The organism is Rhizobium sp. WSM1274 (assembly GCF_025200775.1).
GTDB lineage: Bacteria > Pseudomonadota > Alphaproteobacteria > Rhizobiales > Rhizobiaceae > Rhizobium > Rhizobium leguminosarum_I.
This window is the reverse complement of sequence record NZ_CP104138.1, coordinates 1,078,618-1,190,455: the sequence shown is the minus strand read 5'-3', so window position 1 is coordinate 1,190,455 and position 111,838 is coordinate 1,078,618. Positions and strand designations below refer to the sequence as shown.

The following is a 111,838-nucleotide window of genomic DNA, read 5'->3' as shown; positions in this document are numbered from 1 at the left end:
ACCGGCGTGCCGCAGGCCATCGCCTCGATCATCACCAGCCCAAAGGGCTCCGGCCAGTCGATCGGGAACAGCAGAGCGCCCGCATTTCCGAGGAAGTCAGCTTTCTGTTGTTCATTGATCTCACCGATGAATTCAACCTGCGGGTGCCTCCTCACCATGGGCTCTATAACAGCTTCCCAATAGGCCTTGTCGGCATTATCGATCTTGGCGGCGATCTTCAGCGGCATTCCGACCTTTGCCGCGATTTGGATAGCGCGGTCGGGGCGCTTTTCCGGGGAAATACGCCCAAGGAAGGCGAGGTAATTGCCCCTAGGGTCCTCGGTGAAGGGAAGAATATCGGCCGGCAAACCGTGATAGACCGTTCCGCGCCAATCGACCGGTGGCATCGGACGCCGCTGGTCGTTGGAGATCGACACGAGCGGAATATCCGGGAACGCCGTGTAGAATGGCTTGAGATCCGGCAGGTCCAGCCGCCCGTGCAGCGTCGTGACCGTGCGATCGGCGAAATCGCGGATCAGCGGAAAATGCAGAAGATCGATGTGGAAATGTAGCACATCGAACTCATCCGCCCGCCGACGGATCTCCTCCAGCATCACGACCTGATGCGGCAGATGGTCCTTGACCGCCGGGTTGAGCCGCAGGGCGACGTCCGCACACGCCACCAGCTTCGCCTGGGTGACGGAATCGCCGCTGGCAAAGAGCGTGACGTCATGTCCCTGTGCGACGAGTTCTTCAGTAAGATAGGAAACGATCCGCTCGGTTCCCCCGTAGAGCTTCGGCGGAACGCTTTCGGCGAGCGGTGCAATCTGAGCGATCTTCATCGGCAAAACCTCCTCTGTTGAGCAAAGAGTCGTCGGCAAAAATCATGCCTGCGTCCTCAAGAGGCACGCGGCAGGTAGAGAGAGGATCAGGTTTCGAATAGCTGTCGGCGGCGTTCTCCTTTCCAGTAGCTGCACAAGCCAAGACCGGGGAGCCGGCGTGGCGGCAGCTTTCGACGGCGGATCCTGTGGGCACGCGAGGAAGCGGGCGAATCTTGGTTGCCAGATTGCTGGTCGCCCTTGTCCAACGTTTTCAGCGCTTCAACAATCTCGTCATAGGAGACGGCTGTTTCCGCACCGGGATAAAGGCGAAGGGCCGGTGCGGAATCGATCGCGAAAATATCCGATGCCCATGACGCGAGAATGGCGCGCTTCTCGTCATTGCCGATGTCGGCGGCGGTGAGCACGTCACGCGGGTGACCGAAATGTTTGGCCGGATAAAGCAGATGCGCCGCGCTGATAGCCGCCGTGGCTTCCTGCTGTATGGAATTGCTGATGCTTTCCTTTCTCATAGCTTGGCTCCACTGATGTTGACCGATGGAACTTGGTTCATTCGCTAGTGCGTGGGGAGGCCCGCCCTTAAGAGCAGGGCGGGCCGATCGCTTAGAAGTCCATGCCGGGGCCGGCGGGCATGGCCGGAGCGGCCTCCTTCTTGGGCTTCTCGGCGATCATCGCTTCCGTCGTCACCAGCAGACCGGCAACGGAGGCTGCGTCCTGAAGCGCCGCGCGCACCACTTTCGCCGGATCGATGACGCCCTGCGCATAGAGATCGCCATATTCGCCGGTCTGAGCGTTCCAGCCATAGGAGAATTCGCTCTTCTCCCGCAGCTTGCCGACCACGATCGAGCCTTCTGCACCGGCGTTTTCGGCGATCTGCCGTACCGGGGCTTCGATTGCGCGGCGCACAATCTCGATGCCGACGCGCTGGTCCTGGTTGGCCACGCTGAGATTATCGAGCGCCTTGACGGCGCGCAGAAGGGCAACGCCACCGCCGGGCAAGATGCCCTCTTCGACGGCGGCACGGGTTGCATGAAGCGCGTCGTCGACGCGATCCTTTTTCTCCTTCACCTCGACTTCGGTCGAGCCGCCGACGCGAATGACGGCAACGCCGCCGGCGAGCTTGGCAAGCCGCTCCTGCAGCTTCTCGCGATCGTAGTCGGAGGTGGTTTCCTCGATCTGGGCGCGGATCTGAGCCGTGCGACCGTCAAGCTCCGTCTTCGAGCCAGCACCGTCGATGATCGTGGTGTTTTCCTTCTCGATCGACACCTTCTTGGCACGGCCGAGCATGTCGAGCGTCACGGATTCGAGCTTGATGCCGAGATCTTCGGAGATGACGGTGCCGGCGGTCAGGATGGCGATGTCTTCGAGCATGGCCTTACGGCGGTCGCCGAAGCCAGGTGCCTTGACGGCAGCGATCTTGAGGCCGCCGCGCAGCTTATTGACGACGAGGGTAGCAAGCGCTTCGCCTTCGACGTCTTCAGCGATGATGAGGAGCGGCTTGCCGGACTGAACGACGGCTTCGAGAACCGGCAGCATCGACTGCAGGTTCGACAGCTTCTTCTCGTGGATGAGAATGTAGGGGTCCTCGAGTTCGACCCGCATCTTGTCCTGGTTAGTAACAAAATACGGGCTCAAATAGCCGCGGTCGAACTGCATGCCTTCGACGACTTCGAGTTCGGTTTCGGCGGTCTTGGCTTCCTCGACGGTGATGACACCTTCATTGCCGACCTTTTCCATCGCTTCAGCGAGGTAACGACCGATCTCGGAATCACCGTTGGCGGAGATCGTGCCGACCTGGGCAATTTCGGAATTGTTGGAGATCTTGCGGGCGTTGGTTTTCAGTTCTTTGACGACAGCGTCGACGGCCAGATCGATGCCGCGCTTCAGGTCCATCGGGTTCATGCCCGAGGCGACCGCTTTAGCGCCTTCCTTGACGATCGCCTGGGCGAGCACGGTCGCAGTCGTCGTGCCGTCGCCGGCGAGATCGTTCGTCTTGGATGCAACTTCACGCAGCATCTGAGCGCCCATGTTTTCGAACTTGTCTTCGAGTTCGATTTCCTTGGCGACCGAAACGCCGTCCTTTGTAATGCGCGGAGCGCCGAAGGACTTATCGATCACGACGTTACGGCCCTTCGGACCGAGCGTCACCTTCACGGCATTGGCCAGGATGTCGACGCCACGCAACATGCGTTCACGGGCATCGGTATGGAATTTGACTTCTTTCGCAGCCATTCTTTCACTCCTTCGATAGGCAGCTTTTCTTGACTAATGCGCTGAGAACGCCTCAGGCGGCGATCTTTTCGGCGGCCTGGGCCACGATAATGCCCATGACATCGCTTTCCTTCATGATCAGCAGATCTTCGCCATTGATCTTGATCTCGGTGCCGGACCACTTGCCGAACAGGATGCGATCGCCGACCTTGACGTCGAGCGCCTGGATCTGGCCTGCATCGTTGCGCGCGCCGGGGCCGACGGCGATAACCTCGCCTTCCTGCGGCTTTTCCTTGGCGGTATCAGGGATGATGATGCCGCCCTTGGTCTTTTCCTCGGAATCGACTCGGCGGACAAGAATGCGATCATGAAGCGGTCGGAACGACATGTTTTCCTCCAATGGACAAACAATGATGACGTTGTTCCCCTGGCCGGACCGGATGACCGGTCCGGGCGGGTGCAAACCTCTGTCGAGCGTTTTGCGCGGAATGATCTGGTTTTGCGGTTTTTCCATTTCAAGGGGCTGGCGAAAAAAAATAGCACTCGCAATGGATGGCTGCTAACACACTGAGAAGGAACAACAAACACTGTTCCTGCGTTGAGAATCAGTTGATGGACGCAAAGATTTGCGCCACCTTCTCGTTGTCGTGAAACGGAGATGAAGCATGGAATTTTCATCGGACATAGAGCGCCAGCTCAACGGTTACGGTCTTACCACTGCGCACATCCTCTACCGCATGCCGGATTTCGAGTCGGTCCTGCAGACCTATGTCTGGCAGGATTACGATCTCGCCCCGGACTTTCCGGAAATGCACAGATTCCTGGATTTCTGGCAGTCCAAGCTTGACGGGCCGCTGCATTCCGTTCGCTATAGCCACCAGCGGCTGATCGGACCGAACGAATGGCGTCGCGTCGCGGGCGAGTTCCGATTGCACTAAATCGAATCCGACAGTCCCCAGCCAGATGGTTGTGTGCCCGCCAGCCATTGTTGCCCCCTAGGGCCTTACCAGCCGGTATCGCGCGAAGCCCAATCAATCGTGATCGGCAGGGCATGGCCAGGTCGAGGGTGCCGAAAGGCCGGCCGGCAGCTTGGTCGAGGCATCGCCGCAGGCAAGGTCGATCTGCGTCTGTTCGAGCCCGGCGGCGCCCGAGAGGTCGAGGCCTTCGATGCGGGTCAGGAACATGAAGGCGCGCTCGAAGGTCGCCGGGCCTTCGAAGGTGGCCTTGGAGAGATCGGCGCGGGAGAGGTTGGCGAAAGAGAATTTCACCCCCGTCAGCACCGCCTTGTCGAAATCGGCGCGGCCGAGTTCGGCCTTTTCGAAGCTCGCGCCGGCGAGCTGGGCGCCGGCGAAATTGGCACGCTGCAGCTCGGCGCCGGCAAAGGACGCGCCCTCGGCGGCGATATTGGCGAAGCTGGAGCGATAGGCCTCGATCTTGGCGAAGTTGGCGCCTTCAGCATGTGCGCCCTCCAATGAGGCACGCACCAGCGTCGCTTTCTCCAGATTGGCGGATTTGACATTGGCGCCGGCGAGATCGGTCAGCGAAAAATCGGTGCCGACGAGATTGGCGCCCTCGAGATCACTGCCCTGCAGCATCAGGTTTTTCTTGGTGCATTCCTGCCAGTCGAGCTTCGGCTCGGCCAGACTGCTGCAATCGGCGGCCCGTGCGGCAACTGGCGGAAATGCTAGAAGGACGAGGGCAAGGAGACCGAACGACGATCTTTGCATTGCCATGAACTGTTCACCCCCATGATGCTTTCAGGCCGCCTCCGGCGAAGCAGGCCGTCCACTTTCTTACACAGCTCAGACTACAATAAAAAGATGGCACGCGCCGTTCACAATGGCTTGCTGATCAGTCCGGACGATTGCCAGGCAGGCGGATCAATCCACCTTGCCGGGCAGGCGAAGTTCCATACAGGTGAGGTCCAGCCAGCGGCCGAATTTGATGCCGACCTCGGAAAATCTGCCGGCGATACGGAAACCGAGCTTTTCGTGCAGCCTGATCGAGGCCGTGTTCTCAGCCTCGATGCCGGCGATCATCACATGGACGTTCGCGGCTGCAGCACGCGCGATCAGTTCCCGCATCAACCGCTCTCCGATGCCCGCACCGCGGCAATCCTTGTCGACATAGACGGAATGCTCGACCGTGTGGCGGTAGCCGTCGAAGGCTCGCCAATCGCCGTAAGAGGCGTAGCCTGCGACCTTGCCCGATAGTTCGGCGACGACGACGGGAAAGCCGCGCGCCTTGCGCGCCCCGAACCATTCCAGCCGATTTTCGAGATCGACCAGCGTGTCGTTCCAGATCGCCGTCGTGTGCTCGACGGCGTGATTGTAGATATCGCGAATGGCGGAAAGATCGGCTTCGGTGGCGTCGCGGAGGAAGACAGCGTCTGTCATGATGCTCCGGTTCATATTGTTTGCGAAGGCGGGCATACGCCCCGCCTGAAAAGATGTAAACGACGGATGCGAACCAGGAACGACTTCGGGCCCATCAGTCGTTCAGAGGCCTGGTGGCGACAGGCTGAAACAGGTGAAGACGGCCGAATAATGCACCGCCGCGGCGGTGACGACGAAGCCGTGCCAGATGGCGTTCTGGAACCGCAGCTTCTCCCAGACATGGAAGATGACGCCGAGCGAATAGATGACGCCGCCGATGACGATCAGCAGCATCGAGGCGGCGGGAATGCGCGAGGCGACGGGCTCGGCCACCAGTACGCCGCTCCAGCCCATAGCGAGATAAAGCAGGATGGCAAAGCGGTCGTAACGCCCGGGAAAGACGCATTTCAGGATAATGCCGATGGCGGCGAACAGCCAGATCGCGACCAGCATGAACAAGAGCAGCGGATCGTCGGCGCCGCGTTCAAGGAAGGGCGTGTAGGTGGCAGCGATCAGCAGGAAGATCGCCGAATGATCGAAGCGGCGCAGATACCATTTGGTGCGCGAGACCGGCCAGGCATTGTAGGAAAAGGAAATGGCAAGCGTCAGCACCAGCCCGACGCCATAGATCCAGGCGGCGGCGAGCGCGCCGTAGGAACTCCAGACCGTGGCGTAGAAGATCAGCACAGTGGCGCCGATCAACGCCAGCACGAGACCGACGCCATGGACGATACCGTCGGCGATCAATTCGTATCTGTCATAAGCCCAGCGAATGCCGTTGAACTCGGCCATGCACGCCAATCCGTTTCATACCCCGATTGCAATCGTCGCATCGAACCGGCAGGCGCGCAACTGCGGCAAAGCGCACGGGCGGTAAATCTTCGTGACAGGCTGCAGTTGCGCAAGATCAAACCTTCTGCCGGTCGACCAGCACCGAGCATTTGGCATGGCGCACGACCCGGTCGGCGGTGGCGCCGATGAAGTAATTGGAAAAGTCGGGAACGTGAGAGGCGACGATAATCAGGTCGGCGCCGTGGCTTTCAGCCGCCGAGATGATGGCTTTGGCGGGCGGGCCGTTGCGGATCTCGACGGTTGCCGCAACACCGGCTGCGGCGATCAGCGCTTCCAGTTGCTCGCGGCTGTCCTTCATGGCGTCCTCGACCATATTGGCCGGCAGTTCGATCGCGACATAACTCGGCACATCCTCGACGACGTTGAGTGCGATGATCTCGCCGCCTGCGTCGAGCAAAGACGCGGCCTTGCGAAGGATTTTTTCTCCCTTGTCGATGCCGCCGAGCGCGATCGCTACGATGATCTTCCGGTACATGGCTTCCCTCCACGACTGAGATGCATAAGTTTCCTCTTAAGAAGATATGGGCGCATTGATCGCGATCAAGTGGACACAAGTCATCGTCAACAGCTGCTCAACGCTTCATCCTCAAAAGCGGATCTACTGTGAACAATCGGAATGCGCCATATAGGGATCAAGTACGGCGGCCGAGGTGCGCCTTTTATCTTACAGGCCAATTCAGAGGCAGGAGAACAATCCATGACGACCGAAACTTCCTATGCGCTGACGCGGCCCGCTTATATCGACCAGTCGCATCTCGTCGTGACCGACCTCGGTCTGGTTTCCGGCTTCTATCAATCGATGCTCGGCCTGAAGGTGATCGAGAAGACGGCGAGCGGCGAAGTGCTGGGTGTCGGCGATCTCCCTTTGCTGACGCTGACCACTGCAAAGAATGCCATGATCGCGCCGCGCAATGCCGCCGGCCTTTTCCACACCGCTTTCCTGATGCCGAACCGGACGGAGCTCGCCCACTGGCTGCGCCATGCGGCGCAGAACAATGTCGTCCTCGACGGCGCTTCGGATCATCTCGTCAGCGAGGCGATCTATCTGTCCGATCCCGAAGGCAACGGCATCGAGATCTATGCCGACCGGCCGCACGAACAGTGGAAATTTCATCAGGACGGCATGATGGAGATGGCGACCCTGCGTCTCGACCTGCAGGCGCTCTATAACAGCGCGCCTGGTGAGCGCTGGGACGGCATGGCTGCGGGGACGGCGATCGGCCACTTGCATCTGCAGGTCGGGGACATCCCGCAGGCAGACGCCTTTTACCGCGACGTGCTCGGCCTCAAGCTGATGGCGCGTTATCCCGGCGCGAGCTTCTTTGCGAGCGGCGGTTACCACCACCATCTCGGCGCCAATATCTGGAACAGCCGCGGCGCCATGGCTCGCGCCGGCAACATGACCGGGCTTTCGGACTATAAGATCCGTTTCAACGACAAGGCGACGCTGGATACGGCGGTCTCCAAGCTCGACGCGCTGGAGATCAACAGCGAGAAGCGCGACGGCGGCGTCTTCTTGAAAGATCCGTGGGGCATCGGCCTAACGCTGTCGGCCTGATCCGAAGAGGCTATCGGACCTTCTCGGCACCGGATGGTGTCGTCACCTGCGTCGGTCCACCCCCGTTTCCACTCGGCGATGGTGAACGGTCCACAGCTTCCGGAGGCCTTACCGGGCCGGAGGCAGGATCGTTGTTGAAGGTGCCAGGGCCCGATGGTTGCGCATTGATCGGATCCGGCTTGGTCGAGGCTGTCGCCGTTGGATCATTATTGCTGGGGTTGGGCCAGATCGCGACACTGACGCCGGCGATGATGAGGACTGCCAAGCCGGCCGCGATGATCCCCCAGACCCACCATCGCCGCTGGTCGGAGGCGTCAAGCGTCGCCTTGTCCGCATAGGGCGGCTCGGTGCGGTAAGTCTCGGTGGCATTGATCTGATCTCGATCTGCAGTCATGGCTGTAACTCCTTCCGAGCCCGAACTCCCGTGACCGAAAACTTGTTCCGGCGCGAAAGCCTCACATTCACATGATGACCGCTCGTGCGGTCGCAGGCTCCGGGTGCGACAATTGTGCGATAGCGGACACAGCGGTTCGATTGACGGCGGAACCGGAACCGCACCGGCGCGTTTCCGTCACGAAGCAATGGGGCTTCGGGGACCTCACCGCATGGGCATCGCCAATGGCATCCGCAAACACGCAAAGAAGATCGCCATCGGCGAGCGCCATACCAGCGCCTGGGCACAGTCATTGAAGGAGGCGGCCGAGGAGCTGCCGCCGCCACCGCTGCACCGGCTGGAAAAGGACGGGCTCGATGTCAGCATGGCCTGGGCGATCATCGGTATCTTCGGCATTCTCTTCCTTGCCGCCGTCTATCTGATGTCGCTGATCCTCATTCCGATCACACTTGCCGTCGTCGTCGGCATGATCCTCGGCATGGCGGCAGAAAAGCTCAGCAGGATGGGGGTTCCGCGGCTTGCCAATGCCTTCATCCTGTCAAGCAGCGTGGCGCTGGTGATCTTCCTGCTGATCAACTCGCTCGCCGACCCACTGACGACGCTTGCCAATGAGGGCCCGGCCTTTGCCGAGCGAACCATCAACCGCGTCATGCCTTATCTGGAGCGTATCAGATGGCTGCATATCACGCCGGCGACATTCGAAAGCGGGTCGATGTCGATCGGTGCGCTGCTCGAGAACACCGGCAACGTGCTGCACGTGGTGACCACCAGCCTGACGCCGGCGCTGGTGCAGGGGATGATCTTCTTTGCGGCGCTGCTTTTCTTCCTCGCTGGTCGGGTCAACCTGCGCAAGACGATCATCATGACCTTCCGCACCCGCACGCAGCGCCTGGCGGCCATCCGTGTCATCAATGCCGTCGAGCAGGTGCTCGGCTTCTATTTCGCCACGGCCTCGCTGATCTATGTCGGGCTCGGCGTGGTCATGACTGTCATCGCCTATGCCGGCGGGCTATCGGCGCCGGTGCTCTGGGGCTTCTTTGCCTTCCTGTCGAGCTTCATCCCCTATCTTGGCATCACGCTGATGACACTTGCCGTCGCGGTCGCCGGGATCATCACCTACGATGACTTCATCATCGGCCTGATGCCGGCCGCGGCCTTCTTCACCGTCCATCTCCTCATGGAGAACCTGATCTTCCCGGCGGTGATGGGACGGCGGCTGGAAATCAATCCCTTCGTCGTTTTCCTCGCCATCCTGTTCTGGACGTGGATGTGGGGTGCCGTCGGCGCCATGCTGGCGCTGCCGCTCTCGCTGATCGTCATGACTGTTATCGAAGAATTGCTGATCGAGGAAAAGCCGCAGCCGCAGTTACCGAAGTGATCAACCGTGGAGCCGTCAGTGGCATCTGATATCGATCTTGCCGAATCCGATCACGACCAGATGGTGAGTGGCCGCTCTCTCTGGGGCAAAAGCGGCATAGGGCCGCAATGGCGGCCGATCGGTCAGAGTTTTACCACCGACATCGCCGTCATTGGCGGCGGCATCACCGGCGCATTGGTTGCCGAACATTTGACGGCGCGCGGTTTTTCCGTTGTTGTCATCGACCGGGAGGAGCCCGGTTTCAGCAGCACCGCGGCGAGCACGGCGATGCTGCAATGGGAAACCGACAGCACGCTCATCGAACTCGAGGATTATTATGGCTTCGAGCGCGCCGCCGGCATCTATCGCCGCAGCGGCGCAGCAGTCGCCGGCCTTGCCAAGCTGATCGCCGCAAACGGCATCGCCTGCGGTTTCCGGCCGCGCAACACGCTCTATCTCGCCGCCAATCGCGAAGGCGCGCGGGACCTCTTGGAGGAGCGCCAGCTCCGTCGCCGGGCGGGTCTGCCCGGCGTCTATCTCGAACATCCCGATCTCTTCACGCAGTTCGAACTCGACAGGGATGGCGCGATCTATTCGCCGGGTTCGGCGGAGGCCGATCCGCTGCTTCTGACATGGGCCTTGATCGAGATGGCGGTGCGGCGCGGCGCGCGACTGGTGAGCGCCTCCGTGACCGCGCTCAACAGCGAAGGCGATCGCGTGACGGCGGAGACGGACAGCGGTCATCTCATCGACGCGCGTCATGTCGTGCTTGCGACCGGCTATTCGTTGCCGGGTGTCGACATGCCGAAGCTGCACCGCGTCAGTTCGAGTTGGGCGCTCGCCACAGTGCCGCAGGACCCGGCAAATTTCTGGCGCGACAGGGCACTGATCTGGGAGAACAGCCACCCCTATCTCTACATGCGAACGACGGCGGACAATCGCATCGTCGCCGGCGGCGAGGACGACGAGACGAGCGATGCGGCGGCGCGCGATCGCAAGCTGCCGGCCAAGATCATCGCAATCCAGGAGAAAATGAAGCGGCTGTGGCCGAAGGCGGATACGCGCGTTGCTCATGCCTGGTGCGGAACCTTCGGCGAGACGGCCGATGGCCTGCCGCTGATCGGCCCGGTGCCGGAGATACCGCATGTGTTCGCAGCCTGTGGCTACGGCGGCAACGGCATCACCTTTTCCTACCTCGCCGCACAGATGATCGGCGCCATGCTCGCCGGCATGCATCGCGACTGGTTCGAGGATTTCGCGCTCGACAGGGATGGGCCGGGTTTAGCACGCTTTCATTCTGGAATGTATAGAAACGAGACGGAAAGCCAAAGGCGCTAAAATTTCAGTCGTCTAGCTGGCTTGCTTTCTTGCACTCATTCGCAATTCTTCAACATGTTTAGCCACTTCGCGAACGTTTGAGATGCCGATAAAGGCGAATTTTTTGACGCTATCCCCTTCTCCCTCCCGACGGAAAGTGAGGGTTCCCGAGCGGTCCCATTTTTCCCGTACCTCCACGACGTTGATGGCCGTTGGTGCTATCGTCGTCGCTTGTCGTCTGATTAGATTTCGAACGATGAGAAGCCTGCGATCGGTGGCGGCGTAAGCGGTTCGGCCCGTAGCGATCATATCGAAAACCGCGCCCGCTATGGCCGCGACACCGGCCAGTAAAAAGACTCCGGGGAATATGATGCCCATTATTCCATCCGCCTTTTCGACGACGGCAAGCGCATTGTCAGCCGGCAGAAAGCCAACGCACCCGGAGATCACACAAATGAGGCCGATAATTAATTCAGGACACTTGGAAACGAAAGTTCCCCAGGCACCTGGCTGCCCTGTCCAAACAACAATTTCGGAGGGATGAAGCTCATTTTGAATTTCGCCTTCGACATTCCAAATCGCACGAGCCATGCGCTCCCCTACGTTCCCGCAACCGAACAAACAAAAACAGCATTATTCGTTTTCCGGGGGTAAACAAGCAAGAGATTCGGACGCTCTATTCGGTCGTCTTGTCGTCACCGGTATCCTCGACATCCTCGAGGCGGACGAACTGTGTGCCCTTGGCCTTGAGATCGACCAGCGCCTTCGCCACCCCCTCGCCGGCCGCATGGGTCGGCTGGTTGATGTGGGAGATGACGACATCGCCGTCCCTGGCGGAGGCGATGCGTTTTTCGGTGATGACAGCCCCAAGCAGCGAGCCGCCGTCGCCGTTTACCGAATAACCGGCAATGCGATAGCCCATGGCGCGGATCTCGCCGATGGCGGAAAGATCGTATTTGGCGGTCGAGCCGCGGAACCAGTGCGGCGCCGGAATGCCGGCCGTGACCATGGCGGCAGCGCCGCCTTCGACTTCCTGCCGCACCGCCTGCGGCGAGCCGGCAGAGGCGATGCCATAGACCAGCGTCGGCGTGTCGACGGCCGGAACATGGTTCTGGCCGTGGTTTTCGAGTTCGAAGAGATCGGGATTTTGCAGGAACACGGCAAGTGCTGCGGGATTGCGCTTCAGCCAGCGGGCAGTGACGAAGATCGTTGCCGGGATGCGTTCACGCACCAGCGTCGAAAGGATGCGCTCGTCCGCCTGCCCCACGCAGGCATCGAAGGTCAGCGCAATGCGGGCATGGTCTGCGATGTTGGAACGGGCGATGTGCAGATGCGGCTCGACGAGCTTTGGCGCCGGCGCCTTCGGGGCCGGGCTAACCGCAGCCGGGACCAGACCAATTGCGGTCGGCACGGCTGACGGAATTCCGTCCGCGAATGCAGCGGAGATGCTGACGACAAGGAACGCCGAAGCAAGCAGGATGCGGTTCATATAATGGGTTTCTATGGTTCGAACTGCCGATTTTAGCGGTAGCTCTCTCCTGGCGCCATGCGGCCGGATGTCACCGCAGCCGCTTTGGGCGGACAGGGTCGTATCAGTCATAGAGATAATACTTGTCCCACTTCTCGCGCGGCACCTTCTCGCCGATCTCGTAATCGAGCTCGCGCACGTTGATATGCTGCGGACCGGTGATGCAATTGTAGGAGAGATGGTACCAGTCGCCCTTGCTGCGGAAGACCGCACCCGGCGCATCCAGCGAATCGTCGCCGGGGATCGGGTCCTTGAAGGTATAGGCGATCACCTTGTCGGGCTTGAAGCCGGTGCTGTCCTTGTTGATGCGGCTCATCGCCTCGGTGTCGCAGCTCTGTTCCAGGCGGGTCGAGGGATCGAGTTTTTCCAGCTGCTTCTTGATGGCGGGATCGACGGCAAAGGCGGGGGCAGCAAGGCTTGCGAGGGATACAAACAGGATCAGACGTTTCGGCATTGCGGAGAGAATCCCTTACTGTTCTGCAATTTCTACCCTACCGCCGACAGCTTGCCGGGAGCTTGGCACGTGCAAATTCACTGAGATAGCGGACTTTGTTAAATATTGTGGTGACATCAAGGCAAGGTGGGCTGGGCGTCCTCCTTGTCTGTGGAAGGTCATCCGTGTCCTTGCCGCTTGATCCGGCGGCGGCGCGCCTCTATCTCTTGCCAACCCGACATTCCCACCGGAGCCATTCCTTGTCCGTTTTCAAGAGCCTGCCGACACCGCCTGCCGCACCGAAGAAGCCCGTCTCCGATACGCGCCACGGCATCACCCGCACGGACGACTATGCCTGGCTGCGCGCCGACAACTGGCAGGCGATGTTCAAGGATCCGTCGATCCTCGACCCTGAGATCCGCCGCCATCTCGAAGCCGAAAACACCTATATGAATGCGGCGATGGAGGATACCAAGCCGCTGCAGAAGGTGCTGTTTGCCGAGATGCGCGGCCGCATCAAGGAAGACGACAGCTCGGTGCCGATGAAGGACGGCGCCTATGCCTACGGCACCTTCTATGTCACCGGCGGCGAACAGCCGCGTTATTTCCGCATCGCCCGCGACGGCAATGTCGCCGACGAAACGATCCGCACCGTGCTGCTCGACGGCGACAAGGAGGCTGCCGGTAAGGCCTATTTCCGTCTCGCCGGCCTCGACCATACCAGCGACCACAGTCGCGGCATCTGGGGTTATGACGATAAGGGCTCGGAATTCTTCACGCTGCAGGTGCGCGACCTCCAGACCGGGCAGGATCTTGCCGACCGGATCGAGAATACCGGCGGCGGCGGCGTCTGGGCGCCCGACGGCAGGAGCTTCTTCTATTCGGCGCTCGACGAGAACCACCGGCCGTCGAAGGTGTTCCACCATATTCTCGGCCAGCCCCAGTCGGAAGACCGGCTGGTCTATGAGGAAGCGGATGCCGGCTTCTTCATGGGCGTCGGCGGCTCGCTGCTCGACGATTTCATCTATATCGACATTCACGACCACGAGACCAGCGAATACCGGCTGCTATCGACCAAGAACCTGACAGCCGAGCCGAAGCTGGTGGCGGCACGCGAGGAAGGCATCGAATATTCGATGACCGAGGGTGGCGACGTCTTCTACATCCTCACCAATGACGGCGGCGCCAAGGATTTCAAGATCATGGAAGCGCCGGTCGATAATCCGGTCAAGGAAAACTGGCGCGAAGTGGTCGCTCACAAGCCCGGCACGCTTGTTATCAGCCACATGGCCTATGCCCGCCATCTTCTGTGGCTGGAGCGCAAGGATGGGCTGCCGCAGATCATGATCCGCGATCGGGCGACCGGCGAGGAGCATGCGATCGCCTTTGCCGAGGAAGCCTATTCGCTGGGACTGCAGGGTGCGGCGGAATACGACACGGATATCATCCGCTTCTCCTATTCGTCGATGACGACGCCGTCGCAGCTCTACGACTACAACATGGTGACGCGCGAGCGCACGCTGCTGAAGACGCAGGAGGTGCCGTCCGGTCACAATCCCGACGACTACGTCACCCGCCGCGTCTTTGCCCCGGCATGGGATGGCGAGAAGGTGCCGGTCACCCTGCTCTATCGCAGGGATACCCCACTCGACGGCAGCGCCCCCTGCTTGCTCTATGGCTACGGCGCCTACGGCATCACCATTCCGGCCGGCTTCAACACCAACTGCCTGTCGCTCGCCGACCGGGGCTTCGTCTATGCCATCGCCCATATCCGTGGCGGCAAGGACAAGGGATTTTCCTGGTACGAAGACGGCAAGATGGACAAGAAGACGAATACCTTCAAGGACTTCGTCGCCGCGGCCGATTATCTGAATCAACAGAAGTTCACATCTTACGCGAAGATCATCGCCGAGGGCGGATCGGCCGGCGGCATGCTGATGGGTGCGGTTGCCAACATGGCGCCGGAGAAGTTCGCCGGTCTCATCGCCGCCGTTCCTTTCGTCGACGTGCTCAACACCATGCTCGACGACACTTTGCCGCTCACCCCGCCGGAATGGCCGGAATGGGGCAACCCGATCGACAGCAGGGAAGAATACGAGCAGATCGCATCCTACTCGCCCTATGACAATGTCGGTGCAGAAGCCTATCCGCCGATCCTGGCGCTCGGCGGCCTGACGGACCCTCGCGTCACCTATTGGGAGCCGGCCAAATGGGTGGCGAAGCTGCGCGACAAGACGACGGGCGACGCGCCGATCCTGCTCAAGACCAATATGGATGCCGGCCACGGCGGCGCCTCGGGCCGCTTCCAGCGGCTGGAAGAGATCGCGTTTGAATATGCGTTTGCGATCAAGGTGGCTGGGAAGATGTGAAGGGTTGGGGCATGCCGTGTGGCACCCCCCTCTGCCCTGCCGGGCATCTCCCCCACAGGTGGGGAGATCACAAGTGGCTTGAACTTCCTGCCCATCTATTGTTTCGCAGTGCTGGATGCTGATTGTTTGGGGAAGCCGATGCGCCCAGCCAATCTCCCCACCTGTGGGGGAGATGCCCGGCAGGGCAGAGGGGGGCGGGCTCGGCACACACGCCTAGGGAGACACCGAAATGCCCGTCTATATTGCGCTCCTCCGCGCCGTAAACGTCGGCGGCACCGGCTCTTTGCCGATGGCCGAGTTGAAGGCGATCTGCGAAGGCCTGGGCTTTTCCGACGTCAAGACCTACATCCAGAGCGGCAACGTGCTTTTCCGTTCGGATGAAGCGGAAAAGACCGTGGAGGAGCGGCTCGACGAGGCGCTCGGCAGGACGATGGGCAAGCGGCCAGGCGTGATGGTGCGCACCCGCAAAGAACTCGACGGGATCGTTGCCGACGTACCCTTTCCCGATGCTAAGCCGAACTTCCTGCTCGTCTATTTCCTGCCTGAAAAGGCGCCCGGCGATGCACTGGAGACGATGGTGGCGCCCGGCGGCGAGGAGGCGAAGCTCGCCGGCCGCGAAATCTATGTGCATTATCCCAATGGTTCCGGCGGCTCGAAGCTGAAGCTGTCGGCGTTGAAGCCTGGAACGTCGCGCAACCTCAACACCGTGCGCAAGCTCGCGGACATGGCGGCGGCGATGGAAGACGGGGACTGAGGGCAAGTCGTGGGACCATGACGTCGTATAGAATTTGATTCAAGCGACGTGCTTCATCTCCTTGTTTTCATGCATATCCTCGCCGCACGACCGCTGCGCATCCGTGGTCGTATTCATCAGGTCGCCAGCATCTCTCCGGGCTGCCGGGAAAGGCGGCGTCAGCCTTTGGCGACGGCGCCTTTCGTCTGTTTGGCCTTGTAGCCGGTGATCTCCTCGCCTGCGGTCGGCGAAAAGCGCAGGTTCCAGAAGGTGGCGGTGATCGAGATGATCGTGACGACGACGAAGGCCGCCGAGAAATCGCCGAGGGCCGGCGTCTCAGTGCCTGACAGGGCCATGGAGCCGTGCAGCGCCAAGGCGCCGATGCAGATGCCGAGTGACAGCATGAGCTGCTGGAAGGTGGTGTAGAAGCTGGTGGCCGAGCTCATCCGCTCCCTGCTGATCTCGTCATAGGCAATGGTGTTATAGGCCGTGAACTGGAACGACAGGAAGAAGGCGCTGAGCACCAGGACGATAAAGACCAGCGGCATCGGCCAGTCCGGCCGGAAGGCGGCACAGAAGCCATAGCCGATCGTGCCGAGGATGCCGTTGAGGACGAGACTTCTGCGGAAGCCCAGCCGGCGAAAGACGAACTTCGCCATCGGCTTCATGGCGAGAGCGCCAAGCGCGGTCGCGATGATGATCTGGCCGGCCGCAGCGGCAGACAGGCCGAAGCCGATCTGGAAGAGCAGCGGCAGCAGGAAGGGCTGCGCGCCTTGCGTGATGCGGGTCAGCGAACCGGCGATAACAGACGTGCCGAAGCTCGGCACCTTCATCAGCGAGAAATCCATGATCGGCGACGGATGCTTGCGGGCATGTCTGAGATAGGCGATGCCGAAGAGCAGGCCGATGGCGATCAGAAAGATCGAGAACGCACCCTCGCCTTCATGGCTCGACATTTCGAAGCCGAAGAGCAGCGAACCGAGTGAGATGCCCGAGAGGACGAAGCCGATCGTATCGAACGGACCGCTTGCCTTGCCGTTTATCTCGTCGATGTAGGTCGAGACGAGAATCACGCCGATGATGCCGATCGGCACGTTGATATAAAAGATCCAGCGCCAGTCGAGATAGGTGACGATGAAGCCGCCGAGCGGCGGGCCGACGATCGGGCCGATCAGCGCCGGCACGAGCAGCCAGGACATGGCGCTGACCATATCCTTGCGGTCGACGCTGCGCATCAGCACCAGGCGCCCGACCGGCATCATCATCGCACCGCCGATGCCCTGAAGCAGCCGCGCCAGCACCAGGAAGGACAGCGTCGGCGCCAGCGCGCAGAGGATGGAGCCGACGACGAAGACCGCGATGGCCGAGCGGAAAACGGTGCGGGAGCCGAAACTGTCGGCCATCCGGCCGCTTGCGGGAATGAAGATCGCAAGGCTCAGGAGATAGGAGGTCAGGGCGATCGACATCGCCGGGGCGCCGACGCCGAAATCGTGCGCCATGGTGGGCAGCGCGGTCGCGAGCACGGTCGCATCGATGTTTTCCATCAGCATCGCACTGGCGACAATCATCGCGATCACCCGGAAATTGGGCGTGGCGCGCCGAACCATCGGCGCCTGGTAAATCTGATCCGACATCGTCCGGGATCACTCGCGGTGGCGCGGCGGAGCACACAAGGCAGCAAGGCCGCGGGGGATGACATGGCGCGAAGCCAAGGGGAGACGATTTGCTATACGCCCGCGATCATGGCGGCGCTATGTCCTTTATGGCAAAGCTGCTTTGACGAGAGGTAAAGGCAGGTCACGATTCCTTGCATCGGGCTCGACCTTCGTGAAGGTCCGGCTTGCGCCGCGGGCACCCCGGCCCTACCTATGAACCATGACCTCCGCCCTGCAGAAAAACCGGCCCGGCGCGGCCTTTCCGTTCGACAACAGCTATGTCGGCTTGCCCCAGCGCTTCTTTGCGGCGCAAGCGCCGACCGCGGTGGCGGAACCCCGGCTGATCAAGCTCAACGAGCCGCTCGCCGCCGAACTCGGGCTCGACGTCGAGGCCTTGCGCCGCGACGGCGCTGCGATCTTTTCCGGCAATCTTCTTCCCGAAGGGGCCGAACCGCTGGCGATGGCCTATGCCGGGCATCAGTTCGGCGGCTTCTCGCCGCAGCTCGGCGACGGGCGGGCGATCCTGCTCGGCGAAGTGGTCGACCGCAGCGGCAAGCGCTACGATATTCAGCTGAAGGGCGCCGGACCAACACCGTTTTCGCGCCGCGGCGACGGGCGGGCGGCAGTCGGGCCGGTCTTGCGCGAATATATCATCAGCGAGGCGATGTTTGCGCTCGGCATTCCGGCCACACGGGCGCTGGCGGCGGTGACGACAGGCGAGCCGGTCTATCGCGAAGAGGTGCTGCCTGGCGCGGTCTTCACCCGCGTCGCGGCCAGCCATATCCGCGTCGGCACCTTCCAGTACTTCGCGGCCAGGGGCGACACCGACGGCGTGCGGGCTCTGGCCGATTATGTGATCGACCGACATTATCCCGCGCTGAAAGAGGCCGAGAACCCCTATCTCGCGTTGTTCGAAGCGGTCGCAGACCGCCAGGCGGCGCTGATTGCCTGCTGGCTGCATATCGGCTTTATCCATGGCGTGATGAACACGGATAATATGACCGTCTCCGGCGAGACGATCGATTTCGGCCCCTGCGCCTTCATGGATACCTATGATCCCGCCACCGTCTTTTCGTCGATCGACCAGCATGGGCGTTACGCCTATGCCAACCAGCCCGGCATCGGCCAATGGAACCTCGCAAGGCTCGGCGAAACGCTGCTGCCGCTGATCGACGCCGAGCCCGACAGCGCGGTCGACAAGGCAAATGTCGTGATAAAGAGTTACGGTGAACGCTTCCAGGCGCATTGGCTGGCCGGCATGCGCCAAAAGATCGGACTCTCCGGCGAAGAGGACGGCGACCTCGACCTGGTGCAGGCGCTGCTGTCGCTGATGCAGGCGCAGGGTGCCGATTTCACCCTCACCTTCCGGCGGCTGTCCGATCTTGTCGGCGATGACGCCGCAGAGCCTGAATTTGCGGCGAGTTTCCGCGAGCCGGATGCCTGCGGCGCGTGGCTCACGCAGTGGCGCGAGAGACTGTCCCGCGATCCGCAGACGGCCACGGAGCGCTCGACTGCCATGCGCAGCGTCAATCCGGCCTTCATTCCGCGCAACCACCGGGTCGAACAGGCGATCAAGGCTGCCGTCGAACACGGCGATTTCTCGCTATTCGAGGCGCTGCTGACCGTGCTTTCAAAACCCTATGAGGACCAGCCAGGCTTTGCCGCCTATCGGGAACCGCCGAAGCCCGACGAACGGGTGCTTGCGACCTTCTGCGGAACCTGACGGGCGCTCTCGCCCGTTTTGTGCAGCAGTTATGCCATAGCGATCCGCTTCCATCCGGCCCGACGCCCCGTTCGGTGCATCGGCACCCTGCGGCAATTGTGGCCGTTGAAAGGCATCTCCTTCGCGCTATCTGGCTGATCGGCGGGACTTTTCCGCCGATCCTTCACCCCGGCTAACCTCAGCGGGAGACAGCCATATGGCGATCGCCATCACCTCCATCTTCTTCATCATCATCGGGCTGGCACTCGGCGGCGGCGGCCTGTGGCTCGTCACGCTCGGCGGCAGCGTCTTCTATTTGTTCGCCGGGCTGATGTTCCTAATTACCGCCGGGCTGCTGTTGATGCGCAAGGCGGTGGCGCTCTGGGTCTATGCGGTACTCGTCGTCGCAGCACTCGCCTGGGCGATCTGGGAGGTTGGCTTCGACTGGTGGCAGCTGGGTCCGCGCGGCGGCATGATCATCCTGCTCGGGCTCTGGTTGCTGACGCCATGGATCCGCCGGCCACTCGGCCTGCGCAGTCCGACGGGCATCACCTATGCCGCGAACCCCTGGCCGCTCGTCGTGCCTGTCATCCTCGCCATCCTCGTCGCCCTTTATTCGATGACGACTGACCCGCATGATCTTGCCGGCGAGCTGCCCAAGGATACGGTTGCCGCCAATCTCGCCTTCGGCGGCAGCGTGCCGGATGGCGAATGGCATCAATATGGCCGCACGGCCTTCGGCCAGCGCTACTCGCCGCTCGACCAGATCACCGCCGAGAACGTCTCCACCCTCAAGGAAGCGTGGCGATACCAGACCGGCGACGTCAAGCGGCCGGACGATGTCGGCGAGACGACCTATCAGGTGACGCCGCTCAAGGTGAAGGACACGCTCTATCTCTGCACGCCGCATAACTGGGCGATCGCGCTCGACGCCAAGACCGGCAAGGAGAAATGGAAATACGATGCCAACTCCGGCATGAATCCCGACCGGCAGCATCAGACCTGCCGCGGCGTCACCTATTATGCCGATCCAACCGTGGCGGCCGGCCAGCCCTGCGCCGAGCGCGTCTACCTGCCGACCTCCGATGCCCGGCTGATCGCGCTCGATGCGGCGAACGGGAAGGTCTGCACCAGCTTTGCCGACCAGGGCGTGCTGCATTTGGAAACCGGCATGCGCTACAACCCGGCCGGCTATTATTATTCCACCTCGCCGCCGGTCGCGGTGGCGGGCAAGATCATCGTCGGCGGGGCGGTGAACGACAATTATTCGACCGAGGAACAATCCGGCGTCATCCGCGCCTTCGACATCAACACCGGCGCGCTGGTCTGGAACTGGGATTCCGGCAATCCCGATGTGACGACGCCGATCACCGGGGACCAGACCTACACGACCAACTCGCCGAACAGCTGGTCGGTCTTCAGCGTCGACGAGGCGCTCGGCATGGTCTACATCCCGCTCGGGAACCAGGTGCCCGACCAGATCGGCATCAACCGCAGCGACAATGTCGAGAAATTCTCGTCGTCGATCGTCGCGCTCGATATCGCCACAGGCCAGCTGCGCTGGGTGCGCCAGACGGTGCATCACGATCTCTGGGACATGGACGTGCCGGCGCAGCCGGCGCTGATCGACCTGACGAAGCAGGACGGCACCGTGATTCCTGCCTTGGTCGGCCCGACGAAGCAGGGCGATATCTATGTGCTCGACCGGCGCAGCGGCGAGCCGATCATCCCAGTCAAGGAAATCCCGGCGCCTGACGGAGCAGTCTCCGGCGATCATACCTCGCCAACGCAGCCGATCTCGGACCTTACCTTCTCGCCCGAACCGCTCCAAGAAAAGGACATGTGGGGCGTGTCGCTGTTCGACCAGATGGCCTGCCGCATCGACTTCCACCGTTACAACTATGAGGGCCGCTACACGCCGCCTTCGCTTAAAGGGACGATCGTCTATCCCGGCAATTTCGGCACCTTCAACTGGGGCTCGGTGGCGGTGGACCCGGAGCGGCAGATCATGTTCGGCATGCCGACCTATCTCGCCTTCACCTCGCGACTGGTGCCGGCCGCCGATATTCCGCCGAGAGGCCAGGACGAGAAGGGCAGCGAACAGGGGCTCAACCGCAATGACGGTGCGCCCTACGGCGTCTTCATGGGTCCCTTCCTCGGACTGCTCAAGATCCCCTGCCAGGCGCCGCCATGGGGTTATGTCGCCGGCGTCGACCTGCGCACCGGTAAGATCGCCTATATGCACAAGAACGGCACCGTGCGCGACATGACGCCATTGCCCCTGCCCTTCAAGGTGGGCGTGCCTGGCATCGGCGGACCGATGCTGACCAAGGGTGGCGTCGCCTTCCTGGGGGCTGCGGTCGACAACTACCTGCGCGCCTATGACGTGACGAATGGCCGGGAGCTCTGGCAGGGACGGCTTCCCGCCGGCGGCCAGGCGACGCCGATGACCTATACCACTGATGACAACAAGCAATATGTCGTCATGGTCGCCGGCGGCCACGGCTCGGTCGGCACCAAGGCCGGCGATTATGTGATCGCCTATACGTTGCCGTGACGCGAAGCTTCTCGCAAGCTCTGCGCAGGATTGCCGCGCCATTCTCTCCCTGTTTTTCGGGGTGAGTTTTTATGGAAATTTCCAGTAATATTCGCAATTATTACGGCATCGGCAGTCTTTTCGATCGGTCGGCCAAATCCAAGAATCAGCAGACGACGGACTTCGACAGCACTGCGCCCAATACCGCGCCCGGTCTCCAGACCAGCAGCACGCCGCCGTCGATCGCCAATACCATGTGGGCTCTTCAAAGCAGCGAAGGCCCCTATATCAACCCGCCTTCCGAGGAAGAAGTGGCGGCAAGGACGGCGCATGATTCCGTGGTCGACGAATTCTCCAAATGGGGCAACATGACGCCGGCGGAATATATCCGGGCTCGCTATCTCGAGCAGCACGATCTGTCCGAAGCCGATCTGGCCGCCATGCCGGCGGACCAGCGCGCCGCGATCGAGAAGGAAATCGCTGACCAAATCAAGCGCGAGATGGCCGGCATCGAGGATGACGGCACCGATACGGCGGACGACGTTCCGGCTGCTTGAGCGGGAGCATTTCGAATTGCCCGCGTTTGAGAAAGACCCCTCCCCAACCCCTCCCCACAAGGGGGAGGGACTGCCGTGTAGCGCCCGTTGCATTTCGTTCCTGACGATGCAACGTGTGGTAGCGTATTTTGGTGGCAGGATCTCGCCTCAGGTTAGTCCCTCCCCCTTGTGGGGAGGGGTTGGGGAGGGGTTTTCCGACGCGAACCGGACAACTGTCGATCACGCCGTTCGCCATTTCCTGATTCACACCATCTCGACGATCATCCGACCGACCTCCGCAAAGAGCGGGTTGAGTTCCTTCACCGGCACAGTCGCCTCGCTGATATAGACGGCGGCGACGATCGGGCCGCGATCCGGCGGCCAGATCACCGCGATATCGCCGAGAGAGCCATTCGGTCCGGTTCCGGTCTTGTCGCCGACCTTCCAATCCGCCGGCAGGCCGGCCCTGAGTCGCTCCTTGCCTGTCGTGCTCGCTACCAGCCAAGCGATCAGCCTGTCTGAGGAGGCCTCGGTCAGGACCGAGCCGAGCGTCAGGTTGCCGAGCGTGTCGAGCATCGCATCGGGGGTCGTCGTGTCGCGCGGATCACCCTTCCTGCCCTCGTTCAACGTCGGCTCGTTGCGGTCGAGACGCGTCGTACCATCACCGATCGAGCGCAGCCAATCGGTCAGCCCCGCCGGACCGCCGAAACTTTCGAGCAGCAGATTACCGGCCGTATTGTCGCTGACGGTTACCGCCGCCTCGCAGAGTTCGGCAAGGGTCATGCCATCGGTTCCGGCGTGTTTTTCGCTGATCGGCGAATAGTCGACGAGCTTGTCCTTGCCGTAGCTCACGCGCCGGTCGAGGTTCTCCTCGCCCTTGTCAGTCCGGGCAAGCACGAAAGCGGCCGCCAGCGCCTTGAAGGTGCTGCACATCGGAAAGGCCTCGCTGCCGCGATAGCCGAAGGAGATGCTCGTCTCGGTGTCGAGCACCGAGACCCCGAGGCGACCGCCGGTGCGTTTTTCCAAAGCGGCAAGGCGATGTTCAATATTGTCTTCGCCCTCGCCCGCACTCTCTTTGGCACTCTCCTTGGGCCCCTCCTCGGCATTGGCGGGAAGCGCCAGCGCGGCCAAGCCCATTGAAGCCAGACACAATGCCGAGCCCATCAGCATGCGGCGAGTCAAACTGAGATCCATGAAATCCTCCGGCGAATCAGGAGGACAGAGCTAAGCAGCGATTGCGGCGACTTGTCGTCCGCGCGCCTCGATCATGCGGCACGCGTGACCTCGACCGTCACGTGCGACAATTCCTCCAGCGCCGAGAGCCTGCCCTTGTAGAAAGCCGGATCGCGGGGCTGCGAGGTGAGGACGGCGACGATTGCGGCATGATGGCCAGGGCCGACCTGCCAGACATGCAGATCGGTGATCCGGTCGTCCTCCGTCTCGATGGCGCCACGGATCTCGGCCGGCAGCGTCTCGCCTTCGGAAATGACATCGAGCAGGACGCCGCCGGAAGATTTCATCAGGCTCCAGGACCAATTGGCGATCACCAACCCGCCGACGAAGCCCATCAGGGGATCGAGCCAGAGCCAGCCGTAAAGACTGCCGAGCGTCAGCGCCGCGATGGCGAGCACCGAGGTCAGGGCATCGGCGATGACATGCAGATAAGCAGCGCGGATATTGTTGTCGCTGGTCTTTGCGTGGTGGCCATGTCCGTGATGCGCATGATCGCCATGCGCGACGTGGCCTTCACCGGCCAGCAGCCAGGCGCTCACCAGATTGACCGCAAGGCCGACGACCGCGACGGCGATCGCCTGGGCAAAACCGATCGGCACGGGATTGGAAAGGCGCAGCAGGCTTTCCCAGGCCATCAGCAGGGCGATCAGCGCAAGGATGATGGCGCTGGCGAAGCCGGCGAGATCGCCGAGCTTGCCTGTACCGAAGGTGAAACGCGGATTGCGCGCCTGCCGGCGGGCAAAGAGATAGGCGAGCGCTGAAATCAGCAGAGCGCTGGCATGGGTCGACATGTGCCAGCCATCGGCGACCAGCGCCATGGAGCCGTAGACGGTGCCGGCGGCGATTTCCGCCACCATCATCACCGCTGTCAGCGCGATCACCAGCCAGATGCGCCGCTCGTTGCGCCTATGATCGGCGCCGAGGAAGACATGATCATGTTCCAGGGCATCAATTCCAGCCTTCTCGATTCCGGCACTCATGACAGGCTCCTTCGCCACCGCTATAAGCTTATGTTTTTACGCAATTCTCGGCAAAATCGCTTCACACTTTTCCTGGAATTGCTCTAGCGCATATAGGTTCTCAACACTTCCGATATTTCCTCAACCGCCTCCGCCCTCGCCGCATCGTCGGCGGCATTCAGCACATGCTCACGCAGATGGTCGTCGAGAACCTCGCCGGTCAGCCCGGTCAGCGCGCCGCGGACGGAGGCGAGCAGTTGCAGGATCTCGCCGCAGGGGCGCTCGGCCTCGAGCGCGCGCTCGACCGCCTCCATCTGCCCCTTCAGGCGGCTGATGCGGGCGACGAGCTTCTTTTTCTGCAGGGTGGTGTGGGACATGATGGACCTGCATATAGCATAGGGGGGTATAGTATCAAGAGTGAAGCCCGAGCTCAACGCCTGTGATGGGCTTGAATCCGCCATTGACAAAGCCCGCGTTTCCGACGATCTATCATCCATGATCAAGAACGCGCACCAGAGCCGCTCGTATTTTTGGCTGTACCTGTAAAGGGCGGCCGGACAAGATCATATTGTCAACAAGCCGCCGTCAGGCGGCTTTGTTGTACCAGCAGCGTCCTGACGGCAGACTATCAAAGGACGCGAAGACCATGACCGAAATCGAAGACAGCGAAATTTCACTGATGCGCCCATCGGTGGTAACCATCCGCGCAGCCAAGCCGCGCGACCTGCCCGAACTCGGCGAGATGATCGCCCTGCTTGCCGCCCATCACGGCGATGCTGCTGCGACAACGGCAGAGCAGCTGGAGCGCGACCTCTTCGGGCCTTTGCCCTGGATCAATGCGCTCGTCGCCGAGACCGACGAAGGGCTGATCGGCTACGCCATTCTCGTGCCGCTCTACAGGGCGCAGGAAGGCAAGCGCGGCATGGACCTGCACCATCTCTTCGTGCGTGACGGCCATCGCGGCCACGGCACCGGCCAGCTGCTCGTCGACCGGGCGCGCGAGACCGCCCGCAATGCCGGCTGCGGCTACCTCTCCGTCAGCGCCGCGACCGGAAACCTGCTGGCGCACCGCTTCTACGAACAGCTGGATTTCACCCCGCGTCCGGTGACCGGCATGCGCTACATGCAGTCGATCGCCTAAAGCGCGCCGCGATCTTTCAGAATCGCTTGATCGGCGCTTTAAGTCTTTATTTTTGTTAGGAGCTTTCATGCCTGATTTCAAACTTCATTGCTTCGCTCTTTCCGGGAACTGTTACAAGGTCGCACTCTTCTTTGCGCTTTCCGGCATCAAGTGGGAAAGCATTTTCGTTGATTATCTGGGCGGCGAAACGCGTACTGAAGAATGGCGAAAAACCATCAACGAACAGGGCGAGGCGCCTGTGCTCGAACATGGGCAAACCAAGATCAGCCAATCGGGGATTATCCTGGACTACTTGTCAGAGGTGACAGGCCATTTCGGGGCGCAGACGGCCGAAGAACGGCGCGACGTCATGCGCTGGATCCTTTTCGACAATCACAAGTTCACGAGCTATTACGCGACGCTGCGGTTCATCTATGGCCTCCAGAAGAGCGGCGAGACGCCAGTCGTCGAGTTTTTAAGACTGAGGGCCAAAGCTGCCTATGCAATTGTTGACGAACACCTCGCCGATCGGGCCTTCATGATTGGCGACCGGGTGACGATCGCAGACCTCTCTCTGGCGGGCTACGTCTTCATGCCGGAGGAAACCGGGATCGATCACAGCGCCTTTCCGGCAATCGCAGCCTGGAAAGATCGTATCAGCAACATGCCCGGCTGGCGCCACCCCTATGACCTGATGCCGGGTCCCACCTCCCTATAAACAGGCGTGGGACCTTGCGAAGGTGCCAAGCAATCAAGTGACCGTGCAGGAACCCTCGCGCGACTGGCATCGTTACTTCCATCGCTAACGGCTGGGCACGGCCTTCAGATAGGCGGCGATCGCCTCGCGGTCGGAGGCAGGCAGGCGGGCGATGTTCCGTTGCACATCAACCATCGAGCCGCCGACGGAATCGAAATCGGGGGTGAAGCCGGTTTCGAGGTAGCTCACGATATCGGCCTCGCTCCAGGAGCCGATACTCTTGGAGGCCGGCGTGATATCGGGTATGCGGCCCTTGCCTTCCGGATTGGGCGCGCCGGCAAGCCACATATCGGCCTTGAAGCCGCCGAGCGCATCACGCGGCGTATGGCATTCGCCGCAATGACCCGGGCCTTCGACGAGATACTGCCCGCGCTTGATCTTGTCGTTGCCCTTGGCGAGAGCCACGCGCGGCTGATCGTTGAGATAGAGGAATTTCCAGCCGCCGAGCGCCAGCCGGATGTTGAAGGGGAACGGCAGCTCATGCGGTGGCGCGACGTCTGTGCTTTTCGGCAGGGTTTTCAGGAAGGCGAAGAGATCGTTGACGTCCTTGTCGCTTATGCGGGAATAAGAGCCATAGGGAAAAGATGGGTAGAGATGCTCACCACCCGGGCCGACGCCGCGTTTCATCGCGTTGCCGAACTCGGCAAGCGTCCAGCCGCCGATGCCGGCCTTTTCATCCGGTGAGATGTTCGGCACGTGGAAGGTCCCGAAGGGGCTCTTCAGCGCCAGCCCGCCTGACAGCGTCAGCTTTGCATCGCCTTCGGAACCGGGTGCCGCATGACAGCTGACGCAGCCGCCTGCCCAGAACACCATCTGGCCGTTGGCCAGGTCCGGCGCGCCGAGACCCGCCCAATGGCTCTCCGGCAGCGGGTCGGGCGCAGTGACGAGATAGAAGGCGCCGCCGCCGAGCACGGCGACGCCGATCAGACAGAGCAGTAACCGGATGAACCTGCGGACCATGCGCCGCCTCCCCTTTTGCCAATGTTGCCGCCGTCGGTCCCACATAAAGCGATCCGCGCCGGCGGCAAGCCGGGCACGGATCGTGGATCCCCAGCATTCCATTTCCCCCGCGTCACGCGGAAGCAAGCCGCGCACCTTTGCTGGAGTTGCTGTCGTTTGTTGAGCAATTCCGGGCGCAAAACCGCTGCACACTTTTGCTGGAATTGCTGTCGTTTGTTGAGCAATTCCGGGCGCAAAACCGCTGCACACTTTTGCTGGAATTGCTCAGTCGGCCTATCACTCCTTGATACGATAGGCCTTGTGACAGCCCGCGCAGTTGGCGCCAAGCGTGTTGATCGTGGCGCCGACGGCGGCAGGATCGGCCGGAAGCTGGGCGAGCGCAGTTTCGGCGTCAGTGGAGAGCTTGGCGGCGCGCGCCTTGAAGTCATCCATGTTTTCCCAGATCTTCGGGCTCGCCTCTTTGTCGCCGGTCTCCGTGCCCGGCTTGAACTGATCGGGAAAAACCTTGGCCGTTGCGGCAATCTTCGTCAGCGCCGCCTTCACCGCCTCGGCGTCGTAAGGCTTCGTGCCCTTGGCGATGTCCGCCAGCGCGCCAGCCGAACCGCCGATCTGCTTCATCAAGGCAATGCGCGAATCATGGGTGCCGTCGGCGGCGGTCACCGAACCGAAGGCCATGCCGGCCATCGCTACAGCCGCAGCTATTGCTTTCCAATTCATATTCCTCTCCATTTTTCCTCGGCCAAGATGGCCGATGGCCAATCTGCACCGGGAGCATGACAAAATCCATGCCTCCGGGCAGTCACGTTTTGCCGGATCATCATAAAAACAATGTGATAGGCAGTTCTCTGCTTTTATGCATGTCGTTATCCCGAAACCGCTGCACACTTCCGGGCGACATGCAGTGGCGCTCAAGCGCTTTTCCACCCCTGCCAGAGGCTGAAGGCGGAGACCGCAACCAGCAGCAGTCCGGCGAAGCGGCCGACAAAGGCCGTGACGTCAGGGTTGGCGACGAGCAGGTCGCGGCTGCGGCCGGCCGTCATCGCCAGGGTGCCGTAGATGGCAAACTGGGTGACGACAGTCATGACGCCCATGATCAGCCCCTGCATCCAGATCGGGCCATATTCCGGTCTCAGGAACTGCGGATAGACGGCAAACATGAAGATATAGGCCTTCGGATTGACCAGACAGGTGACAGCGCCCTGGCGAAAAGCGCGCCAGCCGGAGCGTGCCGTTCCCGGCCCGACCGCCTCGACGGTGATCGAACTGCGGATCAGCGAGATGCCGATCCAGATCATGTAGGCAACGCCGGCAAAGAGCAGCACGTTGAAAAGCTGCGGCAGCATGGTGACGAGCACGCCGACGCCGGCCGCGCCATAGGCCGAATGCACCGCGCCGCCGGCCATGATGCCGCCGGTCGCCGCCAGCCCGCGTTTGACGCCGCCGGTCAGCGAATTGGCGAGCACGAAGAGCATGTCCATACCCGGCACGATGATGATGCCGAAGAGAAGGGTGAAGAAGAGCCAGAGGTTTTCATGGTAGTTCATGTCAGTTACCGCCTTCGGTTCTGCAGGCCATTTTCAAAGACCCTGATTGATTTCAATCTGATAGGCGGGTCTATACGCAAACCCAACTGACAGTGTATTGTCAGGAGCATTGGGATGGGAGAGGTAAAATGCGCAAGGCCTCCAGGCTTTTCGAGATCATTCAGATCCTCAGGCTGGCAAGAAAGCCGATGACGGCGGCGGCGATGGCCGAGACGCTCGAAGTGACCGTGCGCTCGATCTATCGCGACATCGCCGCGCTTCAGGCGATGCGGGTGCCGATCGAGGGCGAGCGCGGCATCGGCTACATCATGCGGCCGGGCTTCGACCTGCCGCCGCTGATGTTCTCGATCGAGGAGATGGAGGCGATCGTGCTGTCGCTGGCGCTGCTCGAACGCACTGCGGACGAGGAGCTGAAGCAGGCCGCGCGCCGGGTCAACCGGAAGATATCAGGCGCCGTGCCGGCGCCGCTGCGCCAGGCGATGGACAACAAGGCGCTTTATGCCTGGGGCTCGATTGCGCAGCCGGCAGGCTTCGACCTTGCTATCGTGCGCCGCGCGATCCGCGACGAACGCAAGCTGATGCTCGGCTACCGCGACGAACTCGGCCGCGCCAGCGAGCGGACGATCCGACCGATCGCGCTGATCTATTATTCGCAGACCGCCAATATCGTCGCCTGGTGCGAGTTGCGCCAGGCGATCCGCAATTTCCGCAGCGACCGGGTGGAGCACTGCGCGACGGCTGAGGATTTCTTCAAAGGCGACGGCGACCGGTTGCGGGAACTCTGGACCAGCGGTTGGACGGAGAAACCGATCGCCGTCTAGCCATTCGCCCAATCGCGATTATTCAGAGCGACATGCCGCCCGAAACCTCGATGCGCTGGGCGTTGACCCAACGGTTGGCATCGCTCAACAGGGAAGCGATCATCGGCCCGATATCGTCGGGCACACCGGCGCGGCCGAGTGCGGTCATAGAAGCGACTGCACGGTTGATCTCCGGATTGTCCCGCACCATGCCGCCGCTGAAATCGGTTTCGATGGCGCCCGGGGCGACGGTATTGACTGCAATGCCGCGCGGGCCAAGCTCCTTGGCCATGTAGCGCGTCAGCACCTCGACTGCACCCTTTATCGAGCCATAGGCCGAGGCGCCAACCATGGCCATTCGGGCGAGACCGCTGGAGAGGTTGACGATGCGGCCGCCGTCGTCGATCAGCGGCAGGAGCTTCTGCGTGAGGAAGAAAACCCCCTTGAAATGCAGGTTGTAAAGCTTGTCCATCTCCGCTTCGGTCGTCTCCAATATCGAGGCGTGGTAGCTGGTGCCGGCATTGTTGACGAGAAAGTCGAAATGCTCACGCCCCCAACCCTTGAGGATCTCGCGTACACTTTCGACAAAGGCATCGAACGCCGCCACGTTGCCGGCATCGAGTTGAAGTGCGGCGGCCTTGCGGCCGAGCGCCTCGATCTCGGCGACGACCTTCTCCGCCTCGTCGCGGTTCGAGTTGTAGGTCAAGATCACGTCGACGCCGCTCCTTGCCAGATTGACGACCGTGTTGCGGCCCAGGCCGCGGCTTCCGCCGGTAACGATTGCGACTTTCGAGGTTGAGTTCTGGTTAGGCATTTCAGGTACTCCTGATGTTTTGACAGGCCAGTTTTATGCGCCGCAAGCCTGGAATCCTGAATGCCGAAATCCCGCAATTTCTTGCCTATTCCTCCAAACGCCTTGCCCAGGCGGGCTGAGGGATTAAGATCATCCTCACCGGCGCGGCAGACAGACCCGCGTTCACTGGAGGCGAAGATGTCCGCAGATCTGAAGCAGGAGCTCAATGGGTACATGGATGCACATGGCGGAGGTGACGGGCTCTTTGCCACCGCGATCGACGGTTTTTTCCTGATGCGTTCCAGCACTCTCTCCATGCCGAAACCGGCGATCTACCGACCGGCGCTCTGCATCATCGTCGATGGCGCCAAGCAGCTCATGTTCGGAGAACGCCTTTTCGATTACGAAGCGATGCAAGCGCTGATCATCAGCGTCGAGATGCCGGCCTTCGGACAGGTGACGAAAGCCAGTGCCGAACGGCCGATGATCGCCATCAACCTGGAACTCGACGTCACTATCCTGCGCGAGGTGCTGGAGGAGATGGATGCACCGCCGAAGCCGGCAGGCGACGGCGGGCCGGGTGTTTTCGTACAAGAATTCGGCCCGGAGTTGCAGGACTGCATACTGAGACTGATCCGGACGCTCGCGGCGCCCAAAGCGATCCCAATCCTTCATCCGGCAATCATGCGAGAGATCAGTTTCTGGTTGCTTTCCGGAAAAAATGGCGATGAGATCTGCAAGCTTGCATTGCCCGACAGCCATACGCGCCGCGTGGCCGAGGCCATCTACCTGTTGCGCGGTAATTTTGCGCACGCCGTTCGGGTGGAAAAGCTTGCGGCGGCAGCCAGGATGAGCCCTTCCTCCTTCCACCAGCATTTCAAAATGCTAACCGCGATGACGCCGCTGCAGTATCAGAAGCAGTTGCGGCTACTCGAGGCCCGGCGGCTGATGGTGACCGATGGGTTCAACGCCGCAAACGCGGCCTATCAGGTGGGTTACGAGAGCGCCTCCCAGTTCAGCCGCGAATATGCCCGCATGTTCGGGACACCACCGAAGCGCGACATCAGTGAAATGAAGGCGATGCCGGCTGAGCCGGCAATCAGCTAAATGGAAAGCGTGCGGCTCGGCTCCCGGCCGAAGCCCCGGATTTCGATGCTGGAGGCATGGACCTCGACGATCGCGAAGGCATTTTCCGTCTCGGTGTCGACCACGCCCTTGAAATTGACGAAGTGGCAGGCGCCGGCGATGCCGTAATTGCTGACGTGGTCGTGGCCGTTGAGATAGGCGACGACATTGCGCTCAGAGGCGAGCAGCGCGACGATGCGCTCGCTGTCCCACATGCCGTGCTCACTGGGCGGATGCACCGGATAGTGATTCATGACGATCACCCTCTCGCCGACCTCGGCCGCTTTTGCGATTTCATCGCCAAGCCAGGCAAACTGCTCGTCGCTCAGCGCTGCATTCCAGCGATGGGCATTCCTGGCACCCTTGGCCTGCAGCTCCGCCAGCATCTCAGCGGCAAGCGCACGATGAGGATGGCCTTCGGGCGGCGCGAAGATGCTGACCTCATTGTCGTCAAGGACGATAAAGCGCCAGCCATGGCGGGAGAAGCTGTAATAGGGCGCCGGCATGCCGAGGCGCGCAGCGACGTCGGACAAGTGTCCTGCAGAGACCGAGAAATCGTGGTTGCCGAGCAGGAAGAGCGCCTCGTGCCTGAGCTTCTCGTAGACCGGCAGGATATCGTCGAAACTTGAAAAGCTCCGGTCGATGACGTCGCCGAGCGTCATCACGAAGCTCAATTCCCAGCCGTTGAAGACCTCGATCGCCGCGGCGACCTTGGCGAGGCTGTTGGCGTAATAGCGGTCCATCGCCACGTGCGGCGCGATGGCCGCATATTGTGGGTCGGCGATGATGCCGAAGCGGAACAGGGGAGAAACAGAAGAAGACATGGGGCGTGACCAGAGCATGATGCCGAAAAGTGTGCGCGGTTTTCGGACGACATCATGCTCTAACCATTTAATTAGAACAGGATTCAGACTTTAGGCCGACCCGGCCTAAAATCATCCTGTTCTAGGAGCGGCCGATGACAGGCATGTGACGGCTTCGCGTGAAAACAAAACACCCGGCGCTTTGGGGCGCCAGGTGTCAAATTCAAACAGGCTGACGCCATCGCCGCCATGGCGGCGAGTCTGATCCCGCTTACTTGGTGGCTTCTTCGTAGCGTTCCAGGACGTAGTCCCAGTTGATCAGGCTATCGACGAAGGCCTCGAGATATTTCGGGCGGGCGTTGCGATAGTCGATGTAGTAGGAGTGTTCCCAGACGTCGACGCCGAGGATCGGGGTGGCGCCGTGAACGAGCGGGTTTTCGCCGTTCGGGGTCTTGGAGATTTCGAGCTTGCCGTTCTTGACGGAAACCCAGGCCCAGCCGGAGCCAAACTGGGTGGCGCCGGCATTGGCGAAATCGGCCTTGAACTTGTCGTAGCCGCCGAGATCGGAGGCAAAGGCCGCTTCGAGCTTGCCCGGCAACTTGTTGCCGCCGCCGCCCTTCTTCATCCACTTCCAGAAATGGATGTGGTTGTAATGCTGGGCCGCGTTGTTGAAGAGGCCGGCATTGGTGCCGAAGGACTTCTTGACGACGTCTTCGAGCGAAAGGTCCGAAAGACCGGCTTCGGCGGCGAGCTTGTTGCCGTTGTCGACATAGGCCTTGTGGTGCTTGTCGTGGTGGAACTCCAGCGTTTCCTTCGACATGAAGGGAGCAAGCGCTTCGTAATCATAGGGAAGTTCAGGCAATTCGAAAGCCATGTCAGATCTCCTCTTGGCAATAGATTGCGTCTCGGCAGGTGAGGCGGAACATAGGAGGGGAAAGGGGGAGAGGCAACCGGCGAATTATCAAAAAACGACCCGGCCGGAGGAAAATTTGCCTCAGTTGCGGGTTGGAGTCGTGCGTAGAAATCGCCTGGGCAAATCATTGGGAATACCCGCCCCGAAAACCACTTTGCCTGTTATGGAGATCAAACGGAGCCCCGATATGAACAGGAATATAATCCAGCCTCTCGCCGCGGCCGCCCTGCTTTCGCTGGCAGGTGCGGCGCATGCCTCCTCCGATGACGCCTGGAAGCAGCTCGCCGCCGACGTCGAGGCCAAATGCAAGAAGGCGGCGGTCGCGATCGAAAAGCCCAGCGCCACCGTCGACCCCTTCGGCAGCTCGCATTACGGGCTTGCCCTGGTGACCGGCAAGCCGAAGGGCGCCAAGGGGCTGATCGCCCAGATCTGCGTCTACGACAAGCAAAAGAAAACCGTCGAGATCGGCAGCGAGCTGGATGTCACAAAGCTCGGGCTCACGCCGGCGAAATAGGCCGCTATGAGGTTACTTACCGTGCTGGTTTGTGCCTGCGTCACATTTCTGGGGAACCGAAGCCTACGCTCAGGAGTTGAAAGCCTGGGCTTTAGGGAGGTGCAGGCATGTCGGAGCTTCGCAGCAGGGCGGAAGATCAGCAGAAAATCTATCAGCGCTGGGCGCCAGTCTATGACCGGGTCTATCGCGGCATCCTGCGCGACGGCCACCGCAAGCTTGCTGCCCTCGCCGCCGCGGCCGGCACCGATATTCTGGAGATCGGCGTCGGCACCGGCCTGACGCTCGGGCATTACCCACGCCACTGCCGCGTAACCGGCATCGACATTTCCGAACACATGATCGCGCGGGCGCGCGAAAAGGCGAGACGCGAGAAGCTGCAGCATGTGCAGGCGCTTGATGTGATGGATGCGCATGCGCTCACCTTTGCCGACCGGTCTTTCGATGCGGTCTGCCTGCCCTTCGTCATCACGCTGATCCCCGAGCCCGAACGCGCGCTCGACGAATGCGCGAGAGTGCTCAGGCCGGGCGGCGAGATCATCCTTGCCAGCAAACTTGGCGACGGCGCCGGCCTGCAGGGCGTGATCGAGACGGCGGTGGCGCCGCTGGTGCGTCACATCGGCTGGTCCTCCGCCTTCCGTATTCACCGCATCGTCGCCTGGGCCGAGCGCCGCGGTGATTTCGCTCCTGCCGGTATTCTGCCGGTCTTTCCGAACGGCTTCTTCAAGATCATCCGGCTGAAGCAGCACGGAATTGCCGCCTGAGAACGGAAACTTTTTCCCGGCGTCGCGGGTTCTGCCGCATAATTCCTTAAACCGGAATCGACTTAAGGAGTTATGCGGCAATTCAAAGTGTTACAACGTCCTTTGCGCGTCTAAAGACGCGCGGCGCTGTAATGCTACCGTTTGTCTGAGGGGAATGCATGACATTGGATTTCTTCGTCTTCATCGTCGTGGGTTTCTGCGCGCAGATCGTCGACGGCGCACTCGGCATGGCCTTCGGCGTGCTGTCGACGACGAGCCTTCTCGCCTTCGGGGTGCCGGCCGCCAATGCCAGCGCCATGACGCATGTGGCGGAAATGTTCACGACCGCCGCTTCGGGCCTGTCGCATGCCTATCATCGCAATGTGGACTGGCGCCTGGTGGCGCGGCTTGCACCGGCCGGCATGATCGGCGGCGCGATCGGCGCCTATCTGCTTGCCAATATCGACGGCAAGATGATCGAGCCCTTCGTGTCGGCGTATCTGATCGCGATCGGACTGGTGATCCTCTACAAGGCCTTTCGGCCGCCGCCGAAGCGGGATGTTCGCGACTGGATGGTGCCGCCCGTCGGGTTCTGCGGCGGCGTGCTCGATGCGATCGGCGGCGGCGGATGGGGGCCGATCGTCACCAGTTCGCTCGTCAGCCGCGGCCATGACCTGAAGCGGGTGATCGGCTCGACCAACTTCACCGAATTCGCCGTGACGCTGACGATTTCCCTGACCTTCATGCTGACGCTTGGCTGGTCGGAGCTCAATTCGGCGATCGGCCTGATCATCGGCGGCGTCATCGCTGCCCCCTTCGGCGCGATCCTCGTCAAGCGGCTGCCGGTGCGGCCGCTGATGGTGGCGGTGTCGATGATCATCATCGGCACTTCGGCGATGCGGATCCTGTGAAGATCTGCGTTTTAGGGTCACAGATTCCGGCCGAAATAGACATCCACGGATGCGATCTTGTCGCCGCGGAAGCGAAGGCTCTCGATGTTGCGGAAGCTGCCGCCATCCCGTTTTTCGGCGCGGTAGCGGACAACCGCCTCGTCGCCGTCGATCGCCAGGAATTCGATGTCAAAACCTCGGAAGACCGGCTCCTTCGGCCAGCAGCGCTCGAAATAAGTCGTCCGGTCGATGTGGTCGTCACGCGGACTGGAGAAGGTGAAATCCTCAGTCAACATGGCGCCGACGATATCCTTGCGGTCGTCGAGATAGGCGGCGTAGAGATGACGGACGGTCTGTTCTCGGGATGTGCGCATGTCGCTCATGGCAATGTCCTCGGATTAACCGATTGCGTAATGCAATCGGTCTTCTTCTAGCACTTTTGCCTGAGAAGGTCCAGATTGCAGCGGCAATTTCCAAAAACAGGCCGCCGATCCCGGAAGCGCCGTCTTGAAGGACGGGCCACAGCGCGGCTATATCAGCGCGTGCCCGCCCTGGAACGACGGGCGCATCCGCCGCTAAGGCCCATGCGCTCGACATCGAAAGCTCGATCTCAGGACAGATTCACTGCGCCGATCTCCTCGCCGCGGTAAAGAACACATCGTTTCATTAGGCGCGGCGGAACTTCGCCTGCCGCATATTTCCTCAAATCGGAACCGATTTGAGGAAATATGCAGATTTCAATGTGTTACAGCGTCCTTTGCGCGCCTTAAAAGACGCGCGGCGCTGTAGAATCAATGCCGAGGCCGAGAGAATGACCGATACGCAATTGGACGCCGCTAGCGCCAGGCCGGGCTCGGTCTTCTGGAAGCGCAACCTTACCATCTCGCTGATCGGCTCCTTCACCACGATCGTGGCGATGACGCTGCTGCTTCCCTTCCTGCCGCTTTATGTCGAGGAACTCGGCGTCAGCGACCATGCTGACATCGTGCAATGGTCGGGCATCGCCTATGGCGCCACCTTCTTCGCCGCGGCTCTCGTCGCGCCGCTCTGGGGCCGGCTCGGCGATATTTACGGCCGCAAGCTGATGCTGGTGCGCGCTAGCCTCGGCATGACGCTGGCGATCTCGCTGATGGGCATGGCCGGCAACGTCTGGCAGCTGGTGGCGCTGCGCCTTTTCGTCGGGCTTGCCGGCGGTTATGCCTCCGGCTCGATGGTGCTGGTGGCGACGCAGACGCCGAAGGACCGTTCGGCCTGGGCGCTCGGCGTGCTCTCCTCCGGCATCATGGCGGGCAATCTCGTCGGGCCGCTGATCGGCGGGGCGCTGCCGCCCGTCATCGGCATCCGCGGCACGTTTCTTGCCGCCGGCGGCATGATCTTCCTTGCTTTTCTCGCCACATCCTTGCTGATCAAAGAGGAGAAGTCGCCAGCCCGCAAGCAGGCGGCTAAGGCCAGCGGCGGCTGGAAATCGATCGCCGACAAGCGGCCTGTCATCGCCATGCTGGCGACAGGCATGCTGCTGATGTTCGCCAATATGTCGATCGAGCCGATCATCACGGTCTATGTCGCGCAGCTCGTGCCCGTCGAATCCCAGGTGACGATGATATCGGGCATCGTCATGTCGGCGGCTGCCCTTGGCAGCATTCTGTCGGCCTCATGGCTCGGCAAGCTCGCCGACAGGATCGGCCATTGGCCGGTGATTGCAGGCGCGCTCGCCGTCGCCGGGCTGCTGCTGATACCGCAGGCCTTCGTCACCAGTTCCTGGCAGCTGATCATCCTGCGTTTCCTGATGGGTGTGGCGCTCGGCGGGCTGCTGCCCTGCATCGCCGCGGTCATCCGGCACAGCGTGCCGGATAGTGCGGCCGGCAGCATTCTCGGGCTTTCGATTTCCTCGCAATATGTCGGCCAGGTGGCCGGCCCCATCCTTGGCGGCTTTGTCGGCGGCCATATCGGCATGCGGGCGGTTTTCCTCGGCACCTCCGTGCTGCTTGTCGTCGGCGCGGCCTATGCCTGGATGGTACGGCCGCGGGATCCTAAGACATCCGGCTAAAGGGCTTTCCCACAGATCAGCTCGACGCCCGAGCGGGCAATCGCTTCCAGCGTCTCGCGGCTGTCGCCGGCACGGGCGCGGACGGCGAGCGAATGCATGACGGCGGAGGCAAGCCTGGCAAGCATCTGCGGATCGGCGCTTTGGGGAAGCTCGCCTCTTTCCATGCCAAGGCGCATGCGCTTTTCAATCTCGTCGTCGAAATCGTTGAGACTGCGGCCGAGCACCTCGCGGACCCGCTCATGCTGGACCGCCTCGGCCGATGCCGTGCCGATCAGCAGACAGCCGCGGGCCGCGGTTTCGCCATGCAGATAGATCGCCAGCGCACCGGCATAGACGCGGGCGATATTGTCGCGCAGCGGCAGTGACGGGTCGAGCGCCTCGGCGAGCGTATTCATGCCGTCCTGCCGATAGCCCTCCAGCGTATCGAGATAGAGATCCTCCTTGTCGCCGAAGGCGCCGTAAAGGCTCGGGCGGTTGAGGTTGGTCGCCGCACTCAGATTATCGAGCGAGGCGGCGGCAAACCCCCTGTCCCAGAAGACATCCCGCGCCTTGCCGAGCGCCGCCTGGGCGTCGAAAGCCCTCGGGCGGCCGCGCTTCTTCTCGTCCCTCATATTTGTACCGTTTCGCATTAAATTCTTGACGAGAACCATTTTATACGAAACAGTACAAATGTTCAACGCTATCGACGGGGTCGGCATCGACCGCCTCCATAAGGAGAGGAAACCGCAATGAAACTTTATATGCATGCCGCGGCCTGCTCGCTTTCGCCGCACATCATCTGCCGGGAGCTGGGCCTTGATATCGAGCTCGTTCCGGTCGACCGGCAGACCCACAGGACGAGCACCGGCGAGGATTATCTCGCGATCAACGGCAACGGCTATGTGCCGGCGCTGATGCTCGACGATGGCAAGGTGCTGACCGAGGGGCCGGCGATCGTGCAGTTCCTCGCCGACAGTGTGCCCGAAGGGGCAGCCCTTTTGCCTGAGCTCGGCAATATCCGCCGCAACGAGGTGCAATCCTATCTCAACTTCATCACCGCCGAGCTGCACAAGCCGATGGTGCTGCTCTTCAATCCGATTTATTCCAGCGTTCATAGGGAGGTCCGCGCGCTGATATCGAAGCGGCTGACATGGCTGAACGGTCGTCTTGCCGGACCCTATCTCACCGGCGATGCGTTCACGGTGGCGGATGCCTATCTCTTCGTCTGCCTGAACTGGTCGCCTTGGACCGATATCGATCTCAAGCAATGGCCGGCGCTGCACGGCTTCATGGCCCGTGTTGCGGCACGGCCGAAGGTGCGCGAGGCGCTGCAGGCCGAAGACCTCGAGGCCTTCGATGCCGACGGCGTCTATTTCGCGCCGCATGCCTATCTCGCTTCGTCAGGACGGACGGGCGAGCCGGTCAGGCCGTAAATCCAGGTCGCGTCCGCGCGCATCCCGCTTGGGCGACCGTCAGAGGGCGCTCACAGCCACCGGCAAAGCCCGCTTGTGGGCTGTCGCCCGATAGGCGGCGAGGATGCGGCGGCGGGCGATCTCGCCGACCGGCTTGCCTTCGAGGAAATCGTCGATCTCGTCATAGCTGACGCCATAGGCCTCCTCGTCGGGGCGCAGCGGCCGCTGGTCCTCGAGATCGGCTGTGGGCACCTTGAACACCAGTTCGTCCGGGGCGCCGAGCCGTTTTGCCAGCAGGCGGACGCGGCGCTTGTTGAGGCCGGCGAGCGGCAGGATATCGGCGGCGCCGTCGCCGAACTTGGTGAAGAAACCCATGACCGCCTCGGCCGCATGATCGGTGCCGATGACGAGGCTGCCAAGCGCCCCGGCAAGGGCGAACTGGGCAATCATCCGCTGGCGCGCCTTGATATTGCCGAGGATGAAATCCTGACGGCCAGCATCGGCAAAGGCGAGGCCGCCGTTTAGCGCAGCGGCAAGCATCGCATCCGCCGGCGCCTTGATGTTGACCACCATAGAGCGGTCGGCGCCGATCGTTTCCAGCGCCCTCACCGCATCGGCCTCATCCGCCTGGACAGCATAGGGAAGGCGCACGGCGATGAATTCGGCCGCATGGCCGCCTTCCCGCAGCTCGCGCACCGCCTTTTGAGCCAGCAGCGCCGCCGTCAGCGAATCGACGCCGCCGCTGATGCCGAGGACGTAGCCGCGCATGCCGGAGGCGACGAGATAGTCCTTGAGGAAAGCGGTTCGCCGTTCGATCTCCCGCTCAGGGTCGATATCGGCGGCAACACCCAGTTCACGGATGATCTCGCCTTGTTCGTCGAACAGCACAGTCATAGGCCTCTTCCTCCCCGCTTACGGAATTTCGGTGTCACTATGGCGAAAAGATGGGGGAGGACGAAGCCGTTTTGGGCAAACCTGCCATGCATTTTATGCAAGTGGGCGTTGGGGGGTTGGGAATGAACTGCCTGACCTCACAGCAATAAAGCTGCCCCTCACCCTAACCCTCTCCCCGTTCTGACGGGGAGAGGGGACGTGCCTCAAGCAACGGTGGAAGGCAGTAGAGGCGTCGCGGCATATCCCTTCTCCCCGCGAGCGGGAGAAGGTGCCGGCAGGCGGAAGGGGCGGACCAGAAATCTGGATTCTGCCAGCTGGGTGGGCTCACCTACCGCACAATCGTGAACAGCTCGACCGCATCGGCAAAACCCTTCAGCCTGTGCGACCCGACCGACACCACATCCCCTGCCCGCGCTTCCTCACGGAACGGCGCCGACATCAGCAAGGCTTCTCCGAGTTCGCTGCAGGCGGTCTGGATGCGGCTGACCAGGTTGACGTCGCCGCCGATCAGGGTGAAGTCGAGGCGGCGGCCGGAGCCGACGTTGCCGTAGCTGACCTCGCCGTAGTGCAGAGCGATTCCGGCCTTCACGCCGATGCCCTCGTATTGGAAATGGTCGATCTCATCGAGGATGGCGCGGGCCGATGCCAGGGCCGCACCGCAGGAATGGGCGGCATCATAACCCGGGAAGAAGGCAAGCACGGCGTCGCCCATGAATTTCAGCACTTCGCCGCCCTCGCGGGTGATGGCCGGTACGATCCTGTCGAAATAGGCGTTCAGCAGCCCGAGCACGGTGCTGCCGGGCAGCCGGTTCGACAGCTCGGTGAAGCCGCGCAGATCGCAGAGCAGCAGCGCTGCCTCCATCGATTCGATCTCGTCGCGGCGGATGCGGCCGGCCAGGATGCGGCTTGCCGTCAGCGGGCCGATATAGGTATCGAGCAGGCTGAGCTCGACCTGGCGAAGGATGCGCAGTTCGCTGGTGTTGCGCAGCGCCGGCAAGATTCGCTCGATCACCTGACGCTCGGAGGCGGTGAAGCCGCCCGGCCGCTTCGTGCCGAAGACGGCGGCGCTGACCGGGCCGTCGACATTGCAGAGCGGCGCGATGACGAGCTGCATCAGGCCGCGATCGGCGAAGACATCGATATGCTGCCAGCGGCCATGCACGCTTTCGCCGGTATCGACGACCAGCGGCTCGCGAGTTTCCATGACCTTGCGCAGCGGCGTATTTGATATGGCGACGCGCGCGCCGTGTTCCCGATCATGGATCTCGACCGGTTCACCCGGCGCCCAGGCGATGGTGCGGCCGATGAACTCGGGATGCAGGGTCATCAGATGCAGCGTCAACCGGTCGATCGGAAGGCCAAGCGCCTGAAGCCGCCGGCCAAGGCCGGAGACGAGGCCGACTTCGTCGAGCGCGTGGCATTCGTCGCCGGAGAGCCATTCGATGATGGAGAGCAGTGCGCCGACACTGACGGCATAGCCGGCGGCCTTGGGCTGGAGCCTGTCGATATCGGGGGCATGGATCGCTGGCGTCATGGCTTTCTCCTCCTTGAGGGCCGCAAGGCGCTAGTGAGCGCCGCCGCCGGAGAGTTGACCGGGTTTCCTCAGAAGCAGGCTTGCAAGCAGGGCGACGACCAGGGCCACGCCGAGCAGGAAGAACGTGTCGCTGAAGGCCATGATATTGGCCTGCTTACGTATTTTGAGCGCGATGGCGACGACAGCCTTGTGGCTGGCAAGCGCCTGATCGCTGACGCCGTGGCTCATGAAATAGCCGGTGAGCCTGGCAATGCGATCGCGGGTGGCTTCCTCGAAGACCGAGACCGAATTGGTCAGGATATTCGAGTGGAACTGTTCGCGTTTCGACAGGAAGGTCTGCAGCGAGGCGATGCCGACGGCGCCGCCGAGATTGCGCATCATGTTGAAAAGCGCCGAAGCCGAGCCGGCATTCTCCTGCTCGATGCCTGCGGTGGCGATCGCCGAGAGGGGCGTGAAGACGAGCGCCTGGCCGATAGCTCGGACAATGTTCGGCCAGAACAGCTGGTCGCTCGCATAATCGCCGGTCATGTGCACGTTCATGAAGTTCGAGGCGGCGAAAAGTGCAAAGCCGATGATGATCAGCAGGCGCACATCGAAACGCTTCATCAGCCGTGGCACCAGCGGAATCAGCAGCAGCTGCGGAATACCGGTCCAGGCGAGAACCATGCCGATCTGCTCGGAATTATAGCCCTGGATGCGGGTCAGATAGATCGGCAGCACGAAGACCGAGCCGTAAAGCGCAATGCCGAGCAGGAAATTGGCGACGATGCCGAAGCCGAAGTTGCGGCGCACCAACAGGCGGAGGTTCAAGAGCGGATGGGCGGCATGCAGTTCGATGATCAGGAACAGCGTCAGCGAGACGGCAGCAATGACCGAAAGGCGGACGATGAAATCGGAGCCGAACCAGTCTTCCTTGTTGCCTTCTTCCAACACCGTCTGCAGGGCCGCCAGGCCGATCGCCATGGTGACGATGCCCGGCCAGTCGCCCTTGGCGAGCAGCTTCAGGTTCATCGGCCCGCGATCGAGCGAAGCCCAGAGCATGCCGACCATCAGCGCGCCGGGCACCAAGTTGACATAGAAGATATATTCCCAGCCCCAATTCTCGGTGAGGTAACCGCCGATCGTCGGGCCGATGGCCGGTGCGAAGGTTGCCGACAGGGCAAAGAGGGCAAGGCCGATCGGCTGCTTGGCCTTGGGCAGCAGCGTGATGATGATGGTAAAGGCCATCGGGATCAGCACGCCGCCGGAAAAGCCCTGAATGGCGCGCAGGATGATCATCTGCTGCAGATTGGCCGCGAAGGCGCAGGCAACGGAAAAGATCAGGAAGAGGATGGCGTTAGCAAGCAGATAATTGCGGACCGAGAAGACGCGCGCCAGCCAAGCGCTCAAGGGAATGACGACGATTTCGGCGATCAGATAGGAGGTGGAAATCCAACCACCGTCATCCGTGCCGGCGCCGATCGCTCCCTGGATATCGGCCAGCGAAGCATTGACGATCTGAATGTTGAGGACCGCCATGAAGGCGCCGAGCGTCGAGCCGACAACGGCTGCCCACATGCGCAGCGGGCTCAGCGCGGCAGGTGTCGCGGGCGCTGCGGCGGCGGGGCGCGCCAGCGCATTGCCGTTTGCGGCGATCTGAAGAGTGGCCATGACCTATCTCCTTCCGGCTCTTGCGGAAAACTTTCTCATGACGGGGTTCGCGTGATCATTCGGGAATGATCGGATCATTCGGGAATGATCGGGATAATTGGGCGAACAAGGGTAGGATCATCCAGCGTGGCTGGGTAATCCGGCTGTTCCAGGGGCTTGGGCAGGCTTGGTCTCGGCAGCTTCGGTCTGGGCAGCCTTGGTGTCGATTTCGGGCTCGACCGACATGCCCGAGCGCAACAGGCCGCTCAGAGCCTCATCATCAATGACGATCTTGACCGGGATGCGTTGGACGATCTTGGTGAAGTTGCCGGTGGCATTGTCCGGCGGCAGCAGCGAGAATTCCAGCCCGCTTGCCGGCGAAACGCTGTCGACATGACCCCTGATCGAGATATCGGGAAAGCTGTCGACCTTGATCTCGACCGACTGGCCGGGGCTGATATAGGTCAGCTGCGTCTCCTTGAAATTGGCGACGACGTAGACCGCGTGCAGCGGCACGACCGCCATCAGCTGCGTGCCCGAGGTGACATATTGGCCGACCCGGATAGACCGGGCGCCGACCGTGCCGTCGACGGCGGCGACGATGTCGGTATAGGAGAGGTTGAGTTCTGCCTGATGGGCGGCGGCGACCGCACGGTCACGCTGGGCAACCGTCTGTTCGCGCTCAGTCTGAAGCACCGGCACCCTATTCTGAGCCGTGACGAGGGCCGCCCGGTCGCGCTCGAGGGCGGCAGCGGCCTGGTCGCGGGCTGACTGGGTCTGCTCGGCGCGAGACTGGGTGCCGGCGCCGTTGGTGATCAGGCGGGCCGAGCGGGCGGCATCGGACACGGCAAAGTCCAGCGAGGCCTGCGAGGCATCGATCGTCGCCTTGGCCTGCTCGATCACCGACTGCTGCAGGGCGATCTGGGCGTCGATATTGGTGATGGCGGCTTCGGCGGCTTTCACATCGGCCTTCGCCTGCGACAGTGCGGCCTGGAAATCGCGGTCGTCGATACGGGCGAGAACCTGGCCGGCCTTGATCGCGTCATTGTCGTTGACCAGCACTTGGCTGATATAGCCGGCAACCTTCGGGGCGACGGTGGTGTAATCGGCCTTCACATAGGCATCGTCGGTGGATTCGATGAAGCGGCCGACCGTCCAGTAGCGGTAGCCGAAATCGCCTGCGAAAGCGATGCCGGCAAGCAGCGCGGCGGCAAGGACGGCGCGCTTGACGATGCAGCGGCCGGTCTGTTTGGGAGTTTCCGCAAACGGTGCTTCGGTGGCTGGTGCTTCGGCGACCGGCGCTTCGGAGACAGGCATGGGAGGCGCCTCGGCGGCTGGCGCCCTGGCGGCTTCCTCGGCCAGGATCTGCTCGGCTTGCCTCGCACTTTCGAAAACTTGCCTGTGGGGTAACTCGACCATCCTAACTCTCCTTCAGCGTTGGCCTCCTCTGTGAGAGGCCCCGTTCGATGCGAAGGAAAATGCACCCTGACATTCATTTTGATAATCTGCTTAAATCGGGAAGGATCATCAACTCTCAGCGGATAATCCGAGGGCAATATGGATCGGCTGACAAGCCTCACAGTCTTTGGCCGCGTGGTCGAATGCGGCGGTTTTTCCGCCGCCGCGCGCCGGCTCAACATGTCCGTCACCATGGTCGGCAACCACGTGCAATCGCTGGAGGATCGGCTCGGTGTGCGGCTGCTTAACCGCACGACGCGCAAGGTCAGCCTGACGGAAACCGGCAAATATTATTATGAGCGTTCGTCACAGATCCTGGCCGAGCTCGATGAGGCGGACCGGACGGCGGGCGCGCTGAGCACGACGCCGCGCGGCACGCTGAAGGTCTACACCAGTAGCGCCATCGTGCGTTTCCTGCTGCCTGTCGTCAGCGAATTTATGGAACTCTATCCGTCGATCGCACTCGATTTCAGCGTCGGCGAGCGGATGGTCGACATGATCGAGGATGGCTACGACCTGGTGATGCGCACGGTACCACCGCCGGATTCATCGCTCGTCGCCCGCAAGCTGACGCCATGGCGCCATATGCTCGTCTGCTCGCCGGCCTATTTCGAGACCCATCCGATGCCGAAGGCGCCGGCCGAGGTCGCCGATCACAATTGCCTGCAATATGCCTATTACCCCTATGGCGACGAATGGCGCTTCGAGGATGGCGAAGGCAACAAGGAGAGCGTCAAGATCAGCGGCAACGTCGTTTCCAACAGTGCCGAGATGCTGCGCTTCCTGACGCTGACCGGGCGCGGCATCTTCCTGGCGCCGAGTTTCGTGGTGTTCGACGACATCGCCGAAGGGCGGCTGGTGAAGATCATGCCGGACTACCGGCCGGTCGAATTCAATATCAACGCGGTCTATCCCAACCGCAGCCATCTGCCGACGAAGGTGCGGCTGTTCATCGACCTCTTGGCGGAGAGATTTGCGGAGCATCGGAAGTGGATGACGTGAAGGGTGGGTAGGCCTGCTCTTGGCGTCGGGCTCGGGTAAGGTGGCACCCCCTCTGCCCTGCCGGGCAGAGGGGGGTGGATGCGGATCTCAGTTCTGCGACAGGCGGCCGCCCCGGCCCTGCGCTTGCGCTTCGGGCGTTCGTCGCTGCAATCGATTCACTGGATCGATTGCTTCGGCTTCGCCGAACCGCTTCTCACCCTCACTCTTCACTCTCGCTTCTGCCGAAGGCCCAGTCCATGTAGAGCTCCAGCGCCTTGCGGGTGACCGGGCCTTCCTGGAGGTCGCGGCCGTCGAGGCGGATGACGCCGACGACTTTGGAATAATTGCCGGTGGTGAAGATCTCGTCGGCTTGCATGAAGTCCTCGACGGAGAGCGCTGCTTCATGCACGTCGAAACCGGCCTTGCGCAGCAGACCGATGACGCGGGAACGCGTAATGCCGGCGAGGAAAGTGCGGTTGGCGGCGGGTGTCATCACCACGCCGTCCCTGACCATGAAGACGTTCGACGAGGCGGTCTCGACGACGTTGCCGTTCAGGTCGCGCACCAGCGCATTGTCGAAACCGCGGCTGCGCGCCTCGGCGATCATGCGGCCGCTATTTGGATAGAGCGAGCCGGTCTTCGCCTCGGTCATCGCCGTTTCCGGCGACGGGCGGCGATAGGGCGAGACGGTGAGGCTTGTGCCGCCATGGCCGCCCATCGGCGCCTCGAACAGGCAGAGCGCGAAGCGGGTCGAGTCCCCATCGACCGAGACGACGCTGCCCGGAGAACCGTGTTCGCCCCAATACATCGGCTTGATGTAGATCGGTGTGGCGCCATCGAATTTCGCGACGCCTTCCCAGGCAAGTGCCACGATCTCCTCGGCTGATTTCACCGGCTTCAGGCCCATGGCGAGCGCCGAGCGGTTGATGCGCTGGCAGTGCAGGTCGAGATCCGGCGCGATGCCGTCGAACCAGCGGGCGCCGTCGAAGACCGTGGAGCCGAGCCACATGGCATGCGAGGTCGGCCCGATCAGCGGCGGATTGCCGGGGAGCCACTCCCCGTCGACATGAGTCCAAGTGGTTGAACGGGGTGATGTATCGACGGCCATGATGGTCTCCTCCTGAAGCCGGAAAAGGAAAAACCGCCGCGGCAAGCCGGGTCAAGGACAAATCCCGCGCGGAAACACGGAAGCAAGAAAATGCCGGAGGATGCGATCCCGCCGCAATATTCGTGCGCAGCAACAGCGGCTTCAGCGATGGGTTCATCAGCAAAAATGATGGAATGGAATGTTGGAATGGCCGCTTGCCGCATGCGATGATGGGTGCAATTTCGGAATAAGCAGCAAGGGAAAACGCCGATGAAAGCCATGTTCTACGAAGCCTTCGAACAGGCGCCCGAAATCCGCACCCTGCCCGATCCGACGCCAACCGAGGACGGCGTCGTCATAGCGGTCGGGGCCAGCGGGCTCTGCCGCAGCGACTGGCACGGCTGGATGGGGCACGACCCCGATATCCGCCTGCCGCATGTGCCTGGACACGAGCTTGCCGGGCGAATCGTCGCCACCGGCCGCGGCGTGATGCGCTTCAAGGTGGGCGACCGGGTGACTGTGCCCTTCGTTTCCGGCTGCGGCCATTGTGGGGAGTGCCATTCCGGCAACCAGCAGGTCTGCCCGAACCAGTTCCAGCCGGGCTTCACCCATTGGGGATCGTTTGCCGAATATGTGGCGATCGATTATGCCGACACCAATCTGGTGCACCTGCCCGATACGATCGAGGATGCGACGGCGGCAAGCCTCGGCTGCCGCTTCGCCACCTCATTTCGCGCCGTCGCGGACCAGGCGCGCACCGGGCCTGGCGAATGGATCGCCGTGCATGGCTGCGGCGGTGTCGGCCTGTCGGCGATCATGATCGCCACCGCGCTCGGGGCGAATGCGATCGGCATCGATATATCCGAGGAGAAGCTTGCCTTTGCGCGGGAGTGCGGGGCGGTGGCGACGGTCAATGCGTCAGGCGTCGCCGACGTGGCGGAGGCAGTCCGCGAGATCACCAAGGGCGGCGCGCATGTCTCGATCGACGCGCTCGGCCATCCCGTCACCTGCTTCAACTCGATCAAGAACCTGCGCCGGCGCGGACGGCATGTGCAGGTGGGGTTGATGCTCGGCGAGCATGCGACACCGCAAATCCCGATGGCGCAGGTCATCGGCCACGAGTTGGAAATCTACGGCAGCCACGGCATGCAGGCCTGGCGTTACGACGCCATGCTGTCGATGCTTTCGGCCGGCAAGATCGCGCCGCAGAAGCTGATCGGACGCCGCGTCAGCCTCGAGGAAGCCGTGCCGGCGCTGATGGCGCTCGACAAGGCTGAGGCCACAGGGATCAGCGTGATTACCCGGTTTTCATGAGGGAGCTCCGCCCTCCCCTGCTCGTGGCGAGCAGGGGAGGAGCAAAGCGCCGCCACTGTCCTCTTCTCCCCAGCGGGGAGAAGTGCCGGAGCGATAGCGAGGCGATGAGGGGGTGAGCGGCAAAGCCGCGAATGCGCTGAGCGCAAGCGAAGGGCAATAGTAAATGTTTTGCCGTGCGGCCCCCATCCGCCCTACGGGCACCTTCTCCCCGAGGGGAGAAGAGGGAGCCAGGCCGCTTTGCAACGACCCTTATTCAGCCAGACCGATCGAGGCGAGATAGGCAGCAGAGGCCGGGATCTTCGACTTGTCCTTAATCTCGATGATGAGGCGCGGGTTGCTTTCGAGCTTGGCAAGGGCCGCAAAGACGGCATGCCAGCGGATCGTGCCTTCGCCGAGGCTCCAGTGGCGGTCGGCATAGCCGTCGGCATCCTGCAGGTGGACATGCTGCAGGCGATTGCCGGCGGCCTTGACGTAATAATCGACCGGCGGCGCACCGGTATAGCCATGGGCATAATGGGCGTGGCCGGTATCGATCGAGACGGCGACGGCAGGCGATTGGAAGCTCTCGGCAAGCGCCACGCGACTATGCGGATCCTTGTCCTCGATGTTCTCGATGACCATGGTGCAGCCGATATCCTCGGCGCGCCTGACGGCGTCGCGCAGGGTCATGTGCGTGCGCTCGGCCAACGCTTCACGGGCGCCGGCATTGTCGTCGAGATTGTTGTAGGACCAGGACGCATAGGGGCTGTGGATGACCATATGGGTCGCGCCGATGGCGGCGCAGACATCGAGGCCCTGCAGCAGGCGTTTTGTGACGATGGCGCGGATATCGGGATCTTCCGAGGCGATGGTGAAGCCCCAGAACGGGCCGTGAATGCCGAGGCGGCCGCCATGACCGTCGAGAAGCCGCCTGGCGCGGGCGGCAAGCGGCGCCCAGTCGCCGTTCAGAACCTCGGCATCGATGAAGCTCTGCAATTCGAGATCGCGGGACTTTTCGAACAGCCAGTCACGGTGCAGTTCGACTTCGTCGAGCGTCATGGCGGCGCCGACGACGGGAAGAGAGGACATGGATGCGCTCCATCAATGTGAATGCCGGGACGGCGTGGAAGAACGGCCCCAGGGAAGGCCAAGAACAGCCGCCGCGTTCTATGCACCCCTTCTGTGTCGGCGGTATTACGGGCGCAGAACCTTTCGAACCGCTGCGGCCTCAGTCATTTCCGCATAGCTGATGCGGCATTGGCGGACCTTGCGGAAACGCCCCGAAGTACCGATATCGGCCCCGACAGTCTCGTGACGCAGTGGCGCGCGAGCGGCGTTGAACCCCTGGCAATGGAGCCGTTTGTTCAGCGCTTCGGCTGATATAGCGCGCTTCTATGAAAGCGCTCGGCGATGTTACCCCCAACGACAGGCGGGTTGTCAAAGGCGTTGCAAAGGTCTAACGGCTGCGCCCGCAAGAATAAGCCCGTAAGAAAAAGAAAGAGACATGATGTCCAACTCATCTGTGAAAATGCCTGCAAGCGACGAGGCCAAGCGGTTTTTCGTCCTCGGCGACCGGGTCGAGCGGCGGCTTAGGATCAGCGGAACCTGGCTCAATATATTCGATGTCACCGTGCCATCAGGCAGCCGAACGCCGAAACATGCGCATGCGAGCCCGGAAGTGTTCCGCATCATCGAGGGAAACCTAACGATCTGGCGCCTGAGCGACAGCGGCCCCGAAGAGATCGAGGCCAGCGCCGGCGACATCGTCACCATCCCGCCCTTCATGGTGCACGGCTATTCCAACCGCGGAACCGTACCCGTGGTCTTTTCCGCGGTCGTCGATCGAGATATGGCCGAGTTCATCGAAGCGGAAGGCGCGACCGAGCCCCCGAAGGCCAGCCCTTCGGCGGAAACCATCGCCCGCATGACGGCGGCGGCCAATGCCTACGGGATTACTATTCTCGCGGCGTGACGGCGTGAGCGCATGATGCCGTTTTTCGGACGGCATCATGCGTTCCTTCGTCGGTTATGCCAGGCTTTTGGCAGGAGCCGATTTCAATCGGCTCACCAGTTCGTCCAAAACGGCGTCGACCGTTTTCGAAGCTGTATCGATGACGATTGCATCGTGCCATTCGTCATAGGCTCTTTCGGAAATCTCCTGCCATGTCGGCTTCACCAGACCTTCGACGTCGGTGAGGCGCGTTTCAGCACGCTTGCGGTGCTCGGCTTTGTCCGAGCAAACGATCTCGACCTCCGCCGCTGTCACCCCGGCAGCCTGCGCGACCGAACGCCATGCTGACCTGGTTATCCGGAGCGGATTGACGGAGTCGGCGATAACGGTCCTGCCGAGGGTCAGATTGTCTCCGGCAATACCATAAGCCGCGATATAGCCTGCAGGCCCGGCATCGTCGGCAATTCCGGAGGCGCGGATTGCTTGCTCGATGGTATCGACGCGCACATGGACCGCATACAACCGCTCGGCCAAAGCGCGGGCGATCGTCGTCTTTCCACTGCCAGGCAGACCGCCAAAGATAATGAGCATCGTGACCTCGGCGTTGATTGGAGAAGCTTCCCGAGAACGTCAGAGCAGCTCACGGTCGTGCAATACTTCACCATTAAGCCCCGGTTCGCAATTCCTTCGTCAGCATTGGGTTTTCACCACCAGCCTCAAGACTAAAACTCTTCCCAGTTGCCCTCGGTCGAAGCTTGTGCGGCCGACGTGCCGAAGGCGGCTGCGAGCTTGCCGCCGAGTGCGCGGGCTGGTGACGGAGCGGGCCTGGCGTGGTCGGTGGCCGAGGCGGGAACCGGTCTGCGCGCCGCAAGCGTCGCCGCGACCGGGCGCGCCAACGGCCTGGCAGTCGTCCGCGCGGCAGGAGCCGCGTTGGCCGCCTGGCCGAGATTGAACTGTGCCAGACGCTCCGAGAGGGCAGACACCTCCGTCACCAGCGTGTGCGAGGCGGCATTCGATTCCTCGACCATTGCGGCATTCTTCTGGGTCGACTGGTCCATCTGGTTGACCGCCGTGTTGATCTCCAGAAGACCCGTCGACTGTTCACGGGCGGCCTGGACGACCGCCTGGACATTGCTGTTGATCTGCTGGACTTCGGCAACGATCGCCTGCAGCGCCTTGCCGGTCTGGCCGACGAGATCGACGCCACGCTTGACCTGGGCGCCGGACGAGGTGATCAGCGCCTTGATCTCCTTGGCGGCCGTCGCCGAGCGCTGCGCCAGTTCGCGCACTTCTTGTGCGACGACGGCAAAGCCCTTGCCGGCCTCCCCCGCGCGTGCTGCCTCGACGCCTGCATTGAGGGCCAGCAGGTTGGTCTGGAAGGCAATATCGTCGATCACGCCGATGATGTTGGAGATCGACTGCGAGGATTGCTCGATGCCGGTCATGGCGTCGACGGCATTGCGCACGATCTCTCCGGACTTTTCAGCACCATCCTTGGTGCGGCTGACGAGCGTTCCCGCCTCCTCGGCCCGAAGGGTGGAGTCCTTGACCGAGGTGGTGATCTGCTCGAGCGCGGCGGCGGTCTCCTCGACGGAAGCGGCCTGCTGTTCGGTGCGGCGGGCGAGATCGTCGGCGCCCGAGCGGATTTCTTCCGAACCGGCCTGAATGACGGCAGCGTTTTCGGAGAAGGAAATCAGCGCCGCCTGGAGCTTTTCGACAGACGCGTTGAAATTGATGCGGATTTCGTCAAGGGAGTCGGCGAATGGCTTTTCCAGCCGGATGGTCATGTCTCCATTGGATAGGCCGGCCAGTCCGTTGCCGAGTTCGCTCACCGCGAACTTGATCGAATCCTCGCGGGCGGCGTGGAGGACGGAACGTTGCTGTCGTTCGATCTCTTCGCGGGACCGGGAGGTTTCCGCATCGGCTTCGAGCTTGATCTTCTGGCGATTGTTTTCCAGCAGGATGGCGAGGGAGCGGGAGAGGTCGCCGATTTCGTCTTTGGCATTCTTGTCGTTCAATTGCACGTCGAGTTGGCCATGGGCGATGCGGTCAGTCTCGGCAATCACGCCCTCAATGCGGCGGATGAATTTGCGGGCAATGAGCCAGCCTGCGAGACCGAGCAGGAGTGCAGCGATGGCGGTGATCGCAACGGCGCTCCAGGCCATGTTGTTGAGTTGGGCAAAGACGGTGGATTTAGGCACCGAAACAATGGCGTACCAGTTCAGGTCATTCGTGAGCTTTACCGGATAGGCGACCGAGAAATAGGTCTGGCCGTCCGGGCCTGCGATCTCCTGCGCGACGCCGGGCTTGGCGATCAACTGATCCCAGCCGGCCGTGAGATCGCCGCCGTCCTTGATATTCTTGCCTGCGAGTTCGGCGGAGGGATGGCTGATGATGCCGCCAGCGCCCGTCACCAAGCTGAGATAGCCGGTCTCCATCGGGTGGACTGCGGAGATCGCCTTGTTGGCGTCGTCGAGCGAAATGTCCATGCCGGCGACGCCCAGCGCCTTGCCATCGACCATGATCGGCTTGGCGACCGAAGTCATCAGCACGTCCTTGCCGTCGACCGCGTAGACATAGGGTTCGATGACGACGGTCTTTTTCTGGGTAAAGGGAAGCTGATAGTAATCGCCGGCGCCAGACACGCCATAATCGACCAGCGGCGTGTGCTGGATCTTGTCGCCACTGCGCACCCAGTAGGGCAGGTAGCGGCCGGTCGTGTCGTGGCCTTCCTTGCCGACGAAATCCTTGTCCTTGCCGTCGAAAGCATTCGGTTCCCAACCGGTCCAAACACCAAGCGCCATCGGATTATCCTGCAGCGTGTTCTTCAGCAGGTCGTCGGCGGCCGCACGATTGGCGTTTCCGCCGTCCTTCATCGTCGATAGCGATATTTCCAACGCATTGACGATGCCGAGCGCCACGCTCATCGATTTCTCGACGTTGAGCGCATTGGCAGCAGCGATCTGGAGCATCTCGTCGAGGCTCGATTTGCGCATGTCGTTATAGGCGATGTAAAAAAGAACGCCCGATGCCGCGATCGTGGCGATGACACCGCAGGCCGCCACGGAAAAAATGTTGCGTCCGGTAGCCGATTTGAACTGCATACGCCTAACCTCCTCGAGCGGGCAGGTCATCGATCGCGCACCGATCTATTCCGTCCCGGCTTCCCCTGACCGAGAACTGATTTCGAGACGTGCCTGCACGTCGCGGAAATCGTTCGCAATTTAAGGAAAATACGAAAAGGCTGTTAATTTACGGTGTATTGCTCCGGCTTTACTTATGACCGGGCAGCCTGCTGCGCCTCTTTTAAGACGCGCAAACGCGGTGATGCTGCCGTTGTCGAAACTGTCACATCAAGACGCTATAAGGATTTTCGCCGGGCACCTCTTGCGTCGGCACTGTTTCACCGTCAAAATTGTGCCATGCCTGACAGTGACCCATCCAGTACAAGCTCCGCCCCTCCCAACCGGGATCTCCCGACCGAGGAAGCAGGCGACCACTGTAGAACGTGCGATGACGCCGCCTCGCCTCAAGCATATCAACGCTCCCGCAGAGAGCCGCTTCCCAGACCATTGTCGATGACGGGTGGCCGCGGGGCCTACCCGGATTTACCGATGGCCCATGACTTTCACTTCAGAGGAGCGGCCTGATGGAACCTGCATTGGTGTCAACACAATGATGGAAAGACGATAGGCGATGCATATGGGCGTCTATATAGCGTTCCTTCGAATGCCTCGCCGCTTCGCCTGATAAATGCGGCATTACAACCTCAACGAATAGGGTCCCTGTGTTTCTGGAAATTGGAATTGTGGCGTTTCTCACCATCCTGAACGGTGTGCTCGCCATGTCGGAGTTGGCTGTTGTCTCTTCTCGAACGGCCCGCCTGAAAGTTCTCTCCGACAATGGAAGCAAGGGTGCAGCTCAAGCGATCAAACTTGCCGAGAATCCCGGTCGTTTTCTCTCTACGGTGCAGATCGGCATCACGCTGGTCGGCGTTCTGTCCGGGGCTTTCTCAGGGGCCACGCTCGGCGGCCGCCTGAGCGGCTGGCTGGAGGCCCAGGGGATGTCATCGACGGCGGCTGATGCCATGGGCGTCGGTTCAGTCGTTGTGGCAATCACATATCTTTCATTGATCGTCGGCGAACTTGTTCCCAAGCAGATTGCATTGCGGGAACCCGAAGCGGTTGCGGCCAAGGTCGCACCCGCTATGGCGGTACTTTCAAAAGTCGCGCTGCCACTCGTGTGGCTTCTCAACGCCTCCGGAAATCTTGTGCTTAAGCTCTTGGGCCAAACAGGAAAAGGCGGCGACAATGTCTCTGACGCAGAGATCAAAACCGTTCTGGCCGAGGCGCAGTCGGCCGGCGTGATCGAAAGCGAAGAGTCCGCGATGATATCAGGCGTCATGCGGCTGGCGGACCGCACTGCGCGAGCGCTTATGACGCCCCGGCGGGACGTCGAAATTATCGATATTGACGACAGCCTTGATGACATTCGGACCCAATTGCACGGGACGAAGCGGTCGCGGTTGCCCGTTCGGAAAGGCAGTTCGGACGAGGTGATCGGCATCCTTCCGGTTAAGGACTTCTACGACGCGATGTCCGAACACGGCAGTGCCGACATCAAGGCTCTGACGCAAGAGGTTCCGGTGGTTTCGGACCTTTCGACTGCCATCAATGTTATTGAATCCATCCGGAAATCGCCCGTTCACATGGTGCTGGTTTTCGACGAGTACGGCCACTTCGAGGGGATTGTTTCGTCAGGCGACATTTTGGAAGCAATCATGGGGGCTCTCCAGGAGGGACCTGTCGATGAACAGGCCATCGCTCGTCGAGACGACGGCTCCTACCTCGTGTCGGGCTGGACGCCGATTGACGAGTTCGCTGAATTCCTAAACCTCAGGCTCGATGGCGATCTGGAGTATCAGACTGTCGCTGGCCTGGTGCTGGAAGAGTTGAAACATCTGCCGGAATTGGGCGAGAGCTTCACGAGAGATGGATGGCGCTTCGAAGTCGTCGATCTCGACGGGAGGCGCGTGGACAAAATACTTGTGTCGGCTGAGTGAGGCTTCGTCGCCAACGACTTTGCCGATGAGGCCATCAATCTCGACGGCCGCAACATCGACAAGATCCGCATCCGCCACATGGAAGATGTGGCCTGACAGCAGGAGCGAGCATCATGGCATGGTCCGCCAACCAGTATGTGAAATTCGAGGACGAGCGCACGCGACCGGCGCGTGACCTGTTGGCACAGGTGCCGCTGCAAAACATTCGTCATGCCATCGATCTCGGCTGCGGCCCGGGCAATTCGACCGAGCTGATCATCCGGCGCTATGGGGCCACCGGCGTCTCCGGCGTCGATAGCGACATGAACATGCTGGAGGCAGCGCGCAAGCGGCTTCCAGGTACTGTCTTCGTCGAGGCCGATCTCACCCGCTGGCAGCCGGCCGCACCCGCCGACCTTTTGTTTGCCAATGCTGTCTTCCAATGGCTTCCCGATCATCTCGATATCTTCGACCGGCTGATGGACGGGCTTTCCGAAGGCGGCGTGCTGGCCGTGCAGATGCCCGACAATCTCGGCGAACCCTCACATCTGGCGATGGAGCAAACGGCGCATGCCGGCCCGTGGAAGACTGCCTTCGAGGCGAAGAGCGTGCGCCGCAAGGTGCTGCCGCCACCGTCCACCTATTACTCCAGGCTGATCGCCAAAGCTTCACGCGTCGATATCTGGCACACCATCTACAATCACCCGATGGCGGATGCCGCGGCGATCGTCGAATGGGTGAAGGGAACCGGTCTGATGCCCTATCTCGGCAATGCCGGCGAAAAGCATCGCGACGCCTTCCTGGCGGATTATCTGGAGCGGTTGGAAAAGGCCTATCCAAAGATGTCGGACGGACGGGTGCTGCTGCGGTTTCCTAGGATTTTCATGGTGGCGGTGAAGGGGTAAAGCCGGCCGCTGCCGGCATGTCCGGTTCGCGCCGATGGTAGCCCTCACCTAAACCTACCGTGTGGCTTGCCCCTCACCCTAACCCTCTCCCCGTAAAAACGGGGCGAGGGGACGTGGCCCGCGAGAGGCTGGCGGGGAACGGAGAGGTCGCGGCATATCCCCTTCGCCCCGCCTGCGGGGAGAAGGTGCCGGCAGGCGGATGAGGGGCGGCCGAGAGCGCCAGAGGATGTCAAATGCCTGTTACCCCTCACCGCCTATGTTGCGGCAAAGCCGGCGCGCAGTATAGTCGGCCGGAAAATCCAAGGAGATGACACATGGACGCTGCCCCTACCCCGCCGGTCACTCTCGTCATCTTCGGCGCCACGGGAGATCTGACGCGCCGGCTGCTGGTGCCGGCGATCATCAATCTGACGCGCAGCCGCCTCGTCGGCGAGGATCTCCACATTCTCGGCATCGGCATAGAGCCAGGTGACGACGAGTTTCTGCGCGGGCGGCTCGACCAATTCCTCAGCCATCTGGGCGGCGAAGAGCCGACGGTGAAGGACGAGGCCTGGGAGAGCCTGCGCCGGCGCATTTCCTATACGTCCGGGGATTTCACCAAGGACGATATTTTCGTCGAGATCGGCAAGCGGCTGGGGCCGAATGCCAATGCCGCTTTTTATCTCGCGGTGCCGCCATCCTTTTTCGGCACGATCGTCGAGAAGCTCGCCGCCCACGGGCTGACCGATGAAAGCGACGGCGTCTTCCGCCGCGTCGCGATCGAGAAGCCGTTCGGCACCGATCTCGCCTCGGCACAGGCGCTCAATGCGCAGATTCTCGCCCAGGTCGAAGAAAGCCAAGTCTACCGGCTCGACCATTTCCTCGGCAAGGAGACGGTGCAGAACCTGATGACGGCGCGCTTTGCCAATATGATGATCGAGTCCTTGTGGAATAACCGCTATATCGACCATGTGCAGATCACCGCCGCCGAGATCGTCGATGTCGGCAGCCGCGGCAAATTCTATGATGCAACCGGCGCGCTGCGCGACATGGTGCCGAACCATCTCTTCCAACTGCTGGCGATGATCGCCATGGAGCCGCCAAACAGCTTCGATGCCGAAGCAATCCGCAACGAGAAGAGCAAGGTGCTGAAGGCGCTGCGCATCTATACGCCTGAGGAAGCCAAGACGCATGGCGTGCGCGGCGCCTATGGCGCAGGCCCGCTCAATGGCGCCGAGCTTCCGGCCTATCGCGACACAAAGGACATCTCGCCCGACAGCAGGACTGAGACCTTCGTGGCGCTGAAACTCTATGCCGATACCTGGCGCTGGGCCGGTGTGCCCTTCTATCTCAGGACTGGCAAGGCGCTGACGGCGCGCGACACCGAGATCGTCATCACCTTCCAGCCGGTGCCGTTTGCGCAGTTTCGCGAGACCGAGGTCAATAGTCGCCTGCCGCCAAACCGGCTGGTGATCCAGGTGCAGCCCGACGAGGGCATGAGCATGGAAATCTCGATCAAATCGCCGGGGCTTTCCGTCGATACCGTGCCGGTCTCGCTCGATTTCCGCTATGCCGACAAATTCGATATCGCCAAGACGACCGGCTATGAATCGCTGCTCTACGATCTCTTCATCGGCGACCAGACCCTGTTCCAGCGCGCCGACGGCATCGAGGCCGGATGGGCGGCGGTGCAACCCTTCCTCGACATCTGGGCTGAGGATCAGAGCGTACCCGACGCTTACGCGCCGGGCAGCATGGGACCGGCTTGCGCCTACGAACTGATCCAGCGCGACAGGCGGCAGTGGCATGAACTCGGCGTTTTGTTGCATAGAAACGGCAAATAAAGACGGTTCTGCTTTCCAATCCGGGACTATCCCGTCAGCGGCAGGCGTCGCTTAGCGTACCGTTGCGCTCGGCCGCGCGGTACTGACGCGTTCCGGGCCGTGGGCAAGTGGGCCGATCCCGCGGAATGACGACGTTGATGTCACCGGTTTCGACTGGATCGAGTGGAATCATCAGTGCGCCATTGGATTCCGCCCCCGGCACCGTGCCGGGCGGCATACCGCCGAAGCGGCCGCTATAGTCCATATCAGCAAGCGCCTGGGAAAAGGCCGGCGCGGCGAAGCCGAGGAGAATGATCGAGGCTGCTGCGAGAAACATACGCATGATGCTATTCCCTATGGTTTCAGCGATGCGGCAGAAACAGCATTATAACCTCATTGTTCCCAAGGAGCGAACGCAGGCGATCAAAGTTTGGCGATCGGACTACACGGCGTCGAAATGGTGTCGTCTCGGCTCAATCGCGCCAGCGCGACAGCAGTTTGTCGAGGCCTGTCGGATAGAGATCGATGCCGGCGTTACGCAGCCGGTCGCGGCCGAACCAGCGCGCTGTCGCCGCCGTCTCGTCGAGTTCGCAGTAGCGGATTTCGTCGCGTTCATAGAGCGATGCATTGGCCAGTTCGATGTCGGCGGCGAAGATGAATTCGTGACCGGTCGCGCCATGATGCTCGTAGATATTTTCAAGCAGATGCCAGGGGCCGACGATCCGGATATCGGTCTGGAGTTCCTCGCCAAATTCGCGGTGCAGGGCCTCTTCGCGGCTCTCACCGAATTCGATCGCGCCGCCGAGCGGGCGAACGCCCTTGATGCGGCCGCTGTCATCCTCCACTTCAGCCGCAAGGAGCTGATCTTTCCGCCAGGCGAGGCCGATCACCTTCACCCTGATCTGCTGCGATGGGCGCCAGATGGCCATCTGCTCTCCTTCCATAGGGACAGTGCTTGCTTTTCACCCCGGTGTGGCGGGAACAGTGAGCCCCGCAACAAAGCGAGGCTCCTGCCGATCCCTTGTCTCAGACGAACTGGCTGAGGCCCGGGACGGAAGCGACGACCTCGTCGACGACCTCTTCGCCGGCATATTGTTTGGCAATCGCGATGGTTTCCTTGGCAAGCGAGGTGATCTCGCCCATGCCGAAGCCTTCGCCCATCAGCTGCTGGCCGAGCCCCATGATGCCGCCGCCGCCGAGCGAGCTCATCAGCCCGCCGAGCAGACCGCCGCCGCCGGCACCTGCGCCGTTGAACTGGGCGACTAGATCGGCGCCGCCGGGGATCGCTTCGATCATCTTGGCAACCGGGCCATCGGCGGCCTCGCGCTGCAGGAAACCGAGCATCATGCCGAGCGCCTTTTCGGCCAAATCAGGCGCAATACCTACGCGATCGGCGATCTGGGTCACAATTTCATTCATCGTTCAGCCTCCTGTTTTTTTGACGTTAACGTCAGCGTTAATCGAGATTTTGACAGCAACTCAAGCCAGCCCCTCGCCGGGCGCCACTTTGTCCGGTTTTGCTTTCAATGCAAACAGTTGTCCGCATGCGCATGCCTGCTTATAACAGGGAAACGATGGTTCGATGAAGGCAGCAGAAGCAAGCCTTCTCATACAAATGGCGGCAGAGCCCCAAGGGAGCATTCCGGATGATCGAGGAAGGCAAGATTTTCATCGGCGCGAGCCGCAATCCCGATGACAGCATCAACAAGCCGGAATATCTCGACCTGAAATTCGGCAACCGCCACGGCCTCGTCACCGGCGCTACCGGCACTGGCAAGACGGTGACGCTGCAGGTGCTGGCCGAAGGCTTCTCCCGCGCCGGTGTTCCGGTCTTTGCGGCTGATATCAAGGGCGATCTTTCCGGCATCGCCGCCAAGGGCGAGCCCAAGGATTTCCTGACGAAGCGTGCCGAGCAGATCGGCTTCACCGACTATGAATTCGACCAGTTTCCGGTGATTTTCTGGGATCTGTTCGGCGAGAAGGGCCACCGGGTGCGCACCACCATCGCCGAGATGGGACCGCTGCTGCTCGCCCGGCTGATGGATGCCTCCGAACCGCAGGAAGGCGTCATCAACATCGCCTTCAAAATCGCCGACCAGGGCGGCCTGCCGCTGCTCGATCTCAAGGATTTCAGCTCGCTGCTCAACTATATGGGCGAGAACGCCAGCCAACTTTCCAGCCAGTACGGGCTGATCTCCAAGGCCTCGGTCGGCTCGATCCAGCGGGCGCTGCTCGTACTCGAACAGCAGGGTGCGGAGCATTTCTTCGGTGAACCGGCGCTGAAGATTTCCGACATCATGCGCACCAGCAACAACGGCTACGGCCAGATCTCGGTGCTGGCTGCCGACAAGCTTATGATGAACCCGCGGCTTTACGCCACTTTCCTGCTCTGGCTGCTCTCCGAGCTTTTCGAGGAATTGCCCGAGGTGGGCGACCCCGACAAGCCGAAGCTCGTCTTCTTCTTCGACGAGGCGCACCTGCTCTTCAACGATGCGCCGAAGGTGCTGACCGAACGTGTCGAGCAGGTCGTACGGCTGATTCGTTCCAAGGGCGTCGGCGTCTATTTCGTCACACAGAATCCGCTCGACGTGCCCGAAACGGTGCTCGCCCAGCTCGGCAACCGGGCGCAGCATGCGCTGCGCGCCTATTCGCCGCGCGAGCAGAAGGCGGTGAGGACGGCGGCCGATACATTCCGTGCGAATCCGGCCTTCGATTGCGCCACCGTCATCACCAATCTCGGCACCGGCGAGGCGCTGGTCTCGACGCTGGAGGCCAAGGGCGCGCCTTCGATCGTCGAGCGCACGCTGGTGCGCCCACCCTCCGGCCGCGTCGGCCCGGTGACCGATGACGAGCGCCGGCAGATCATGGACAAGAGTCCGGTTCTCGGCGTCTACGACGAGGATGTCGACCGCGAATCCGCCTTCGAACTGCTGGCCGCACGAGCGAAGAAGGCGGCCGATGCCGAGGCCGCCAAGCGAGCCCAGGAAGAAGCGCCTCCGCAGCAGGGCAACTCGACCTCCGGCTGGAACCTGCCGGGCTTCGGCGGCGGCAATGACGATGACAACCAGGGCCGCGGCCAATCGCGCGGCCGGGCGTCCGGCTATCAGCGCGAAACGGTGGTGGAAGCGGCAATGAAGAGCGTTGCGCGCACAGTGGCGACTCAAGTCGGCCGGGCTCTGGTGCGCGGGATCTTGGGGAGCTTAAAGCGGTAGGTCTGCTGACTGCCGTAAGCCCCTCATCCGCCTGCCGGCACCTTCTCCCCGCTCGCGGGGCGAAGGGGAATAGCAGCAACCTCTCCGTTCCTCGCCGACGTCTCGCAAGGCACGTCCCCTCGCCCCGTTTACGGGGAGAGGGTTAGGGTGAGGGGCAACTTCCTACGCCTTCTCTGATCGTTCCCCTTCTTGAACCTTCAGCCTTCATTCCCTAAATTACCTGCCATCGACCATTTCAACAGGATGTGTGCCGCAATGGATTTCAACCCGATCGCAACGCCAGTTCGCCTTGCCAACGGGGACATCCATATCCATGCCTGCATCCATCATTCTTTCTCAAATTTCATGGTCCGCGCCTGACGGGCGGCCGCTTTTTTCCAATCTTGACCTGAGTTTCGGGGCGGAGCGTACCGGTCTCGTCGGGCGCAACGGCGTCGGCAAGACGACGCTGCTCAAGCTCGTCTCCGGGGAACTCCAGTCGCATTCGGGGACGGTATCCGTCAGCGGCAGTCTCGGCGTGCTGCGGCAGAGCGTTCAGGTGACGTCTGACGAAACGGTTGCCGATCTCTTCGGCGTGACCGACGCGCTCGCTATTCTTCGCCGTGCCGAAGCCGGCGAGGCAACGGCCGACGAGGTGGCATCCGCGGACTGGGTGCTGGAGGCGCGCATCGCCGCAGCGCTCAATCGGACAGGGCTCGACGCGCTGCCGGAGACGCCGCTTGCCGTGCTCTCCGGCGGGCAGCGCACCCGTGCCGGGCTTGCGGCGCTTGTTTTCACCGAGCCGGACTTTCTGCTGCTCGACGAACCCACAAACAATCTCGACCGCGAGGGCCGCGACGCGGTGATCGCGCTGATGTCAGGCTGGCGGGCCGGCGCCATCATCGTCAGCCATGACCGGGAACTGCTCGAAAGTGTCGACGCGATTGTCGAACTGACGTCGCTCGGTGCCGCGCGCTACGGCGGCAACTGGAGCTATTATCGCGAGCGCAAGGCGCTTGAGCTCGCAGCGGCACGGCATGATCTCACTGAAGCTGACAAACGCATGGCCGAGGTGGCAAGGAAGGCGCAGGCGACGGTGGAGCGCCAGGCGCAGCGGGACAGCGCTGGACGGAAGATCGCCGCCAAGGGCGGCATACCGCGCATCATGCTCGGCGGCATGAAGGAGCGGAGCGAAACGACCGGCGGCGACAATGCCCGCCTCGCCGAACGCCGGCGCGCCCAGGCGCTGGAAGAGGCAAGGGTGGCGCGCGAGAAGATCGAGATCCTCCAGCCCTTGACGGTCACCCTGCCGCCGACCGGGCTGCCGGCCGGCAAGATCGTGCTGAAGATGGATGGCGTGACATCGGGCTACCAGCCGGGTGATCCCGTCATCCGCAATCTCTCCCTCGACGTGACGGGACCGGAACGTATCGCCGTCACCGGCCGCAACGGCTCGGGCAAGACGACCTTGCTGGCGCTTATTGCCGGCGAGCTGAAACCCTGGGCCGGCACGGTCAACGTCATGACCGACCTCTCGATGCTCGATCAGAAGGTCAGCCTTCTCGATCCGTCGGCCTCGATCCGCGACAATTTTCGCCGGATCAATCCGCTGGCCGATGAAAATACCTGCCGGGCGGCGCTTGCCCGCTTCATGTTCAGAGCAGACGCTGCGCTGCAGGCCGTATCGACGCTGAGCGGCGGGCAATTGCTGCGGGCGGGCCTCGCCTGCGTCCTGGGATCATCACCGCCGCCGCTGTTGATCCTCGACGAGCCGACCAACCATCTCGACATCGACTCGATCGCCGCGGTCGAGGCCGGGCTGCGCGCTTATGATGGGGCGATGCTGGTGGTCAGCCACGACGAAACTTTCCTCAGGAGTATCGGGATAACGCGGCGGCTGGAATTGCCTGTCGGTGATGCTGCGGGATAATTTCGGAATGAGTCGCAGGGAGGCGGCCGGTTGCGTCTGACCATCGGGAGCGCGGTATCCTCCAAGGGGGCGAGACCTCAGCGAAATTAAACTGAGGCTAAATACTTTAGGTTTAATTGCCCAATAGGGGCGGCACCCGAAGGCCAAGGGATGCAGTCGAGAGGGAATGTGACCGTGGCGCGTAGCTCAACTGGTCAGAGTCACACCAAGCGGTGAAGGCTGCGGGTTCGAGTCCCGTCGCGCAGTGAGCGCGAACATTCCCTCTCTCGCCCTCGCTTCAGAACCCGGCTGCTTTCCGAACGGTGCATTACAGTCACTTGATCCCCCATCGGTAAGGTTCGCAGAGCTTATGATGCCTGCAAATCCAGAGGCTGCCCTGGCAGCATTCGCAAAAACCATCTAGCAAACCAACAATCGTAAGCATCACTCCTGTCTACTCACGAGACCATCTGTTTGCGCTTTCCTAAGTCGGCTACTAATCTCAGGTCTCTTACAGAGACGCCTAAAGCGGGTTCGACAGATGACTTCTTCGGTGATCGAAAAGCTAATTCCATACCTCCGCAATGGAGATCGCATACCGCATCGCATTGTTCTCGACGCACTTAACCAAGCAAGCGATAGCCGCCGCGGAGACATGGAGCGGCGGGTCGCTAGAGAAATCTCGACGGAAGCAGGAGACTATCTTCCTAGGTTTCATCTTCTGGATTTTATTAGCGCCAAATTGAGCGACGAGGACTGCCTTCGCGCCGTTACTGAGCGCAAAGTTATCATCGCCAGAATGGAGGACTTGCTTCCGGCAACCTTCGGCTTGCTAGGGGAGATGGAAGCGCGCACGGTAAGCTCCATTGTCGAGCAAGTCTTTGATTGCGCCATTGGATACCAATACATAGAGCGCGCCGCCTACTCGTCGCAGCAGCGAAAAGTTGTCCTAAAGGATGTTTATGCGCTGGTGGATCTTCTGAACCAAATCGAACCGCTGCTGGAACGGTCAGGATGGCATGTCAAGGGGGAGTATGAAGACCATAAGAGAGCAATGGCTCGCATCTTCTCGCGCGATACCTCTGATCTTGCGAGCTTCGGTGAGCTTCGGAAAGAGATGAAAAGTCTGCGACTAGCAGCTGAAGTCGCCCTCTTTCGCGACTCAATTGGCGACGAACCGTTTTTTGTAGGCGACAACAAAGCTCGAACGCACATCGTTGAGTTCGCCTATAATCTGTCTTTGCGCTTTGGCAAACCTAGCTTCGTCACAACTCCAGGCTCCGACTTCTCCAACCTGTGCAGCCTTCTCTTCGAACTAGCCACGGGCACCCAAGATGAGAGCTTGGCCGGTGCTATAAACAGATTTGCCCGAAGCGAACTCAAGGCGCGGATAGATCGCGAGGAGATGCAATTTCGTGATGAGGAGAGCGACGAGGGTGTCGCGCGAAGAGAGGCCGACAATTTTGCGGACGTCAAAGGACGCCTCCTGTCGTTAGATGCATCCAAGGAGCTTTGGCTTCGTATCCTTTCGTCGCGCTCGTGGGACACGTTTTCTGAGGAGCAGATGTCGCTTCGGCTGGCCGATATTAGGAATGAACGCGAAATCGCGGAGAAAACGCAAGGACCGCATTTGGTTTGGGCAAGCCAGATTAGCCCAGCAGTGCACGAGCAGTATCGACAAGAAATAGAAAATCACGAACAGACAACGTTGCGACTGGCGATTAAACTTGGCCTTCTAACGCGTGCGCAGCGCTCTCAACATCCTTTTGGAGAAAGTCAAGGAAGTGGGTCAACACAGCCCTGACCGATTTTCCTAAAGAGATTTCAGGCTGTCATGGCCGCGCAGCGTAGCTCAACGGACAGAGCCCTCGTTTTCTACGTGAAATCCAATGTTCACGGGCGAGGAGATGCGGGTTCAACTCCCGCCGCTGCTTCGACTTGGCCCTCAGGCCTCGGCGCGGCATTCTCCAACCTCCCTCAGCGGCGGCTGATTATGCCAGTGCCTGCACCTCCCTTGCCTCTTTTTGCGGGCAATGTTATTGGATCGCGCAAGCTTTTGAGAAAGGAGGATCACGCAATGCAATATTATTTTCGGTTTAATCGCCAGCGTGGTCCCGTCAACGCCCTGCAAATGCGTTTGCAGGGCTGACCAGAGACCGTTTCTCGACATCTCTTCCTGGTCTGCCCTTCGTGGCCAATGCGACGCTGTAGATGACAGCGCGCATTCCTCTCATTTGCGGGGCTCGAACCGCGCAATCCCGTGATGGCTGAACGCCCCCGGACCACGCTTGATACCCGGTCAAGACCAGAGAACGATCATGACACTCATCAATATCCGCAGTCTCGGCGTGACGCTGGGCAATCCGTTGTTTTCCAAGCTCAATCTCGTCGTCAATGCCGGCGACCGTGTCGGTCTCGTCGCCGCCAACGGCCGGGGGAAATCGACGCTGCTTGCCTGCATCACCGGCGCGCTGGAGCCGAGCGAGGGCGAGATCACCAAAGCGCGCGGGCTGACCGTCGGCCATGTCGCGCAGAATGTGCCGCCTGCCCTTTTCGACACGCCATTCTACGACGCGGTGCTGCAGGCGTTGCCGGCCGATCAGGCCGAAAGCGAGAGCTGGCGGGTCGATGTGGTGCTGGACTCGCTCGAGGTGCCGGAGGCCATGCGCGGCCGGCCGCTCAAACAGTTGAGCGGCGGATGGCAGCGGCTTGCCATGCTTGCCCGCACCTGGGTGAGCGAGCCCGATGTGCTTCTGCTCGACGAGCCCACCAACCATCTCGACCTCGAAAAGATCGCGCAGCTGGAGAGCTGGCTGAATGCGCTGCCGCACGACGTGCCGGTTATCCTGTCCAGCCACGACCGCGCCTTCCTCGATGCGACGACCAACCGGACGCTGTTCCTGCGGCCGGAGCAATCGCCGGTCTTCGCCCTGCCCTACAAACGAGCGCGCGCCGCCCTCGACGAGGCCGACGCTTCCGAAGCCCGGCGCTATGAGCGCGATATGAAGGTGGCGGAGCAGTTGCGCAAGCAGGCGGCCAAGCTCAACAATATCGGCATCAATTCCGGCAGCGATCTGCTCGTCGTCAAGACGAAGCAGCTCAAGCAGCGGGCGGAGAAGCTGGAGGACGCGGCAAAACCGGCGCATCTGGAGCGCTCGGCCGGCGCCATCCGACTTGCCAATCGCGGCACGCATGCCAAGGTGCTGGTGACGCTGGAGGATGCGGCGGTGACGACGCCGGATGGAACGCTGCTGTTCAAGACCGGCCGGCAGTTCATCTGCCAGGGCGACCGCATCGTGCTGCTCGGCCTCAACGGCGCCGGCAAGTCACGGCTGGTGTCGATGCTGAAACAGGCGATCGAAAGACCGGAGATGGCGCGGGACAGCATCAAGGCGACGCCGTCGCTGGTGCTCGGCTATGGCGACCAGGCGCTTGCCGATCTCACCGACACCGACACGCCGATCGGCACGATCATCCGCCGTTTCGATGTCGGCGACCAACGGGCGCGGGCCTTGCTGGCCGGCGCCGGCATGACGATCGACATGCAGGCAAAACCGATCGGCCAGCTCTCCGGCGGCCAGAAGGCCAGGCTCGGCATGCTGGTGCTGAGGTTGACGGAGCCGAACTTCACCCTCCTCGACGAGCCGACCAACCATCTCGACATCGAGGGGCAGGAAGCGCTGGAGAGCGAGCTGATGGCACATGAGGCGAGCTGCCTGCTGGTCTCCCATGACCGCAGTTTCGTGCGGGCGGTGGGAAACCGGTTCTGGCTGATCGAGAGGAAGCGGCTGGTGGAGGTAGAGAGCCCGGAAGGGTTTTTTGCTTCGGTTGCGGGGTGAGGGATGGTGGGATCCGGAGCGTAGTTGTTGTTGACGGTGTACCGTGCAGCGCCCTCATCCGCCCTACGGGCACCTTCTCCCCGCTGGGGAGAAGAGGGAATCGAGACGTCGCCACGAGTCTCTTCTCCCCTCGGGGAGAAGGTGGCGGCAGCCGGATGAGGGGGCCGCACGGCACGCCGCCAACGATGCGCTAAACCCTACCGCTTCGGTGCCACCAGGCAGAAGAAGGCGCCTTGGGGGTCGGTGGCCTGGATGATCCAGCTGCCGCCGGGGACTTCCATCGGGCCGTGGACGACCTTGCCGCCGCCTGATGTGAGGCGTTCGGTTGCGGCGTCGAGGGTCGGCACGATGAAATAATAACACCAGAACGGCATCTGGATGTTTTCCGGCTTGGTCATCATGCCGCCGATCTGCTTGCCGTTATGGGCGAAGAGATAATAGACGCCCATCGGTCCCATATCCATCTCGCTGTCCTTCGTCCAGCCGAACAGCTTGGAATAGAAGGCCAGCGCCTCTTTGCCATTGCCGGCATAGAGTTCGCGCCAGCCGATATTGCCGGGAGCGTCGACGGCCAGTTCCGGCATGGGCTTCTCCATCGGCGCCGGCGTCATGATGCAGAGCACCGCGCCATGCGGATCGGCGACGACGGCGAAGCGGCCGATGGTCGGGATGTCTTCCGGCGGACGGCGGACCGAACCGCCATTGGCGGCGAAATCCTTGGCCGATTGGTCGACGTCGTCGACGTCGACATACCCCGTCCAGTTCGGCGGAATGCCCTTGCCTTCGAGTTCGGCCGGAAATTCCATCAGGCCGGCGACGCCGATGCCGTTCGCCTCGAAGATCGTGTAGGTGGGCATGCCCTCCATTTTCATCTCGGAGGTGGTCCAGCCGACGACCGAGCTGTAGAATTTCGCGGCAGCTGATGTGTCGGGGGTCATCAACTCGCACCAGATGAACTTTCCATGCGTCTCAGACATCATACTCTCCCTATTTCGACGCCCCTCTTCCGAGGCCTCCTATGAGGCCTCTTTTTCGAGGATGGGCGCCGTGATTGTCAGATCCTGCGGGCGTATTGCGCTTCCGTGAACTGCTTCCAGGAGCCATCCGGCTGCCTGGTGCTGGAGATAAAGCTGCGGTGATCGGCATCGACGAAGATGATCTGCTCGCGGTAATCGGCAAGGCCCTCGCCAGTGAAGTCGGGACCTCTCGTATAGAGGTCCAGCACGTTGCCCGACGCGTCGACCTCGCCCTCATAGACCCACATATAATCCATCATGCTGCCGATCCAGCTGCCGATGTACTTGCCTTTTGCGGCGTTGTAGCCAAGCGTCAGGATGCTGGTGGCCTCCTTACCGTCCGGCATGCGGCCGGTTCCTTCGGCGACGAACCAGATGCCGTGCAGCGAGCGGACGGTCTCGGCCCAGGGTTCGCCGCCCGTCATGTCGGGTGCGGTGACGGTCCAGTCGCCAAGCAGTCTCTCCAGGAAGGAATGTTCCTTCAGCACTTCAGCGGTCTTCATCATCTCTTCTCCCTTGAGTGATGGCGGCCTATGTCAGTGACAGCAGGATGGCGCCTTCGGGGCCTCCTCATATTCGTCGTGGCGGCGCACGAAATTCATCGTGCTGTCCTCGTTGCGGCCCTTCGGCGCGCGGTCGAGGATCATCAGGGTTCCGATCAGTTCTTCCGGGCCGCGGGCATAACTCGAATAGGTGTGGAAGACCTCGCCCTTGTCGTTGCGGTAGAAAGCGCTGAGGCCGGGCAGTTCGTCATTGGCATCAGCCGGCTGCATCGGGGTGAAATTGTAGAAGACCTTGTCTTTGGCAAGGTCCTCCGGGCTAAAAGAAACGTGATAATCGAAATTAAAATCGCTGCCGAAGGAGGAGACCCAGGGAAATTTCCAGCCCATGCGCTGTTTATAGGCGACGATCTTATCGAGCGGCGCGCGCGAAACGGCGACCCAGGTGACGTCGTGATGGTTCAGATGCGGCAGGGCGCCATCGACATGATCCGACAGGAAGGAGCAGCCGGTGCAGCCGGCATCCCAATCGGGACCGAGCATGAAATGGTAGATCAGCAGCTGGCTGCGGCCGTCGAATAGATCGGCGAGAGACTTCCTGCCCTCCGGCGTTTCGAAGACATAATCCTTGTCGACCTTCACCCAGGGCAGCGCCAGACGGGCAGCGTTGACGCTGTCGCGCAGCCGCGTCGCCTCCTTCTCCCTTGCCAGCAGGGAACGCCGGGCTTCGAGCCATTCTTCGCGGGAAACAACCTCATTCTGCATGAAATGCGCCCTCCTCCGGCGCTTGCCGGTGAAGCCGGCTCATCTCCTTCTCCTTGACTAATTAGATTGATATCAATAGAAATGGAGCATGTCAAATTCGGTCGAGATTCCCTTTTCCACGACGCTGATGGTGCGCGACACCTGCCTCTGCCTGCATGTGCAGCGGGCGGCGCGCGCGCTTGCCCGGCTGTTCGACGACGCGTTGAGGCCGGCCGGCCTGACCAACGGCCAGTTTTCGCTGATGATGTCGCTGAACCGGCCGGAACCGCCGCCGATGGGACCGGTCGCCGCCCTGCTCGCCATGGACCAGACGACGCTGACAGCGGCGCTGAAGCCGTTGCAGCGCAAGGGTTGGGTGAAGGTGACGGAGAACCCGAGGGACAGGCGCGGCCGGCTGCTGAGCCTCACCACTGAGGGCAAGGCGGTGCTGGCAATGGCGCTACCGATCTGGCAAAGCACGCATGCGATGATCGACGGGGAGCTGCCGGAAGGCGGCGCCGCCCGACTGCGGCAGGATCTGCAGGCACTGTCATGAATGACGATAAAAACGCCGAAGCCGGCCAGGCTGAACGCCGACCTCGTCACAGCGGACAGGTAACGGCCGAATAGAGCAAGCCGATGGCCATCCAGTTCGCGCCGATGGCTGCCCCTCACCCTAGCCCTCTCCCCGTAAAACGGGGAGAGGGGACGTGCCCTGCGAGAGGTAGCGAGGGACAGAGAGGTCGCGGCATGGTCCCGTCGCCCGTTTACGGGGAGAAGGTGCCGGCAGGCGGATGAGGGGCCGGTGTCGGCGAAGGCCCTCTCCCCGCATGTTGCTGGAAACGCCTGGATCAGGCTACGGTGACCGGGACCTCGGTCGAGGTGCGCATGGCGTGGCTGTAGGGGCAGACGATGTGGGCTGCGGCTGCGAGCTTTTCAGCGGTTTCGCGGTCGAGGCCCGGAATGTTCACTGTCAGCGCCACTTCGATGCCGAAGCCGCCGCCATCTTCACGCGGGCCGATCCCGACTTTGGCGGAGACCGTCGTATCTTCCGGAATCTTGACCTTCTGCTGACCCGCGACAAATTTCAATGCACCGAGGAAGCAGGCAGAATATCCGGCAGCGAAGAGCTGTTCGGGATTGGTGCCGGTCGCACCGTCGCCGCCGAGTTCCTTGGGAACAGTCAGGGTCACGTCCAGAACGCCGTTTTCGGAAACAGCGCGGCCTGCGCGGCCGCCGGTGGCAGAGGCTTTGGTCGTATAGAGAATAGGCATGACGATCTCCTTTGGTTGGCCCTTCGATCGGGTTGGATTTTTAATATCGCACAATTAAATTGTACGCAAGTGAATTTTGCAAATTGCATTTCGAATTCGAAAGGAGGACAATCCGGCCTTAGAACAGGATGATTTTAAGCTGCATCGGCCTAAAATCTGAATCCTGTTCTAAATTAAAGAGTTAGAGCACGATGCCGCCCGAAAACCGCGCACACTTTTCGGCATCATGCTCTAGAGCAATTCCAACAAAACTGCGCAGCGGTTTGCGCCCGGAATTGCGTGAAAACAAAGGGATAGAGGATTTCCGTGATTCGAAGAAAAATGGAAATGCTCTGGGGATGATGGATATGAGAGCGCAAACGACGAAGACGATGGAGATACCGGAAGAGGAGAAGCGGCTGGAAAAGCAGTTGTGCTTCGCGGTCTACGCGACGGCGCATGCCTTCACCCGAGCCTACAAGCCGATCCTCGACAGGGTCGGCCTGACCTATCCTCAATATCTGGTGATGCTGGTGCTGTGGGAACGCGGCGAGTTGCCGGTGAAGATGATCGGCGAGCAGCTCGACCTCGATTCCGGCACGTTGTCACCGCTGCTGAAACGGCTGGAACAGGGCGGGCTGATCAAGCGCATCCGCGACCTGCGCGACGAACGGCAGGTGATCGTGTCGCTGACCCCAAAAGGCCAGGCGATGAAGGGAGAGATCGATACGATCATGACGGCGATCGGGCAAGCCGCAGGCTGCACGCTTAAGGAAATGGCCGAGATGCGCGACATGCTGCATCGGCTGCGGGGTAATCTCGGGCGGACCGGCACGGGCGACGGCTGAACGCATCACCCGTTAGAGCCGGCACCCGGTAGAGCCGGCGGGCGCGCCGAGAGATCAGGGCTGCGGCTTAGCCGGCGACCGGCGCTTCTTTGCAGGCGCCACCTTAGGTTCGGCTTCGGCCTCCTGCTGCAAGCGCAGCGCCTTCAGCTTCTCCGTCTTCTTGTCACGGGCCGATGCCTCGGCGGCGATGATGGCGCGCGCCGTGTGATCGGTCGCTTCCGCCTTGTCGCGAGACGAGAGCTTGGCAGGATTGAAGAATTCTCCCTTGGTGGCGGTCATGTGCCCCTTTCCCAGGTGATGGCGGCGCTGTCGCATAATTCCTTAAATCGGAATCGGTTCAAGGAATTATGCAAAAATTCGAAGTGCTACAGCGCCCTTTGCGCGCCTGAAAAGACGCGCGGCGCTGCAAGCCATGGCTCGACGGCAGAAACCATGGCTCACGGCTGAACCGTGATTGCACGGTTGGGCCGTGATGCCACGGTGGGGCCGTGATGCCACGGCCGGATTAGCGGGTCGGGCGGAGAACCTTCTTCGGTGCCGGCAGCAGACCTTCGCGCTGCAGCTTCTTGCGGGCGAGCTTGCGCTGGCGGCGAATGGCCTCGGCCTTTTCGCGCGCGCGCTTCTCGGACGGCTTCTCAAAGGCGCTGCGCGCCTTCATTTCCCGGAACAGGCCTTCCCGCTGCATCTTTTTCTTGAGCACGCGGAGCGCCTGATCGACATTGTTATCTCTGACGAGTACCTGCAAAACGATATCCTTCCTGTCGCGGCGGCCGCCGCACTGTCCAAATTAAAAACCCGGGCCAAAATAAAAACCCGGGACTACTTCCCGATTTTGATGCTCGAAAACTTCAGCCAGGGCTCGGCGCCGTCGGACTTGGCCGCCGCCTCGGGGGAAGCCCTCGACGGAGTTTCACCGGTATCGATGTCGGCCTCAGTGATGCGGCGCTCGAAATTCTCTGCGTCGAACTGGACGCGATATTGCACATGCCCATGGTCGTTGGGCAGGATGCTGGAGATCCGGCACCGCTTATCGGCTTTCGCCGTGCGGGTGAGGCCGGACTTCAGCACGATCATGTCGCCGACTTTATAGTTTTGTCTGCCCATTTCAGCGTTCCTTCGACTCTTCGGCTGCTCAATCTGTCGCTCACAAGGCCTGCGCAAAGCAAAAAGGCCGGGCTCGAACCCGACCTCTTCCAGTCACTCAGCCCGCTGCCAGTTTGGTCAGCCCGCTGCCAGTACATCCGTGGTCAGCGTAGGCGAATGACAAATTATTCGGCCTGAAGATTGTCAGCCGAATTCTTGCCGGACTTCTTGTCACGGACGAGATCGTAGCGGATCTTCTGACCTTCAACGAGTTCGCGCATTCCGGCGCGTTCAACCGCTGAGATATGGACAAAAACGTCCGTAGAACCATCATCGGGCTGAATGAAGCCAAAACCCTTGGTGCCATTGAACCACTTGACGACGCCTGAATTCATAACGATCTCCTTTTCAACCGTTTGTGTTCGCCTGCGGAATAATCCCCGACAAGCCGTATCGATGTTGAGAGGATATCTGACGGAGCGCTCAAGCGCGTGGACAAAGGTCGCAAGCAATTCGATACGCACCATGTAGGATATTTACCGAATTAAGCAATGGTATTTCGGAAAATAATTCTCTTGCGGGCCCAAAATGAAGCTCTTGCCCGGGGCAAAGCAAGTACCTGCCCGGGGAAAAGGGATTGGTCCGAGGCGGCCGGATCGCGACCGCCTCGGTGAAAATTACTGCCAGACGACGATCGGCGCCTTTGTCGGAACGCGGTCGTAGAGATCGATGATATCCTGGTTGAGCAGCCGCACACAGCCCGACGAGACGGCCTTGCCGATCGAGGGCCAGTCCGGATTGCCGTGCAGGCGGTAGAGCGTGTCCTCTCCATTCGAGAAGATATAGAGGGCGCGGGCGCCGAGCGGGTTCTTCAGGCCCGGCTCCATGCCGCCGTTGTCGATCGAATATTTGACGAGTTCCGGCTGGCGAGCGACCATCTCGTTCGGCGGCTTCCAGCGCGGCCATCTCTGACGCCACTGAATGACGCCCGACCCCTGCCAGGCGAAACCCTCGCGGCCGATACCGACGCCGTAACGCATTGCCATGCCGTCGCCCTGGACGAGATAGAGGAAGCGTGACGGCGTATCGACGACGATGGTGCCGGGGGCCTGGCCGGTAGGATCGACGACGCGCTGGCGATAATAGCGCGGGTCGATCTGTTCGTAGGGAACAGCGGGAATGAGAAACCCGCCGTCCTCGACGGGGCCATACATGACGGCAAGCTCGGCCCCGCTCGGTACGCTCGACGTTTCCGGCGACTGGAACAGGCGCATGGGCGAACGATAAATGATCGTTTGATCGCCTGATGTCACGGTGTTGGCCGAGGAGGCGCAGCCGGAAAGCGCGGAGGCTGCGGTCAACGCCGAAAAGGAAAGAAAGCTACGGCGGGAAAGATGTCTATCGAAGCTCATGACGCGGGACTGATTTCCTTTGATACGGGAAGCCGGACGAGACATCGGCTAAACCGATGATTCGTTCAATGCCGGTAACGACAATAGGAAATCTATCGGCTTGCGCTAAATAAACCATAGCTTCACGCAGACGTGTCCGACCCGGAGTGGACGATATGGGCCGCGCTGTTGCAGCGCTACATCACAACGATCTCGGCCCTGGCAGGAATGCGGTTATAAAGATCGATGACATCCTGGTTCAGCATGCGTACGCAGCCCGACGAGGTGGCCTTGCCGATCGACTGCCAGTCGGGGGTGCCATGGACGCGGTAGAGCGTATCCTGCCCGTCCTTGTAGATATACATGGCGCGCGCGCCGAGCGGGTTCATCAGCCCCGGATTCATGCCGCCATTCTCCGCCCCGAAGGGACGAACCTCAGGCTGGCGCGAAACCATTTCGACCGACGGTGTCCAGCGCGGCCATTTCTGCTTCCACTGGATAACGCCACGGCCGGACCAGGCGTAACCGTCGCGGCCGAGGCCGACGCCGTAGCGCATCGCCTTGCCGTTGCCCTCGACGAAATAGAGGAAATGCGCCTTGGTATCGACGACCACGGTGCCGGGACGCTCGGCTGTCTGATAATCGACCTCCTGGCGCAGGAACTGCGGCTGCACGCGGCTGACCGGGATTGCCGGCAGGGTGAAATCCTCGTCACGAAGCTCACCATACATCGCCATATGCACGGGATTGGTAACCGGCAGGCCGTAGGTCTGGTTGAACTGGGTCTGGTAGAGCTCGCGCGTCTGCGGCACCGGCTGATCGGGGATCGGCCGCACGCGGCGCGGATCGACGCCGGGCGGCTGATAGAAGACCGGCGAGATTTCCTGGACGAAGCGGGCGGGCGAATCGGCGGCGACATCGGGAATCAGGATGTTGCAGCCGCTCAACGACGCAACTGCAATCACGAGCCCGGCAATCGGGAAGACCCGGCGCAGAAAATTCATGGAACCACCCTTATCAACGATCGGCAGACAGCGATATCTGCCGGAACGATGGCATCCGCGGCTGGCGCGAGGCTGGTGTTGAGGTGGGAAAGCCGGGGCTAATGCATGTCGCCGGAAGTGCGCAGCCGAAAGCGGCCATGCCTCAAGGCCATCCCCACTGCCCAGCTAAACTTCCTGCGGCGGCAAACGCGCCAAACAGGAGCATCAGCGGAAGAATCCGCTTTGCATACCAGCCATGTTCGGCCGGAGTCATTTTCATCACGTCGCGACGGCTCGCGATGGCCGGAAGTGTCAGCCAGAGCACAACGAAAAACGTCACGGCTGCTGCGCCAAAGAATATGTTGCTAGTCATGATCAGAGACTACAACTTCCGCGAAATTCATCAATGCGGCGATGGCTTTAAGGCGGCGGCAAGATTCAGGCCGCCACCCCATGGAAAAAGCGGATGCTCTGTTCGATCTCGGTCGGCAGCGCCGAGGTGTGGTTGCCGGCGACGGTTTCAGTCTCGATCTGAACGCCGGCGCCGCGGGCGCGGCGGGCAAGCAGATCGGCGCGATCGTTGAAATGCGGCTCCTCCGTACCGTGGACGACACGGACCGGACATTTGAAGCTGTGGGCGTAGCACAGCGCCGAACGCACCTCGAATTCATGCGTATTGCTGTCGTCGAAGCGGATATCCTGCGGATAGCGGTTGAAGAAGCGGAAGGCGTCGGGGTTGCCCGAAATCGGCGCGGCGGCGCGGAATTTATGGGTAGTCATCGCCGTCAGCATGGTCAGCGTGCCGCCGATGCTGTGGCCGGCGATAAACAGGCGTTCGGGATCGACACCCGGCAGATGCGCCAAGCGCTCGGTGGCAGCGAGCACGTCGTCGACCTCGTCGTAAAATCCGGAGAAATTGCCCATCTGGCCGTTTTCGCCGCGCAGCGACGGCATCATCACGACATAACCGGCATCCATATAGGGTTTCATCAGCTGCCAGTGGCCGATGCCCATGGCATTGCCGCCATGCAGGAAGAGCACGGCAGGCTTGGCGGCGCGCTCGCGCTTGTATTTCGAGACCCAGGCCGCCAGTTCCAGCTCGCCGTAACCGGAACGGTAGAAGATCTTGTCGGCATCGGCAGGCGCATTCAGCGATTCGTATTTGTCGGGCGCCGGGCCCTTCTGCAACAGCTTGGTGCGGAAATGGTGGCGGACCTTGGCGTAGTCGTGCTTGGCAAGGCGCGGCTCATCCGGGACATCGAAAGCTGCCGCCATGCGCGGCAGGACAAGTGCACCGGCAAGACCCGCCAGAACGGCACGGCGTTGATGGAGAAAGGAATTTTGTTCACGCGAGCTCATAACGCAGCATCCATCATTTCCCCGGCCATTCTAAATGAGCATGATGCTGTCCGAAAACCGCTTACACTTTTCGCCATCATGCTCTGGAAAATCTGCACCGGAAGATCGCTGCCGCCAATACACATCGTGTTGAAAATATTGCCCTGCGTCATTTTGCGCAGCATCACGCCGGCTTGGCCTCGATCATGGCGATCAGCGTGCGCAGCCGGTCTGCCTCGTAGGAGGGTTTGTCGGGGCGAAGGCGGGCGATGCGGGGGAAGCGCATGGCGACCCCCGACTTGTGCCGGGTCGAGCGGTTGATGCCCTCGAAGGCCACTTCGATGACGAAGCCGAAATCCTTATCGGCGCGCACGGCCCGCACCGGGCCGAAGCGCTCGGTGGTATTGTCACGCACGAACTTGTCGAGCACCTCGAGTTCGGCATCGGTGAAGCCGAAATAGGCCTTTCCCACCGGCACCAGCTGTTCGCCGTCCTGGTCATCGGCCCAGACGCCGAAGGTGAAATCGGAATAGTAACTCGAGCGCTTGCCGTGGCCGCGCTGGGCATACATCAGCACCGCATCGACATTATAGGGGTTACGCTTCCACTTGAACCAGGGACCCTTCATGCGGCCCGCCTGATAGACGCTGTCGCGGCGTTTGATCATCACCCCTTCGATGACCGGATCAGGCGGGGCGGCACGCAGAGCGTCGAGTTCTTCCCACGACGAGAACGGCACGAGCGGCGAGAGATCGAAACGGTCATGGGGGGCGCGATCGATGATCTCGGTCAGCCGGTCGCGGCGATCGACATAGGTAAGACCGCGAATATCTTCCTCATCGTCGAAGAGCAGGTCATAGGCGCGGATGAAGGCGGGGTAATCGCCAAGCATCTTCGACGTCACCGTCTTGCGGTTCAGGCGCTGTTGCAGGTCGGAGAAGGTGCGGGTCGGGCTGTTGGAGCGGGCAGTGCCGCCGACAAGCATTTCGCCGTCGACGACACCGGAAAAATTGATCGCGTCGAGAACATCGGGAAAGGCGCCTGAAATGTCGTCGCCCGAGCGGGAATAGATCTTGCGCCTGTCGCCGGAGCGGGAGAGCTGGACACGGATGCCGTCCCATTTCCATTCAGCGGCGTAGTCGGCCGGATCAAGGCCGGTAAGGTCGCCCTCCTCTACTGCATTGGCGAGCATGACGGAATGGAAGATCGCCGGTGTGGCAAGCACCGGTTTTTCGCCGCCACCTGCCAGCCATTCGAACAATGTCTGATAAGGCGGCTGCAGGCCGTGCCAGAGGGTTTCGATCTCGGTGACGTCTTTATCGCCGAGATCGGCCAGCGCCTGCTTGGCGAGGCGGGCGGAAACGCCGATGCGCATGGCGCCGGTCGCCAGCTTGATGAAGGCGAAACGACCGGACGGATCCAGCCGGTCGAGCAGGTCGCGAACGAAGCTGCGCACTTCTGTGCGGCCGAGCGCATTCATGCCGGTAACGACCTCGCCGAGACGCGGCTGGGCGAACGCCGAACGGTCGATATCCCTTTCATTGTCCCAGACAAGCGAGATGGTTTCGGCGAGATCACCGACATAATCATAGGAATAGCGGAACAGCACCTCGTCCATGCGCTCGAGTACCAGCTCGCGCAGCATGGCGGGCTTGACGTTGCGCACCTCCAGCGTGCCGGCGATGGCGGCAAGGCCATAGCCGCGGTCGGGATCCGGCGTGTCGCGGAAATAGTCGGTCAGAAGCTTCAGCTTGCCGTTGCGGCTGGGGGTGAGCACCAGGCGGTCGAGGAGATCGGCAAAGGCTTTCATGGGTGCCTCCCGACTCTTGAGGAAGCCCCCTCCCCAATGGCGTATGGAAAAGGCCCCTCCCCAACCCCTCCCCACAAAGCGGAGGGACTAAGCTGTGGCACCGCCTCGCAAACCAACAAGCCGACCGCATGCTCGGCGCTGGAAGATGAATGCAGCGAGGGCCCCGCGTTAAGCCCCTCCCCCTTGTGGGGAGGGGTTGGGGAGGGGTTTTCAGCAAGAAACTCCATCCTCAATCGCCCTCGTCCTCATAACCCACCAGATGCAGCGGTTTCGCCCTGATGCCCTGCAATTGGCACCAGCGCACCAGGGCCTCCTCGCGGCCATGCGTCACCCAGACCTCGGCCGGGTGCAATTCCCGGATGGTTTCCGTCAGCTCCGGCCAGTCGCAATGATCGGATATGACGAGCGGCAGTTCGACGCCGAGTTGTTTGGCGCGCTGGCGCACCATCATCCAGCCGGAGGCGAAGGCCGGCAGCGGCTCGTTAAAGCGCCGGGCCCAGCGATCGGCGAAGGCCGATGACGGGCCAATGACGACCGCCCCCTTGAAGGCGGATTTGTCGCGGCTTTCGATCGTCGCCGGCAGCAGCTCGCCGAGATCGATGCCCTGCTCGATGTAATAGTCGCAGAGTTTTTCCATGGCGCCGTGGATATAGATCGGTTCGGCATAACCGGCATCGCGCAGCAGCCGGATGACGCGCTGGGCCTTGCCGAGCGCATAGGCGCCGACGAGATGGGTGCGCTCGGGAAATTGCCTGAGCGATGCCAGCAGCTTGGCCGTCTCCTCCATCGGATCGGGATGATGGAAGACCGGCAGGCCGAAAGTCGCCTCGGTGATGAAGACATCGCAGGCAACCGGCACATAGGCCGCGCAGGTCGGGTCGGGGCGGCGTTTGTAGTCGCCGGAGACGACGATCCGGGTGCCGTTCTTCTCGATGGCGATCTGGGCGGAACCGAGCACATGGCCGGCGGGATGAAAGCTCACCTTGACGCCGTTGGCCAGCAGTTCCTCGCCGAAGGCGGCCACCTGCTCGCTGGCGCAGAAACCATCGCCGTAACGCAGGCGCATGATGTCGAGCGTCTGGCGGGTGGCAAGCACGTTCACATGGCCGGGGCGCGCGTGATCCGAATGGCCATGGGTGACGAGCGCCTGCTCGACGGGCCGCACCGGATCGACATAAAAGCCGCCTTCCGGGCAATAGAGCCCCTCCGGGGCGGGATAGAGCAGCGCATCAGGTCTCATGAAACGAGAGATAGCGGGAAATGGGCGCGAGGCCAGAGGGCGGGAAGAAGGGACTGGCGAATGCACCGGAAGCGATCACTGCGCAAGCTCGTCTCCGTCGTGACGTTGGTCGAAAACACTCGGACAGTACCGAGCATGGCCGCCTTTCCTGAAGACGGCATGCTGACCTTCCGTGGCTGCGACAGAAGGCCGTTGCTCAGGCGATCGGCGTCATCAGCAGGCTCGTTCCGTCGTGGCCAACCAGCATGTCCAGCGAGCTACCTGCATGGACGTCGACCGGCTGCGGGAAAGTGTGAAGAACCTGGAGCCATCCTCCATCATGATAGCCGTCGGGGTGGTTATCGAAAACCACACCCTCGATCAGATCGACCTTCATCCACTGGACGACCCCGACGGCGGTGCCGTTTGCCTGCACAGGCACCGATATCTTACGCAGCGCTGCAGAATGTTTGCGGGCGGTGAGATCCACTGCAGCGATCTCGAAATCGTCCGAAAGCCTGGTCCACTCGGTCATCGTGCCGTGAACGGGCAGGCGCAAAGGGGCAAGCGCATTGAACTGCGACATGTCGAAGCCGGAGACCTCGCCGACATGGGCATAGTTGGAGAGCGTTTCGCTGGCAACCAGGCAGCCGATGGCGGAGGCGGCGCGTGGAATGACGATCGCGTCCTCGCGGACCAGTCGGGCGTGGGCGTCCTCGAAGGTTTTCAGCACGCCTTCGGCAAGGAGATCGCTCGAAAGAATCTCGGAAATCAGGATGTCGGCGCGGGCTTTCATCTCTCTGCCGACAGAAAGTTCGGTCGAGGGCTTTTCGAAGATGTCGATCTGTTCGCGATAGCCATTGGCGGCGATGATCCTCTCCGCCGTCTGCGCTATGGCCGGCACACTCTCACAGGTCGCGATATTGGTGGCGCCAGCGCGCGCCGCCATCATCGACAGCAGGCCGCTCCCGGCGCCGATATCGAGGATCTGCGCATCGGCTCCGCGCAGCTCTATGGCAAGGCGGATTGCCGCTTCAAAGGCATCGTTGCGTCGAGTGTCGTTCATCATGGCGATGTGCCAGAAGGGCACGATCAACGAGGAGATCCGTCTTATCTGATGCCGGGCATTGATATTGTCCGGCTGCAACCGCAGAACATGACGGAATTCCGCCAGCGCCTCCGGCTGCCGGCCGGAATCGGCCAGAGCGACAGCGAGGTTGTTACGCACGAGAGGATTTTCGGGTGACAGGCCACGTGCCATCTCATAGCAGCCGACCGCTTCCGCCGACCGGCCGAGCTGACGCAGCAGCGCACCTTTTTCCATCAGGGCGACGAGATGGCCGGGATTGAGGCCGAGCAGCTTGTTCCAGTAGTAAAGAGCGGTTTCTGCATCACCTCTCTTTGCCACGACACTCGCCAGAAGCGGTAGGATGTCTATCGTGCGATAGTCCTTGTGGAGGACTCGGACATAGGCTTTCTCGGCGCTTTCGAGATCACCCGAGGCCTGAAAACTCATAGCGTCGCTCAGGGATTTTCGCGCGATCGAAACTCGCTCGTCAATATCGATACTGATCATTCCTGCTCCGTGGGCCTTCTCAAGACAAGTGGAGGAGCCGCGGATCGAGCACACGCCATCGGGCCGCGCAACCTGCCCATGCATAGGAAATCACCTGAGCGGGCGGCGGCTCGAAGGTCTTCGTGAGCGAACGACAAAACGAATCCTTCCCACAGGACCCTACGTTTGCAGTTCCGAAAAAGTTACTGAATTCTTATGAAATTGCGCTGCCGCGGCTCAACGCCGCAAGTCTTCATTTTTTCGTGTGCCGATGTCATCCAGGAAGGCGACCAGTGCGGCGTTGAACTCAGCCGGCCGCTGCAGCGGTGCGAAATGGCTGACGCCTTTGAGATAGATCATCTCGGCGTTCGGAATGCTGCGGGCAAGATATTCGGCATGGTCGGGCTTGATGAATTCGTCGTGCTCGCCAAGCACGATCGCGACCGGCACGCGGATCAGGCCCAAGTCGGCGGCCTGATAGTTCGGCTCCGTCCGCATCATCAGGCTGACCGCCTCGACGAAGGCATTGAAATCGTCCGGAGTGGCGGACAATGCGGCATAATCCCGGGCATGACGGCTGAAGCAACGGTCGATGACCGGTGTCGGCGCGAATTCCCGCGTGCCGCTCGGATCCATGTTGCAGGCGAAGAAAAAGACACCCTCGACACGGGACGGCGCCGTCATGGCGAGAATCAGAGCGATGCAGGCGCCGTCGCTCCAGCCGACGATCGCCGCCTTGTCGAGATGCAGCTCATCCATGACGGCGAGCACATCTGAAGCCATCAGCTCATAAGTATAGGGACGGTCATCGCGGCTGCTTCTTCCATGGCCGCGGCTGTCGATCAGCACGACGCGGCGGCCGCTGCGCAAGAGTGCCGGGACCTGATAGCCCCAGTTGCCGCTGTTGCCGAGGCCACCATGCAGCAGAATGACGGGAGGGCCGGCGCCGTAACTCGCATACCAGATGCGGGCGCCGTCATGCGCGACATGACCGTCGACCGCTGCCGGCGGCAATGGGGCCGCGCCGTGCGCTTCGAAATGGATGAGCTCGCCGTCGTCAAATTCCATAGCGATCAGTCTCATTGGCGTCGCAGCATAGAAAAACCGGAAAACAGCCCAAGAACAACCGGAATCGCTTTCTAGCACTTGCTCGTCGATACAACCAGAGGGGGATCAACTTTGGGCAGGAAGCTTTTCTATTGTGCGGCGGCAATCGCCGTCGCCGCGGAGGGCATCTACCTCAACAATACCAGCCTGCTGGCGCAACATCGGCCGGGAAAACCGGTGCTGCTTGCGCATCGCGGCATCGCACAGCGGTTCGACGAGACCGATCTCAAGAACGACACCTGCACGGCGAGCCGCATGCTGGCGCCGAAACACGGCTATCTCGAAAACACGCTTCCGTCGATGCAGGCAGGCTTTGCGGCCGGCGCCGATATCATCGAGATCGACGTGCATCCGACGACGGACGGGCAGTTCGCAGTTTTTCACGACTGGACGCTCGATTGCCGCACCGACGGCCATGGCGTCACCCGCGAGCATTCGATGGCCGACATGAAGAGGCTCGACATCGGCTATGGTTATACCGCCGATGACGGCAAGACTTTTCCCTTTCGCGGCCGGGGCGTCGGCATGATGCCAACCCTAGCCGAGGTACTCTCGACCTTTCCGGATCGGCGCTTCCTCATCAACGTCAAGAGCCGCGATCCCTCCGAGGGCAAAAAGCTCGCCACCGTGCTCAACGGGCTTTCCACTGAGCGGCGGGCCGAGATCATCGTCTATGGCGGTGACGAGCCGATCGACGTGCTCCGCCGGCTCGTGCCCGATATCAAGACCGCCTCGCGCAAGAGCCTGAAGGGCTGCCTCACCGGCTATATCGGCTATGGCTGGACCGGCCTGCTGCCGAACGAGTGCAAACATGCGATGATGCTGGTACCGATCAATATCGCGCCATGGCTCTGGGGCTGGCCGGATCGTTTTCTCAACCGGATGGCAGATGCCGGGACCGAGGTTTTCGTGCTCGGCCCCTATCGCGGCAGCGATTTTTCCACCGGCATCGACGACCCCGCGCAACTGGCGCGGCTGCCGCCAAACTATGCGGCGGGCATATGGACGAACGAGATCGAGGCGATCGGCAAGCTTGTAAAATAGAGCTCAGAGGCTCCGCGCCCGCAGCAATGCCGGGATCTCCTCCGGGGAGACCGGTTTAGAGAAGCGGAAGCCTTGCGCCTCTTCGCAGTGCGCCTGGCGCAGGAAATCCATCTGAGCGTCGGTCTCGACGCCTTCGGCGAGAACCGAGAGCTTCAGCGTTTGCGCCAGCGAAATGACTGCCGAGGCGATGGCGACGGCGGTTTTGTCACCCGGCAGCGCCTCGACCAGCGAGCGGTCCATTTTCAGGCGATCGAAGGGGAAGGTCTTCAGCGCCGCCAGACTGGAATAGCCGGAGCCGAAATCGTCGATCGACAGGCGGACGCCCAGCCCCCGCAGCGTTTCCATCATGGCGAGCGCGCGTTCGGCATCCTGCATCACCACGCTTTCGGTGACTTCAAGCTCCAGCCAGCGGGACTGCAGGCGGTGGCGCTCCAGCGCTTCAGTGACATGGGTTGCGAAATCCGGATCGGCGAACTGCTTGGCAGAGACGTTAACGGCGATCGTCAGCGGCGTCAGGCCCATGTCCTGCCAGAGGCGTGCCTGACGGCAGGCCTCGTTCAGCACCCAGAGACCGAGGGAAACGATAAGGCCGGTCTCTTCGGCAAGCGGTATGAAATTAACGGGCGGCACCCTGCCCTTTGCCGGATGGTTCCAGCGCACCAGCGCCTCCAGCCCGGTGATTCGCCCGGTGGCGACATCGACCTGCGGCTGGTATTGCAGGAACAACTGCTGGCCAGTGATCGCCTGGTGCAGCTCCTCCTGCTCGCCGAGCGGCATTCCCACAGGCGTGCCGCCGCCATCGTGATGTTGCAATGCATTGCGACCGAGTTCCTTGGCGCGGTACATGGCGCGGTCGGCATTGGCGAGAAGCTCTTCCGAGGTCGCTCCATCGAAGGGGAAGGCGGCAACGCCGATGCTCGAGGTGACGGTGATCTCGCCGTCCGCGCCGCGGATCGGCCGGTTGATCGCCTTTTGCAGATCGCGAAGGCGGCGCGTGATGCCGGCATCGTGGCTCGACTGGTGGACCAGCACGACGATGAATTCGTCGCCGCCGAGACGCACCACCATATCGGACGCCCTGACGCTGTTGGCCATGCGGGCGGCGATCTCTTTGAGAACCTCGTCGCCGGCGGCGTGGCCGCGGCCGTCGTTGATATCCTTGAAATTGTCGAGATCGATATAGGCGACGGTCACCTTGCGGTTGTTGCGCCGGGCCCGGTCGAGAATGCTCGCCAGCCGTTCCTTCAGGAAAGCGCGGTTCGGCAGGCCCGTCAGATCGTCATGATGGGCCATGAAATGAATGCGGTCATCGACACGCTTGCGTTCGATGGCGATGCCGGCGATATGGGTGGCGAGCGCCACCAGCGTCATTTCTTGCTCGGTGGGACGGCGGACTTCCCTGGAATAGAGCGCAAACGTGCCGAGCACATTATTCTGCGATGTGGCGATCGGCGTCGACCAGCAGGAGCGGAAGCCGAACGGCGCGATCAACGCGCGAAAATCCTCCCAGAGCGGATCGCTCATCACGTCGTCGACGATCACGGTCTGACCGCGCCACGCGGCGGTGCCGCAGGAGCCGACCTTGGGCCCGATCGTGACACCATCGATGAGGCGGCTGTAGCCGCCGGGGAGATTGGGAGAGGCACCGTGATAGAGCCTCGTGCCCTCGCCGTCGAGCAGCAGCACCGATCCGTCAATCCCATCCAGCTGCGCCTCGATCATCAGTACGAGCGCCTCGAGGATCATCGGCAACGGCTCGTTGCGGGCGATCATTTCGAGCAGGCTCGCCTGGCCGCGATGCAGATCCTCCTGGCGCTTGCGTTCAGTGATATCACGGGAAACACCGATCAGACCAAGGATCTCGCCGCGATCGTTGCGCAGTGGTATCTTCGAGGTCAGTCGGCAAATCGGCCTTCTGCTGCCGGGAAGGACGTAGGATTCCTCCATGTCGATGCGGGCTTGGCCCGTCGCCATGATCTGCTGCTCGATGTCGAAATGGCGGCACGCCGTCTCGAAATCGAACAGGTCGAAATCGCGCTTGCCGGTGATCAGTGCAGCGCTCTCCAAGCCAAGGCTGCTGGCGGTGACGGCGTTGGCGAAGACGAAGCGGCTGTCACGATCCTTGACGTAGAGGAAATCCGGAAGTTCGTGGAGGATCGCCTTGAGGCGCAGGTTCTCGATGCCCTCGGAAAGCTGGTGGGCGGTCGATGCCATCATTGCCTCCGTCGCGGCGACGATGCGTCGCGTTTCGGCCGTCAGGGCATCGGTTGATTCCCATCGCCTGGCAGCCAATTCGTGCATGATGCCATTCCCCCTGCGGCCGAAGGCCGTTTCCCGCACTCGCCATAGAATTTCCCTTAAAAGTAGTCCTCATTTCCTTCGGCTTGCTTAAATGAAAGAGTGAACAAGAGGACAATAAAAGCGGCGAGATCCTGCTGTCAGCCTCGGTCATAAACGGCTATTTCATCGGCCTTTGCCCAGCTTGCGCCGAAAAAACACATGCCCGCCTGGCACGTTTCCTGCTACGGACGCGTTGTAACAAGAGATCCCGGGATGCCCTCACGCCGCGACATGCTTCTCTTTCTTGCCGCCTCGGCCGTTGCGGGAGCGGCATCGCGCGCGCTTGCCTCGCCGCTGACGGCGACCGCTCAGCCCGATCTGCGCGGGGCAATCGACGGGGTGGAATATCGCGCCATTCCCGAAAGCGGCGACCGCAAGACCCGCAACCTGCAGCAGATGATCGAGCAGGCGGCGCGCGAGAACGTACCGGTCTTCCTGCCGCCCGGTACCTACCGGGTCTCCAATCTCACTTTGCCGGATAATACGCGTATCACTGGCGTGCCCGGCGCCTCCCGGATCGTCTATACCGGCGAAGGCCATCTGTTTGCGGCCGAGAACGTGCGGCGGATCGAGCTTTCCAATCTCGTCATCGACGGCGGCAACCGCTGGCTTGGCGACTATGCCGGCGGGCTGTTGCAATTTACCGGCGTCGACGAGGTGCTGATCGACAATTGCGAGATCGGCGGCAGCCGCAAGCACGGCCTGCAACTGGAGCGCTGCGGCGGGCGGATCGAGCGCAGCCGCATTTCGGGGGCCGGCCAATCCGGGCTTTACGCGGTGGACTCCACCACCCTCTCGGTCACCGGCAACACGGTCTCGGATTGCGGCAATGGCGGCATCCTCGTACATCGCTGGAAGAAGGCGGAGGACGGCACCGTTGTCTCCGGCAACCGCATAACCAACATCCGCGCCAATGATGGCGGCACCGGGCAAAACGGTAACGGCATCAACATCTTCCGCTCCGACGGGGTGATGGTGGCGAACAACCACATCTCCGACTGCGCCTTCACGGCGATCCGCGCCAATTCGGCCTCGGACATTCAGATCAGCAGCAACCAGTGCCGGCGTTCCGGCGAGACGGCGATCTATGTCGAATTCGCCTTCGAAGGCGCCGTCGTTTCCGCCAACATGATCGACGGGGCGGCAAACGGCATTTCGATCGCCAATTTCGACGAGGGTGGCCGGCTGGCGAGCGTCACCGGCAATGTCGTGCGCAACCTGACGCTGAAGGGACCTTACAAGCACGAAGTCGGTTTCGGCATCGGCATTGCGGCGGAGGCCGATACGCTGATTTCGGGAAATGTGATCGAAGGCGCGCCGCGCTGGGGCCTGCAGATCGGCTGGGGTCCGTATCTGCGCAACGTCGTTGTGACGGGCAACGTGGTGCGCAAGGCGCCTGTGGGATGCGCCGTCTCGGTCGCCGATGGCGCCGGGACCGCCGTCATCACCGATAATGTTTTCCAGGAGACCGCCGAAGGCGCGGTTTTAGGCTTTCAGTGGGAGAAGAAGGTCTCCGGCGAGATGGCGGGCGGCGGTTCGCCCTATGCGCAGTTGACCGTCGAGAGAAACCGCATTTCCTGAAGGCCATCAAAAGCTTTCATCATCCCATCAGCCACAAGGACTTTTCCCACGCCGATCCGCCATTTACGCTCTCCCGGACACATCGAGGGATATGGGCATGCTGACAATCTACGGAGTTTATCGCTCGCGCGCCTCCCGCGTCTATTGGATGGCGGAGGAGCTTGGGGTCGAATTCCGCTCGGTGCCGGTGCTGCAAGCACGGCGGCTGGCGGATCCGCTAGCGCCCGAGGCGCCGCTCAACACGCAGTCGTCGGAATTCATCGCCGTCAACCCGATGGCGCAGATCCCCAGCATTCGGGATGGCGATCTCGTCATGCACGAGTCGCTGGCGATCAATCCTTATCTCGCGCGTCGATATGGCGGACCGCTTTCCGGCCAAACCGTCGAGGAAGACGGATTGCTGACTATGTGGACGGTCTGGGCGGCTTCGCAGGTCGAGCCGCTTACGGTGAAGATCGTGCTGACCTATGATAACGGGCTCGAAAACAGCGAAGAGGGCAAGCAGACGATCGCGGTTTCCTGCCGCTCGCTGCGCAGGCCGCTGGCGGTTCTCGAAGGCCATCTTGCCGGCCGGCAATGGATCGTCGGCGACCGCTTCACCGTCGCCGATCTCAACCTCGCCGAGGTGTTGCGCTACGCCCAGACCGAGGAGGCGCTTTTCCAAACGCATCCGAATATCAAAGCCTGGATCGAGCGCTGCCAGTCCCGCCCGGCCTACAAGGAGATGCAGGCGACCCGCGGCAAGGAGCCGATCGAGGTTTGAGGGCTACTGGAAGAGCGTGAGCGTGCCGGCCATTTCCTCGCGGATCCAGGCCTTGAAATCCTTGACCTTCTTCGGTTCGCGCGTGCCTTCAGCAGTGACGAAGTAATGACCGAAGCCGGTCGGCGCGCGAATGCCGAAAGGGGCGGCGAGCCGGCCTTCAGCAAGAGCAAAGGCGGCAAGGGTCTGCCAGGCGAGCATGACGCCCTGGCCGGCGATCGCCGCATCGAGGCAGAGCGAGGCATCGTTGAAGACGTGACGGGTCGAAAGCGTAGCACCTGATAGTCCGACCTCACGCATCCAGACCTCCCAGGTGAACATGGCATGGCCATCGATGATGGCAGGCAGTTGAAGGATATCGGCGGGCTCTTTCAATGTCGCCGCCATCTCCGGAGAACAGACGGGAAAGACCTCCTGTGCCAGCAGCAGTTCGGCCTTCACGTCAGGCCATTTGCCGCTGCCGACGCGGATCCCGATATCGACGTCGCAAAGCGCCGGATTGACGAGATTGGTGGTTGCATCCAGCCGCAGCTTGATGTCTGGATGGCGCTCGGCGAAGCGATCGAGCCGATAGACGAGCCAGCGGGCGGCGAAAACCGGGGCCACCGAGATCGTCAGGATCGAATCGTCCCTGCGGCTCGCGATCGACACCGCCGCCGAAAGACGGGCGAACCCCTCGTCGAGCGCGAGCAGCACCGGCCGGCCGGCTTCGGTGGCGATCATGCCCCTGGCGGTGCGCTCGAAGATCACCTGGCCGAGCTGGGCTTCGGCCTTGATAACCTGCTGACTGACGGCGCCGACCGAGACGCCGAGTTCGTCGGCGGCGGCCTGGAGCGAGCCGAGACGGCCGACGGCTTCCAGCGCGCGCAGGCCGTTGAGATGGACCATATTCAGGTTCTTCATATAGTTTTTCTATAGCGCCGCCGCATTAATCTCAATTGAAAATCTGCCTGTTGAGGCCGACATTGCAAGCATAGCCAATCCATTCGAACATGCAGTCTGCGGGAGATGCGATGGTTCAGAGGGCGTTAGCCACTGCACTATCTGTTCCGCGCCATTGAGAAAGCGAGGCATGCCATGTCGTTGCTGAAGTTTTTCTTGAGACCAGTTCTTCCTGTGGGCACCGCGGAAATTGGCGATGCTCCCGCCTGGAAGGACGATCCGCTCCGGCATCCTGAGGTCGAACGCATGTCGCTGCGCGAGATCGCCGATCTGCCGCTCGGGATGCCAGCCGGCTTTCCCAAAGAGGCCAAACCGCCGCTGGCGAAATGCGCCTGAAGATATGGTAGGTTCGCCCTGGCAGAAAGGGCGGAACCATGGCCTGTGATGTCGATGCGATCTTCGAACGTCTGAAGCGGCTGGCGGCGGAAGCCGGGTTGCCCGATGTCGAGGAGAGCACCTCCTATGGCAGTCCGGCACTGAAAGTCGGCGGCAAGAGCTTTGTCGCGGTGAAGAATGCCGAGACGATCGTGATCTCGATTTCGCTCGACGACAAGGATCACCTGCTGGAGATGGCGCCCGACGTCTATTTTCAAACCGATCATTATGTCGGCTGGCCGCATCTGCCGGTACGCGCCGCCGTGATCGGCGACGAGGAATTGCGGCTGCGGCTGGTCGGCGCCTGGCTGTTCCGGGCGCCGAAGAAGCTTGCCGCCGGATTTAAGGATCAGACCCGATCGTAGGCCAGCGCCCGCTGCACGGCGGGACGCTGCAGCATGCGGGCGTGATGGTCGCTTGCCTTTTCGAACCGGGCGGGATCGACGCCATCCGACGGCAGCCAGTCGGTCATCACGAAGAGATAGGGATCGGCGAGCGAATAGGCTTCGCCCATCACCCATGGGCCTTCAAACATGGTCTGCTCGATCAGCGTGAAACAATCGGCCATATTCCCAGGCACCTTGGACTTCATCGCCTCGATTGCCAGCGGCTCGTCCGCCCAGCGCGAGCCGCGCGGACGATGGGCATGGTTCACATGCACGGTCGAGCAGATATAGCTGTTAAAGGACTGGAGCCTGGCAAATTCGAAAGGATCGTCAAGCGGCGCCAGCTTCGCGGCCGGCGCGCTCTGGGCGATATAGGCCAGGATCGCCGGCGTTTCCGTCAGCACGCCATAATCGGTGACCAATGCCGGCACCCGGCCCTTCGGGTTGATCTTCAAATAGTCCGGCGAACGCTGCTCGCCATCGCGGAGGCTGATCTTCTTGACTTCGAAGGCCAGGCCGGATTCTTCCAGGGCAATAAGGCTTGCGAGTGCGCAGGTTCCCGGCGCGTAGTACAATGTCAGCATGGTTCTCGACTCCCTTTCGGCAAGGGTTATAGCGTAGCGGTGCGCGGGTCGGAACTGGCGGGATTGGGTTTTGATCGTCCGTAATCGATGTGCCGTGTCGCGCCCCTCATCCGGCTGCCGCCACCTTCTCCCGCTCGCGGGGCGAAGGGGGATAGCCCGCAACCTCTCGGTTCCTCACTCACCTCTCGCAGGGCACGTCCCCTCGCCCCGTTTTTACGGGGAGAGGGTTAGGGTGAGGGGCAAATCTGCTAATCCTTCTCAGCCGCAGCCCGGCACGTCTTCGAGACTATGCCAGACCGGGATACCGCGTTCCCTGGCGATGCGGACGTCGTTGTCGGCCCCCTTGGAATCGCCGGGTAAGCGCAGCACACCCTCGCAGAGCTGCAGCAGCCGGCCGGCGACCGGGTGGAAGATCTCTTCGTAGAGCGCGTCGCCGACCGACCTGCCGCCGGCGGCGTGCCAGATCGGCAGGGCAACCCATTCGCCGATCATCGGCACATGGCCGGCTGCAAACAGCGCGTGCGAAGGCGCTTCCAGCCGCTTCAGGTTGGCGGCCATCTTTTCCGGGTCGTCGCCCGTTCCCGACCGATAAGGCCCGGCAATCAAAATCAACATGATCCACTCCTTCGCTCCGCTTCTGCGTGAGCACTCCCGGCCTCATGCACGGGATTTCGTGAAAATGCACGATATTTCTTGAATGTCGAGTCGCTTCGTGCAACATCGGGCTATTATGTTTAATTTCGTGCAGAGAACCGATGCTGACAACCCAACGCAAGACCCTCATCCTCGACATCCTGCGCCGTGACGGCCAGGTGATCGCCAAGCGCGTGGCCGAGGATTTCGCGCTTTCGGAGGACACGATCCGCCGGGACCTCAGGGAAATGGCGGCGGAGGGGCTGTTGAAACGGGTGCATGGCGGGGCGATGCCGCTGGCGCCTGATTTGCCTGACTTTACCGCACGGCGCAGTGTCTCGTCTGAGATCAAGGCGCGGCTCGGGGCAGCGGCGGCGGCGATGGTCAAGCCGGGCCAGATGATCTTCCTCGATGGCGGCACGACGACGGCGGAGATCGCCAGACACTTGCCGCGCGACATGCCGCTGACGGTTGCGACCCACAGCCCGACGATCGCCGCCGAGCTCGAACACCACCCGACGGCCGAGGTGATCCTCACCGGCGGACGGCTTTACAAACATTCGATGGTGGCGACGGGGGCAGCGGCTATGGCGGCGATCTCGCAGCTTCGCCCCGACCTGTTCTTCCTCGGGGTGACGGCCGCCCATCCAGTGCACGGGCTTTCCACTGGCGATTTCGAGGAAGCGGCGATCAAGCGGCACATCGCGCGCTGCGCGGCCGAAACGCACGTGCTGCTGACCGAGGAGAAGTTCGACCTCGTCTCGCCCTGCCCCGTGCTTGGCATTTCCGAGGTGGCGGGGCTGATCGTGCCGGCGGAGATGACGGCCGAACAGCTGAAACCCTATCGCGATCTCAACGGCGTGATCGCCGCAGCATGATGGTGCTGCGGGAGGGCTGCGGCACAGCAGCATGCGGCAGAAGGCTAGCGGCAAGGGCCGCGATAAAGGTTGCCAATACGGCATAGGTCGGCGCCATGCTGCCGGTTCCAAAAGTCAGCACCGTCTGCAGATACGGCTGCGCCAGCGCGATGACGACGGAAAGTGCCGGCATGTCGAGCAGCGTCCCGGCGATCCGCGACAGTTCCGGCATGAAGGCCACGCCGGCAAGCGCGCCGTAGACCGCCGTCAGGCGGAGTGTGAGGCGCAACGGCACCGACGCTGCAAGCGGGTGCGTGTCTCCGTCCTCGATGACAATCACGAGATAGGCGACGAAAGCTGCCAGAAACAACGAGGCGATGGGCAGCGCCGCCAGCGTGTCGAGTTGCGTCAGAGCCCTTGCGTCCGCCGCCAGGAAGAAGAGGATCGGCGTCGAGGCAATGAACCAGATGGCGACGATCGGCCCCCACAACCAGATGAGCGAGAGCGTGTGAAGACGGAGCAGGGTCGCCATGAAGAGTATGCCGATCGCAGCCCAGATGCAGGCGGGTTTGAGCACGCCCGATATCAGCCGGAGAACCGGCTCGCAGGTGCCGGCCATATCGCCGCAGCCGGACAGTTGGATCGTGAGCCAGGTGATATAATCGAGGCTCAACGTGGCGAACATGAAGATGCCGATGCCTATCAGCATCCACCAGAGATAGCGGCCTGCAAACATGCCCTGCCCCCATGGCTTCCAGGACTGTGCTCACGTCGCCGCGAAAGGGTGCATCCGCGATCGCAGGACGTACCCTTTTATATTAGGTAATTCTTATTTTTCTAATAACTTATATATGCCAGTTCGCACTCACCCGACCAAGGCGGAGGTGACCCTGACATCGCCGACATGGATGCCGTTCCAATTGCGCATCGGCGTTGAGGCATAGGCCATCAGGCCCGCATGCACCTCATCGTCCATCTCGAAGAAACGGGCGAGTGTCGCCGCCACCATGGCTTCGGCGGCGCGGGTCATGCCATCCTCGCATTTGAGAGCGATGGCAATGCCCTTTTCCGGGATCGCGGCGCAGAAGACGCCTTCGGCACCTGTCTTGCAGAAGATACGGCCGGGGGCGATCTGCATCAGCGCCGTGCAGGCGCGGCCGGACCCCGCGACATAGAAGGGCTCGGCCATACAGGCCTCGATCAGCCGGCGGCATGCCTTGGCGCGCAAGGGTTCCAGACCAATGCCAGTCGTCATTTTGGCAAAACCGTGGGCAAGGCTGCGCAGCGGCACGGCATAGGTCGGGATAGAACAGCCGTCGGTGCCGCAGCTATCGGCGCCAAGCACGGCGCCTGTCAGGCTTTCCATCGCCGCGCGGATCTCGACCTGCAGCGGGTGCTGATAGCCAACGTAACCCTTCGGATCGAGGTCCTGATGGCAGCAGGCGCAGATGAAACCGGCATGTTTTCCCGAGCAATTGTTGTGCAGCGCGGTCGGCGCCTCGAGCGTCCGGGCCTGCTGGATCAGGATCTTCTGGCTCATCGACCAGTGGGCGCCGCATTCCAGCGCTTGGGCATCGCGACCCGCGCGCGTCAGCATGGAGTGGGCCAGCGCCACATGCTCGTCCTCGCCATTATGCGAGGCGCAGGCCAGCGCCAATTCCTTGTCACCGAAGCCATAGGCATCGGCCGCACCACTCTCGACCAGCGACAGCGCCTGCATCGCCTTGCAGGACGAACGCGGGAAAATGGCGGCCTCGATGTCACCCAGCGAGAAGACGAGCTTGCCGTCGCCATCGACCACAGCCACCGCGCCGCGATGACGACTTTCGACGAGCAGGCCGCGGGTGACTTCGACGGTGACGGGATTGGTCATGAGCTTTTATCCGGATGCTGGCGGGAAGAGGCAGCCATAACGCGTCACGCGGGGAAAGCCAACGGGGTTGACGTTTTGCAAGGCTTAGGCTTAGGCGCATGCGCGAGTGCCCGCCAGATGGAGCACCGGGTCGATATGTGGCTGGACGTCACCCCACTCTCCGTCATCCTCGGCCTTGTGCCGAGGATCCATGCCCGGTGCTGATGGATGCCAGCGTAGATCCTCGGGTCAAGCCCGAGGATGACGGAGGGTGGGGTGAGCCTCGCTGCGAGCTCGTTCGGCAATCACATCGTCCAAATATTCATCACATAAATTGACCGAAGCGATCGGAAACTATCGTTTCTCTGATAGGTCAGATGCAGCTAAGAGTGGTGCATCAGGAATCATCCCCATGCCATCCACCTTTTCCTTGATCCTTCGCGATAACAGGATCCGTATTCCGACCGTGACACTCGTCGCGCTCGCCTTCACCTATGCGTCGACCGCGCCCTACCAGTCGATCATCGGGATCAATGAACTCGGCTTGAGCAATGGCGCCTATTCGGCGCTGGTGTTCTTCTCGGCAATCGTCAACGTTACGACGAGCCTGACGCTCGGCATCTGGTCGGACAGGCTGAAAGAGCGCCGGCCGCTGGTGCTCGGGCTTTCCGTCGCCGGCATGCTCGGCTTCGGGTCGATCGCGATCTTTCATAGCCCCGTGATCTTCATCTTCTCGACGCTGTTGCTGGTGCCGATGAGCAATTCTACCTATTCGCTGCTGTTCGCCAGCTTGCGCGCCAGGACCAACCAGATGGACCGCGGCCAGGGGGCGGCGATCACCGCAACGGTGCGGGCACTCTTTTCCGGCTCATGGGCGCTGGCGCCGGGGTTGATCGGCCTCTATCTCGTCAGTTCGCCGTCGATGACGCCGGCCTATGGGATCGCGGCATTGGCAAGCTGCACCTGCTTCTGCCTGTATTTTTTCTTCGCACCCGGAAATGGCTCAGGCGGCCCTGCCCCCGATCCAGCCGGCTTCCTTGCTTCGCTAAAGCGGATTTTCGTGCCGCATGTGCTGTCGCGCGTTATCGTCATGGCGATGCTGTTCGGGCTGCAGCGGCTGAACAGCATGCTCCTGCCGCTGATCATCACCCATGCGGCCGGCGGCACCGTGGTCGATGTCGGCTTCATGGCCGGCTTGACCGCCTTGCTCGAAATGCCGTTCATGATGGCGTGGGGCTTTGCGCAGCGCCGCTTCCGAACGGTGCATGTGCTCGCCTTTGGCGCGTTGATCTATTGCGTCTATCTGCTGCTGCTCGGTTTTGCTTCCGCGCCCTGGCACATCTATGCACTCCTCCTCTTCAATGCCTGCGGGGCGGCAGCGATCCTCAGCGTGCCGATCACCTATCTGCAGGACCTGATCGCGGACCGGCCGGGGCTTGGAACCTCGCTGATCTCGCTGAACACGTTCATTGGGGTTGGCATCAGCGCCGGCCTCTTCGCCTTCGGCACCGCAATCACCGATTATTCCGGCACCGCTTTCGTCGGCGCGGCCGCGGGTCTCGCATCGATTGGAGTGCTGCTCTATCTCGAAAGCAGCCGCCGGCAGGCGCGGCAGCTGGCGTGAAGTGCAAGCCGCTTGCGAGCGATACGGTCACGCGGCGGGGAGGTGTTCCGCGGCGCTTGAGACACAACTCGGCCCAGGAGATTGCCGAAACCGGCCCCTTGCATGTTCAAACTGCATCCGTTGATGATGGGTGCGACCCCTGGGGGATGGCCATCCCCCAGGGGTCGGACGGGCGGGACCGTAACCCCCTTGGCGTGAACCGGGGATGAGCCTGGTCCGCCCGTCCTTCGCGTTTGTCCTGAACAGATAGTGGGGAGCAGGTCCCGTATGCAAGGCAAGGTATCGTCCGAACGCACCGCGATGGCGACAGTTTATGTCGGCATCGATGTCTGTAAAGAGTGGCTGGACATTCATCTGCATCCTCTCGGCCGCAGTTTTCGGGTGACCAACGACACGGCCGGCCTGCGCCGCCTCAAGCGGGAGCTCGATGCGCTTGACCAGATGCCGCGCTCGGCGCTGCGTATCGTCATGGAAGCGACCGGCAAGTGGCATCGCGCCGTCCAGCGCTCGCTGCATGCCGATGGCTTTTACGTGTCGGTCGTCGATCCGCTGCGCGCCCGGCTGTTTGCCAAAGCCTGCGGCTTTCTCGCCAAGACCGATCGGCTCGATTCGCGGTTTCTGGCCATCATGGGAGAAGCCCTCAAGCCCGCACAGACCCCACCGCCGGACCAAGCGCTGGAAACCCTGCAGGAACTGGTCAATGCCCGATCTGCCGCCAATGGCGAACGCACCGCCCTGTCCAACCGGATGAAGACGGCCGTGACCGCTTTCCTGCGCAAGGAACTGACGCGCCGGCTTGCCGCGCTCGACACCCATATCGCAAGACTGGACGCCGAGATCGAGCGCAGCATCTGCGCCGATCCCGAGATGCGCCGCCGCCTCGACATCCTCATCTCCATTCCTGGCATCGGAGCCGTCACCGCCGCAAGCCTGATCGCTGGCCTTTGCGAACTTGGCGCCTGCTCCGGCAAGCAGGCCGCCATGCTGACCGGCCTTGCGCCGATTGCCTGCGAAAGTGGCGAGCGGGCCGGACATCGCTCCATCAGGGGCGGACGCCCAGCACCCAGGAACGCCATCTACATGGCCGCCCTGTCCGCCTCTCGTCACAACCCGGACCTCGCACGCTTCGCCGCAAGGCTGAAGAAAGTCGGAAAACCCAATAAGGTCGTCCTCGTCGCCGTCATGAGAAAGCTCATCGTCCTGGCAAACACCCTCATCACCAAAAACCGCATCTGGACACCAAATCCACCTTGACACCAAACACAGATGCTCATCCGCCCTACGGGCACCTTCTCCCCGTAAACGGGGCGAAGGGACATTGTCGCGCCCTCTCCGTTCCCACCTCGCTCTCGCATGGCACGTCGCCTCTCCCCGTCAGAACGGGGAGAGGGTTAGGGTGACGGGCAGCCATTGGCACCAGCCGGCAGTAACTCGAGGCCGAGAATGACTGAGGGTGGGAAGCTACTGGATGGGCGACATTGCATCACGACGCCTCAATGCGGCTTAATGCGATAGGCGCAGCGGCGGGCGCCGAGGAGGATGTGTTCGCTGCGCTCGAGATCGGCGCCGAGGACGGCGCGGAAGGTTTCGAGTTCGGAGCGGCAGAAGCCGGCGCAGGCGGTGGCGGCGGCGCAGATCGGGCAGTGGTTTTCGACCAGCATGAAGGAGCCGTCGGCCTCCTGCCACTGATCGGCCATATAGCCCTCGCGGGTGCGGATCGCGGCAAGGGCCTCGACGCGCGAGGCGAGGTCATGCGCCTTGCCGAGCTCCTGCCGATAGCGCTGCAGCGTCTCGGCCTCGCGGGCGGAGATCACGGTATCGAGGGCTGCGGGGCCGAGCTGTTCGACGAGCGTGCCGAGGAGATTTGCCGTCAGCTCGGCATGGCCATCCGGGAACTGGTGGTTGCCGCTGGCTGTGAGGTGCCAGAGCTGACGCGGCCGGCCCCGGCCCGCGGCGGCAACGGTGACCGGCTCCACCAGGCCCTCCTCCGCCATCTTCGACAGCTGCTGGCGGGCAGCTTCGCCTGATATGCCGAGCGCATCGCCGATCGCGGCGGCAAGCTGCGGGCCGTCGGTCTTTATCAGGATCAGGATCCGGTTGGCTGGGGACTGACGCATATTTTCCAAGTCAAGTCTTGTTTAATTCGAGGCGGCATGTAATTTTCCAATTTATAACTTGGAAAATAATCCTTCGCCAGCAAAAATCTCGGGGTCCTCCCATGTCGAATCTCGACCAGACAGCAGCCATCCCGAACCCCAGCTCCGTTTTCCGCCTCTTCCTGCCCGAGCACCTCCCGGCAACCTTGATGCTGGCCGGCGGCGTGACGCTTTATGCGGTGGAGAGTTACATCATGGCGACGATCGCGCCTTCGATCGTGCGCGATATCGGCGGCCTCGCGCTGTTTTCCTGGGTCACCAGCCTGTTCGTCGCCGCCGCGGTGCTCGGCTCGATCTTCGTCGCCATGCGGCCGCGCGGGATCGGACTTCGCTCCGTCTATGTGATCGCAGCACTGGTCTTCGGCGTCGGCAGCCTGATTGCCGCAGCCGCACCGTCGATGCCGGTGGTGCTGATCGGACGCGCGGTGCAGGGTCTGGGAACAGGCGCGCTTGCAGCACTCGGCTATGCCTTCATCCGCTTCGTTTATCCCGAGCCGCTATGGCCGAAGGCCTCGACGCTCTATGCGGCGATCTGGGGGGGCTCGACCGTCATCGGGCCGACGCTCGGTGGCTTCTTCTCTTCGGGTCACGCCTGGCGCTATGCTTTCATCGTGCTCGTGCCGCTCGGCCTTCTGATGGCGTTCCTGGCGCCGCGGCTTCTGCCCGAGGTCGAGGACGACCGCGAGCAGAAGAAGACCCCGATTGCCCAGATCGGACTGCTGCTTGCCGCCGTGCTGATGGTGAGCGCGGCCGGCGCGATCGAGACGACGGGCGCGAAAATCGCTTTGATCGCGGCCGCGGTCGTCGCGGTCGCCGGCATGCTCTTCATCGAGGGCCGAAGCCCGAACCGGCTCTTGCCGTCCGGCGCCGTCAGCCTTTCCCGGCCGATTGCACGTGTCTATCTGACGATGCTCGCCATGACCGTCGTGCTCGTCAGCGACGTCTTCATTCCCTATTTCCTGCAGACCCTGCATGGGGTGGCGCCACTCCTGTCGGGCTATTTGGTGGCGCTCGTTGCCCTCGGCTGGACATTCGCTGCCTTCCTCAGCGGCTCGCTGACCGGCAGACGGGCCTATTGGGCAATCGTCATTGGCGCCCTCATCGAAGCGGCGGCGACCGCTTGCCTCGCCGTCTTCCTGGCCAAGGACAATCCCGAGGGGCATATGCTCCTCATCGTGCCGGCGGCGATCGGCATGCTCATGATGGGCTTCGGCATCGGGCTCGGCTGGGCGCATCTCGTCGCCATGGTGCTGAAACTCGTCGCCGACAACGAGAAGGACAAGGCTTCTGCCGCGATCCCGACAATGAGTTCGCTCGGCGGCGCCTTCGGTGCGGCCTTTGCGGGCGTCATCGCCAATGGCGCCGGCCTCGTCGAGCCCGGCGGCATATCAGGCGCGCTGTCGGCGGCGCACTGGCTTTATCTATTGATGGCGCTGCCCGGTGTTCTTGCCGTCGGCATCTCGCTAACGCTCACCCAACGCGCAGCATGATCTTGCCGACATGGCTGCCGTCTTCCAGCAGCCGGTGGGCTTCGACGACCTCGTCGAAGGCAAAGACCTTGTGAATGACGGGAGCGACGGTGCCGGCGGCGAGCAGCGGCCAGACCTCGGAGAGCAGATCGTCGCGAATGGCGCGTTTTTCTTCCGCCGTGCGCGGCCGCATGGTGGAGCCGGTGACCGTCAGGCGCTTGACCATGATCGGCGAGAGATTGACCTTTTCGGCGATCGCGCCGCCAAGGAAGGCGATGATCGACAAGCAGCCGTCCCTCGCCAGTGAGGCGATGTTGCGCTCGAAATAGGCCGCGCCGATCATGTCGAGGATGATATCGACGCCGTGGCCGGTCTCGGCCTTGATCACCTCGGCGAAATCTTCGGTCCGGTAGTTGATCGCGCGTTTGGCGCCAAGCTTTTCGCAAGCCTCGCATTTCTCCTTCGAGCCCGCCGTCGCGTAGACCTCGGCACCGAAGGCGCGGGCGAGCTGGATCGCCGTCGTGCCGATGCCGCTGGAACCGCCATGGATCAGCACCGTCTCGCCTTCCGTCAGCCCGGCCATCTGGAAGAGGTTGGCCCAGACGGTAAAGAAGGTCTCAGGCAAAGCTGCCGCCTTCACCGCGTCATAACCCTTGGGAAAGGGCAGGATCTGGCCTGCCGGCAGCGGGCAGTATTCGGCGTAGGCGCCGCCATTGGCGAGCCCGCAGACCTTGTCGCCGACGCCATAGCCGCGGACGCCGGGGCCGACGGCAACGATTTCGCCCGACAATTCCAGGCCGAGGATCGGGCTCGCATCCTTGGGCGCGGGATAGCTGCCCTGGCGCTGGGCAATATCGGGGCGGTTGACGCCGATCGCCTCGGCGCGCACCAGGACCTCTCCGTCGCCGGGCACAGGCAGCGGCCTCTTGCCGATTACCATCACCTCCGGTCCGCCGAAGGACGGCAGATCGACGAAACGCATATCCTGAGGCAAAGGCATGACCGGCTCCTCCCTAATCGGAAGCAACCGGAATAAATCAGCCCCGCAGGCTTTGGAAGGCACGACGTGGCAAAGGCGTCAATTCGCCTCGCCCAGCAAATGGAAGACGAGACCTTCCTCGCTGTCCTTGGCGGCCGATTTGATGATGGCGATCTCGGCGCTGACGCGGTTGATATCGTCGATGACGAGGCCTCCCGGCAGTTCGATGACGCCGATCGAGCAGCGCATCAGCGGGAATAAAGCTTCAACACCGGTGCGGTCGTGACCGAGGATGCGGCCGGCGGCGCGGTCCTCGTCGGAATAGAGATCGCGCACGTCGTCGTGGAAATCGCTGATCAGCCGGTCGAGGATCTCCGTCAGTTCCTCCTTGGTCCAGCCGACAATGCCGATGAAGAAATCGTCGCCGCCGACATGGCCGAGGAAATGGCGCTCGGCGAAGAAATAGCGGCGCATCAGCGCGGCAAACAGCGAGATTGCGTGGTCGCCGAGATGGAAGCCATAGGCATCGTTGAACGGCTTGAAATTGTCGAAGTCGCAATAGCAGAAGTGGCGGAGCTCATCGCCGTCGCGGCCGGACTGACGCATGAAATCGCGGATGGCGCGATTGCCCGGCAGGCCGGTCAGCGGGTTCTGGTCCTGCGCGGTCTTCAGCTGTTTCTCGTTGATGACCTTGATCAGCGAGGCGGCGGAGACGACGCCGGCATAACGCATATTGTCGGTCAGGATCAGGCAGTTGCTGCCTTCCATGTTGGCGAAGATCGCCATCAGCTGTTCGGCGTCGCTGTCGAGGCCGACGATCGGCGCCATCTCGACGAAATGCGAGATGCTGCGCTCATACATCTTGTTCTTCAGGAGATCGCGGCCGAAAGGCTGGTAGATATATTCCTTGAGGTGATGCTCGTGGATGATGCCGCGCGGCTCGTCATTGGCATTGAGGACAGGAAAGAAGGCCTGGCGCGGATTGCGGCGGAAGAGTTCGAAGACGTTGTCGATGCTGTCATTCTCGTAGACCGTAGGCAGCAGCTCGATCTGCTTGCGGATGAGGATTTCGTCGAGCGACTGACTGCCCCGCTTGCTCTTGCCGAGCTCCTGCAGATGCGGGAAGGACGGCGCCAGCTCCGATATATGCGTTGTCGGACGGGCGATGAACCAGCCCTGGACGAGGTCGACGCCATATTCGCGGCAGGCGATGAATTCGGCCTCGGTCTCGATGCCTTCGGCGACGACGCGTGTGCCGAGCACGTGGGCAATGTTGACGATGCTTTTCAAGAGATGACGCTTGCGCGGGCTGCGGTCAATCTCGGCGACGAAATGACGATCGATTTTGAGATAATCGACGGGATAGTCGCAGAGCAGCTTCATCTCGCCATTGCCGACGCCGAAATCGTCGATCGCCAGCTTGAAACCAGCCTTGCGCAACCTGGAAACCAGGCCGGAAAATTCCGGCACGCTGGTATTGTCGAAACGCTCGGAGAATTCGAAGCAGACGGAGGATGGCGGAATATTGGCCTTGCGCAGGTGTTGCAGCAGGGTCTCGACCAGGCTTTCGCCATGCGGGATGAGCCGGACATCGAGATTGAGGAACAGCGTCGAGGTGGAGAAATTCGACAGCGTCGCGAATTTGGCGAGAGCGCGGCTGGCGACCATCTGTTCGAGCTGCAGCAGCTGGCCCAACTGATGGGCTTCATCAAGGATTTCGACCGGCGTATCATAGCCGATGCGGTCCTGGCCGCGCATCAGGGATTCGTAGCCGAAGACCGTGCCGGTGCCGGCCTCGACGATCGGCTGGAAGGCGTTCTCGACCACGAGCTTGGCAAGGGTTACGATCTGATCGCTGGCGTAGCGGCGCAGGACATCCGGCGCGACGGTGGCAGCCAAGGACATCCCGGTTTTCATTGGGGCTGATCTCCACTGTGACTTGTTCTTTTCGTCCGGAACATGCCGCAGAACGGTCAATGAACTCTTTCGCCAGTGTGAAAGTTTTATGAAACGGGCAAGGGCGTCCTACGCGCTCCGCGTTTATTCCATTTTTCCAATGCAATCAGATGCTTGCTCAGGCGGAGCGACGGCGCTCCGCCTCGTGATCGGCGAACATGTCGGCGACGCATCTGCCGCCGGATGGAGCGTCGTCGTCTAGCATATCGTCCCGGAACTCATTGAGCTTGCGGGCGGTATCCCAGAGACGAAGCGCCTCGCGAACGACCTCGCTGCTCGAGGCATAGCCGCCATTATCGACGGCGGCGCGGATGCCCGCTGCCTGTTGCGGAGAGATGGAAACGGTGACCATCGGCATGAACTTCCTCCCTTTTCTGATCAGGCAGAACCCTGTCTCTGGGGGATGCATGACCATCTTCAGCATTCTCGGCGATCTCGCCGGTGCCTTGGTGCATTCGCACATCGGACCGTCCGCGTGCTGGATCGGCCCATAACCCCTTAAGTCTAATCCCCTGTCCTAGTCTTGTCAAAAAAGAACGGGTCTTGTCAAAAAAGAGCGGTCAGCGGCATCAGTTTCAACTGCGGATGCCGAGGCCGAAGGCGATCATCGTCGAGCCCTGGACGATGAGATCGGCGGCCAGGAACAGACCGAGGATCCAGAGGCTGTTCACCGGCCAGCCGAGCGCGATGACGAAACCCGCAAGGGCGGTGATGACGCCGCTTGCGACGATCCAGCGCCAACCCTTGACCGGCTTCATGCGCATGCCGACCCAGGTGCGGAAGACGCCGGCGATGACCAGTGCGAGCGAGAGAAACAGCGTCAGCGCCGCCGAAGTGAGGATCGGATTGACGAAGGCGCAGATGCCGGCGAGCACGTAGAGCAGGCCGCTCAGCATCCAGAACAGAACATGATCCCAGCCACGCACCTGGAAGGCATGGACGAGATAGATCACGCCGCCGAACAGCATCAGCATGCCGACATAATAGACCGAGACGACGGTGGCGAGCATCAGATTGCCGAGCGCGATCAGACCGCAGACGAGCAGCAGCACGCCGAGGCCGGCGAACCAGATCCATTTCGACTGCAGCGAAGATGTCGGCGTTCCCTCGAAGACATCGGCCATGACGCACCTCCTGTTGGATTCAACATATGCTGCAGCAATTTTTCAGGAAAAGATCTGCGCTGAATCAAATCGAGAAAGATTTTTATTGATTGATCAGTCAATCAAAAATAACCTGCTGCTGATTTCAAGGAGTGGTCTGTTGCCGAAAGTCGGAATGGAGCCGGTGCGCCGCAAGGCGCTTGTCGACGCGGCGCTGCGGGTGATCGGCGATCACGGCTCGCTAACCGTCACGATGTCCGATATCGCTCGGCAGGCCGGCGTATCGGCAGCCCTGGCGCATCATTATTTCGGCAGCAAAGAACAATTGCTGATCGAGACGATCCGCTCGCTTCTGAGACAATTGCGCAGCGACACGCTGGCGGCGCTTAAGGCCGCCAGAACGCCGCGCGCGCGGCTTTCGGCCATCATCCGCGTCAGCTTCCACGCCGACCAATTCGCGCCGGACACGATTGCCGCCTGGCTTGCCTTTTACGCCGAAGCGCAGCGCTCGGAAGAGACCCGCCGCTTTCTGGTGATCTATGCCAGGCGGCTGCGCTCCAATCTGCTGGCCGATCTCAAGGCGCTGCTGCCCGCCGACGCCGCAGAACGCATCGCAGAAGGCGCTGCGGCGATGATCGACGGGCTCTATATCAGGCAAAGTCTGAAATCGGCGCCGATCGGCATTGAAGCCTCGATCGCGCTGACGGAAGATTATCTGAATGCGCTTTTGGCCACCACCTCCCCTCTCCCGGCGGGAGAAGTGACGACCACATCGAACCACCCAAGGGACAAATGACATGAAAGCCCAGCCGAAAGCCTCGCACTTCATCGACGGCGAATATGTCGAGGATACCGACGGCACCGTCATCGAGAGCCTCTATCCCGCGACCGGCGAGGTGATCGCCCGGCTGCATGCCGCAACGCCCGCGATCGTCGAACGGGCGATCGCCGCGGCCAAACGCGCCCAGCCGGAATGGGCGGCGATGAGCCCAATGGCGCGCGGGCGGATCCTGAAACGGGCGGCCGAGATCATGCGCGAGAGAAACCGGGCACTTTCCGAACTCGAAACGCTCGACACCGGCAAGCCAATCCAGGAGACTGTTGTCGCCGACCCGGCCTCGGGTGCGGATGCCTTCGAATTCTTCGGCGGCATTGCACCGGCCGGTCTCAACGGTTCGCATATCCCGCTCGGCCAGGATTTTGCCTATACCAAGCGGGTGCCGCTCGGCGTCTGCGTCGGCATCGGCGCCTGGAACTATCCGCAGCAGATCGCCTGCTGGAAAGCGGCGCCGGCGCTCGTCTGCGGCAATGCCATGGTGTTCAAACCGTCCGAGAACACACCGCTCGGGACGCTGAAGATCGCCGAGATCCTGCACGAGGCGGGACTGCCGAAGGGGCTGTTCAATGTGATCCAGGGCGACCGCGACACCGGGCCGCTGCTCGTCAACCATCCCGATGTCGCCAAGGTGTCGCTGACCGGCTCGGTGCCGACCGGGCGCAGGGTGGCGGCGGCTGCCGCCGGCAACCTCAAGCACGTGACGATGGAACTCGGCGGCAAGTCGCCGCTCATCGTCTTCGACGATGCCGATCTCGACTCGGCGGTCGGCGGCGCGATGCTCGGCAATTTCTATTCGACCGGCCAAGTCTGCTCGAACGGCACGCGCGTTTTCGTGCAGAAGACCGTCAAGGCCGAATTCCTGAAGCGGCTGAAGGTCCGCACCGAGGCGATGCTGATCGGCGACCCGATGGACGAGGCGACGCAGGTCGGACCGATGGTCTCCTGGGCGCAGCGCGAGAAAGTGATCTCCTACATCGAGAAGGGCAAGGCCGAGGGCGCGCGCCAGATTGCCGGCGGCGGCATTCCGAACAACGTCTCCGGCGAAGGCTATTACGTGCAGCCGACTATCTTTGCCGACGTCACCGACGACATGACCATCGCCCGCGAGGAGATCTTTGGGCCGGTCATGTGTGTGCTCGACTTCGACGCCGAGGACGAGGTGATTGCCCGCGCCAATGCCAGCGAATTCGGTCTTTCCGGCGGCGTCTTCACTGCCGACCTCACCCGCGCCCACCGCGTCGTCGACCGGCTGGAAGCGGGCACGCTCTGGATCAACACCTATAATCTCTGCCCGGTGGAAATCCCCTTCGGCGGATCGAAACAATCCGGCTTCGGCCGCGAGAATTCGCTGGCCGCGCTGGAGCATTATTCCGAGCTGAAGACGGTCTATGTCGGCATGGGGCCGGTGGTGGCGCCGTACTGAAGGGATTGAGACCCCTCCCCAACCCCTCCCCACAAGGGGGAGGGACTAATATGGGGCACCGGTTTTATCCCTCTTCAATCTCATCGCTTGTGGCGCTGATTGTCGAGTGAGGCGGTGCAGCAAGTTAAGCCCCTCCCCCTTGTGGGGAGGGGTTTGGGGCGGGGTCTTAATGCCCGGGGTTTTCGGGACCGTTGCAAAAGAATCTAAGGGAACGTCATGCAACAAGCAGATTTCGTCATCATCGGCTCGGGCTCCGCCGGCTCCGCCCTCGCCTACCGCTTGTCGGAAGACGGCAAGAACAGTGTCATCGTCATCGAGGCGGGCGGCAGCGATTTCGGACCGTTCATCCAGATGCCGGCGGCCCTTGCCTGGCCGATGAGCATGAAGCGATATAATTGGGGTTATCTGTCCGAGCCGGAGGCGAACCTCAACAATCGGCGTATCACGGCGCCGCGCGGCAAGGTGATCGGCGGCTCCTCCTCGATCAACGGCATGGTCTATGTGCGCGGCCATGCCGAGGATTTCAACCGCTGGGAGGAGCTCGGCGCCAGCGGCTGGGCCTATGCCGACGTGCTTCCCTATTTCAAGCGGATGGAACATTCGCATGGCGGCGAAGAGGGCTGGCGCGGCACAGACGGGCCGCTGCATGTCCAGCGTGGCGGCTTCACCAATCCGCTCTTCCGCGCCTTCGTCGAGGCCGGCAAACAGGCGGGTTTCGAGGCGACGGAGGATTATAACGGCAGCAAGCAAGAAGGCTTCGGCCTGATGGAGCAGACCATCTTCGGCGGCCGCCGCTGGTCTGCCGCCAACGCCTATCTGAAACCGGCGCTGAGGCGGGACAATGTCAAGATCATCTACGGCTTTGCGCAGAGGATCGTGATCGAGGACGGGCGTGCCACAGGCGTCGAGATCGAACGCAAGGGCAGAATGGAGGTGGTGAAGGCGAACCGCGAGGTGATCGTCTCGGCCTCCTCCTTCAACTCACCGAAGCTCTTGATGCTGTCGGGCATCGGTCCCGGCCAACATCTGCAGGACATGGGCATTCCGGTGAAGGCCGACCGGCCGGGGGTCGGCGCCAATCTGCAGGATCATATGGAATTCTACTTCCAGCAGGTCAGCACCAAGCCGGTGTCGCTCTATTCCTGGCTGCCGTGGTTCTGGCAGGGCGTGGCCGGCGCACAATGGCTGCTCTCGCGCGGCGGGCTCGGCGCCTCCAATCAATTCGAGGCGTGCGCCTTCCTGCGGTCTGCAGCAGGGCTGAAGCAACCCGATATCCAGTACCATTTCCTGCCGGTGGCGATCAGCTATGACGGCAAGGCGGCGGCGAAGAGCCACGGCTTCCAGGTTCATGTCGGCTACAACCTGTCGAAATCGCGCGGCAGCGTGAGCTTGCGCTCCGCCGATCCCAAGGCCGATCCGGTGCTGCGCTTCAACTATATGAGCCACGCGGAGGACTGGGAGAAATTCCGCCACTGCGTGCGGCTCACCCGCGAAATCTTCGGGCAGAGCGCCTTCAACGACTATCGCGGGCCGGAGATCCAGCCGGGCGAAGGCGTGCAGAGCGATGATGAAATCGACGCCTTCCTGCGCGAACATCTGGAAAGCGCCTATCACCCTTGCGGCACCTGCCGGATGGGCGCCAAGGACGATCCGATGGCGGTGGTCGATCCGCAAACGCGGGTGATCGGCGTCGATGGCTTGCGCGTCGCTGACAGCTCGATCTTTCCGCACGTCACCTATGGCAATTTGAACGGACCCTCTATTATGACCGGCGAGAAGGCGGCCGACCATATCCTCGGCAAACAGCCGCTGGCGCGCTCGAACCAGGAACCGTGGGTCAACCCGCGCTGGGCGGTGAGCGACCGCTGATCCGGTTATCCGGTTTCAGAGAAAACCGATCCACCGTCCGGCTATGAGGGCGGCGATCCAGATCGCGGCCGACAGGGCGGCGGAGAAGCGCAGGCCGGGCCGGACGATGCCTGTCGACACCGCCGTTTTCCAGGCTCGCCCGAAATGAACGATCGACAGGTTGAGAAGGCCGATGGCGATCAGGCAAAGCTTGGCAAGGAAGGCGGGATTGGCGACATATTCGACCGCCCGGGCGCTGAAGAGGCAGAAGCCGGTGGCAACAGCCGCGGCAAGGCCGACAGCGGCGGCGCGTGACAGAAACGGCGCGACGATCTCAACCGGAACCTTGCGGAAGAAGCCGGCGAGCCTCAGATCAAGCGGCAGGATGGCGCCGACCAAGAGGCCGATCGCCAGGATATGGGCTGCGTTGACGAACATGTAGAGCGTTGCGGAGCGCCGGAGCGCGAGCGCAGGCGTGGTCGCCGACAGCCATTCGAGAGTGTCCATCACGACAGGTCAGTTCGCCCAGAGGTCAGTTCGTCTTGATGCGGTCGGGATAGATATCATAGCGCTTCTCGCCGATGGTGAGGCGCACGGCCTTCAGCCGCTTCTCTTTTGCATCCTGCGAACGATTTCCAAGGGCCACCACCTGGTCGCCGGGCTTGGCCACAGCTTCGACGAAACCGGAGCGTTCCGTCTGGCGCGGATTGCCGAGTTCGACGAGCCAGACGCCGTCATCGGCGGTGGCGACATCGAGCGTCGGATGCGGGCCGCCCATGGAGATCTTGTCGATGGTGCCGCGCAGTTCGATCTGATCCGCCTCGGCCCAGGACCAGCCGTGATGAGCGGCCGCGCCTGTCGCTACGGCCACCGAGAGTATGGCCGCAGCCACTACTCGCTGTGCTGAAATTCCAAACATGATATTCTCCCTACCAGCATGAGCAGGCAGGTGGAGCATCGGAGCCGGAGGAAAAGGTATTTCACCAAATCTTGAAGAAAGAGGCGGGCGTATGCTCAGGCCAGCAGCCGGGTGACTTCGGCGCCGTGCTTTGGGGCGATGGCATCGGCGATCGTTGTCGAGAACAGCACCTTGCGGGTGGCGTCGGCGACTTTGGCGAAGACGTGGCGGATCTGGCAATTCTGTTCGCCGTCGCAATCGTCGCATCTGCGGTAAGCAGTGATCGAGAGGCACGGCAGCGGCGCGATCGGGCCGTCGATGATGCGCAGGATCTCGCCGAAGGTAATCGTGTGGGCGGGCTTCAGCAGGAGATAACCGCCCTGCTTGCCGCGACGGCTGACGACGACGCCGTGATGTTTCAGGTCGAGCAGGATCTGTTCGAGGAACTTTTTCGGGATCTTTTGCTGCGCCGCGATATCGGAAATCATCACCGGTTCGTCGGCATCGGCATCAGCCAAGACCGTGAGCGCGCGCAGCGCATATTTCGCCTTTTGCGTAATCATTTTTGACCATCGACACACACAGGCGGCGCGAATTCCCGCACCGCTACGGAAGTACTTTCACCTCTATGGCACAACCAGCATGAACGGAATTTGAACGCACCGGAGAAAGCCTTGAGAGACAAGCGTTTTGGCCTTGTTTTTCGCCCTCGGCCAAGCGCGCTTAATCTATGCCAAAACCGCGCCTTCTGCACGATTTTCGGCATCACTTCAGATTTCCGATTGACAGGCTGCGTGTAACTCTACTATTTCTATAGACATTCGAGCTGCCGATGTGGATTTTCATCCGCAGGCGGCTGCTTTTCTGCATCGCGGCAGCTTCGGAGAGATATTTGCTCCTCCGGCCACAGCTTTCGAAATCCCTTTTTCTGTCCGATCCAAGCGTGAACTGCGATACTCCTGATAACAAAGGACAGGATTCTCATGACTGCTATCAATAGGATTGCGGAAGAAGGGCCGATTGCGGAAGCTGCGGCGCTGAACGACAGACTGGCGGGTCTCGACCTTGCCGGACGTCTGTCGCTGGTCTCCGGCCTTGGCGGCCGCGTGGTGTTCACGACGTCACTCGGCATCGAGGACCAGGTGATCACTGCCGAGATCGGCACGCACCGCCTGCCGATCGATATCGCGACGCTGCAGACCGGCCGGTTGTTTGCCGAGACGCTGTCGCTGATCGACGAGACCGAAAGCCAGTATGACATCGATATCCATCGTTTCGAGCCCGAGAAGGCCGATATCGACGCCTATGCGGCGCAATACGGCCTCAACGGTTTCTACGAGAGCGTCGAAGCGCGCCACGCCTGTTGCGGAATGCGCAAGCTGAAGCCGCTTGCGCGTGCCCTCGAAGGTGCTGCGATCTGGATCACCGGCCTGCGCCGCGGCCAATCGGCCAACCGTGCCGAAACGCCTTTTGCCGAATACGACGCCGAACGCCACCTGCTGAAGGTCAATCCGCTCGCCGATTGGGACCTGGAGGCGATCAAGGCCTTCGTTTCCGCAAACGGCGTGCCGGTCAATCCGCTGCACGCCCGCGGTTATCCCTCGATCGGCTGCGAGCCCTGCACCCGGGCGATCAAGCCCGGCGAACCGGAACGCGCCGGCCGCTGGTGGTGGGAGCAGGACGAAACGCGCGAATGCGGCCTGCACGTCGCCGAAGAGGCCGCAGCGATCGCCGCACAGTAAATCACCCCACGGCTTTCCCAATCAGGGCGCGGGCCACCGCCGCAGCCTTGGGAAAGTCAACATTCCCTGGGAAAGCCAACAATCCCGGGAAAGCCGACATCAAGGAATTGCTTTGCGGGCACCCGCAAACGACCGATAGCCTGGAGTAACACATGCCCGATAGCCGTCCGGATACGGAACTCAGCAATCCGCAGAGCGCCAAGGCGCCGCTCGACCCGCATCTGAAAGCGCTGGAAAACGAATCCATTCACATCTTCCGCGAGGTTGCGGCCGAATTCGAGCGTCCCGTCATGCTCTATTCGATCGGCAAGGACTCCTCGGTGCTGCTGCACCTGGCGCGCAAGGCCTTCTATCCCGGCCGCGTGCCCTTCCCGCTGCTGCATGTGAACACCGGCTGGAAATTCTCCGAGATGATCGCCTTCCGCGACGAGACCGCGAAGAAGTATGATCTCGATCTGATCGAGCACATCAATCCGCGCGGCAAAGCCGAAAACATCACGCCGTTTACACATGGATCGGCCGCCTTCACCGACATCATGAAGACCGAGGGGCTGCGCCAGGCGCTTGATGCCGGCCAGTTCGACGCCGCTTTCGGCGGTGCGCGGCGTGACGAGGAAGCCAGCCGCGCCAAGGAGCGCATCTATTCCTTCCGCACGCCCGACCATCGCTGGGATCCCCGCAACCAGCGGCCGGAACTCTGGAACATCTATAACGGCATGATCCGCAAGGGCGAGAGCGTGCGCGCCTTCCCGCTGTCGAACTGGACCGAGGTCGATATCTGGCGCTACATCCAGGCCGAGGACATTCCGCTGGTGCCACTCTACTACGCCAAGAAGCGGCCCTTCGTGGAGCGCGACGGCATGATGATCCTGGCCGAAGATCCGCGCCTGGAACTGCTGCCCGGCGAAGTCCGCCAGGAAGGCATGATCCGCTTCCGCACCCTCGGCGATTTCCCGCTGACCGGCGCCATCCGCTCACAGGCCACCACCCTCGAAGAGGTGATTGCCGAACTCGAAATTGCAACGGTGTCCGAACGCCAGGGCCGCGCCATCGATCGCGACCAGTCCGGCTCCATGGAAAAGAAGAAGCGTGAAGGATATTTCTGAGATGACCGCAGCCCAAACCGCCGTCTCGGCCGCAACCGTCGTCAGCCTGCCCGCCGCCGAGCCGCTCAAGGCTCAGCGCGATACCAGGCCGCTGCGCCTGATTACCTGCGGCAGCGTCGATGACGGCAAGTCGACCTTGATCGGCCGCCTGCTCTGGGACACCAAGGCGGTCAAGGAAGACCAGGCCGCCACCCTGCAGCGCGATTCCACCGGCAAGCAGAACGATCTCGGCCTGCCCGACTTCGCATTGCTGCTCGATGGCCTGCAGGCCGAGCGCGAACAGGGCATCACGATCGATGTCGCCTATCGCTATTTCTCGACCGACAAGCGCTCCTTCATCGTCGCCGACACGCCCGGCCATGAGCAATATACCCGCAACATGGCGACCGGCGCCTCGACCGCCGATCTCGCGATCCTGCTCGTCGATGCGCGCCTCGGCATTCTGGAACAAACGCGCCGTCACGCGACGATCGCCTCGTTGCTCGGGATCAAACAGTTCGTGCTTGCCGTCAACAAGATCGACCTGACGGGCTACGACCGCGCCGGCTTCGACAAGATCAGCCATGACTTCCGGGAATTTGCCCTGTCGCTCGGCGTCAAGCAGATCACCGCCATTCCGATGTCGGCGCTGAAGGGCGAAAACGTCGTCTATTCCGGCCAGGCCGCCATGCCCTGGTATACCGGCCCGTCGCTGGTGGAGACGCTGGAACTTGCCACCGTGCGCTCGTCGCAGACGGTCGGCTTCCGCCTTTCCGTGCAGCGCGTGTCGCGTCCGGGCGAAAGCTTCCGCGGCTATCAGGGCACGGTTGCCGGCGGCTCGGTCAAACCGGGCGACAGCGTCATGATCCTGCCGTCGGGCATGGTCGCCAACGTCTCGAAGATCGTCACCTTCGATCTCGTCCGCAACGCGGCCGTTGCCGGCGACGCGATCACCCTGGTGCTCGACCGCCAGGTGGATGTGGCGCGCGGCGACATGATCGTCTCAATCGACGCCCAGCCACAGGTCGGCCTTGCCTTCGACGCGCAGATCGTCGCGCTGCAGCCGGAGGGAATCGAGCCCGGCAAACGCTACTGGCTGAAGAGCGGCAGCCGCCGCCAGCGTGTCCAGGTGCAGCCGCTCAGCCAGTTGGAGCTGAAGACCGGCGCCTGGAATTCCGCCCAGCGGCTCTACATGAACGCCATCGGCAAAGTCCGGCTCGTCTTCGACGAAGCGGCGATCTTCGACCCCTATGAGCAGAACCGGCTTTCCGGCTCCTTCATCCTGATCGATCCGGAGACCAACAACACGGTCGCCGGCGGCATGGTGACCGGCAAGCGCAGCGAACTCGGCGGCCTGCACAATGGCGAAGCCCGCGTCATCCTCTCGCTTCCGGCCGATCTTGCCGAGCAGATCATGGCAAGCGAACTCTTCGCCAGCCGCAGCCACGAGGCCGATGTACGGCGCATGACGGCAGCCGAAGCCGCCGACCTTTGGTCGAGTGCCGCAAGCGATATCTGACAGGGGATAAGGGATAAGGGGCCAGCAAGACTGGCCCCTTATGCGAGGCCGAATCTGCTGGCTGCGGGCTGGCGAATTGCCTGTCGAACGGCGACGAACAGATCAGAATCTCAGACTTAGTGATCAGGGCTCCGCATGCCCTCCGGCCTGAAGTGGCCAGATGGGTCACCCTCTAGACTTCGGCATTTCCGCGATCTACATTTGAGCCTCTGTGAGCCTGAAATTGTATCAGGTCTCAGCCCCTTTGCATCGCCCACCCTCACCATTTGCGGTTCGGGCCTGCGCTTCACCCCCATTCAACGCAATTTCACCGCGCAAGCGGGAGGAGTTTCCATGGCCAATGCCCAATGCGCCTGCGGCGCTCTGAGACTGACGCTCAGCGAGCCGCCACAACTGACTGCGCTGTGTCACTGTTTGGCTTGCCAGCGGAGAACTGGCGCGCCGTTCAGCGCAAATGCTTTCTACGCGATCGGCTGTGTCGAAATCTCCGGAATGTCTACAGAATTCATTCGTACCGCCG

111 protein-coding genes, 2 tRNA genes and 1 pseudogene (2 of these 114 running past the window's edge) are annotated in these 111,838 nt (G+C 61.8%); 48 read left to right on the top strand and 66 right to left on the bottom strand.

Features of this window, described 5'->3' with window-relative positions:
* The 4 genes from N2600_RS06055 to groES form a co-directional block, all read right to left on the bottom strand.
* Positions 1–821 carry the 5' portion of a glycosyltransferase family 4 protein gene (locus tag N2600_RS06055; RefSeq protein WP_260298424.1) on the bottom strand. 274 nt of this gene lie to the left of the window's left edge, so only the first 821 of its 1,095 coding nucleotides appear in the window; its start codon is at positions 819–821; its stop codon lies beyond the left edge, outside the window.
* Positions 822–907: 86 nt separating this feature from the next.
* On the bottom strand, positions 908–1,330 hold the full coding sequence (locus N2600_RS06050; RefSeq protein ID WP_017963527.1) for a hypothetical protein: 423 nt from the start codon (positions 1,328–1,330) through the stop codon (positions 908–910).
* A gap of 91 nt (positions 1,331–1,421) precedes the next feature.
* Positions 1,422–3,050 carry a chaperonin GroEL gene (gene groL / locus N2600_RS06045; protein WP_260298423.1) on the bottom strand — a complete coding sequence of 543 codons (1,629 nt, stop codon included), beginning with the start codon at positions 3,048–3,050 and terminating at the stop codon, positions 1,422–1,424.
* 52 nt (positions 3,051–3,102) lie between these two features.
* On the bottom strand, positions 3,103–3,417 hold the full coding sequence (gene groES, locus N2600_RS06040; RefSeq protein ID WP_026154071.1) for a co-chaperone GroES: 315 nt from the start codon (positions 3,415–3,417) through the stop codon (positions 3,103–3,105).
* 277 nt (positions 3,418–3,694) lie between these two features.
* Here groES and N2600_RS06035 point away from each other — a divergent pair, with 277 nt between their 5' ends.
* Positions 3,695–3,967, top strand: a complete 273-nt coding sequence (locus tag N2600_RS06035) for an usg protein (protein WP_017963524.1) — start codon at positions 3,695–3,697, stop codon at positions 3,965–3,967.
* A gap of 93 nt (positions 3,968–4,060) precedes the next feature.
* On the opposite strand, the gene N2600_RS06030 is transcribed toward N2600_RS06035, so the two are convergent.
* The 4 genes from N2600_RS06030 to N2600_RS06015 all read right to left on the bottom strand — a co-directional run bounded on the left by N2600_RS06030 (position 4,061) and on the right by N2600_RS06015 (position 6,731).
* Positions 4,061–4,762, bottom strand: a complete 702-nt coding sequence (locus N2600_RS06030) for a pentapeptide repeat-containing protein (RefSeq protein WP_260298422.1) — start codon at positions 4,760–4,762, stop codon at positions 4,061–4,063.
* 147 nt (positions 4,763–4,909) lie between these two features.
* Complete coding sequence (locus tag N2600_RS06025; RefSeq protein ID WP_260110475.1) at positions 4,910–5,461, bottom strand: GNAT family N-acetyltransferase; 552 nt, start codon at positions 5,459–5,461, stop codon at positions 4,910–4,912.
* A 66-nt stretch (positions 5,462–5,527) separates the two neighbouring features.
* Entirely contained in the window at positions 5,528–6,196 is a 669-nt protein-coding gene (trhA, locus tag N2600_RS06020; RefSeq protein ID WP_026154070.1) for a PAQR family membrane homeostasis protein TrhA, read from the bottom strand.
* A gap of 115 nt (positions 6,197–6,311) precedes the next feature.
* Positions 6,312–6,731 (bottom strand): universal stress protein, encoded by a 420-nt coding sequence (locus N2600_RS06015; protein ID WP_017963520.1) that lies wholly within the window; start codon positions 6,729–6,731, stop codon positions 6,312–6,314.
* Positions 6,732–6,953: 222 nt separating this feature from the next.
* On the opposite strand from N2600_RS06015, the gene N2600_RS06010 reads away from it, so the two are divergent.
* Positions 6,954–7,814, top strand: a complete 861-nt coding sequence (locus N2600_RS06010) for a VOC family protein (RefSeq protein WP_170257679.1) — start codon at positions 6,954–6,956, stop codon at positions 7,812–7,814.
* 10 nt (positions 7,815–7,824) lie between these two features.
* Here N2600_RS06010 and N2600_RS06005 read toward each other — a convergent pair whose 3' ends face one another.
* The gene (locus tag N2600_RS06005; RefSeq protein ID WP_017963518.1) at positions 7,825–8,208 is read right to left on the bottom strand and encodes a hypothetical protein; all 384 of its coding nucleotides are present in this window, start codon (positions 8,206–8,208) and stop codon (positions 7,825–7,827) included.
* Positions 8,209–8,419: 211 nt separating this feature from the next.
* Between N2600_RS06005 and N2600_RS06000 the strand changes: the two genes are divergently transcribed.
* Positions 8,420–9,586 (top strand): AI-2E family transporter, encoded by a 1,167-nt coding sequence (locus N2600_RS06000; protein ID WP_017963517.1) that lies wholly within the window; start codon positions 8,420–8,422, stop codon positions 9,584–9,586.
* An 18-nt stretch (positions 9,587–9,604) separates the two neighbouring features.
* On the top strand, positions 9,605–10,903 hold the full coding sequence (locus tag N2600_RS05995; protein WP_020486055.1) for an NAD(P)/FAD-dependent oxidoreductase: 1,299 nt from the start codon (positions 9,605–9,607) through the stop codon (positions 10,901–10,903).
* A gap of 12 nt (positions 10,904–10,915) precedes the next feature.
* On the opposite strand, the gene N2600_RS05990 is transcribed toward N2600_RS05995, so the two are convergent.
* The 3 genes from N2600_RS05990 to N2600_RS05980 form a co-directional block, all read right to left on the bottom strand.
* On the bottom strand, positions 10,916–11,473 hold the full coding sequence (locus N2600_RS05990; RefSeq protein WP_260298420.1) for a PH domain-containing protein: 558 nt from the start codon (positions 11,471–11,473) through the stop codon (positions 10,916–10,918).
* 85 nt (positions 11,474–11,558) lie between these two features.
* Positions 11,559–12,371 carry a polysaccharide deacetylase family protein gene (locus tag N2600_RS05985; RefSeq protein ID WP_260298418.1) on the bottom strand — a complete coding sequence of 271 codons (813 nt, stop codon included), beginning with the start codon at positions 12,369–12,371 and terminating at the stop codon, positions 11,559–11,561.
* A gap of 103 nt (positions 12,372–12,474) precedes the next feature.
* Positions 12,475–12,864 carry a DUF930 domain-containing protein gene (locus N2600_RS05980; RefSeq protein ID WP_222386191.1) on the bottom strand — a complete coding sequence of 130 codons (390 nt, stop codon included), beginning with the start codon at positions 12,862–12,864 and terminating at the stop codon, positions 12,475–12,477.
* A gap of 239 nt (positions 12,865–13,103) precedes the next feature.
* Between N2600_RS05980 and N2600_RS05975 the strand changes: the two genes are divergently transcribed.
* The gene (locus tag N2600_RS05975; RefSeq protein ID WP_260298416.1) at positions 13,104–15,212 is read left to right on the top strand and encodes a S9 family peptidase; all 2,109 of its coding nucleotides are present in this window, start codon (positions 13,104–13,106) and stop codon (positions 15,210–15,212) included.
* 229 nt (positions 15,213–15,441) lie between these two features.
* Positions 15,442–15,966 carry a DUF1697 domain-containing protein gene (locus N2600_RS05970; RefSeq protein WP_162118098.1) on the top strand — a complete coding sequence of 175 codons (525 nt, stop codon included), beginning with the start codon at positions 15,442–15,444 and terminating at the stop codon, positions 15,964–15,966.
* A 158-nt stretch (positions 15,967–16,124) separates the two neighbouring features.
* Here the strand turns inward: N2600_RS05970 and N2600_RS05965 are convergent, their stop codons facing one another.
* Complete coding sequence (locus N2600_RS05965; RefSeq protein ID WP_260298414.1) at positions 16,125–17,579, bottom strand: MFS transporter; 1,455 nt, start codon at positions 17,577–17,579, stop codon at positions 16,125–16,127.
* 241 nt (positions 17,580–17,820) lie between these two features.
* Here N2600_RS05965 and N2600_RS05960 point away from each other — a divergent pair, with 241 nt between their 5' ends.
* The 3 genes from N2600_RS05960 (at position 17,821) to N2600_RS05950 (ending at position 22,395) form a co-directional block, all read left to right on the top strand.
* Positions 17,821–19,323, top strand: a complete 1,503-nt coding sequence (locus tag N2600_RS05960) for a protein adenylyltransferase SelO (protein WP_260298412.1) — start codon at positions 17,821–17,823, stop codon at positions 19,321–19,323.
* Positions 19,324–19,519: 196 nt separating this feature from the next.
* The gene (locus N2600_RS05955; RefSeq protein WP_260298410.1) at positions 19,520–21,859 is read left to right on the top strand and encodes a glucose/quinate/shikimate family membrane-bound PQQ-dependent dehydrogenase; all 2,340 of its coding nucleotides are present in this window, start codon (positions 19,520–19,522) and stop codon (positions 21,857–21,859) included.
* 71 nt (positions 21,860–21,930) lie between these two features.
* A complete protein-coding gene (locus N2600_RS05950) occupies positions 21,931–22,395 on the top strand; it encodes a hypothetical protein (RefSeq protein WP_260110468.1) in 465 nt (154 codons plus the stop codon).
* Positions 22,396–22,638: 243 nt separating this feature from the next.
* On the opposite strand, the gene bla is transcribed toward N2600_RS05950, so the two are convergent.
* The 3 genes from bla to dmeR all read right to left on the bottom strand — a co-directional run bounded on the left by bla (position 22,639) and on the right by dmeR (position 24,943).
* Positions 22,639–23,568, bottom strand: coding sequence for a class A beta-lactamase (gene bla / locus N2600_RS05945; RefSeq protein WP_260110467.1), 930 nt, complete (start codon positions 23,566–23,568; stop codon positions 22,639–22,641).
* Positions 23,569–23,639: 71 nt separating this feature from the next.
* On the bottom strand, positions 23,640–24,587 hold the full coding sequence (gene dmeF, locus N2600_RS05940) for a CDF family Co(II)/Ni(II) efflux transporter DmeF (protein WP_170258865.1): 948 nt from the start codon (positions 24,585–24,587) through the stop codon (positions 23,640–23,642).
* An 83-nt stretch (positions 24,588–24,670) separates the two neighbouring features.
* Complete coding sequence (gene dmeR, locus N2600_RS05935; RefSeq protein ID WP_018446272.1) at positions 24,671–24,943, bottom strand: Ni(II)/Co(II)-sensing transcriptional repressor DmeR; 273 nt, start codon at positions 24,941–24,943, stop codon at positions 24,671–24,673.
* A gap of 269 nt (positions 24,944–25,212) precedes the next feature.
* On the opposite strand from dmeR, the gene N2600_RS05930 reads away from it, so the two are divergent.
* Both N2600_RS05930 and N2600_RS05925 read left to right on the top strand, forming a co-directional pair.
* Entirely contained in the window at positions 25,213–25,707 is a 495-nt protein-coding gene (locus tag N2600_RS05930) for a GNAT family N-acetyltransferase (RefSeq protein WP_260298408.1), read from the top strand.
* A 67-nt stretch (positions 25,708–25,774) separates the two neighbouring features.
* On the top strand, positions 25,775–26,404 hold the full coding sequence (locus N2600_RS05925) for a glutathione S-transferase family protein (RefSeq protein ID WP_260298407.1): 630 nt from the start codon (positions 25,775–25,777) through the stop codon (positions 26,402–26,404).
* A gap of 84 nt (positions 26,405–26,488) precedes the next feature.
* Here the strand turns inward: N2600_RS05925 and N2600_RS05920 are convergent, their stop codons facing one another.
* From N2600_RS05920 to N2600_RS05910, 3 genes are all read right to left on the bottom strand, one after another.
* Complete coding sequence (locus N2600_RS05920) at positions 26,489–27,403, bottom strand: cytochrome c (protein ID WP_260298406.1); 915 nt, start codon at positions 27,401–27,403, stop codon at positions 26,489–26,491.
* Positions 27,404–27,679: 276 nt separating this feature from the next.
* Positions 27,680–28,120: a c-type cytochrome gene (locus N2600_RS05915; protein WP_017963500.1), complete on the bottom strand. Its 441-nt coding sequence runs from the start codon at positions 28,118–28,120 to the stop codon at positions 27,680–27,682.
* A gap of 191 nt (positions 28,121–28,311) precedes the next feature.
* Positions 28,312–28,947, bottom strand: a complete 636-nt coding sequence (locus N2600_RS05910; RefSeq protein ID WP_017963499.1) for a LysE family translocator — start codon at positions 28,945–28,947, stop codon at positions 28,312–28,314.
* 128 nt (positions 28,948–29,075) lie between these two features.
* Here N2600_RS05910 and N2600_RS05905 point away from each other — a divergent pair, with 128 nt between their 5' ends.
* On the top strand, positions 29,076–29,768 hold the full coding sequence (locus N2600_RS05905; protein WP_017963498.1) for a helix-turn-helix transcriptional regulator: 693 nt from the start codon (positions 29,076–29,078) through the stop codon (positions 29,766–29,768).
* A gap of 22 nt (positions 29,769–29,790) precedes the next feature.
* Here the strand turns inward: N2600_RS05905 and N2600_RS05900 are convergent, their stop codons facing one another.
* Complete coding sequence (locus N2600_RS05900) at positions 29,791–30,561, bottom strand: SDR family NAD(P)-dependent oxidoreductase (RefSeq protein ID WP_260110464.1); 771 nt, start codon at positions 30,559–30,561, stop codon at positions 29,791–29,793.
* A gap of 177 nt (positions 30,562–30,738) precedes the next feature.
* On the opposite strand from N2600_RS05900, the gene N2600_RS05895 reads away from it, so the two are divergent.
* The gene (locus N2600_RS05895) at positions 30,739–31,647 is read left to right on the top strand and encodes an AraC family transcriptional regulator (protein WP_260110463.1); all 909 of its coding nucleotides are present in this window, start codon (positions 30,739–30,741) and stop codon (positions 31,645–31,647) included.
* Here N2600_RS05895 and N2600_RS05890 read toward each other — a convergent pair.
* Complete coding sequence (locus tag N2600_RS05890; protein WP_260298405.1) at positions 31,644–32,489, bottom strand: metallophosphoesterase; 846 nt, start codon at positions 32,487–32,489, stop codon at positions 31,644–31,646. The genes N2600_RS05895 and N2600_RS05890 overlap by 4 nt on opposite strands.
* Positions 32,490–32,739: 250 nt before the next feature.
* Positions 32,740–33,342 carry a superoxide dismutase gene (locus N2600_RS05885; protein ID WP_003569477.1) on the bottom strand — a complete coding sequence of 201 codons (603 nt, stop codon included), beginning with the start codon at positions 33,340–33,342 and terminating at the stop codon, positions 32,740–32,742.
* Positions 33,343–33,568: 226 nt separating this feature from the next.
* On the opposite strand from N2600_RS05885, the gene N2600_RS05880 reads away from it, so the two are divergent.
* The 3 genes from N2600_RS05880 (at position 33,569) to N2600_RS05870 (ending at position 35,546) form a co-directional block, all read left to right on the top strand.
* The gene (locus tag N2600_RS05880) at positions 33,569–33,895 is read left to right on the top strand and encodes a hypothetical protein (RefSeq protein WP_017963494.1); all 327 of its coding nucleotides are present in this window, start codon (positions 33,569–33,571) and stop codon (positions 33,893–33,895) included.
* 107 nt (positions 33,896–34,002) lie between these two features.
* Positions 34,003–34,656 (top strand): class I SAM-dependent methyltransferase, encoded by a 654-nt coding sequence (locus tag N2600_RS05875; protein WP_170278327.1) that lies wholly within the window; start codon positions 34,003–34,005, stop codon positions 34,654–34,656.
* 158 nt (positions 34,657–34,814) lie between these two features.
* Positions 34,815–35,546 (top strand): sulfite exporter TauE/SafE family protein, encoded by a 732-nt coding sequence (locus N2600_RS05870; RefSeq protein ID WP_222295725.1) that lies wholly within the window; start codon positions 34,815–34,817, stop codon positions 35,544–35,546.
* A gap of 17 nt (positions 35,547–35,563) precedes the next feature.
* Here N2600_RS05870 and N2600_RS05865 read toward each other — a convergent pair whose 3' ends face one another.
* Positions 35,564–35,908, bottom strand: a complete 345-nt coding sequence (locus N2600_RS05865; RefSeq protein ID WP_170258883.1) for a nuclear transport factor 2 family protein — start codon at positions 35,906–35,908, stop codon at positions 35,564–35,566.
* A 428-nt stretch (positions 35,909–36,336) separates the two neighbouring features.
* Here N2600_RS05865 and N2600_RS05860 point away from each other — a divergent pair, with 428 nt between their 5' ends.
* Positions 36,337–37,572, top strand: a complete 1,236-nt coding sequence (locus N2600_RS05860; RefSeq protein ID WP_222386180.1) for a multidrug efflux MFS transporter — start codon at positions 36,337–36,339, stop codon at positions 37,570–37,572.
* On the opposite strand, the gene N2600_RS05855 is transcribed toward N2600_RS05860, so the two are convergent.
* Positions 37,569–38,183, bottom strand: a complete 615-nt coding sequence (locus tag N2600_RS05855; RefSeq protein WP_260298403.1) for a TetR/AcrR family transcriptional regulator — start codon at positions 38,181–38,183, stop codon at positions 37,569–37,571. The genes N2600_RS05860 and N2600_RS05855 overlap by 4 nt on opposite strands.
* Before the next feature lie 117 nt (positions 38,184–38,300).
* Between N2600_RS05855 and gstA the strand changes: the two genes are divergently transcribed.
* Entirely contained in the window at positions 38,301–38,984 is a 684-nt protein-coding gene (gene gstA, locus N2600_RS05850) for a glutathione transferase GstA (RefSeq protein ID WP_222281915.1), read from the top strand.
* A 39-nt stretch (positions 38,985–39,023) separates the two neighbouring features.
* Here gstA and nadE read toward each other — a convergent pair whose 3' ends face one another.
* The 4 genes from nadE to N2600_RS05830 all read right to left on the bottom strand — a co-directional run bounded on the left by nadE (position 39,024) and on the right by N2600_RS05830 (position 44,439).
* Positions 39,024–39,857 carry an ammonia-dependent NAD(+) synthetase gene (nadE, locus tag N2600_RS05845; RefSeq protein WP_017963487.1) on the bottom strand — a complete coding sequence of 278 codons (834 nt, stop codon included), beginning with the start codon at positions 39,855–39,857 and terminating at the stop codon, positions 39,024–39,026.
* A 328-nt stretch (positions 39,858–40,185) separates the two neighbouring features.
* Complete coding sequence (locus N2600_RS05840; RefSeq protein ID WP_222386177.1) at positions 40,186–41,391, bottom strand: adenylate/guanylate cyclase domain-containing protein; 1,206 nt, start codon at positions 41,389–41,391, stop codon at positions 40,186–40,188.
* A gap of 30 nt (positions 41,392–41,421) precedes the next feature.
* A complete protein-coding gene (locus N2600_RS05835; protein WP_260298401.1) occupies positions 41,422–43,041 on the bottom strand; it encodes an MDR family MFS transporter in 1,620 nt (539 codons plus the stop codon).
* Between the two features lie 117 nt (positions 43,042–43,158).
* The gene (locus N2600_RS05830) at positions 43,159–44,439 is read right to left on the bottom strand and encodes an HlyD family secretion protein (RefSeq protein ID WP_260298399.1); all 1,281 of its coding nucleotides are present in this window, start codon (positions 44,437–44,439) and stop codon (positions 43,159–43,161) included.
* Positions 44,440–44,577: 138 nt separating this feature from the next.
* Between N2600_RS05830 and N2600_RS05825 the strand changes: the two genes are divergently transcribed.
* Positions 44,578–45,480, top strand: a complete 903-nt coding sequence (locus tag N2600_RS05825; RefSeq protein ID WP_170258730.1) for a LysR family transcriptional regulator — start codon at positions 44,578–44,580, stop codon at positions 45,478–45,480.
* Between the two features lie 199 nt (positions 45,481–45,679).
* Here the strand turns inward: N2600_RS05825 and N2600_RS05820 are convergent, their stop codons facing one another.
* A complete protein-coding gene (locus N2600_RS05820) occupies positions 45,680–46,567 on the bottom strand; it encodes a branched-chain amino acid aminotransferase (protein ID WP_260298398.1) in 888 nt (295 codons plus the stop codon).
* Between the two features lie 249 nt (positions 46,568–46,816).
* On the opposite strand from N2600_RS05820, the gene N2600_RS05815 reads away from it, so the two are divergent.
* Complete coding sequence (locus tag N2600_RS05815) at positions 46,817–47,860, top strand: zinc-dependent alcohol dehydrogenase family protein (RefSeq protein WP_260298396.1); 1,044 nt, start codon at positions 46,817–46,819, stop codon at positions 47,858–47,860.
* A gap of 249 nt (positions 47,861–48,109) precedes the next feature.
* Here the strand turns inward: N2600_RS05815 and N2600_RS05810 are convergent, their stop codons facing one another.
* Positions 48,110–48,928: a sugar phosphate isomerase/epimerase family protein gene (locus tag N2600_RS05810; RefSeq protein ID WP_260298395.1), complete on the bottom strand. Its 819-nt coding sequence runs from the start codon at positions 48,926–48,928 to the stop codon at positions 48,110–48,112.
* Positions 48,929–49,343: 415 nt separating this feature from the next.
* On the opposite strand from N2600_RS05810, the gene N2600_RS05805 reads away from it, so the two are divergent.
* Positions 49,344–49,811, top strand: coding sequence for a cupin domain-containing protein (locus N2600_RS05805; protein ID WP_260298394.1), 468 nt, complete (start codon positions 49,344–49,346; stop codon positions 49,809–49,811).
* Positions 49,812–49,865: 54 nt separating this feature from the next.
* Here N2600_RS05805 and N2600_RS05800 read toward each other — a convergent pair whose 3' ends face one another.
* Together N2600_RS05800 and N2600_RS05795 are read right to left on the bottom strand one after the other, a co-directional pair.
* On the bottom strand, positions 49,866–50,381 hold the full coding sequence (locus tag N2600_RS05800) for an AAA family ATPase (RefSeq protein ID WP_170263154.1): 516 nt from the start codon (positions 50,379–50,381) through the stop codon (positions 49,866–49,868).
* A 131-nt stretch (positions 50,382–50,512) separates the two neighbouring features.
* Positions 50,513–52,894, bottom strand: coding sequence for a methyl-accepting chemotaxis protein (locus N2600_RS05795; protein ID WP_260298393.1), 2,382 nt, complete (start codon positions 52,892–52,894; stop codon positions 50,513–50,515).
* Between the two features lie 683 nt (positions 52,895–53,577).
* Here N2600_RS05795 and N2600_RS05790 point away from each other — a divergent pair.
* The 3 genes from N2600_RS05790 to zwf all read left to right on the top strand — a co-directional run bounded on the left by N2600_RS05790 (position 53,578) and on the right by zwf (position 57,559).
* A complete protein-coding gene (locus N2600_RS05790; protein WP_260298392.1) occupies positions 53,578–54,852 on the top strand; it encodes a hemolysin family protein in 1,275 nt (424 codons plus the stop codon).
* A 113-nt stretch (positions 54,853–54,965) separates the two neighbouring features.
* Positions 54,966–55,736 (top strand): trans-aconitate 2-methyltransferase, encoded by a 771-nt coding sequence (gene tam, locus N2600_RS05785; protein WP_260298391.1) that lies wholly within the window; start codon positions 54,966–54,968, stop codon positions 55,734–55,736.
* 314 nt (positions 55,737–56,050) lie between these two features.
* Positions 56,051–57,559 carry a glucose-6-phosphate dehydrogenase gene (gene zwf / locus N2600_RS05780; RefSeq protein WP_260298390.1) on the top strand — a complete coding sequence of 503 codons (1,509 nt, stop codon included), beginning with the start codon at positions 56,051–56,053 and terminating at the stop codon, positions 57,557–57,559.
* Between the two features lie 34 nt (positions 57,560–57,593).
* On the opposite strand, the gene N2600_RS05775 is transcribed toward zwf, so the two are convergent.
* From N2600_RS05775 to N2600_RS05765, 3 genes are all read right to left on the bottom strand, one after another.
* Positions 57,594–57,881: a hypothetical protein gene (locus tag N2600_RS05775; protein WP_222386169.1), complete on the bottom strand. Its 288-nt coding sequence runs from the start codon at positions 57,879–57,881 to the stop codon at positions 57,594–57,596.
* A 130-nt stretch (positions 57,882–58,011) separates the two neighbouring features.
* Positions 58,012–58,467, bottom strand: a complete 456-nt coding sequence (locus N2600_RS05770) for an NUDIX hydrolase (protein ID WP_222386168.1) — start codon at positions 58,465–58,467, stop codon at positions 58,012–58,014.
* Positions 58,468–58,564: 97 nt separating this feature from the next.
* Positions 58,565–58,957, bottom strand: coding sequence for a hypothetical protein (locus N2600_RS05765; RefSeq protein ID WP_260298387.1), 393 nt, complete (start codon positions 58,955–58,957; stop codon positions 58,565–58,567).
* A gap of 227 nt (positions 58,958–59,184) precedes the next feature.
* Between N2600_RS05765 and N2600_RS05760 the strand changes: the two genes are divergently transcribed.
* The 6 genes from N2600_RS05760 to N2600_RS05735 all read left to right on the top strand — a co-directional run bounded on the left by N2600_RS05760 (position 59,185) and on the right by N2600_RS05735 (position 66,477).
* On the top strand, positions 59,185–60,750 hold the full coding sequence (locus N2600_RS05760) for a helicase HerA-like C-terminal domain-containing protein (protein WP_222386167.1): 1,566 nt from the start codon (positions 59,185–59,187) through the stop codon (positions 60,748–60,750).
* 313 nt (positions 60,751–61,063) lie between these two features.
* A complete protein-coding gene (locus tag N2600_RS05755; RefSeq protein ID WP_260298386.1) occupies positions 61,064–62,659 on the top strand; it encodes an ABC-F family ATP-binding cassette domain-containing protein in 1,596 nt (531 codons plus the stop codon).
* 175 nt (positions 62,660–62,834) lie between these two features.
* Positions 62,835–62,904 (top strand) — tRNA-OTHER (locus tag N2600_RS05750).
* A gap of 275 nt (positions 62,905–63,179) precedes the next feature.
* Complete coding sequence (locus N2600_RS05745) at positions 63,180–64,442, top strand: hypothetical protein (RefSeq protein WP_128439261.1); 1,263 nt, start codon at positions 63,180–63,182, stop codon at positions 64,440–64,442.
* Positions 64,443–64,479: 37 nt separating this feature from the next.
* Positions 64,480–64,572 (top strand) — tRNA-OTHER (locus N2600_RS05740).
* 384 nt (positions 64,573–64,956) lie between these two features.
* Positions 64,957–66,477: an ABC-F family ATP-binding cassette domain-containing protein gene (locus tag N2600_RS05735; protein ID WP_260298384.1), complete on the top strand. Its 1,521-nt coding sequence runs from the start codon at positions 64,957–64,959 to the stop codon at positions 66,475–66,477.
* Positions 66,478–66,674: 197 nt separating this feature from the next.
* On the opposite strand, the gene N2600_RS05730 is transcribed toward N2600_RS05735, so the two are convergent.
* From N2600_RS05730 to N2600_RS05720, 3 genes are all read right to left on the bottom strand, one after another.
* A complete protein-coding gene (locus N2600_RS05730) occupies positions 66,675–67,454 on the bottom strand; it encodes a VOC family protein (protein ID WP_260298383.1) in 780 nt (259 codons plus the stop codon).
* 77 nt (positions 67,455–67,531) lie between these two features.
* The gene (locus tag N2600_RS05725) at positions 67,532–67,999 is read right to left on the bottom strand and encodes a DUF1579 domain-containing protein (RefSeq protein WP_260298382.1); all 468 of its coding nucleotides are present in this window, start codon (positions 67,997–67,999) and stop codon (positions 67,532–67,534) included.
* 30 nt (positions 68,000–68,029) lie between these two features.
* Positions 68,030–68,758 (bottom strand): DUF899 domain-containing protein, encoded by a 729-nt coding sequence (locus tag N2600_RS05720; RefSeq protein ID WP_260298381.1) that lies wholly within the window; start codon positions 68,756–68,758, stop codon positions 68,030–68,032.
* An 88-nt stretch (positions 68,759–68,846) separates the two neighbouring features.
* On the opposite strand from N2600_RS05720, the gene N2600_RS05715 reads away from it, so the two are divergent.
* Entirely contained in the window at positions 68,847–69,293 is a 447-nt protein-coding gene (locus N2600_RS05715) for a MarR family winged helix-turn-helix transcriptional regulator (RefSeq protein ID WP_260298380.1), read from the top strand.
* 295 nt (positions 69,294–69,588) lie between these two features.
* Here the strand turns inward: N2600_RS05715 and N2600_RS05710 are convergent, their stop codons facing one another.
* Positions 69,589–70,011 (bottom strand): organic hydroperoxide resistance protein, encoded by a 423-nt coding sequence (locus N2600_RS05710; RefSeq protein ID WP_003546481.1) that lies wholly within the window; start codon positions 70,009–70,011, stop codon positions 69,589–69,591.
* A gap of 338 nt (positions 70,012–70,349) precedes the next feature.
* On the opposite strand from N2600_RS05710, the gene N2600_RS05705 reads away from it, so the two are divergent.
* Entirely contained in the window at positions 70,350–70,838 is a 489-nt protein-coding gene (locus N2600_RS05705; protein ID WP_017963463.1) for a MarR family winged helix-turn-helix transcriptional regulator, read from the top strand.
* A gap of 54 nt (positions 70,839–70,892) precedes the next feature.
* Here the strand turns inward: N2600_RS05705 and N2600_RS05700 are convergent, their stop codons facing one another.
* The 13 genes from N2600_RS05700 to N2600_RS05640 form a co-directional block, all read right to left on the bottom strand.
* A complete protein-coding gene (locus N2600_RS05700; protein WP_017963462.1) occupies positions 70,893–71,117 on the bottom strand; it encodes a hypothetical protein in 225 nt (74 codons plus the stop codon).
* A 226-nt stretch (positions 71,118–71,343) separates the two neighbouring features.
* Positions 71,344–71,583 (bottom strand): 30S ribosomal protein S21, encoded by a 240-nt coding sequence (gene rpsU, locus N2600_RS05695; protein WP_003546477.1) that lies wholly within the window; start codon positions 71,581–71,583, stop codon positions 71,344–71,346.
* A 74-nt stretch (positions 71,584–71,657) separates the two neighbouring features.
* A complete protein-coding gene (locus tag N2600_RS05690; protein WP_017963461.1) occupies positions 71,658–71,942 on the bottom strand; it encodes a hypothetical protein in 285 nt (94 codons plus the stop codon).
* Positions 71,943–72,106: 164 nt separating this feature from the next.
* The gene (locus tag N2600_RS05685) at positions 72,107–72,316 is read right to left on the bottom strand and encodes a cold-shock protein (protein WP_260298885.1); all 210 of its coding nucleotides are present in this window, start codon (positions 72,314–72,316) and stop codon (positions 72,107–72,109) included.
* A 282-nt stretch (positions 72,317–72,598) separates the two neighbouring features.
* Positions 72,599–73,333 carry a L,D-transpeptidase family protein gene (locus N2600_RS05680; protein WP_260298378.1) on the bottom strand — a complete coding sequence of 245 codons (735 nt, stop codon included), beginning with the start codon at positions 73,331–73,333 and terminating at the stop codon, positions 72,599–72,601.
* A gap of 176 nt (positions 73,334–73,509) precedes the next feature.
* Entirely contained in the window at positions 73,510–74,316 is an 807-nt protein-coding gene (locus tag N2600_RS05675; protein WP_260298376.1) for a L,D-transpeptidase, read from the bottom strand.
* Between the two features lie 142 nt (positions 74,317–74,458).
* Positions 74,459–74,668, bottom strand: coding sequence for a hypothetical protein (locus tag N2600_RS05670; protein ID WP_260298374.1), 210 nt, complete (start codon positions 74,666–74,668; stop codon positions 74,459–74,461).
* A 65-nt stretch (positions 74,669–74,733) separates the two neighbouring features.
* On the bottom strand, positions 74,734–75,654 hold the full coding sequence (locus N2600_RS05665) for an alpha/beta hydrolase family protein (protein WP_260298372.1): 921 nt from the start codon (positions 75,652–75,654) through the stop codon (positions 74,734–74,736).
* Positions 75,651–75,821 (bottom strand): hypothetical protein, encoded by a 171-nt coding sequence (locus N2600_RS05660; protein ID WP_162118049.1) that lies wholly within the window; start codon positions 75,819–75,821, stop codon positions 75,651–75,653. The genes N2600_RS05665 and N2600_RS05660 overlap by 4 nt, the downstream gene beginning before the upstream one ends.
* A complete protein-coding gene (locus N2600_RS05655) occupies positions 75,818–77,443 on the bottom strand; it encodes a cisplatin damage response ATP-dependent DNA ligase (protein WP_260298371.1) in 1,626 nt (541 codons plus the stop codon). The genes N2600_RS05660 and N2600_RS05655 overlap by 4 nt, the downstream gene beginning before the upstream one ends.
* Positions 77,444–77,672: 229 nt before the next feature.
* Complete coding sequence (locus tag N2600_RS05650) at positions 77,673–78,683, bottom strand: ligase-associated DNA damage response exonuclease (RefSeq protein WP_260298368.1); 1,011 nt, start codon at positions 78,681–78,683, stop codon at positions 77,673–77,675.
* A gap of 196 nt (positions 78,684–78,879) precedes the next feature.
* Positions 78,880–80,238, bottom strand: coding sequence for a tetratricopeptide repeat protein (locus N2600_RS05645; RefSeq protein WP_260298367.1), 1,359 nt, complete (start codon positions 80,236–80,238; stop codon positions 78,880–78,882).
* Positions 80,239–80,454: 216 nt separating this feature from the next.
* Positions 80,455–81,285 carry an alpha/beta fold hydrolase gene (locus N2600_RS05640; RefSeq protein ID WP_260298365.1) on the bottom strand — a complete coding sequence of 277 codons (831 nt, stop codon included), beginning with the start codon at positions 81,283–81,285 and terminating at the stop codon, positions 80,455–80,457.
* Between the two features lie 111 nt (positions 81,286–81,396).
* On the opposite strand from N2600_RS05640, the gene N2600_RS05635 reads away from it, so the two are divergent.
* Entirely contained in the window at positions 81,397–82,368 is a 972-nt protein-coding gene (locus N2600_RS05635; protein ID WP_260298363.1) for a glycerophosphodiester phosphodiesterase family protein, read from the top strand.
* Between the two features lie 3 nt (positions 82,369–82,371).
* On the opposite strand, the gene N2600_RS05630 is transcribed toward N2600_RS05635, so the two are convergent.
* Entirely contained in the window at positions 82,372–84,669 is a 2,298-nt protein-coding gene (locus N2600_RS05630) for a sensor domain-containing protein (RefSeq protein WP_260298362.1), read from the bottom strand.
* A 252-nt stretch (positions 84,670–84,921) separates the two neighbouring features.
* On the opposite strand from N2600_RS05630, the gene N2600_RS05625 reads away from it, so the two are divergent.
* Together N2600_RS05625 and N2600_RS05620 are read left to right on the top strand one after the other, a co-directional pair.
* Positions 84,922–86,289 (top strand): TIGR03808 family TAT-translocated repetitive protein, encoded by a 1,368-nt coding sequence (locus tag N2600_RS05625; RefSeq protein ID WP_222386151.1) that lies wholly within the window; start codon positions 84,922–84,924, stop codon positions 86,287–86,289.
* A 97-nt stretch (positions 86,290–86,386) separates the two neighbouring features.
* A complete protein-coding gene (locus N2600_RS05620) occupies positions 86,387–87,052 on the top strand; it encodes a glutathione S-transferase family protein (protein ID WP_260298361.1) in 666 nt (221 codons plus the stop codon).
* Positions 87,053–87,055: 3 nt separating this feature from the next.
* Here the strand turns inward: N2600_RS05620 and N2600_RS05615 are convergent, their stop codons facing one another.
* Complete coding sequence (locus N2600_RS05615) at positions 87,056–87,952, bottom strand: LysR substrate-binding domain-containing protein (protein ID WP_222386149.1); 897 nt, start codon at positions 87,950–87,952, stop codon at positions 87,056–87,058.
* A gap of 174 nt (positions 87,953–88,126) precedes the next feature.
* Here N2600_RS05615 and N2600_RS05610 point away from each other — a divergent pair, with 174 nt between their 5' ends.
* Positions 88,127–88,327: a hypothetical protein gene (locus N2600_RS05610; RefSeq protein ID WP_017963445.1), complete on the top strand. Its 201-nt coding sequence runs from the start codon at positions 88,127–88,129 to the stop codon at positions 88,325–88,327.
* Between the two features lie 38 nt (positions 88,328–88,365).
* A complete protein-coding gene (locus N2600_RS05605) occupies positions 88,366–88,731 on the top strand; it encodes an MmcQ/YjbR family DNA-binding protein (RefSeq protein WP_222386148.1) in 366 nt (121 codons plus the stop codon).
* On the opposite strand, the gene N2600_RS05600 is transcribed toward N2600_RS05605, so the two are convergent.
* Both N2600_RS05600 and N2600_RS05595 read right to left on the bottom strand, forming a co-directional pair.
* Positions 88,716–89,336 (bottom strand): glutathione S-transferase family protein, encoded by a 621-nt coding sequence (locus N2600_RS05600; protein WP_222386147.1) that lies wholly within the window; start codon positions 89,334–89,336, stop codon positions 88,716–88,718. The two genes, N2600_RS05605 and N2600_RS05600, sit on opposite strands and share 16 nt — an antisense overlap.
* Positions 89,337–89,594: 258 nt before the next feature.
* Positions 89,595–89,951 carry a DUF4406 domain-containing protein gene (locus tag N2600_RS05595; protein WP_222282068.1) on the bottom strand — a complete coding sequence of 119 codons (357 nt, stop codon included), beginning with the start codon at positions 89,949–89,951 and terminating at the stop codon, positions 89,595–89,597.
* Positions 89,952–90,091: 140 nt separating this feature from the next.
* On the opposite strand from N2600_RS05595, the gene N2600_RS05590 reads away from it, so the two are divergent.
* Positions 90,092–90,847 (top strand): DeoR/GlpR family DNA-binding transcription regulator, encoded by a 756-nt coding sequence (locus tag N2600_RS05590; RefSeq protein ID WP_222386146.1) that lies wholly within the window; start codon positions 90,092–90,094, stop codon positions 90,845–90,847.
* On the opposite strand, the gene N2600_RS05585 is transcribed toward N2600_RS05590, so the two are convergent.
* Positions 90,822–91,562, bottom strand: coding sequence for a hypothetical protein (locus N2600_RS05585; RefSeq protein ID WP_260298358.1), 741 nt, complete (start codon positions 91,560–91,562; stop codon positions 90,822–90,824). The two genes, N2600_RS05590 and N2600_RS05585, sit on opposite strands and share 26 nt — an antisense overlap.
* A 129-nt stretch (positions 91,563–91,691) precedes the next feature.
* Entirely contained in the window at positions 91,692–92,699 is a 1,008-nt protein-coding gene (locus N2600_RS05580) for an asparaginase (RefSeq protein WP_222386144.1), read from the bottom strand.
* A gap of 391 nt (positions 92,700–93,090) precedes the next feature.
* Here N2600_RS05580 and N2600_RS05575 point away from each other — a divergent pair, with 391 nt between their 5' ends.
* Entirely contained in the window at positions 93,091–94,302 is a 1,212-nt protein-coding gene (locus N2600_RS05575; protein WP_222386143.1) for an MFS transporter, read from the top strand.
* Positions 94,303–94,569: 267 nt separating this feature from the next.
* On the top strand, positions 94,570–95,556 hold the full coding sequence (locus tag N2600_RS05570) for an IS110 family transposase (RefSeq protein WP_260298027.1): 987 nt from the start codon (positions 94,570–94,572) through the stop codon (positions 95,554–95,556).
* 239 nt (positions 95,557–95,795) lie between these two features.
* Here the strand turns inward: N2600_RS05570 and N2600_RS05565 are convergent, their stop codons facing one another.
* Positions 95,796–96,419: a helix-turn-helix transcriptional regulator gene (locus N2600_RS05565; protein ID WP_260298357.1), complete on the bottom strand. Its 624-nt coding sequence runs from the start codon at positions 96,417–96,419 to the stop codon at positions 95,796–95,798.
* 101 nt (positions 96,420–96,520) lie between these two features.
* Here N2600_RS05565 and N2600_RS05560 point away from each other — a divergent pair, with 101 nt between their 5' ends.
* Positions 96,521–97,948, top strand: a complete 1,428-nt coding sequence (locus tag N2600_RS05560; RefSeq protein ID WP_260298356.1) for an MFS transporter — start codon at positions 96,521–96,523, stop codon at positions 97,946–97,948.
* Here the strand turns inward: N2600_RS05560 and N2600_RS05555 are convergent.
* The 4 genes from N2600_RS05555 to N2600_RS05540 form a co-directional block, all read right to left on the bottom strand.
* Positions 97,929–98,927 carry an NAD(P)H-quinone oxidoreductase gene (locus tag N2600_RS05555; protein WP_260110431.1) on the bottom strand — a complete coding sequence of 333 codons (999 nt, stop codon included), beginning with the start codon at positions 98,925–98,927 and terminating at the stop codon, positions 97,929–97,931. The two genes, N2600_RS05560 and N2600_RS05555, sit on opposite strands and share 20 nt — an antisense overlap.
* A gap of 78 nt (positions 98,928–99,005) precedes the next feature.
* Complete coding sequence (locus tag N2600_RS05550) at positions 99,006–100,823, bottom strand: GGDEF domain-containing protein (RefSeq protein WP_260298354.1); 1,818 nt, start codon at positions 100,821–100,823, stop codon at positions 99,006–99,008.
* A 157-nt stretch (positions 100,824–100,980) separates the two neighbouring features.
* A complete protein-coding gene (locus tag N2600_RS05545) occupies positions 100,981–101,220 on the bottom strand; it encodes a ribbon-helix-helix domain-containing protein (protein WP_017963432.1) in 240 nt (79 codons plus the stop codon).
* A gap of 217 nt (positions 101,221–101,437) precedes the next feature.
* Positions 101,438–101,986: an HdeD family acid-resistance protein gene (locus N2600_RS05540; RefSeq protein ID WP_017963430.1), complete on the bottom strand. Its 549-nt coding sequence runs from the start codon at positions 101,984–101,986 to the stop codon at positions 101,438–101,440.
* Positions 101,987–102,125: 139 nt separating this feature from the next.
* On the opposite strand from N2600_RS05540, the pseudogene betI reads away from it, so the two are divergent.
* The 3 genes and pseudogenes from betI to betA all read left to right on the top strand — a co-directional run bounded on the left by betI (position 102,126) and on the right by betA (position 106,095).
* Positions 102,126–102,766 (top strand): annotated as a pseudogene (gene betI / locus N2600_RS05535) (transcriptional regulator BetI).
* A complete protein-coding gene (gene betB, locus N2600_RS05530; RefSeq protein ID WP_260110428.1) occupies positions 102,763–104,226 on the top strand; it encodes a betaine-aldehyde dehydrogenase in 1,464 nt (487 codons plus the stop codon). The pseudogene betI and the gene betB overlap by 4 nt, the downstream one beginning before the upstream one ends.
* 216 nt (positions 104,227–104,442) lie before the next feature.
* Entirely contained in the window at positions 104,443–106,095 is a 1,653-nt protein-coding gene (gene betA, locus N2600_RS05525) for a choline dehydrogenase (RefSeq protein ID WP_170258680.1), read from the top strand.
* A gap of 15 nt (positions 106,096–106,110) precedes the next feature.
* On the opposite strand, the gene N2600_RS05520 is transcribed toward betA, so the two are convergent.
* The 3 genes from N2600_RS05520 to N2600_RS05510 form a co-directional block, all read right to left on the bottom strand.
* The gene (locus tag N2600_RS05520) at positions 106,111–106,584 is read right to left on the bottom strand and encodes a DUF6644 family protein (RefSeq protein ID WP_170258681.1); all 474 of its coding nucleotides are present in this window, start codon (positions 106,582–106,584) and stop codon (positions 106,111–106,113) included.
* A gap of 22 nt (positions 106,585–106,606) precedes the next feature.
* Positions 106,607–106,993 (bottom strand): DUF6152 family protein, encoded by a 387-nt coding sequence (locus tag N2600_RS05515; protein WP_170258682.1) that lies wholly within the window; start codon positions 106,991–106,993, stop codon positions 106,607–106,609.
* A 95-nt stretch (positions 106,994–107,088) separates the two neighbouring features.
* Positions 107,089–107,535: an RrF2 family transcriptional regulator gene (locus N2600_RS05510; RefSeq protein ID WP_170258683.1), complete on the bottom strand. Its 447-nt coding sequence runs from the start codon at positions 107,533–107,535 to the stop codon at positions 107,089–107,091.
* 420 nt (positions 107,536–107,955) lie between these two features.
* Between N2600_RS05510 and N2600_RS05505 the strand changes: the two genes are divergently transcribed.
* From N2600_RS05505 to N2600_RS05490, 4 genes are all read left to right on the top strand, one after another.
* Complete coding sequence (locus N2600_RS05505) at positions 107,956–108,714, top strand: phosphoadenylyl-sulfate reductase (RefSeq protein WP_170258684.1); 759 nt, start codon at positions 107,956–107,958, stop codon at positions 108,712–108,714.
* Positions 108,715–108,866: 152 nt separating this feature from the next.
* Positions 108,867–109,820 carry a sulfate adenylyltransferase subunit CysD gene (cysD, locus tag N2600_RS05500; RefSeq protein WP_003546395.1) on the top strand — a complete coding sequence of 318 codons (954 nt, stop codon included), beginning with the start codon at positions 108,867–108,869 and terminating at the stop codon, positions 109,818–109,820.
* A gap of 1 nt (position 109,821) precedes the next feature.
* Positions 109,822–111,318: a sulfate adenylyltransferase subunit CysN gene (cysN, locus tag N2600_RS05495; RefSeq protein ID WP_017963421.1), complete on the top strand. Its 1,497-nt coding sequence runs from the start codon at positions 109,822–109,824 to the stop codon at positions 111,316–111,318.
* Between the two features lie 333 nt (positions 111,319–111,651).
* Positions 111,652–111,838, top strand: partial view of a GFA family protein gene (locus N2600_RS05490; protein ID WP_260298350.1) — the 5' end (the start) only. The gene runs 227 nt beyond the window's last position; the window shows 187 of its 414 coding nt (coding positions 1–187); its start codon is at positions 111,652–111,654; the stop codon falls past the right edge of the window.

Bases quoted from the DNA above. Each gene is read 5' to 3' on its own strand.
- N2600_RS06050 (WP_017963527.1), bottom strand. From the start codon at position 1,330: ATGAGAAAGGAAAGCATCAGCAATTCCATACAGCAGGAAGCCACGGCG.
- groL (WP_260298423.1), bottom strand. From the start codon at position 3,050: ATGGCTGCGAAAGAAGTCAAATTCCATACCGATGCCCGTGAACGCATG.
- groES (WP_026154071.1), bottom strand. From the start codon at position 3,417: ATGTCGTTCCGACCGCTTCATGATCGCATTCTTGTCCGCCGAGTCGAT.
- N2600_RS06035 (WP_017963524.1), top strand. From the start codon at position 3,695: ATGGAATTTTCATCGGACATAGAGCGCCAGCTCAACGGTTACGGTCTT.
- N2600_RS06030 (WP_260298422.1), bottom strand. From the start codon at position 4,762: ATGGCAATGCAAAGATCGTCGTTCGGTCTCCTTGCCCTCGTCCTTCTA.
- N2600_RS06025 (WP_260110475.1), bottom strand. From the start codon at position 5,461: ATGCCCGCCTTCGCAAACAATATGAACCGGAGCATCATGACAGACGCT.
- trhA (WP_026154070.1), bottom strand. From the start codon at position 6,196: ATGGCCGAGTTCAACGGCATTCGCTGGGCTTATGACAGATACGAATTG.
- N2600_RS06015 (WP_017963520.1), bottom strand. From the start codon at position 6,731: ATGTACCGGAAGATCATCGTAGCGATCGCGCTCGGCGGCATCGACAAG.
- N2600_RS06010 (WP_170257679.1), top strand. From the start codon at position 6,954: ATGACGACCGAAACTTCCTATGCGCTGACGCGGCCCGCTTATATCGAC.
- N2600_RS06005 (WP_017963518.1), bottom strand. From the start codon at position 8,208: ATGACTGCAGATCGAGATCAGATCAATGCCACCGAGACTTACCGCACC.
- N2600_RS06000 (WP_017963517.1), top strand. From the start codon at position 8,420: ATGGGCATCGCCAATGGCATCCGCAAACACGCAAAGAAGATCGCCATC.
- N2600_RS05990 (WP_260298420.1), bottom strand. From the start codon at position 11,473: ATGGCTCGTGCGATTTGGAATGTCGAAGGCGAAATTCAAAATGAGCTT.
- N2600_RS05985 (WP_260298418.1), bottom strand. From the start codon at position 12,371: ATGAACCGCATCCTGCTTGCTTCGGCGTTCCTTGTCGTCAGCATCTCC.
- N2600_RS05980 (WP_222386191.1), bottom strand. From the start codon at position 12,864: ATGCCGAAACGTCTGATCCTGTTTGTATCCCTCGCAAGCCTTGCTGCC.
- N2600_RS05970 (WP_162118098.1), top strand. From the start codon at position 15,442: ATGCCCGTCTATATTGCGCTCCTCCGCGCCGTAAACGTCGGCGGCACC.
- N2600_RS05965 (WP_260298414.1), bottom strand. From the start codon at position 17,579: ATGTCGGATCAGATTTACCAGGCGCCGATGGTTCGGCGCGCCACGCCC.
- N2600_RS05960 (WP_260298412.1), top strand. From the start codon at position 17,821: ATGACCTCCGCCCTGCAGAAAAACCGGCCCGGCGCGGCCTTTCCGTTC.
- N2600_RS05955 (WP_260298410.1), top strand. From the start codon at position 19,520: ATGGCGATCGCCATCACCTCCATCTTCTTCATCATCATCGGGCTGGCA.
- N2600_RS05950 (WP_260110468.1), top strand. From the start codon at position 21,931: ATGGAAATTTCCAGTAATATTCGCAATTATTACGGCATCGGCAGTCTT.
- bla (WP_260110467.1), bottom strand. From the start codon at position 23,568: ATGGATCTCAGTTTGACTCGCCGCATGCTGATGGGCTCGGCATTGTGT.
- dmeF (WP_170258865.1), bottom strand. From the start codon at position 24,587: ATGAGTGCCGGAATCGAGAAGGCTGGAATTGATGCCCTGGAACATGAT.
- dmeR (WP_018446272.1), bottom strand. From the start codon at position 24,943: ATGTCCCACACCACCCTGCAGAAAAAGAAGCTCGTCGCCCGCATCAGC.
- N2600_RS05930 (WP_260298408.1), top strand. From the start codon at position 25,213: ATGACCGAAATCGAAGACAGCGAAATTTCACTGATGCGCCCATCGGTG.
- N2600_RS05925 (WP_260298407.1), top strand. From the start codon at position 25,775: ATGCCTGATTTCAAACTTCATTGCTTCGCTCTTTCCGGGAACTGTTAC.
- N2600_RS05920 (WP_260298406.1), bottom strand. From the start codon at position 27,403: ATGGTCCGCAGGTTCATCCGGTTACTGCTCTGTCTGATCGGCGTCGCC.
- N2600_RS05915 (WP_017963500.1), bottom strand. From the start codon at position 28,120: ATGAATTGGAAAGCAATAGCTGCGGCTGTAGCGATGGCCGGCATGGCC.
- N2600_RS05910 (WP_017963499.1), bottom strand. From the start codon at position 28,947: ATGAACTACCATGAAAACCTCTGGCTCTTCTTCACCCTTCTCTTCGGC.
- N2600_RS05905 (WP_017963498.1), top strand. From the start codon at position 29,076: ATGCGCAAGGCCTCCAGGCTTTTCGAGATCATTCAGATCCTCAGGCTG.
- N2600_RS05900 (WP_260110464.1), bottom strand. From the start codon at position 30,561: ATGCCTAACCAGAACTCAACCTCGAAAGTCGCAATCGTTACCGGCGGA.
- N2600_RS05895 (WP_260110463.1), top strand. From the start codon at position 30,739: ATGTCCGCAGATCTGAAGCAGGAGCTCAATGGGTACATGGATGCACAT.
- N2600_RS05890 (WP_260298405.1), bottom strand. From the start codon at position 32,489: ATGTCTTCTTCTGTTTCTCCCCTGTTCCGCTTCGGCATCATCGCCGAC.
- N2600_RS05885 (WP_003569477.1), bottom strand. From the start codon at position 33,342: ATGGCTTTCGAATTGCCTGAACTTCCCTATGATTACGAAGCGCTTGCT.
- N2600_RS05880 (WP_017963494.1), top strand. From the start codon at position 33,569: ATGAACAGGAATATAATCCAGCCTCTCGCCGCGGCCGCCCTGCTTTCG.
- N2600_RS05875 (WP_170278327.1), top strand. From the start codon at position 34,003: ATGTCGGAGCTTCGCAGCAGGGCGGAAGATCAGCAGAAAATCTATCAG.
- N2600_RS05870 (WP_222295725.1), top strand. From the start codon at position 34,815: ATGACATTGGATTTCTTCGTCTTCATCGTCGTGGGTTTCTGCGCGCAG.
- N2600_RS05865 (WP_170258883.1), bottom strand. From the start codon at position 35,908: ATGAGCGACATGCGCACATCCCGAGAACAGACCGTCCGTCATCTCTAC.
- N2600_RS05860 (WP_222386180.1), top strand. From the start codon at position 36,337: ATGACCGATACGCAATTGGACGCCGCTAGCGCCAGGCCGGGCTCGGTC.
- N2600_RS05855 (WP_260298403.1), bottom strand. From the start codon at position 38,183: ATGAGGGACGAGAAGAAGCGCGGCCGCCCGAGGGCTTTCGACGCCCAG.
- gstA (WP_222281915.1), top strand. From the start codon at position 38,301: ATGAAACTTTATATGCATGCCGCGGCCTGCTCGCTTTCGCCGCACATC.
- nadE (WP_017963487.1), bottom strand. From the start codon at position 39,857: ATGACTGTGCTGTTCGACGAACAAGGCGAGATCATCCGTGAACTGGGT.
- N2600_RS05840 (WP_222386177.1), bottom strand. From the start codon at position 41,391: ATGACGCCAGCGATCCATGCCCCCGATATCGACAGGCTCCAGCCCAAG.
- N2600_RS05835 (WP_260298401.1), bottom strand. From the start codon at position 43,041: ATGGCCACTCTTCAGATCGCCGCAAACGGCAATGCGCTGGCGCGCCCC.
- N2600_RS05830 (WP_260298399.1), bottom strand. From the start codon at position 44,439: ATGGTCGAGTTACCCCACAGGCAAGTTTTCGAAAGTGCGAGGCAAGCC.
- N2600_RS05825 (WP_170258730.1), top strand. From the start codon at position 44,578: ATGGATCGGCTGACAAGCCTCACAGTCTTTGGCCGCGTGGTCGAATGC.
- N2600_RS05820 (WP_260298398.1), bottom strand. From the start codon at position 46,567: ATGGCCGTCGATACATCACCCCGTTCAACCACTTGGACTCATGTCGAC.
- N2600_RS05815 (WP_260298396.1), top strand. From the start codon at position 46,817: ATGAAAGCCATGTTCTACGAAGCCTTCGAACAGGCGCCCGAAATCCGC.
- N2600_RS05810 (WP_260298395.1), bottom strand. From the start codon at position 48,928: ATGTCCTCTCTTCCCGTCGTCGGCGCCGCCATGACGCTCGACGAAGTC.
- N2600_RS05805 (WP_260298394.1), top strand. From the start codon at position 49,344: ATGATGTCCAACTCATCTGTGAAAATGCCTGCAAGCGACGAGGCCAAG.
- N2600_RS05800 (WP_170263154.1), bottom strand. From the start codon at position 50,381: ATGCTCATTATCTTTGGCGGTCTGCCTGGCAGTGGAAAGACGACGATC.
- N2600_RS05795 (WP_260298393.1), bottom strand. From the start codon at position 52,894: ATGCAGTTCAAATCGGCTACCGGACGCAACATTTTTTCCGTGGCGGCC.
- tam (WP_260298391.1), top strand. From the start codon at position 54,966: ATGGCATGGTCCGCCAACCAGTATGTGAAATTCGAGGACGAGCGCACG.
- zwf (WP_260298390.1), top strand. From the start codon at position 56,051: ATGGACGCTGCCCCTACCCCGCCGGTCACTCTCGTCATCTTCGGCGCC.
- N2600_RS05775 (WP_222386169.1), bottom strand. From the start codon at position 57,881: ATGCGTATGTTTCTCGCAGCAGCCTCGATCATTCTCCTCGGCTTCGCC.
- N2600_RS05770 (WP_222386168.1), bottom strand. From the start codon at position 58,467: ATGGCCATCTGGCGCCCATCGCAGCAGATCAGGGTGAAGGTGATCGGC.
- N2600_RS05765 (WP_260298387.1), bottom strand. From the start codon at position 58,957: ATGAATGAAATTGTGACCCAGATCGCCGATCGCGTAGGTATTGCGCCT.
- N2600_RS05760 (WP_222386167.1), top strand. From the start codon at position 59,185: ATGATCGAGGAAGGCAAGATTTTCATCGGCGCGAGCCGCAATCCCGAT.
- N2600_RS05755 (WP_260298386.1), top strand. From the start codon at position 61,064: ATGCCTGCATCCATCATTCTTTCTCAAATTTCATGGTCCGCGCCTGAC.
- N2600_RS05745 (WP_128439261.1), top strand. From the start codon at position 63,180: ATGACTTCTTCGGTGATCGAAAAGCTAATTCCATACCTCCGCAATGGA.
- N2600_RS05735 (WP_260298384.1), top strand. From the start codon at position 64,957: ATGACACTCATCAATATCCGCAGTCTCGGCGTGACGCTGGGCAATCCG.
- N2600_RS05730 (WP_260298383.1), bottom strand. From the start codon at position 67,454: ATGTCTGAGACGCATGGAAAGTTCATCTGGTGCGAGTTGATGACCCCC.
- N2600_RS05725 (WP_260298382.1), bottom strand. From the start codon at position 67,999: ATGATGAAGACCGCTGAAGTGCTGAAGGAACATTCCTTCCTGGAGAGA.
- N2600_RS05720 (WP_260298381.1), bottom strand. From the start codon at position 68,758: ATGCAGAATGAGGTTGTTTCCCGCGAAGAATGGCTCGAAGCCCGGCGT.
- N2600_RS05715 (WP_260298380.1), top strand. From the start codon at position 68,847: ATGTCAAATTCGGTCGAGATTCCCTTTTCCACGACGCTGATGGTGCGC.
- N2600_RS05710 (WP_003546481.1), bottom strand. From the start codon at position 70,011: ATGCCTATTCTCTATACGACCAAAGCCTCTGCCACCGGCGGCCGCGCA.
- N2600_RS05705 (WP_017963463.1), top strand. From the start codon at position 70,350: ATGATGGATATGAGAGCGCAAACGACGAAGACGATGGAGATACCGGAA.
- N2600_RS05700 (WP_017963462.1), bottom strand. From the start codon at position 71,117: ATGACCGCCACCAAGGGAGAATTCTTCAATCCTGCCAAGCTCTCGTCT.
- N2600_RS05690 (WP_017963461.1), bottom strand. From the start codon at position 71,942: ATGGGCAGACAAAACTATAAAGTCGGCGACATGATCGTGCTGAAGTCC.
- N2600_RS05685 (WP_260298885.1), bottom strand. From the start codon at position 72,316: ATGAATTCAGGCGTCGTCAAGTGGTTCAATGGCACCAAGGGTTTTGGC.
- N2600_RS05680 (WP_260298378.1), bottom strand. From the start codon at position 73,333: ATGAGCTTCGATAGACATCTTTCCCGCCGTAGCTTTCTTTCCTTTTCG.
- N2600_RS05675 (WP_260298376.1), bottom strand. From the start codon at position 74,316: ATGAATTTTCTGCGCCGGGTCTTCCCGATTGCCGGGCTCGTGATTGCA.
- N2600_RS05670 (WP_260298374.1), bottom strand. From the start codon at position 74,668: ATGACTAGCAACATATTCTTTGGCGCAGCAGCCGTGACGTTTTTCGTT.
- N2600_RS05665 (WP_260298372.1), bottom strand. From the start codon at position 75,654: ATGAGCTCGCGTGAACAAAATTCCTTTCTCCATCAACGCCGTGCCGTT.
- N2600_RS05655 (WP_260298371.1), bottom strand. From the start codon at position 77,443: ATGAAAGCCTTTGCCGATCTCCTCGACCGCCTGGTGCTCACCCCCAGC.
- N2600_RS05650 (WP_260298368.1), bottom strand. From the start codon at position 78,683: ATGAGACCTGATGCGCTGCTCTATCCCGCCCCGGAGGGGCTCTATTGC.
- N2600_RS05645 (WP_260298367.1), bottom strand. From the start codon at position 80,238: ATGATCAGTATCGATATTGACGAGCGAGTTTCGATCGCGCGAAAATCC.
- N2600_RS05640 (WP_260298365.1), bottom strand. From the start codon at position 81,285: ATGGAATTTGACGACGGCGAGCTCATCCATTTCGAAGCGCACGGCGCG.
- N2600_RS05630 (WP_260298362.1), bottom strand. From the start codon at position 84,669: ATGCACGAATTGGCTGCCAGGCGATGGGAATCAACCGATGCCCTGACG.
- N2600_RS05625 (WP_222386151.1), top strand. From the start codon at position 84,922: ATGCCCTCACGCCGCGACATGCTTCTCTTTCTTGCCGCCTCGGCCGTT.
- N2600_RS05620 (WP_260298361.1), top strand. From the start codon at position 86,387: ATGCTGACAATCTACGGAGTTTATCGCTCGCGCGCCTCCCGCGTCTAT.
- N2600_RS05615 (WP_222386149.1), bottom strand. From the start codon at position 87,952: ATGAAGAACCTGAATATGGTCCATCTCAACGGCCTGCGCGCGCTGGAA.
- N2600_RS05610 (WP_017963445.1), top strand. From the start codon at position 88,127: ATGTCGTTGCTGAAGTTTTTCTTGAGACCAGTTCTTCCTGTGGGCACC.
- N2600_RS05605 (WP_222386148.1), top strand. From the start codon at position 88,366: ATGGCCTGTGATGTCGATGCGATCTTCGAACGTCTGAAGCGGCTGGCG.
- N2600_RS05600 (WP_222386147.1), bottom strand. From the start codon at position 89,336: ATGCTGACATTGTACTACGCGCCGGGAACCTGCGCACTCGCAAGCCTT.
- N2600_RS05595 (WP_222282068.1), bottom strand. From the start codon at position 89,951: ATGTTGATTTTGATTGCCGGGCCTTATCGGTCGGGAACGGGCGACGAC.
- N2600_RS05590 (WP_222386146.1), top strand. From the start codon at position 90,092: ATGCTGACAACCCAACGCAAGACCCTCATCCTCGACATCCTGCGCCGT.
- N2600_RS05585 (WP_260298358.1), bottom strand. From the start codon at position 91,562: ATGTTTGCAGGCCGCTATCTCTGGTGGATGCTGATAGGCATCGGCATC.
- N2600_RS05580 (WP_222386144.1), bottom strand. From the start codon at position 92,699: ATGACCAATCCCGTCACCGTCGAAGTCACCCGCGGCCTGCTCGTCGAA.
- N2600_RS05575 (WP_222386143.1), top strand. From the start codon at position 93,091: ATGCCATCCACCTTTTCCTTGATCCTTCGCGATAACAGGATCCGTATT.
- N2600_RS05570 (WP_260298027.1), top strand. From the start codon at position 94,570: ATGCAAGGCAAGGTATCGTCCGAACGCACCGCGATGGCGACAGTTTAT.
- N2600_RS05565 (WP_260298357.1), bottom strand. From the start codon at position 96,419: ATGCGTCAGTCCCCAGCCAACCGGATCCTGATCCTGATAAAGACCGAC.
- N2600_RS05560 (WP_260298356.1), top strand. From the start codon at position 96,521: ATGTCGAATCTCGACCAGACAGCAGCCATCCCGAACCCCAGCTCCGTT.
- N2600_RS05555 (WP_260110431.1), bottom strand. From the start codon at position 98,927: ATGCCTTTGCCTCAGGATATGCGTTTCGTCGATCTGCCGTCCTTCGGC.
- N2600_RS05550 (WP_260298354.1), bottom strand. From the start codon at position 100,823: ATGAAAACCGGGATGTCCTTGGCTGCCACCGTCGCGCCGGATGTCCTG.
- N2600_RS05545 (WP_017963432.1), bottom strand. From the start codon at position 101,220: ATGCCGATGGTCACCGTTTCCATCTCTCCGCAACAGGCAGCGGGCATC.
- N2600_RS05540 (WP_017963430.1), bottom strand. From the start codon at position 101,986: ATGGCCGATGTCTTCGAGGGAACGCCGACATCTTCGCTGCAGTCGAAA.
- betB (WP_260110428.1), top strand. From the start codon at position 102,763: ATGAAAGCCCAGCCGAAAGCCTCGCACTTCATCGACGGCGAATATGTC.
- betA (WP_170258680.1), top strand. From the start codon at position 104,443: ATGCAACAAGCAGATTTCGTCATCATCGGCTCGGGCTCCGCCGGCTCC.
- N2600_RS05515 (WP_170258682.1), bottom strand. From the start codon at position 106,993: ATGTTTGGAATTTCAGCACAGCGAGTAGTGGCTGCGGCCATACTCTCG.
- N2600_RS05510 (WP_170258683.1), bottom strand. From the start codon at position 107,535: ATGATTACGCAAAAGGCGAAATATGCGCTGCGCGCGCTCACGGTCTTG.
- N2600_RS05505 (WP_170258684.1), top strand. From the start codon at position 107,956: ATGACTGCTATCAATAGGATTGCGGAAGAAGGGCCGATTGCGGAAGCT.
- cysD (WP_003546395.1), top strand. From the start codon at position 108,867: ATGCCCGATAGCCGTCCGGATACGGAACTCAGCAATCCGCAGAGCGCC.
- cysN (WP_017963421.1), top strand. From the start codon at position 109,822: ATGACCGCAGCCCAAACCGCCGTCTCGGCCGCAACCGTCGTCAGCCTG.